Source organism: Lentzea sp. NPDC059081, from assembly GCF_042738015.1.
Taxonomy (GTDB): Bacteria; Actinomycetota; Actinomycetes; order Mycobacteriales; family Pseudonocardiaceae; genus Lentzea.
The window spans coordinates 64,675-176,518 of sequence record NZ_JBHYGW010000010.1 but is presented as its reverse complement, the minus strand read 5'-3'; the positions used below and the strand labels follow the sequence as shown (position 1 = coordinate 176,518).

The 111,844-nt window shown below is 70.8% G+C and carries 113 protein-coding genes, 2 pseudogenes and 1 riboswitch (1 of these 116 cut by a window edge); of the genes and pseudogenes, 44 read left to right on the top strand and 71 right to left on the bottom strand.

All coding sequences use genetic code 11. From position 1 onward, the window contains the following. Nucleotides 1–841, top strand: partial view of an aminoglycoside phosphotransferase gene (locus ACFWV3_RS23385; protein ID WP_382413652.1) — the 3' portion only. Its footprint begins 62 nt before the window's first position; only the last 841 of its 903 coding nucleotides appear in the window; the start codon falls outside the window, past its left edge; its stop codon occupies nt 839–841. Here ACFWV3_RS23385 and ACFWV3_RS23380 read toward each other — a convergent pair. Then, nucleotides 827–1,690: a patatin-like phospholipase family protein gene (locus ACFWV3_RS23380; protein ID WP_382413650.1), complete on the bottom strand. Its 864-nt coding sequence runs from the start codon at nt 1,688–1,690 to the stop codon at nt 827–829. The two genes, ACFWV3_RS23385 and ACFWV3_RS23380, sit on opposite strands and share 15 nt — an antisense overlap. Before the next feature lie 59 nt (nt 1,691–1,749). Then, on the bottom strand, nt 1,750–2,838 hold the full coding sequence (locus tag ACFWV3_RS23375; protein ID WP_382413649.1) for an alkaline phosphatase family protein: 1,089 nt from the start codon (nt 2,836–2,838) through the stop codon (nt 1,750–1,752). Between the two features lie 48 nt (nt 2,839–2,886). Here ACFWV3_RS23375 and ACFWV3_RS23370 point away from each other — a divergent pair, with 48 nt between their 5' ends. Next, nucleotides 2,887–5,208 (top strand): Tex family protein, encoded by a 2,322-nt coding sequence (locus ACFWV3_RS23370; RefSeq protein ID WP_382413647.1) that lies wholly within the window; start codon nt 2,887–2,889, stop codon nt 5,206–5,208. Nucleotides 5,209–5,263: 55 nt separating this feature from the next. Here ACFWV3_RS23370 and ACFWV3_RS23365 read toward each other — a convergent pair whose 3' ends face one another. After that, nucleotides 5,264–6,499, bottom strand: coding sequence for an ABC transporter substrate-binding protein (locus tag ACFWV3_RS23365; protein ID WP_382413645.1), 1,236 nt, complete (start codon nt 6,497–6,499; stop codon nt 5,264–5,266). A gap of 204 nt (nt 6,500–6,703) precedes the next feature. Here ACFWV3_RS23365 and ACFWV3_RS23360 point away from each other — a divergent pair, with 204 nt between their 5' ends. Genes ACFWV3_RS23360 through ACFWV3_RS23350 form a run of 3 tightly spaced genes read left to right on the top strand, consistent with a single transcriptional unit; the run spans nt 6,704 to nt 9,638 of the window. Next, nucleotides 6,704–7,243, top strand: coding sequence for a hemerythrin domain-containing protein (locus ACFWV3_RS23360; protein WP_382413643.1), 540 nt, complete (start codon nt 6,704–6,706; stop codon nt 7,241–7,243). Next, on the top strand, nt 7,240–8,103 hold the full coding sequence (locus tag ACFWV3_RS23355; RefSeq protein ID WP_382413642.1) for an NAD-dependent epimerase/dehydratase family protein: 864 nt from the start codon (nt 7,240–7,242) through the stop codon (nt 8,101–8,103). The genes ACFWV3_RS23360 and ACFWV3_RS23355 overlap by 4 nt, the downstream gene beginning before the upstream one ends. Continuing rightward, the gene (locus ACFWV3_RS23350) at nt 8,100–9,638 is read left to right on the top strand and encodes a phytoene desaturase family protein (RefSeq protein WP_382413640.1); all 1,539 of its coding nucleotides are present in this window, start codon (nt 8,100–8,102) and stop codon (nt 9,636–9,638) included. The genes ACFWV3_RS23355 and ACFWV3_RS23350 overlap by 4 nt, the downstream gene beginning before the upstream one ends. Here the strand turns inward: ACFWV3_RS23350 and ACFWV3_RS23345 are convergent. From ACFWV3_RS23345 to ACFWV3_RS23330, 4 genes are read right to left on the bottom strand one after another with little or no spacing between them, the layout of a single operon-like run. Continuing rightward, the gene (locus ACFWV3_RS23345) at nt 9,632–10,075 is read right to left on the bottom strand and encodes an SRPBCC family protein (protein ID WP_382413639.1); all 444 of its coding nucleotides are present in this window, start codon (nt 10,073–10,075) and stop codon (nt 9,632–9,634) included. The genes ACFWV3_RS23350 and ACFWV3_RS23345 overlap by 7 nt on opposite strands. A gap of 24 nt (nt 10,076–10,099) precedes the next feature. Continuing rightward, the gene (locus tag ACFWV3_RS23340; RefSeq protein WP_382413637.1) at nt 10,100–10,513 is read right to left on the bottom strand and encodes a DUF4041 domain-containing protein; all 414 of its coding nucleotides are present in this window, start codon (nt 10,511–10,513) and stop codon (nt 10,100–10,102) included. Between the two features lie 42 nt (nt 10,514–10,555). Beyond that, the gene (locus ACFWV3_RS23335; protein WP_382413636.1) at nt 10,556–11,314 is read right to left on the bottom strand and encodes an LLM class flavin-dependent oxidoreductase; all 759 of its coding nucleotides are present in this window, start codon (nt 11,312–11,314) and stop codon (nt 10,556–10,558) included. 47 nt (nt 11,315–11,361) lie between these two features. Next, nucleotides 11,362–11,832 (bottom strand): hypothetical protein, encoded by a 471-nt coding sequence (locus tag ACFWV3_RS23330; protein WP_382413634.1) that lies wholly within the window; start codon nt 11,830–11,832, stop codon nt 11,362–11,364. Nucleotides 11,833–11,975: 143 nt separating this feature from the next. On the opposite strand from ACFWV3_RS23330, the gene ACFWV3_RS23325 reads away from it, so the two are divergent. Then, a complete protein-coding gene (locus tag ACFWV3_RS23325) occupies nt 11,976–12,527 on the top strand; it encodes an NlpC/P60 family protein (protein WP_382413633.1) in 552 nt (183 codons plus the stop codon). 6 nt (nt 12,528–12,533) lie between these two features. Here ACFWV3_RS23325 and ACFWV3_RS23320 read toward each other — a convergent pair whose 3' ends face one another. From ACFWV3_RS23320 to ACFWV3_RS23300, 5 genes are all read right to left on the bottom strand, one after another. Beyond that, nucleotides 12,534–15,326 carry a BTAD domain-containing putative transcriptional regulator gene (locus ACFWV3_RS23320; RefSeq protein WP_382413791.1) on the bottom strand — a complete coding sequence of 931 codons (2,793 nt, stop codon included), beginning with the start codon at nt 15,324–15,326 and terminating at the stop codon, nt 12,534–12,536. A 231-nt stretch (nt 15,327–15,557) separates the two neighbouring features. After that, on the bottom strand, nt 15,558–16,052 hold the full coding sequence (gene mug / locus ACFWV3_RS23315; protein ID WP_382413632.1) for a G/U mismatch-specific DNA glycosylase: 495 nt from the start codon (nt 16,050–16,052) through the stop codon (nt 15,558–15,560). Nucleotides 16,053–16,061: 9 nt separating this feature from the next. Further along, complete coding sequence (locus ACFWV3_RS23310) at nt 16,062–16,394, bottom strand: hypothetical protein (RefSeq protein WP_382413630.1); 333 nt, start codon at nt 16,392–16,394, stop codon at nt 16,062–16,064. A gap of 160 nt (nt 16,395–16,554) precedes the next feature. After that, nucleotides 16,555–18,204: a bifunctional metallophosphatase/5'-nucleotidase gene (locus ACFWV3_RS23305; protein WP_382413629.1), complete on the bottom strand. Its 1,650-nt coding sequence runs from the start codon at nt 18,202–18,204 to the stop codon at nt 16,555–16,557. 96 nt (nt 18,205–18,300) lie between these two features. Further along, a complete protein-coding gene (locus tag ACFWV3_RS23300; RefSeq protein WP_382413628.1) occupies nt 18,301–18,837 on the bottom strand; it encodes a hypothetical protein in 537 nt (178 codons plus the stop codon). Nucleotides 18,838–18,945: 108 nt separating this feature from the next. Here ACFWV3_RS23300 and ACFWV3_RS23295 point away from each other — a divergent pair, with 108 nt between their 5' ends. From ACFWV3_RS23295 to ACFWV3_RS23280, 4 genes are all read left to right on the top strand, one after another. Then, the gene (locus tag ACFWV3_RS23295; RefSeq protein ID WP_382413626.1) at nt 18,946–19,671 is read left to right on the top strand and encodes a response regulator transcription factor; all 726 of its coding nucleotides are present in this window, start codon (nt 18,946–18,948) and stop codon (nt 19,669–19,671) included. Next, nucleotides 19,649–21,013, top strand: coding sequence for a sensor histidine kinase (locus ACFWV3_RS23290; protein ID WP_382413625.1), 1,365 nt, complete (start codon nt 19,649–19,651; stop codon nt 21,011–21,013). Before ACFWV3_RS23295 ends, ACFWV3_RS23290 begins: the two co-directional genes overlap by 23 nt. A gap of 101 nt (nt 21,014–21,114) precedes the next feature. Further along, on the top strand, nt 21,115–22,836 hold the full coding sequence (locus tag ACFWV3_RS23285; RefSeq protein ID WP_382413623.1) for an ArnT family glycosyltransferase: 1,722 nt from the start codon (nt 21,115–21,117) through the stop codon (nt 22,834–22,836). After that, nucleotides 22,833–24,656: a glycosyltransferase family 39 protein gene (locus tag ACFWV3_RS23280; RefSeq protein ID WP_382413621.1), complete on the top strand. Its 1,824-nt coding sequence runs from the start codon at nt 22,833–22,835 to the stop codon at nt 24,654–24,656. Before ACFWV3_RS23285 ends, ACFWV3_RS23280 begins: the two co-directional genes overlap by 4 nt. Before the next feature lie 10 nt (nt 24,657–24,666). Here ACFWV3_RS23280 and ACFWV3_RS23275 read toward each other — a convergent pair whose 3' ends face one another. The 8 genes from ACFWV3_RS23275 to ACFWV3_RS23240 form a co-directional block, all read right to left on the bottom strand. Continuing rightward, nucleotides 24,667–25,455 carry an SGNH/GDSL hydrolase family protein gene (locus ACFWV3_RS23275; protein WP_382413620.1) on the bottom strand — a complete coding sequence of 263 codons (789 nt, stop codon included), beginning with the start codon at nt 25,453–25,455 and terminating at the stop codon, nt 24,667–24,669. Between the two features lie 53 nt (nt 25,456–25,508). Then, nucleotides 25,509–26,681, bottom strand: coding sequence for a hypothetical protein (locus ACFWV3_RS23270; RefSeq protein ID WP_382413618.1), 1,173 nt, complete (start codon nt 26,679–26,681; stop codon nt 25,509–25,511). A gap of 113 nt (nt 26,682–26,794) precedes the next feature. After that, nucleotides 26,795–27,736, bottom strand: a complete 942-nt coding sequence (locus tag ACFWV3_RS23265) for a DUF389 domain-containing protein (RefSeq protein ID WP_382413616.1) — start codon at nt 27,734–27,736, stop codon at nt 26,795–26,797. Next, nucleotides 27,736–29,511, bottom strand: a complete 1,776-nt coding sequence (gene aspS / locus ACFWV3_RS23260; RefSeq protein ID WP_382413614.1) for an aspartate--tRNA ligase — start codon at nt 29,509–29,511, stop codon at nt 27,736–27,738. The genes ACFWV3_RS23265 and aspS overlap by 1 nt, the downstream gene beginning before the upstream one ends. 66 nt (nt 29,512–29,577) lie before the next feature. Continuing rightward, nucleotides 29,578–29,946, bottom strand: a complete 369-nt coding sequence (locus ACFWV3_RS23255; protein WP_382413612.1) for a hypothetical protein — start codon at nt 29,944–29,946, stop codon at nt 29,578–29,580. Further along, the gene (locus ACFWV3_RS23250) at nt 29,943–30,974 is read right to left on the bottom strand and encodes a hypothetical protein (protein ID WP_382413611.1); all 1,032 of its coding nucleotides are present in this window, start codon (nt 30,972–30,974) and stop codon (nt 29,943–29,945) included. Before ACFWV3_RS23250 ends, ACFWV3_RS23255 begins: the two co-directional genes overlap by 4 nt. Before the next feature lie 61 nt (nt 30,975–31,035). Next, on the bottom strand, nt 31,036–32,205 hold the full coding sequence (locus ACFWV3_RS23245) for a S8 family peptidase (protein WP_382413609.1): 1,170 nt from the start codon (nt 32,203–32,205) through the stop codon (nt 31,036–31,038). Nucleotides 32,206–32,324: 119 nt separating this feature from the next. Next, on the bottom strand, nt 32,325–33,437 hold the full coding sequence (locus tag ACFWV3_RS23240) for a S8 family peptidase (protein WP_382413607.1): 1,113 nt from the start codon (nt 33,435–33,437) through the stop codon (nt 32,325–32,327). Nucleotides 33,438–33,667: 230 nt separating this feature from the next. On the opposite strand from ACFWV3_RS23240, the gene ACFWV3_RS23235 reads away from it, so the two are divergent. Further along, on the top strand, nt 33,668–34,576 hold the full coding sequence (locus tag ACFWV3_RS23235) for a hypothetical protein (protein WP_382413605.1): 909 nt from the start codon (nt 33,668–33,670) through the stop codon (nt 34,574–34,576). On the opposite strand, the gene ACFWV3_RS23230 is transcribed toward ACFWV3_RS23235, so the two are convergent. From ACFWV3_RS23230 to ACFWV3_RS23195, 8 genes and pseudogenes are all read right to left on the bottom strand, one after another. After that, nucleotides 34,519–35,319, bottom strand: a complete 801-nt coding sequence (locus ACFWV3_RS23230; RefSeq protein WP_382413603.1) for an alpha/beta fold hydrolase — start codon at nt 35,317–35,319, stop codon at nt 34,519–34,521. The two genes, ACFWV3_RS23235 and ACFWV3_RS23230, sit on opposite strands and share 58 nt — an antisense overlap. Before the next feature lie 13 nt (nt 35,320–35,332). Further along, nucleotides 35,333–36,472, bottom strand: a complete 1,140-nt coding sequence (locus ACFWV3_RS23225; protein ID WP_382413601.1) for an acyl-CoA dehydrogenase family protein — start codon at nt 36,470–36,472, stop codon at nt 35,333–35,335. Beyond that, nucleotides 36,469–38,310 (bottom strand): biotin carboxylase N-terminal domain-containing protein, encoded by a 1,842-nt coding sequence (locus tag ACFWV3_RS23220; protein WP_382413599.1) that lies wholly within the window; start codon nt 38,308–38,310, stop codon nt 36,469–36,471. Before ACFWV3_RS23220 ends, ACFWV3_RS23225 begins: the two co-directional genes overlap by 4 nt. A 7-nt stretch (nt 38,311–38,317) precedes the next feature. Continuing rightward, nucleotides 38,318–39,868 (bottom strand): acyl-CoA carboxylase subunit beta, encoded by a 1,551-nt coding sequence (locus ACFWV3_RS23215; RefSeq protein ID WP_382413597.1) that lies wholly within the window; start codon nt 39,866–39,868, stop codon nt 38,318–38,320. Then, a complete protein-coding gene (locus tag ACFWV3_RS23210; RefSeq protein ID WP_382413595.1) occupies nt 39,868–40,983 on the bottom strand; it encodes an acyl-CoA dehydrogenase family protein in 1,116 nt (371 codons plus the stop codon). The genes ACFWV3_RS23215 and ACFWV3_RS23210 overlap by 1 nt, the downstream gene beginning before the upstream one ends. Beyond that, nucleotides 40,980–42,562: pseudogene (locus ACFWV3_RS23205) on the bottom strand (acyclic terpene utilization AtuA family protein). Before ACFWV3_RS23205 ends, ACFWV3_RS23210 begins: the two are co-directional and overlap by 4 nt. Continuing rightward, a complete protein-coding gene (locus ACFWV3_RS23200; protein ID WP_382413593.1) occupies nt 42,511–43,242 on the bottom strand; it encodes a TIGR03084 family metal-binding protein in 732 nt (243 codons plus the stop codon). Before ACFWV3_RS23200 ends, ACFWV3_RS23205 begins: the two are co-directional and overlap by 52 nt. Beyond that, complete coding sequence (locus tag ACFWV3_RS23195; RefSeq protein WP_382413789.1) at nt 43,239–43,766, bottom strand: TetR/AcrR family transcriptional regulator; 528 nt, start codon at nt 43,764–43,766, stop codon at nt 43,239–43,241. The genes ACFWV3_RS23200 and ACFWV3_RS23195 overlap by 4 nt, the downstream gene beginning before the upstream one ends. A gap of 125 nt (nt 43,767–43,891) precedes the next feature. On the opposite strand from ACFWV3_RS23195, the gene ACFWV3_RS23190 reads away from it, so the two are divergent. Both ACFWV3_RS23190 and ACFWV3_RS23185 read left to right on the top strand, forming a co-directional pair. Continuing rightward, nucleotides 43,892–44,623, top strand: a complete 732-nt coding sequence (locus tag ACFWV3_RS23190) for a putative protein N(5)-glutamine methyltransferase (protein WP_382413591.1) — start codon at nt 43,892–43,894, stop codon at nt 44,621–44,623. A gap of 19 nt (nt 44,624–44,642) precedes the next feature. Beyond that, a complete protein-coding gene (locus tag ACFWV3_RS23185; RefSeq protein WP_382413589.1) occupies nt 44,643–44,987 on the top strand; it encodes a nuclear transport factor 2 family protein in 345 nt (114 codons plus the stop codon). A 41-nt stretch (nt 44,988–45,028) separates the two neighbouring features. Here the strand turns inward: ACFWV3_RS23185 and ACFWV3_RS23180 are convergent, their stop codons facing one another. Beyond that, entirely contained in the window at nt 45,029–47,005 is a 1,977-nt protein-coding gene (locus ACFWV3_RS23180; RefSeq protein ID WP_382413587.1) for an intein-containing Rv2578c family radical SAM protein, read from the bottom strand. 45 nt (nt 47,006–47,050) lie between these two features. On the opposite strand from ACFWV3_RS23180, the gene pnuC reads away from it, so the two are divergent. Both pnuC and ACFWV3_RS23170 read left to right on the top strand, forming a co-directional pair. Next, nucleotides 47,051–47,623 (top strand): nicotinamide riboside transporter PnuC, encoded by a 573-nt coding sequence (pnuC, locus tag ACFWV3_RS23175; protein ID WP_382413585.1) that lies wholly within the window; start codon nt 47,051–47,053, stop codon nt 47,621–47,623. Then, a complete protein-coding gene (locus ACFWV3_RS23170; RefSeq protein WP_382413583.1) occupies nt 47,620–48,675 on the top strand; it encodes an AAA family ATPase in 1,056 nt (351 codons plus the stop codon). Before pnuC ends, ACFWV3_RS23170 begins: the two co-directional genes overlap by 4 nt. A gap of 35 nt (nt 48,676–48,710) precedes the next feature. On the opposite strand, the gene ACFWV3_RS23165 is transcribed toward ACFWV3_RS23170, so the two are convergent. Further along, entirely contained in the window at nt 48,711–51,533 is a 2,823-nt protein-coding gene (locus tag ACFWV3_RS23165) for a tetratricopeptide repeat protein (protein ID WP_382413581.1), read from the bottom strand. Nucleotides 51,534–51,693: 160 nt separating this feature from the next. Here ACFWV3_RS23165 and ACFWV3_RS23160 point away from each other — a divergent pair, with 160 nt between their 5' ends. Both ACFWV3_RS23160 and ACFWV3_RS23155 read left to right on the top strand, forming a co-directional pair. Beyond that, nucleotides 51,694–52,758 (top strand): hypothetical protein, encoded by a 1,065-nt coding sequence (locus ACFWV3_RS23160; RefSeq protein ID WP_382413579.1) that lies wholly within the window; start codon nt 51,694–51,696, stop codon nt 52,756–52,758. A gap of 110 nt (nt 52,759–52,868) precedes the next feature. Further along, nucleotides 52,869–54,287: a YibE/F family protein gene (locus ACFWV3_RS23155; protein WP_382413577.1), complete on the top strand. Its 1,419-nt coding sequence runs from the start codon at nt 52,869–52,871 to the stop codon at nt 54,285–54,287. On the opposite strand, the gene ACFWV3_RS23150 is transcribed toward ACFWV3_RS23155, so the two are convergent. Continuing rightward, on the bottom strand, nt 54,208–54,561 hold the full coding sequence (locus tag ACFWV3_RS23150) for a DUF1304 domain-containing protein (protein ID WP_382413575.1): 354 nt from the start codon (nt 54,559–54,561) through the stop codon (nt 54,208–54,210). The two genes, ACFWV3_RS23155 and ACFWV3_RS23150, sit on opposite strands and share 80 nt — an antisense overlap. Before the next feature lie 46 nt (nt 54,562–54,607). Between ACFWV3_RS23150 and ACFWV3_RS23145 the strand changes: the two genes are divergently transcribed. Together ACFWV3_RS23145 and ACFWV3_RS23140 are read left to right on the top strand one after the other, a co-directional pair. Next, complete coding sequence (locus ACFWV3_RS23145) at nt 54,608–55,444, top strand: spermidine synthase (protein WP_382413573.1); 837 nt, start codon at nt 54,608–54,610, stop codon at nt 55,442–55,444. Nucleotides 55,445–55,611: 167 nt separating this feature from the next. Then, on the top strand, nt 55,612–55,833 hold the full coding sequence (locus tag ACFWV3_RS23140) for a hypothetical protein (RefSeq protein ID WP_382413572.1): 222 nt from the start codon (nt 55,612–55,614) through the stop codon (nt 55,831–55,833). 108 nt (nt 55,834–55,941) lie between these two features. Here ACFWV3_RS23140 and ACFWV3_RS23135 read toward each other — a convergent pair whose 3' ends face one another. From ACFWV3_RS23135 to ACFWV3_RS23125, 3 genes and pseudogenes are all read right to left on the bottom strand, one after another. Continuing rightward, nucleotides 55,942–56,595, bottom strand: coding sequence for a hypothetical protein (locus tag ACFWV3_RS23135; protein ID WP_382413570.1), 654 nt, complete (start codon nt 56,593–56,595; stop codon nt 55,942–55,944). Nucleotides 56,596–56,660: 65 nt separating this feature from the next. Next, nucleotides 56,661–57,911: pseudogene (hisS, locus tag ACFWV3_RS23130) on the bottom strand (histidine--tRNA ligase); the annotation flags it as partial. A gap of 5 nt (nt 57,912–57,916) precedes the next feature. Then, nucleotides 57,917–58,612 carry an MBL fold metallo-hydrolase gene (locus ACFWV3_RS23125; protein ID WP_382413568.1) on the bottom strand — a complete coding sequence of 232 codons (696 nt, stop codon included), beginning with the start codon at nt 58,610–58,612 and terminating at the stop codon, nt 57,917–57,919. A gap of 114 nt (nt 58,613–58,726) precedes the next feature. Between ACFWV3_RS23125 and ACFWV3_RS23120 the strand changes: the two genes are divergently transcribed. Further along, nucleotides 58,727–59,581 (top strand): peptidylprolyl isomerase, encoded by an 855-nt coding sequence (locus tag ACFWV3_RS23120; RefSeq protein ID WP_382413566.1) that lies wholly within the window; start codon nt 58,727–58,729, stop codon nt 59,579–59,581. Between the two features lie 57 nt (nt 59,582–59,638). Here the strand turns inward: ACFWV3_RS23120 and ACFWV3_RS23115 are convergent, their stop codons facing one another. The 5 genes from ACFWV3_RS23115 to ACFWV3_RS23095 all read right to left on the bottom strand — a co-directional run bounded on the left by ACFWV3_RS23115 (nt 59,639) and on the right by ACFWV3_RS23095 (nt 65,355). Next, complete coding sequence (locus ACFWV3_RS23115; RefSeq protein WP_382413564.1) at nt 59,639–60,550, bottom strand: DUF6891 domain-containing protein; 912 nt, start codon at nt 60,548–60,550, stop codon at nt 59,639–59,641. A gap of 98 nt (nt 60,551–60,648) precedes the next feature. Next, nucleotides 60,649–62,934 carry a RelA/SpoT family protein gene (locus ACFWV3_RS23110; RefSeq protein ID WP_382413562.1) on the bottom strand — a complete coding sequence of 762 codons (2,286 nt, stop codon included), beginning with the start codon at nt 62,932–62,934 and terminating at the stop codon, nt 60,649–60,651. Nucleotides 62,935–63,056: 122 nt separating this feature from the next. Next, nucleotides 63,057–63,242: a DUF397 domain-containing protein gene (locus tag ACFWV3_RS23105; RefSeq protein ID WP_382413560.1), complete on the bottom strand. Its 186-nt coding sequence runs from the start codon at nt 63,240–63,242 to the stop codon at nt 63,057–63,059. Further along, nucleotides 63,217–64,068, bottom strand: a complete 852-nt coding sequence (locus tag ACFWV3_RS23100; protein WP_382413558.1) for a helix-turn-helix domain-containing protein — start codon at nt 64,066–64,068, stop codon at nt 63,217–63,219. The genes ACFWV3_RS23105 and ACFWV3_RS23100 overlap by 26 nt, the downstream gene beginning before the upstream one ends. A 66-nt stretch (nt 64,069–64,134) precedes the next feature. Further along, nucleotides 64,135–65,355, bottom strand: a complete 1,221-nt coding sequence (locus ACFWV3_RS23095; protein WP_382413556.1) for a DUF222 domain-containing protein — start codon at nt 65,353–65,355, stop codon at nt 64,135–64,137. Nucleotides 65,356–65,569: 214 nt separating this feature from the next. Between ACFWV3_RS23095 and ACFWV3_RS23090 the strand changes: the two genes are divergently transcribed. Then, entirely contained in the window at nt 65,570–65,845 is a 276-nt protein-coding gene (locus ACFWV3_RS23090) for a hypothetical protein (protein ID WP_382413554.1), read from the top strand. 24 nt (nt 65,846–65,869) lie between these two features. Next, the gene (locus ACFWV3_RS23085) at nt 65,870–66,139 is read left to right on the top strand and encodes a hypothetical protein (protein WP_382413552.1); all 270 of its coding nucleotides are present in this window, start codon (nt 65,870–65,872) and stop codon (nt 66,137–66,139) included. A gap of 6 nt (nt 66,140–66,145) precedes the next feature. Here the strand turns inward: ACFWV3_RS23085 and ACFWV3_RS23080 are convergent, their stop codons facing one another. The 7 genes from ACFWV3_RS23080 to ruvC all read right to left on the bottom strand — a co-directional run bounded on the left by ACFWV3_RS23080 (nt 66,146) and on the right by ruvC (nt 72,439). Continuing rightward, nucleotides 66,146–66,664: an adenine phosphoribosyltransferase gene (locus ACFWV3_RS23080; protein WP_382413550.1), complete on the bottom strand. Its 519-nt coding sequence runs from the start codon at nt 66,662–66,664 to the stop codon at nt 66,146–66,148. Then, nucleotides 66,661–67,815, bottom strand: a complete 1,155-nt coding sequence (gene secF, locus ACFWV3_RS23075) for a protein translocase subunit SecF (RefSeq protein WP_382413548.1) — start codon at nt 67,813–67,815, stop codon at nt 66,661–66,663. Before secF ends, ACFWV3_RS23080 begins: the two co-directional genes overlap by 4 nt. Before the next feature lies 1 nt (nt 67,816). After that, complete coding sequence (gene secD, locus ACFWV3_RS23070; RefSeq protein ID WP_382413546.1) at nt 67,817–69,607, bottom strand: protein translocase subunit SecD; 1,791 nt, start codon at nt 69,605–69,607, stop codon at nt 67,817–67,819. A gap of 129 nt (nt 69,608–69,736) precedes the next feature. Next, nucleotides 69,737–70,078 (bottom strand): preprotein translocase subunit YajC, encoded by a 342-nt coding sequence (yajC, locus tag ACFWV3_RS23065; RefSeq protein WP_382413544.1) that lies wholly within the window; start codon nt 70,076–70,078, stop codon nt 69,737–69,739. A 93-nt stretch (nt 70,079–70,171) separates the two neighbouring features. After that, nucleotides 70,172–71,185 (bottom strand): Holliday junction branch migration DNA helicase RuvB, encoded by a 1,014-nt coding sequence (ruvB, locus tag ACFWV3_RS23060; RefSeq protein WP_382413542.1) that lies wholly within the window; start codon nt 71,183–71,185, stop codon nt 70,172–70,174. Beyond that, complete coding sequence (gene ruvA, locus ACFWV3_RS23055; protein WP_382413540.1) at nt 71,182–71,763, bottom strand: Holliday junction branch migration protein RuvA; 582 nt, start codon at nt 71,761–71,763, stop codon at nt 71,182–71,184. Before ruvA ends, ruvB begins: the two co-directional genes overlap by 4 nt. 106 nt (nt 71,764–71,869) lie before the next feature. Then, nucleotides 71,870–72,439: a crossover junction endodeoxyribonuclease RuvC gene (gene ruvC / locus ACFWV3_RS23050; RefSeq protein ID WP_382413538.1), complete on the bottom strand. Its 570-nt coding sequence runs from the start codon at nt 72,437–72,439 to the stop codon at nt 71,870–71,872. A 136-nt stretch (nt 72,440–72,575) separates the two neighbouring features. On the opposite strand from ruvC, the gene ACFWV3_RS23045 reads away from it, so the two are divergent. Genes ACFWV3_RS23045 through ACFWV3_RS23035 form a run of 3 tightly spaced genes read left to right on the top strand, consistent with a single transcriptional unit; the run spans nt 72,576 to nt 75,302 of the window. Then, a complete protein-coding gene (locus ACFWV3_RS23045) occupies nt 72,576–74,060 on the top strand; it encodes a diguanylate cyclase domain-containing protein (protein WP_382413536.1) in 1,485 nt (494 codons plus the stop codon). Then, complete coding sequence (locus ACFWV3_RS23040) at nt 74,057–74,488, top strand: cupin domain-containing protein (protein WP_382413534.1); 432 nt, start codon at nt 74,057–74,059, stop codon at nt 74,486–74,488. Before ACFWV3_RS23045 ends, ACFWV3_RS23040 begins: the two co-directional genes overlap by 4 nt. 10 nt (nt 74,489–74,498) lie before the next feature. Beyond that, nucleotides 74,499–75,302: an alpha/beta fold hydrolase gene (locus tag ACFWV3_RS23035; protein WP_382413533.1), complete on the top strand. Its 804-nt coding sequence runs from the start codon at nt 74,499–74,501 to the stop codon at nt 75,300–75,302. Here the strand turns inward: ACFWV3_RS23035 and ACFWV3_RS23030 are convergent. Together ACFWV3_RS23030 and ACFWV3_RS23025 are read right to left on the bottom strand one after the other, a co-directional pair. Further along, nucleotides 75,265–75,891, bottom strand: coding sequence for an alpha/beta hydrolase family protein (locus ACFWV3_RS23030; RefSeq protein ID WP_382413531.1), 627 nt, complete (start codon nt 75,889–75,891; stop codon nt 75,265–75,267). The two genes, ACFWV3_RS23035 and ACFWV3_RS23030, sit on opposite strands and share 38 nt — an antisense overlap. 12 nt (nt 75,892–75,903) lie before the next feature. Continuing rightward, nucleotides 75,904–76,584, bottom strand: coding sequence for an SDR family oxidoreductase (locus ACFWV3_RS23025; RefSeq protein ID WP_382413529.1), 681 nt, complete (start codon nt 76,582–76,584; stop codon nt 75,904–75,906). Between the two features lie 52 nt (nt 76,585–76,636). Between ACFWV3_RS23025 and ACFWV3_RS23020 the strand changes: the two genes are divergently transcribed. Further along, a complete protein-coding gene (locus tag ACFWV3_RS23020; protein ID WP_382413527.1) occupies nt 76,637–77,671 on the top strand; it encodes a serine hydrolase in 1,035 nt (344 codons plus the stop codon). Between the two features lie 152 nt (nt 77,672–77,823). Here ACFWV3_RS23020 and ACFWV3_RS23015 read toward each other — a convergent pair whose 3' ends face one another. Genes ACFWV3_RS23015 through ACFWV3_RS23005 form a run of 3 tightly spaced genes read right to left on the bottom strand, consistent with a single transcriptional unit; the run spans nt 77,824 to nt 80,781 of the window. Further along, on the bottom strand, nt 77,824–78,630 hold the full coding sequence (locus tag ACFWV3_RS23015) for a sugar phosphate isomerase/epimerase family protein (RefSeq protein ID WP_382413525.1): 807 nt from the start codon (nt 78,628–78,630) through the stop codon (nt 77,824–77,826). After that, nucleotides 78,612–79,646, bottom strand: a complete 1,035-nt coding sequence (locus tag ACFWV3_RS23010; protein WP_382413523.1) for a dihydrodipicolinate synthase family protein — start codon at nt 79,644–79,646, stop codon at nt 78,612–78,614. The genes ACFWV3_RS23015 and ACFWV3_RS23010 overlap by 19 nt, the downstream gene beginning before the upstream one ends. Then, on the bottom strand, nt 79,639–80,781 hold the full coding sequence (locus tag ACFWV3_RS23005; protein WP_382413521.1) for a Gfo/Idh/MocA family protein: 1,143 nt from the start codon (nt 80,779–80,781) through the stop codon (nt 79,639–79,641). The genes ACFWV3_RS23010 and ACFWV3_RS23005 overlap by 8 nt, the downstream gene beginning before the upstream one ends. A 122-nt stretch (nt 80,782–80,903) precedes the next feature. Here ACFWV3_RS23005 and ACFWV3_RS23000 point away from each other — a divergent pair, with 122 nt between their 5' ends. The 3 genes from ACFWV3_RS23000 (at nt 80,904) to ACFWV3_RS22990 (ending at nt 84,359) form a co-directional block, all read left to right on the top strand. Continuing rightward, complete coding sequence (locus tag ACFWV3_RS23000; RefSeq protein WP_382413520.1) at nt 80,904–81,920, top strand: LacI family DNA-binding transcriptional regulator; 1,017 nt, start codon at nt 80,904–80,906, stop codon at nt 81,918–81,920. A 109-nt stretch (nt 81,921–82,029) separates the two neighbouring features. Next, nucleotides 82,030–83,337 carry a hemolysin family protein gene (locus ACFWV3_RS22995; RefSeq protein ID WP_382413518.1) on the top strand — a complete coding sequence of 436 codons (1,308 nt, stop codon included), beginning with the start codon at nt 82,030–82,032 and terminating at the stop codon, nt 83,335–83,337. Further along, nucleotides 83,334–84,359, top strand: coding sequence for a hemolysin family protein (locus tag ACFWV3_RS22990; protein WP_382413516.1), 1,026 nt, complete (start codon nt 83,334–83,336; stop codon nt 84,357–84,359). The genes ACFWV3_RS22995 and ACFWV3_RS22990 overlap by 4 nt, the downstream gene beginning before the upstream one ends. Here the strand turns inward: ACFWV3_RS22990 and ACFWV3_RS22985 are convergent. Further along, on the bottom strand, nt 84,356–84,676 hold the full coding sequence (locus tag ACFWV3_RS22985; RefSeq protein WP_382413514.1) for a cupin domain-containing protein: 321 nt from the start codon (nt 84,674–84,676) through the stop codon (nt 84,356–84,358). The two genes, ACFWV3_RS22990 and ACFWV3_RS22985, sit on opposite strands and share 4 nt — an antisense overlap. After that, on the bottom strand, nt 84,677–85,456 hold the full coding sequence (locus ACFWV3_RS22980) for a carbon-nitrogen hydrolase family protein (protein WP_382413788.1): 780 nt from the start codon (nt 85,454–85,456) through the stop codon (nt 84,677–84,679). A gap of 40 nt (nt 85,457–85,496) precedes the next feature. Here ACFWV3_RS22980 and ACFWV3_RS22975 point away from each other — a divergent pair, with 40 nt between their 5' ends. Then, the gene (locus ACFWV3_RS22975; protein WP_382413513.1) at nt 85,497–86,114 is read left to right on the top strand and encodes a GntR family transcriptional regulator; all 618 of its coding nucleotides are present in this window, start codon (nt 85,497–85,499) and stop codon (nt 86,112–86,114) included. On the opposite strand, the gene ACFWV3_RS22970 is transcribed toward ACFWV3_RS22975, so the two are convergent. Further along, complete coding sequence (locus ACFWV3_RS22970; RefSeq protein WP_382413511.1) at nt 86,075–87,430, bottom strand: MFS transporter; 1,356 nt, start codon at nt 87,428–87,430, stop codon at nt 86,075–86,077. The genes ACFWV3_RS22975 and ACFWV3_RS22970 overlap by 40 nt on opposite strands. A gap of 46 nt (nt 87,431–87,476) precedes the next feature. Between ACFWV3_RS22970 and ACFWV3_RS22965 the strand changes: the two genes are divergently transcribed. The 3 genes from ACFWV3_RS22965 to ACFWV3_RS22955 all read left to right on the top strand — a co-directional run bounded on the left by ACFWV3_RS22965 (nt 87,477) and on the right by ACFWV3_RS22955 (nt 89,353). Continuing rightward, nucleotides 87,477–88,169: a DUF2848 domain-containing protein gene (locus tag ACFWV3_RS22965; protein ID WP_382413509.1), complete on the top strand. Its 693-nt coding sequence runs from the start codon at nt 87,477–87,479 to the stop codon at nt 88,167–88,169. A gap of 97 nt (nt 88,170–88,266) precedes the next feature. Beyond that, nucleotides 88,267–88,863, top strand: coding sequence for a dihydrofolate reductase family protein (locus tag ACFWV3_RS22960; protein ID WP_382413508.1), 597 nt, complete (start codon nt 88,267–88,269; stop codon nt 88,861–88,863). Next, entirely contained in the window at nt 88,841–89,353 is a 513-nt protein-coding gene (locus ACFWV3_RS22955) for a GNAT family N-acetyltransferase (RefSeq protein ID WP_382413506.1), read from the top strand. Before ACFWV3_RS22960 ends, ACFWV3_RS22955 begins: the two co-directional genes overlap by 23 nt. Here the strand turns inward: ACFWV3_RS22955 and ACFWV3_RS22950 are convergent. Then, on the bottom strand, nt 89,339–89,995 hold the full coding sequence (locus ACFWV3_RS22950) for an SDR family oxidoreductase (RefSeq protein ID WP_382413504.1): 657 nt from the start codon (nt 89,993–89,995) through the stop codon (nt 89,339–89,341). The genes ACFWV3_RS22955 and ACFWV3_RS22950 overlap by 15 nt on opposite strands. Nucleotides 89,996–90,074: 79 nt before the next feature. Here ACFWV3_RS22950 and ACFWV3_RS22945 point away from each other — a divergent pair, with 79 nt between their 5' ends. Next, a complete protein-coding gene (locus ACFWV3_RS22945) occupies nt 90,075–90,503 on the top strand; it encodes a winged helix-turn-helix transcriptional regulator (protein WP_382413502.1) in 429 nt (142 codons plus the stop codon). A gap of 10 nt (nt 90,504–90,513) precedes the next feature. Then, complete coding sequence (locus tag ACFWV3_RS22940) at nt 90,514–90,759, top strand: hypothetical protein (protein WP_382413501.1); 246 nt, start codon at nt 90,514–90,516, stop codon at nt 90,757–90,759. On the opposite strand, the gene ACFWV3_RS22935 is transcribed toward ACFWV3_RS22940, so the two are convergent. After that, nucleotides 90,756–91,196 carry an iron chaperone gene (locus ACFWV3_RS22935; protein WP_382413499.1) on the bottom strand — a complete coding sequence of 147 codons (441 nt, stop codon included), beginning with the start codon at nt 91,194–91,196 and terminating at the stop codon, nt 90,756–90,758. The two genes, ACFWV3_RS22940 and ACFWV3_RS22935, sit on opposite strands and share 4 nt — an antisense overlap. Nucleotides 91,197–91,273: 77 nt before the next feature. On the opposite strand from ACFWV3_RS22935, the gene ACFWV3_RS22930 reads away from it, so the two are divergent. Both ACFWV3_RS22930 and ACFWV3_RS22925 read left to right on the top strand, forming a co-directional pair. After that, a complete protein-coding gene (locus ACFWV3_RS22930; protein WP_382413787.1) occupies nt 91,274–92,089 on the top strand; it encodes a 3-methyladenine DNA glycosylase in 816 nt (271 codons plus the stop codon). 64 nt (nt 92,090–92,153) lie between these two features. Continuing rightward, nucleotides 92,154–93,860 carry a substrate-binding domain-containing protein gene (locus ACFWV3_RS22925; protein ID WP_382413497.1) on the top strand — a complete coding sequence of 569 codons (1,707 nt, stop codon included), beginning with the start codon at nt 92,154–92,156 and terminating at the stop codon, nt 93,858–93,860. Nucleotides 93,861–93,911: 51 nt separating this feature from the next. On the opposite strand, the gene ACFWV3_RS22920 is transcribed toward ACFWV3_RS22925, so the two are convergent. Beyond that, nucleotides 93,912–94,721 (bottom strand): aldo/keto reductase, encoded by an 810-nt coding sequence (locus ACFWV3_RS22920; protein WP_382413495.1) that lies wholly within the window; start codon nt 94,719–94,721, stop codon nt 93,912–93,914. After that, complete coding sequence (locus tag ACFWV3_RS22915) at nt 94,709–95,680, bottom strand: helix-turn-helix transcriptional regulator (RefSeq protein ID WP_382413493.1); 972 nt, start codon at nt 95,678–95,680, stop codon at nt 94,709–94,711. Before ACFWV3_RS22915 ends, ACFWV3_RS22920 begins: the two co-directional genes overlap by 13 nt. A 49-nt stretch (nt 95,681–95,729) precedes the next feature. On the opposite strand from ACFWV3_RS22915, the gene ACFWV3_RS22910 reads away from it, so the two are divergent. Genes ACFWV3_RS22910 through ACFWV3_RS22895 form a run of 4 tightly spaced genes read left to right on the top strand, consistent with a single transcriptional unit; the run spans nt 95,730 to nt 97,606 of the window. Continuing rightward, nucleotides 95,730–96,107 (top strand): DUF3224 domain-containing protein, encoded by a 378-nt coding sequence (locus ACFWV3_RS22910; RefSeq protein WP_382413491.1) that lies wholly within the window; start codon nt 95,730–95,732, stop codon nt 96,105–96,107. Between the two features lie 3 nt (nt 96,108–96,110). After that, nucleotides 96,111–96,770, top strand: a complete 660-nt coding sequence (locus tag ACFWV3_RS22905) for a maleylpyruvate isomerase family mycothiol-dependent enzyme (protein ID WP_382413489.1) — start codon at nt 96,111–96,113, stop codon at nt 96,768–96,770. A gap of 38 nt (nt 96,771–96,808) precedes the next feature. Further along, on the top strand, nt 96,809–97,411 hold the full coding sequence (locus ACFWV3_RS22900; protein ID WP_382413487.1) for a class I SAM-dependent methyltransferase: 603 nt from the start codon (nt 96,809–96,811) through the stop codon (nt 97,409–97,411). A gap of 12 nt (nt 97,412–97,423) precedes the next feature. After that, the gene (locus tag ACFWV3_RS22895) at nt 97,424–97,606 is read left to right on the top strand and encodes a hypothetical protein (protein ID WP_382413485.1); all 183 of its coding nucleotides are present in this window, start codon (nt 97,424–97,426) and stop codon (nt 97,604–97,606) included. A 46-nt stretch (nt 97,607–97,652) separates the two neighbouring features. Here the strand turns inward: ACFWV3_RS22895 and gcvP are convergent, their stop codons facing one another. From gcvP to ACFWV3_RS22850, 9 genes are all read right to left on the bottom strand, one after another. Beyond that, nucleotides 97,653–100,544, bottom strand: coding sequence for an aminomethyl-transferring glycine dehydrogenase (gene gcvP, locus ACFWV3_RS22890; RefSeq protein WP_382413483.1), 2,892 nt, complete (start codon nt 100,542–100,544; stop codon nt 97,653–97,655). Between the two features lie 152 nt (nt 100,545–100,696). Beyond that, a riboswitch (glycine riboswitch) is annotated at nt 100,697–100,793 on the bottom strand. A gap of 56 nt (nt 100,794–100,849) precedes the next feature. Further along, nucleotides 100,850–101,800 carry a Clp protease N-terminal domain-containing protein gene (locus ACFWV3_RS22885; RefSeq protein ID WP_382413481.1) on the bottom strand — a complete coding sequence of 317 codons (951 nt, stop codon included), beginning with the start codon at nt 101,798–101,800 and terminating at the stop codon, nt 100,850–100,852. Nucleotides 101,801–101,904: 104 nt separating this feature from the next. Further along, the gene (locus tag ACFWV3_RS22880; protein WP_382413480.1) at nt 101,905–102,471 is read right to left on the bottom strand and encodes a MerR family transcriptional regulator; all 567 of its coding nucleotides are present in this window, start codon (nt 102,469–102,471) and stop codon (nt 101,905–101,907) included. A gap of 344 nt (nt 102,472–102,815) precedes the next feature. Continuing rightward, complete coding sequence (locus ACFWV3_RS22875; protein WP_030468959.1) at nt 102,816–103,289, bottom strand: bifunctional nuclease family protein; 474 nt, start codon at nt 103,287–103,289, stop codon at nt 102,816–102,818. Between the two features lie 123 nt (nt 103,290–103,412). Then, the gene (locus ACFWV3_RS22870) at nt 103,413–103,955 is read right to left on the bottom strand and encodes a MerR family transcriptional regulator (protein WP_382413478.1); all 543 of its coding nucleotides are present in this window, start codon (nt 103,953–103,955) and stop codon (nt 103,413–103,415) included. 48 nt (nt 103,956–104,003) lie between these two features. Next, a complete protein-coding gene (gene garA, locus ACFWV3_RS22865) occupies nt 104,004–104,462 on the bottom strand; it encodes a glycogen accumulation regulator GarA (protein ID WP_030476302.1) in 459 nt (152 codons plus the stop codon). A 113-nt stretch (nt 104,463–104,575) separates the two neighbouring features. Then, nucleotides 104,576–104,959, bottom strand: a complete 384-nt coding sequence (gcvH, locus tag ACFWV3_RS22860; protein WP_382413476.1) for a glycine cleavage system protein GcvH — start codon at nt 104,957–104,959, stop codon at nt 104,576–104,578. A gap of 42 nt (nt 104,960–105,001) precedes the next feature. Further along, nucleotides 105,002–105,583 (bottom strand): CDP-alcohol phosphatidyltransferase family protein, encoded by a 582-nt coding sequence (locus tag ACFWV3_RS22855; protein WP_382413474.1) that lies wholly within the window; start codon nt 105,581–105,583, stop codon nt 105,002–105,004. A gap of 106 nt (nt 105,584–105,689) precedes the next feature. Beyond that, nucleotides 105,690–105,893 (bottom strand): hypothetical protein, encoded by a 204-nt coding sequence (locus tag ACFWV3_RS22850; RefSeq protein WP_382413472.1) that lies wholly within the window; start codon nt 105,891–105,893, stop codon nt 105,690–105,692. A 489-nt stretch (nt 105,894–106,382) separates the two neighbouring features. Between ACFWV3_RS22850 and ACFWV3_RS22845 the strand changes: the two genes are divergently transcribed. Beyond that, nucleotides 106,383–106,745 carry an STAS domain-containing protein gene (locus ACFWV3_RS22845; protein ID WP_382413470.1) on the top strand — a complete coding sequence of 121 codons (363 nt, stop codon included), beginning with the start codon at nt 106,383–106,385 and terminating at the stop codon, nt 106,743–106,745. Nucleotides 106,746–106,754: 9 nt separating this feature from the next. Here the strand turns inward: ACFWV3_RS22845 and ACFWV3_RS22840 are convergent, their stop codons facing one another. Then, nucleotides 106,755–107,423 (bottom strand): ATP-binding protein, encoded by a 669-nt coding sequence (locus tag ACFWV3_RS22840; protein ID WP_382413469.1) that lies wholly within the window; start codon nt 107,421–107,423, stop codon nt 106,755–106,757. A 170-nt stretch (nt 107,424–107,593) separates the two neighbouring features. Between ACFWV3_RS22840 and ACFWV3_RS22835 the strand changes: the two genes are divergently transcribed. Together ACFWV3_RS22835 and ACFWV3_RS22830 are read left to right on the top strand one after the other, a co-directional pair. Beyond that, nucleotides 107,594–107,962, top strand: coding sequence for an ATP-binding protein (locus tag ACFWV3_RS22835; RefSeq protein ID WP_382413785.1), 369 nt, complete (start codon nt 107,594–107,596; stop codon nt 107,960–107,962). Between the two features lie 77 nt (nt 107,963–108,039). Continuing rightward, nucleotides 108,040–108,807: a SigB/SigF/SigG family RNA polymerase sigma factor gene (locus ACFWV3_RS22830; protein ID WP_382413784.1), complete on the top strand. Its 768-nt coding sequence runs from the start codon at nt 108,040–108,042 to the stop codon at nt 108,805–108,807. On the opposite strand, the gene ACFWV3_RS22825 is transcribed toward ACFWV3_RS22830, so the two are convergent. The 3 genes from ACFWV3_RS22825 to ACFWV3_RS22815 form a co-directional block, all read right to left on the bottom strand. Further along, entirely contained in the window at nt 108,780–109,109 is a 330-nt protein-coding gene (locus ACFWV3_RS22825; protein WP_382413467.1) for a WhiB family transcriptional regulator, read from the bottom strand. The two genes, ACFWV3_RS22830 and ACFWV3_RS22825, sit on opposite strands and share 28 nt — an antisense overlap. A 71-nt stretch (nt 109,110–109,180) precedes the next feature. Then, nucleotides 109,181–110,914, bottom strand: a complete 1,734-nt coding sequence (gene argS, locus ACFWV3_RS22820; protein ID WP_382413465.1) for an arginine--tRNA ligase — start codon at nt 110,912–110,914, stop codon at nt 109,181–109,183. Between the two features lie 73 nt (nt 110,915–110,987). Continuing rightward, nucleotides 110,988–111,683, bottom strand: coding sequence for a M50 family metallopeptidase (locus tag ACFWV3_RS22815; protein ID WP_382413463.1), 696 nt, complete (start codon nt 111,681–111,683; stop codon nt 110,988–110,990). Nucleotides 111,684–111,844: the final 161 nt, after the last annotated feature.

Genomic DNA, 111,844 nt, shown 5'->3' with positions numbered 1-111,844 from the left:
GCGCGGCGTGGACCGCCTGCGCGGCGGCAGCAAGAAGGGCGTCTACCGGCTGACGCTCGACGACGGCACCACGGGCGTCGCCTACGTGTGGCGCGCGTCCGAGGACTACTGGCCAGCGCACGAACCCGATCCGTTGTTCGGCAACGCGAACGGGCGCGACCTGTTCCTCACGGCCCACACAGCGCTGTCCGAGGCCGGGGCGCGCGTGCCGCGGCTGGTGCTCGTCACCGACGACGTGGTCGTGGTGGAGGACCTGGGCAGCGAGTTCCTGGAACAGCGCCTCGACCCGGAGCCACTGGCACGCCTGTGGCACGACGTCGACGCCATGCACCGCCACCTCAGCCCGCACTACGGCCGCCCCGGCGCCCTCCAGCCGGCCGACGCGCCACCCATCCCCGACGTCGTGCTGCGCCGAGCCCTCGGGCACCTGGAAGCCTGCCGCACCAGGGTTCCGCGCATCGCCGCTGCCCGAGCCGAGCTGGAAACCCAGCTGCACCAACGACATGCCCTGATCGAGCCTCGCACGACGTACGGCCTGATCCACGGCGAACTCGGCCCGGACCACGTGCTCGTCGCCGACGGACGACCGGCGCTGATCGACATCGAGGGCGTGATGTTCTTCGACGTCGAGTGGGAGCACGTGTTCCTGCGGCTGCGGTTCGGTCCGCACTACCGCCCGGTCGCCGGCCTCGACCCCGCCCGCCTCGACCTGTACGAGCTGGCGATGCACCTGTCGCTCGTGGAGGGCCCGCTCCGGTTGCTGGACGGCGACTTCCCGCACCGCGAGGCGATGCTGGCGATCGCCGAGCACAACGTCGAGCGCGTGTTAGACGCCGTGTGACGGGTGGCCGTACAGGCCCGCGCCCGTGATCTCCAGCGTGGTCAGGAACGCCGCCGACGCGACGTACGACGTCTCGACCAGGTCCGCTGTGTGCGAGAAGTCCAGTGGAGTCACGGCCTGCACAGGCGGGCCCGGCAGGTAGAGCACGGGCGCCTCCCGCGAGGCCAGCTCGACCTCCAGCACGGCCTGGTTGCGCATGCCGAGGGTGGCCCAGAACAGCAGCGTCTCGGCGAGCGTCCCCGGCACCGTCGGCAGGTGGCCGGGGAACGCGCAGTCCAGCACCACCAACGACTTCGCGCCCATCGCGAGCGCCTGGCGGATCGGGACGTTCGCGAGCACGCCGCCGTCGTAGAGCACGCGGTCGCCGATCTTCACGGGCGGGTAGACGCCGGGGATCGCGGCGCTGGCGAGGATCGCGGGGACCAGGTCCCCCGACGTGATGTTCACGGCCTCGCCCGTCACGCAGTCCACCGACACCGCGCCGAACGGCAGCGTCAGGTCCTCGAAGGACGTGCTGCCGTCGAGGCCCTCGGACACCACGTGGGCCAGGCCGGTGTTCGGGAAGAGGTAGGTCTTGTTGGTGCGCAACGACCTCAGCTGCGCCAGCGGGCCGCCGGGGAACACGCGCTGCCGCGTCATGCCCTCCCACAGCACGGCCAGGCGCGACGCCGCCTTGTCCGGGTCGAGGGCGAGCAACGAGCCGTTGACCGACCCGACCGACGTGCCGACGACGAGGTCCGGCCGCACGCCGTGCTCGTGCAGCGCGCGCAGCATGCCCACCTGCGCCGCGCCGAGGCTTCCGCCGCCGCCGAGCACGAACCCCACGGGTCCTGGCAGTTCGATCGTCACGTCCCGCAATCCTAGGTCTCACCACCCGAAACGGCTGGATTCGACCAACACTGAAACAACTAAGCCTGGTGAACCAGCAGCGGGATCGCCATCTCCTGCCGCGTGCGCGAGCCGTGGAACCCGTTCATGGCGGTCCACATGGGTTCGGCCTGGCTGCGCAGGACGACCGCGGAGTCGTTCATGGCCACGACGACGTCCCCGATCCGGTCGGCCGCGAGCGGGCTGACCGGGCCGAACCACCCGGCGTCCACGGCGTCCTCGCGCGTGAGCACCTCCGCCCGCGTGCCGAGGAACTCGCGCCACACGTCCAGCACCTCGCCGCTCGTCGTGTGCAGGTAGCGCACGCGCGGCTCACCGGCGATCACGCGCACGCCCTGCCACAGCTGGGGCTCGGTGTCGAAGTCGATCTTCTCGTCCGCGGTGATCATGCCGTGGTCCGCCGTCACGACGAGCAGCGAGCCGGACGGCAGCCGCGCCGCGATGCGCGAGGCGAGCAGGTCCACGAACTCCAGCTGCAGCAGCCACTCCGGTGAGCCCGGCCCGTACAGGTGCCCGATCGCGTCGAGGTCGGGGTGGTAGGCGTAGCAGAACGAGCGGTCCTGCTCGACCCCCGCGACCGCCCCGAGCGCGAGGTCGCCGAAGCCCGCCGCGCCGCGGAACCACGACCCGCGCAGCACCGCCCTGGTCAGCCCGCTGCCCCGGTGGGCGATCGGGGCGACGGCGCTGACCGCGACACCGGCGGCCGCCGCGCGTTCGAACACGGTCGGGTGCGGCTGCACGACCTCCGGCACGAGCGTCTTGCGCAGGTCGTGGTGGTGGTCGCCGGCCCGCGACCACGTCAGCGAGTTCAGCACCTCGTCGCCTACTGCGAACGTGTAGCCGACGATGCCGTGCTCACCGGAGAGCAGCCCGGTGCCGACCGACGCGAGGCTGGTGGCGGTCGACGACGGGAAGCCGGCGTCGATCTGCCGCGGCGCGAGGCCTGCCAAAAACGGGGCGTGCCCGGCGTGCGCGCGCAGCAGCTCGTGCCCGAGCCCGTCGACGAGGAGCAGGACGACACGCCGGGCCGGCGGCAGGCCGAGCGTGTTGTCGGCACCCGGAACGTCCAGGCCCGACAGCAATGAGGGGACGACCTCGGCGATGGTCACCTGGACACCGTGCCACGGCCGATTGGGCAACGGGCAGAATGGCGCGCTGTGACAACGCTCATCCACCAGAAGATCGCTGACGAGCTCGGCGTGGCCGCTGGCCAGGTCGGCTCTGCTGTCGAGCTGCTCGACGGTGGCGCGACCGTCCCGTTCGTCGCCCGGTACCGCAAGGAGGCGACCGGGGGTCTCGACGACGCCCAGCTGCGCACGCTCGAGGAACGCCTCGGCTACCTGCGCGAACTGGAGGAGCGCCGCGCGGCCGTCCTCACCTCGATCCGCGAGCAGGGCAAGCTCACCGACGCCCTCGCGGCGCAGATCCACGCCGCCGACTCCAAGGCGCGGCTCGAGGACCTCTACCTGCCGTACAAGCAGAAGCGCCGCACGAAGGCCCAGATCGCGAAGGAGGCCGGTCTCGAACCGCTGGCCGACGCGCTTCTGGGTGACCCCGGCCTGACCCCGCAGGAGGAGGCCGCGAAGTTCGTCGACCCCGCCAAGGAGGTCGCGGACGCCGCAGCCGCCCTGCAGGGCGCGCGGGCCATCCTGGTCGAGCGGTTCGGCGAGGACGGCGACCTGATCGGCGACCTGCGCGAGCAGATGTGGACGCGTGGCCGCGTCGTCTCCAAGGTCCGCGAGGGCAAGGAGACCGAGGGCGCCAAGTTCTCCGACTACTTCGAGTTCGACGAGCCGTTCGCCAAGCTGCCGTCGCACCGCATCCTGGCGCTGTTCCGCGGCGAGAAGGAGGAGGTCCTCGACCTCGTCCTGGAGCCGGAGGAGCCGCGTGAGGAGGGCCCCTCGTCGTTCGAGGTGCGCATCGCCGCGAAGTTCGGCATCGACGACCGCGGCCGTCCCGGCGACAAGTGGCTCACCGACACCGTGCGGTGGGCGTGGCGGACCCGCATCCTCGTGCACCTGGGCATCGACCTGCGGGGACGCCTGCGCGCGTTCGCCGAGGACGAGGCCGTGAAGGTGTTCGCGTCGAACCTGCGCGACCTGCTGCTGGCCGCCCCGGCCGGCACCCGCGCCACGATGGGCCTCGACCCCGGCTACCGCACCGGCGTGAAGGTCGCGATCGTCGACGCCACCGGCAAGGTCGTCGCGCACGGCGTCATCCAGCCGCACGTGCCCGCGAACCGCTGGGACGAGTCGATCGCGAAGCTCGCCGCGTGGTCGAAGCAGTACAACGTCGACCTGATCGCCATCGGCAACGGCACGGCCTCGCGCGAGACCGACAAGCTGGCCGCCGACCTGATCAAGCGCCACCCGGAGCTGAACCTCACCAAGATCGTGGTCTCCGAGGCGGGCGCGTCGGTGTACTCGGCGTCGGCCTACGCGTCGTCGGAGCTGCCGGGCCTCGACGTGTCGATCCGCGGCGCGGTCTCGATCGCGCGCCGTCTGCAGGACCCGCTGGCCGAGCTGGTGAAGATCGACCCGAAGTCGATCGGCGTCGGCCAGTACCAGCACGACCTGTCCGAGTCGAAGCTGTCGCGCTCGCTCGACGCGGTGGTCGAGGACTGCGTGAACGCGGTCGGCGTCGACCTGAACACGGCGTCCGTGCCGCTGCTCACCCGCGTCTCCGGCATCACCGCCGGTCTCGCGGAGAACATCGTGCTGCACCGCGACGCCAACGGCCCGTTCAGGACCCGCACGGCGCTCAAGGACGTGGCACGCCTGGGCCCGAAGGCGTTCGAGCAGTGCGCGGGCTTCCTCAAGATCCGCGGCGGCGACGAGCCGCTCGACGCCTCCTCCGTGCACCCCGAGGCCTACCCGGTCGTGCGGCGCATCCAGGAGGCCTCCGGTGCCGAGCTGATCGGCAACACCGCGGTGCTCACGAAGGTGCGTCCCGAGCAGTTCGTCGACGAGAAGTTCGGTCTGCCGACCGTCACGGACATCCTGAAGGAGCTCGAGAAGCCCGGCCGCGACCCGCGCCCTGCGTTCAAGACGGCGACCTTCGCGGACGGCGTCGAGAAGATCGCCGACCTCAAGCCCGGCATGGTGCTGGAGGGCGTCGTCACGAACGTGGCCGCGTTCGGCGCGTTCGTCGACATCGGCGTGCACCAGGACGGTCTCGTGCACATCTCCGCGCTGTCGAACACCTACGTGAAGGACCCGCGCGACGTCGTGAAGTCCGGTGACGTGGTGCGCGTGAAGGTGCTGGAGGTCGACGAGGCCCGCAAGCGCATCGGCCTGACGCTGCGACTGACCGACGAGCCGGGCAAGCCCGCTCCGAAGCAGCAGGGCGGCGGTGGCCGCGACCGCGGCGGCCGCCCGCAGCAGCGCGGTGGTCAGCGCGGCGGCCAGCAGCGCACCTCGCCCCCGCCCGCGAGCGGGTCGATGGCGGACGCGCTCCGCAAGGCCGGTTTCGGCAAGTAGCCCGACGAGAAACGGCCCCTCCCGCGTGCGGGTGGGGCCGTTTCTCATCTGGTGGCTAGCGGGCGCGCGTGCCCTTGGCCTTCACCAGGTCGGACTCGAACAGGTCCTCCACGGTCGTGAGACCGCCGGGCGCCTTCCGGTCGACCTTGGTGATGTAGGACTGCGTCGCCGACGGCCTGCCGACCAGCGAGTACCGCAGCGGGCCGGTCAGGCCCTGGGTCTCCAGGCCGGTGGTGTCCTGGAACGCCTTCAGCACGCCGTCGCGCGTGAGGTCGCCCTCCTTGCAGGCCTTCTCCACGACGGAGAGGAACACCTTCGCGACGGTGTAGCCGTGGTCGACGTAGATCGCGGGCTTGTCGTTCGGGTAGTACTTGGTGAACGCCGCCGCCACCTCGCGCGGGCCGGGCTTGCTGCCGGTGAACGGCGCCACCGACGTCACCACCGACACCTGCTTCTCCACGGCCGCGCCGACCGGCGAGTCGAGGATCGCGGTGTCGAAGCCGACCACGTTGACCATGAACGGCACCTCCCACCTCAGCGCCGCCGCGACCCCGACGGCCGCCGCGGTCTGGGCGGGCGTGGTGCTCAGCACGACGGCCTTCGCACCGGCCGCCTTCAGCTCCGCGACCTGCCGGGAGAGGTCGGCCGTGGTCTCGCCGATGGGCTGCTCGGCGATCCTCATGCCCCAGCGCTCGCCGACGAACCGGCTGCCCTCGACCGCGTTGTCGCCGTAGGAGCCCTGGACGAACACGTGACCGACCGTGTCGCCCTCCTTGATGACGCCCCGTCGCTTGTAGTAGTCGAGGCCGTTGATGACGTCGAGGTCGTAGGTCGTGCCCACGATCATCATGTGCGGGTTGCCGAGCAGCGAGGCCGCCCACGACGCGGGCGCCGTCAGCGTCTGCGTCTGCATGATGTCCGGCTCGATCGCGGCGGTCATCGGGGTGCCCGCGAGCTCCAGCAGGCCGAGGACCTGCGGCTCCAGCTCGAAGTAGCCGTCGAGCGCCTTCTGCACGTCGTAGGCGTGGTCCTTCTGCTTCAGCTCGATGCGGCGGCCGCAGATGCCGCCCCGGTCGTTGACCTGCTTCAGGTAGAGCTCGTAGCCCTTGATCCGGGTCAGCGCGGACGCTTTGAACGGCCCTGTCATGTCCGAGAGGATGCCGAGCGAGATCGTGTCGTCGGTAACGCCCGGCCCGGTTTTGACCTGGGCTTTCTCGTCTTCCTTGGCGCCACAGCCGGCCACGAGGACGGCGAGCACCACGGCGGTGGGCAGTACACGGCGGAAGGGCATGCAGGGTCCTTGTCCGAGTGATCGTCACATACTAAGCGGTAGCTCAGTATCGGGTGGTGGCCCTCATAGCGGCCCCTTATGTGCTACGGAACACAGATCTGTAAGGTTCATGTGACTACCGCCGCACTACGGAGTGTGATAGCTCTTCGGTGCCGAACGAAATGAGATACGGCGTCGTCGCTCACATTTCGGGTATCCGGGGCCATGGCTGACGACGTGATCACCCTTCTGCACCGCCAACACGCCGAGATCCGCACTCTGTTCGCCGAGGTCGAGACGGCTACGGGACGCGACCGCACAGACGCGTGGCATCGGCTCGTGCGGCTCCTCTCGATCCACGAGACCGCGGAGGAGGAGATCGTCCACCCCGCCGTGAAGCGCGTGCACGGTGGCGAGCCGGTCGTCGAGGCACGGGTGGCGGAGGAACACCGCGCGAAGGAGCTCCTCAGCACGATGGACGGCATCGGCCCCGACGCCGAAGGCTTCGACACGTTGCTCGTGCAGCTGCGCGACGACGTCCTCGCGCACGCGGACCACGAGGAGCAGACGGAGTTCCCGCTGCTGCGCGAGGTGTACGACCAGGACCGCCTCGAACGCATGGCGATGGCCGTGGAGGCCGCCGAGGCGATCGCGCCGACCCGCCCGCACCCCGGTGTGGAGAGCCCCGTCGCGAACCTGGCGCTCGGCCCGGTCGTGGCCGTGGTGGACAAGGCGCGGGACGCCATCCGCAAGGTCCTCGGGTGAGGATCGTCGTCACCGGCGGCTCCGGGAACGTCGGCACCGCGCTGCGCCGGCACCTCGACTTCGAGGACGTCGGTGTGGACGTGCGCACGCTGTCGTCGTTGCGGGACGCCATCCGCGGCGCGGACGTCGTGGTGCACCTCGCGTGGGCGGTCAAACCGACCGACCGCGAGACGAACGTCGACGGCAGCGAGCACGTCCTCGCCGCGTGCGTGAAGGAAGAGGTCGGTCACCTCGTCGTGGCGTCCTCGGTGGCCGCGTACGCACCGGCGTCGCGGTGGTCGAGGGTCGACGAGTCCTGGCCGGTGACCGGGATCGACGGCAGCTCGTACAGCGCGCACAAGGTGGAGCTGGAGCAGATGCTGCGCCGCTATCCGTTGCCGTGCACCGTCATCAGGCCGTGCGGCATCGGGCAGGCGTCCGCGGCGCCGCAGCTGCGACGGTGGCTGCTCAGCCCGTTGCTGCCGCCGCGGTTGTTGCCGTACCTGCCGATCCCGCTGTGGAACGACCTGCGGTTGCAGCTGGTGCACTCCGACGACGTGGCACGCGCGATCGCGGAGATCGTGGCGCGCAAGGCGCTGGGTGCCTACAACCTCGCATCGGAACCGGTGCTGACCGCGCCGGTGATCGCCGAGCTCGTCGGCGCCGGCCGCGTGCCGGTGCCGTATCCGCTGGTCGAGAAGCTCGCGGGCGCGACGGCACGGCTGCGGTTGCAGCCGCTGACCCCCGAGTGGGTCCGCATGGCCGACCAGGCGCCCCTCGTGCGGTCCACACGAGCGCAGCGTGATCTGGAATGGTGGCCCGAACACGACGCGCGCGACGTGCTGCGCGAGGTCGTCACGGCGATGGGAGGACGTGCGTGAACGAGGTCGACGCTGTCGTCATCGGCTCCGGCCCGAACGGCCTGGTCGCCGCGACCCTGCTGGCCGACGCCGGCTGGGACGTCCTGGTGCTGGAGCAGCGCGACACCCCCGGCGGCGCCGTCGCGTCGGCCGAGATCACCGCGCCGGGGTTCACGAACGACCTCTACAGCGCGTTCTACCCACTCGGGCTCGGATCGCCCGTCATCGGCGCGTTGAACCTCGACGTGCAGTGGCAACACGCACCGGCCGTGCTCGCCCATGTGCTGCCGGACGACCGCGTGGCGCTTCTCTCTCGCGACGTCGACATCACGGCGAAGTCCGTCGGTGCGTTCGCCGACGCGGACGCGGAACGGTGGCAGGCGGAGTACGCGCGCTGGAAGACCGTGCGCGACGCCGTGCTCGAATCACTGATGCGCCCGTTCCCGCCCGTGCGTGGCGCCGTGTCGCTGCTGAGGGCCGCGGGCGTCGGTGACGCCCTGCGCCTGGCCCGCACGTTGACGCTGCCCGTGCGGCGGCTGGGCGAGGAGCTCTTCGAGGGCGAGGGCGCCCGCGTGCTGCTGGCCGGCAACACGATGCACACCGACCTCGGCCCGGACCAGGCCGGCGGCGCGGGCTTCGGGTGGCTGCTCGCCATGCTCGCCCAGGACGTCGGCAACCCGGTCCCCCGCGGCGGCGCCGGTGAGCTGGCCGCCTCCCTCGTCCGCCGCTTCGGTGGTCGCGTCGAGACGAACGCGAAGGTCACCGGTGTGCTGCACGCGCGCGGTGTGGCCGTCGGCGTGCGACTCGAAGACGGCTCCGTGGTGCGCGCACGCCGTGCCGTACTGGCCGACATCCCCGCGCCGAAGCTCTACCTCGACCTGATCGGCGCCGACGCGCTGCCCGGCAGGCTCGCCGACGACCTGACCCGGTTCCAGTGGGACGCCGACACGATCAAGGTCGACTGGGCGCTGTCCGGCCCGATCCCGTGGACCAACCCGGACGCCGCGCAGGCGGGCACCGTCCACCTCGGCGGCGACGTGAACGGCCTGGCCACCACGGCCCACGAGCTGGCGAGCGGCAAGGTGCCGCGCACCCCGTTCGTCCTCATGGGTCAGATGACCACGACCGACCCGACCCGCTCGCCCGCCGGGACCGAGGCGGCCTGGGCGTACACGCACGTGCCGCTGCACGGCAACTGGACGCCGGAGCGCCTGAAGCGCCGCGCCGACCGCCTGGAGCTGATGATCGAGGAACGCGCCCCCGGCTTCCGCTCGAAGATCGTCGGCCGCTCGGTGCTCGGCCCCGACGAGATCGGCTCGGTCAACGGCGGCACGAGCGCCATCCACCAGCAGCTGGTCTTCCGCCCGGTGCCGGGCCTGGGCCGCGCGGACACCCCGTTCGACCGCCTGTACCTGGCGGGCGCGTCGGCGTGGCCGGGCGGCGGCGTGCACGGCGCGGCCGGGGCGAACGCGGCACGGGCGGCACTCGCCCGGTGGGGCGCGGCGGGCGAGCTCTACCGCGCGCTGATCCAGGGAGCCCACCGGGCGATCTACTGACCGGCGCGGCCCTTCGCCAGCGCGTTCAGGCGCTGCAACGTCTCGCGGTTGCGCGGCGCCAGCAGGGCGTCCTGCACGGCCTTGGGCATGAGCGTCGTCGGGCCGCGCACCACCCGCTCCGCCATCCGCACCTCGGTCAGCCGCTCCGACCGCGCGGTGAGGGTGAACGTGATCCGCGCGGCGCCCATCGGCCACAGCCGCGCGTCCAGCTCCAGCAGGTGGTCCGGCTCGGTGCGCACCACCTCGGTCGTGTCCTCGATGGTCAGCGGCCAGGGACCCACGCTGTGGTGGATCCGCGTGCCCCGCTCGGGCCAGCCGGCGTCGACGTCGCGGATGTGCGACGCGCCCACCACCCAGCCCGCGTAGGACCAGCCGTCGGCCAGCACGGCCCACACGGCGTCGATCGGAGCGTCTACTTCCAGGGAAACCTCAGCCACGCCGGAGAGGTACCCGCTGGTGCATCACGCAATCCGGCGGGTGCGGCGGGCCTCTGCCCTGCGCCGCAGGTGGTCGGCGGTGAGCTCCAGCTCGCACGCCCGCAGCGCCTGGTAGCGCGGCGAGATCCGCAGCGCGAACGCGCCGCTGAGCCGCTCGATCGCCGAGGCCGCCCGGTCGAGCCGCCTGCGGGCCGCGTCCAGGCCGCCGGCGTGCAGCATGTGCAGGCAGTTCTCGGCCTCGCCGTTGTACGAGCGCAGCATCAGCGCCGTCCAGTCCTCGACGAGCCTGCGCCGGGCCACGTCCGAGCCGTCGCGGGGGACCTGCCCGCCACCCTCGACCGCGGCACCCGTCCTGATCAGCGTCTTCATCTCGGCGTGGATCAGGTCGAGCCGGGCCTGGTGGTCCAGGGCCGCCTCCGAACGGCGATGGGGAACCATGCCCGTTCCATCGTCCGGGGGAACGGGCCGTTATCTCTCGCGCTATGCACTCACTCCATCGAGTGATCCGACGAACTCGACGAACCCTTCCGGGTCCTCACTCGTGGCGGACTGTTGCAAGATCACGCTGGTCGCGCCGGCCTCGGCCACCTGCGTGACGAGGTCCGTGACGAACGCGCGGTCGCGCGAGTCGGTCTCCACGTAGACGACCACGGGGTGCTCGCGGGACGCCCTGATCGCCCGGACCCGGTCCAGGTCGGCCGACGCGTCGAGGATCGTGCCGTCCCCCACCTCACCCGCGAGGTCGAGCGTCTTCATCCCGAGCCCGCCGACGTAGACCGGCATCGGGGCGGCGGGCGGCCAGTCCAGCGCCACACCGGTCACCTGCACGTACCGGCCCTCGACGGTGAGCCGTTCGCCGGCCAGCAGCACCTTCAACGCGGTCGTGTACTCGCGCAGCAACGTCAGCGGCGACGACACCCGCACGCCGACCTGGCCCATCCAGTCCTGCACGCCGTGGCCGATGCCGATCGTGACGCGGCCGGGGAACATCCGGTCGAGCGTCGCGGCCTCCATCGCGGTCAGCGCGACGTTGCGCAACGGCACCGGCAGCAGTCCCACGCCGACCTTCAGCCGTTCGCTCCAGGCGAGCGCGGCCGCCGCGGCGGCGACACCGCTCTCCAGGAAGCAGTCCTCCCACAGCCACAAGGAGTCCACACCGGACTCCTCGGCGGCGAGGACGACGGAGCGGAGCCTCTCGGGCGGGAGCTGGGGCCGGTAGACAGCGCCGAGTGTGGTCACCCGACAACTACTACCGGCCCCGCCCCCGGTTCAGCAACAGACTTCGATCAGCAGCCGCAGCTGTGGTACGTGACGTCCCAGTGGTTCGACTCGAGGTAGTAGATGTTCCCCGCGTTCGACTCCCACTTGTTGCCGCCGATGGACGAGAACTTGCTCTTGACGTAGTTCGTGATGCAGCTGTTCAGGCGGAAGTCCACCTTGTAGCCGTTCCAGTGCGAGTACGTGCCCGACGCGTGGCCGGTCTCCGTGCCGCCGGTGATGGTCAGCGAACAGCCCGAGGCGCTCTTCAACGTCTTGGCACCCGCGATGGTCGTCTGGTTGATCTGCTCGAACGAGGTGCAGTTCGACTGATTGCGGTTGCTGCAGTTGCCGCTCGAGTCCCACCCGATGCCGGCGGCGCTGAGCTGCGCGGTCGCCTGCGAGTGGGTGTACTTGGCCGGCGCCGCCGACGCGACGGACGCGCCCATCAGCAGAGCGGCGAACATCGCGATCACGGCTGCAACCGTGCGAACGAACATGTGCTCTCTCCTTATAGCCCGAACAAGGTGCCGAGAAGCTAGGGAGAGCCGGTAAAGGGACGCCTAAATCCGCCTTAGGCCGATCTTTGGCGCCTCAGTGGACAGTTCCGCTCGTCACCAACCGGAAGTCGATCGGAGCAACAATGCGCATTCGCCACGCCGTGGCGGCGACCGCGATCTGGCTGGGGCTCCTGGGAGGTCTGAGCGGCATCGCCCAGGCCTCCCCGGAGGGCCTCGCCGAGCAGGAGGCCGGCGTCTCGCAGGTCGAGGCGGCGGCCGGGTACGGCGGCACGGTCACCCGCACCGAGGTGATCAAGCGGGCCAAGGACTGGTGGGACCGCAAGGTCCCCTACAGCCAGTCCGCGTACGCCTGGGACGTGAACAAGGGCAAGAAGTACCGCACGGACTGCTCCGGCTTCGTGTCCATGACGTGGAAGCTCACCACGAGCCGCAACACGCGCAACCTCGACGAGGTCGCCACCAAGATCTCGTGGACGAGCCTCAAGCCGGGCGACATGATCCTGCGCAACGGCCACGTGAAGCTGTTCGAGAAGTGGGCCAACTCGGCGAAGACCTCCGCGTGGATCTACGAGGAGGGCAGCACGGCGACCGACATGGACCACGAGACCGTGTCCGTCTCGTCGCTGAAGAGCGGCGGGTACGCGCCGTGGAAGTACAAGAAGATCAGCGGCTGAGCGCGGTCAGCTGATCGCGAGGCCCCACTGGGCGTGCCACTGGCGCACCTCCCCCGACTCCCTGGTGCCCAGTCGTGCGAAGAGCCCGGCGGCCTCGTCCCAGCAGCGGTCCGCGCCTGCCACATCCCCCCGGCAGGCGTGGACCGCGCCCAGGTCCCGCAGGGTTCTGGCCCGCCACAGCGGCAGCCCGAGGTCGGTCCAGGCCGTGATCGCCTCGGTGAGCACCACGCGGGCACCGGCGTAGTCGCCCGCCACGAGCCGCCACTCCCCCAGCGTGCGCCGGACGAGCGCCTCGCCGAACCGGTCGTTCACGTCCCGGCAGCCCGTCATCGCCTGGTGGATCAGCTCCTCCGCCGGGTCGAGCAACCCCTTGCGCAGCAACACCTTCGCCCACGCCTGGGCGGTGTAGCAGCCGAGCAGGTCGTCGCCGGTGCCGGTGACCATCTCGTGGGCGCGCCGCAGGTGCGCCTCTGCCAGGTCGAGCTCGCCGCGGGCGCGGTGCACCAGCCCGATCCCGCGGGCCGCCAGCGCCTCGCCCCGCCTGCTGCGCACCGCGCGGTACCCGGCCTCCGCGGTCGCGAGCGTCTCGAACGCGGCCGCGTCGTCACCGAGCTCCCGTTGGATGGAGCCGATTCCGTAGAGCGCGTGGGCGACGCCTTCCGGGTCGTCCTGCTCCAGCAGCTCACGGGCCCTGCCCAGCGCCTCCAGCGCGCACGGGTACTCGCCGAGCTCCCGGCAGACCATGCCGATGCCGTTCATGGCGACGGCCTCGCCGTGCTTGTCGCCGATGTTCACGAACAGCGTCCTGGCCGTCTCGAACCACGACCGCGCCTCGACCAGGTTGTCGCGCTTGTAGTGCATCTGCCCGAGACTGCACCGCAGCACCGCTTCGAGCCTGAGGTCGCCCGTCTTCCACACGGCCTCCAACGCCGCCGTGTGCGTCCGTTCCCAGGCCTCATAACGGTTCCTGAGCCCGAACCACGCGAACACCAGCACCTCCGCGAGCTGGGACGCGATCTCCGCGAGGCCGAGCTCCGCCGCGCGCTCGACCAGCTTGACCAGCAACGGTTCCTCGCGCGCGAACCAGGCGTCCTTGTCGGTCGGGCGCGCTGCCGCCGTCACCACGCCCAGCGAGTCCTGGAACCGCGGCACGGCGAGGAACAGGTGCTCGGTCAGCCCATCCACAGTGGACAGTGCGGCGACGACGGCCCTGCGCACGACGTCCTCCCGTTCGCGCTGCGGGTCCTCCGCCTCCGCGAGCTCGCGGGCGTGCAACCGCACCAGCTCGTGCATCCGGTACCGGGCGCTGCCGGTCACGTCGAGCAGCCGCGCGTCGACGAGCTGGTCGAGCGCGTCCTCGTCGAACAGGTGCGCCCACAGGAAGCTCGGCAGCTCCGCCGCGCCGAGGTGGCCGAACGTCCGGTACGCGCCGCGGACGTTCTCGTCGAGCCCCCGGTAGGTCAGCTCCAGGCCGGCCCGCACCGCGAGGTCGTCGGCGACCAGCTCGTCGAGCCGGCTGCGTTCGCTGGAGAGCCGCTTGACCAGCTTGGACACCGGCCAGTGCGCGCGTCCGGCGAGCCGCGCGCCGGTGATCCGCACCGCGAGCGGCAGGTAGCCGCACAGCCGCGCGACCTCCGCCGCCTGGTCGGGCTCGTCGGACACCCGGTCGTCGCCGAGGATGCGCTTGAGCAGCGTGACGGCCTCGTCGCTGCTCAGCACGTCGAGCGGGACCCGGCGCACGCCCTCCAGCCCGCACAGCCGGCTGCGGCTGGTGATCAGCGTGAGACAGCCGGGAGTGCCCGGCAGCAGCGGTCTGACCTGCGACACGCTCGTGACGCCGTCCAGCACGATCACCACGCGCCGCCCGCCGACCGTCGCCCGCCACAGCGCCGCGCGTTCCTCGGCGGACTCCGGGATCCGCTCACTGGGCACGTCCATCGCCCGCAGCAACGCGTCGAGCGCCCCGGACGGCGAGTGCAGGTCGACGAACAGCTGCCCGTCGGGATAGCGGTCGGCGAGCCGGTGCGCCGCGTGCACGGCGAGCGCGGACTTGCCGACGCCCGCCGGCCCCTCGATCCACCACACGCCGCCGTCGCTGTCGAGCAGCCGCCCGAGCTCCGGGTCGCGCCCGGTGAAGTCGCCGGCGTCGCGCGGCAGGTAGTTGCGGCGGCTGTCCCGCGCGCCCTCCAGCACGTCGCGGTAGAGCTGCTGGAGCTGCTCGCCGGGCTCGACCCCGAGCTCGTCGACGAGGACCTTGCGCGTCTCCCGGAACACCCGCATGGCGTCGGCCCTGCGCCCGGCCCGCGCGAGCGCGGTCATGAGCTGCCCGCGCAGCCGTTCGGCCAGCGGGTACTCGGCGACGAAGATCCCGAGCCGGTCGACGATCTCCGCGTGCCGCCCCAGCGCGAGCTCGGCGTCGACCAGCGCCTCGGCGGCCGCGAGCCGTTGCACGTCGAGGGTCTGCGCGAACACCACGGGCGCGCCGCGCCAGAGCTCGAGCGCCTCCGCGAGCACCTCGGCCTTGACCTTGAGGTCGGGCTCGTCACCCGCCTGGGCCACGAGCTTGCGGAACAGGTGCAGGTCGACGTCGCCGGGCTCGGCGTTGAGCACGTACCCGGCGGCCCTGTGCTCGACCGGCAGCCCGGCCCTGCGCAGGCTGGAGATGTGCACCTGCAGCGACTTGCGCGCCTGCGGCGGCGGCTCCTCGCCCCAGATGAGATCGATGAGCCGTTCGACGGGGACGATCTTCCCGCATTCGACGGCCAAGACAGCTAGGATCTGCGCGGGCTTCGGCGGCACTGACGGCTCGACCGGCCCGAGAATCCTGACCTCCACTGCGTGCCCCCACCAGTGTTGAAGATTCACCGAGTTTCGCGCGGCATTGCCAAATTTTGACGCAGGCCGGGACGAACCAGTTCCACTTCTCGCCGAAGAGCACTCCAATGGACGCAGATCTGGATACAACCAGACCAGGCACCGTGCGTCCACTCGCACTTTCCGTGCGCACTGACGTGAACTTTTGTCGCGATTTCAGAGGCTCGCTTTGAGCTTCGCGAACTCCTCGGCGAGAGCGGGCAGCTGGTAGTGCGCGTTCAGCCCGCTCGGATTGGGCAGCAACCACACCCGCGCCCCGCCGACGGTGTCCTGCTGCGGCCCGACCTGCGCTTTCTTGCGGTTGAAGGCGGCCCGGTACACCGTCACGCCGAGCACGGCGAGAACCTTCGGTGAAAAATGAGCCACCTTTTCCGTCAGTTCGACGCCCCCTTGACGCAATTCGTCAATTGTTAATTCATCGGCCCGCGCACTGGGCCGAGCGACGACGTTGGTGATGCCGAGCCCCAGTTCGAGCAGCTGTTCCTGCTCCCCCGGCGCGAACTGCCGCGGCGTGAACCCGGACAAATGCAGCGCGGGCCAGAACCGGTTTCCGGGCCGGGCGAAGTGGTGCCCGGTGGCCTCGGAGACGAGGCCGGGGTTGATGCCGCAGAACAGCACGTCCAGGCCGGGCTTGAGCACGTCGGAGATCACCCGCCCAGCCTACGAGGCAGCCACCGGGGCTTCCGCGGGCGCCGGCACGCGCGGGCGGGGCGTCCACATCGTGTAGCCCGCCCTGCGCGCGTCCTCCGGCGAGTGGAAGAACGCGTCGCCCTTCATGCGCTTGTAGTACGGCGACTCCGGCGTGTGGAACATCATCGTGCGCGAGTTCGCCTTGATCGCGGGCGCCACCGCGGGCGCCTCCTCCAGGATCGACAGCGGGGCGGCGGGCGCGGCCGGGGTCTCGCGCGAGCGCATGGTCAGCCAGGTCAGCACCACGCCGGCGAGGAAGGCTCCCGCGCACAGCAGGAACATCTGGAAGAAGAACCCGAACAACGCACTGCTCCTAGTCCGAAGTGAAGTCCTCGTCGACGCGCAGGCCGGGTGCCGCCCCGCGCAGCGTGTCGCTCGGCGACTGCACGCGCCCGACCTAAGCCCATCCGGCGCGGGCCGTGCCACCACCGGCGCGGGAAGCCGCAGGACACCGGGCCCGAATTCACTCGTTCGTGGACACCACCACGGGCTCGCCCGAGGCCACCAGCCGCCAGTGGGACCCGGCGAAGTCCGCGGGGTCCAGCACGCCCGCCGCCTTGACCCACTCGATCAGCAGCTGGCGGATCTCCTGCTGCTGGTTGTGCAGCACGGGCGCGGACGCGATGTGCGGGAAGTCGCCGCCGCCCGCCTGCCGGTAGTTGTTCACGGCCACGGCGAACTCGGCCGCGTCGTCGACCGGTTCGCCGTCGTAGAACAGCCCGACGATCCGCGACCCCACCGGCCGGGCGATGTCGATCGAGTACGTCAGCGGCGCGGTCAGGCCGTGCGCGATGTCGAAGTTGTAGTCCGGCACGTCCGCGGACACCTCGGCCGCCGTGAACGGCCCCGGACCGGTCACCTGCGCGAAGTAGCGCGCCGACTCCTCCAGGAAGTCCCGCAGCTGCGCCCCGGTCAACCGCACGCCCACCAGCGTGTTGTCGAAGATGTAGAGCCCGGCCACGTCCCGGATGGACACCTCGCCGCCGGGGATCGCCGCCGCCCGGTTGAAGGGCGCGCACAACGACAGCACCGGCAACGTCGTGGACTTCGCGACCTCCAGCGCCTGCACGTGGTTGATGAACCGCAGCGCGGGGGTGTCCTCGAACCGCGACCGCGCCGCGGACATCGGCGCCGTGCACCTGCCGATGCGCGCGTTCACGTACGAGACGACCTTCTCGTGGTCGTGCCGCAGCAGCCGCACGATCCGCGGGTCCTCCCCGACAGACGCCGTCGACAGCACCGAGGACCGCGATCCCGTCAGCTCCCAGCGCGACGAGTACCGCAGGTCGAACTCCATCACGGACAGACGCTTGCCGTAGAACAGCGGCTCCGTCAGCAGCACGCGCCGCCCGGTCACCTTGTTCACCACGAACCGCTCGGGGATCTCCACGTGCGCGTGCCCGACCAGGATCGCGTCGATGCCCGGCACCGTCTCGGCGACCAGCTCCGCGCAGTTCTCCGGGAACGGCACCTGGTCCCCGAGCGACGACGAGAGGTCGGCACCGGAGTGCGCCACCACGACCACCAGGTCGGCCTTGCGCCGGATCTCCGGAACCCAGTGCAGCGCCTGCTCGACGAGCCCGGGGAACGTCATCACGCCCTCGACGTGGGCGCGGTCCCACACGGCGATCCCGGGGTTCGTGAGCCCCAGGACCCCGACCTTCACCGGCGGCCCGCCGGTCCGCCACACCGTCTTCACGACGTAGGGCTGGAAGGCGGGCAGCCCGGTCGCCACGTCGAGCGCGTTGGCGGCCAGCAACGGGAACTCCAGCTGCCGCTCGAACATCCGCAGCACCGGCAGCCCGTAGTTGAACTCGTGGTTGCCGACCGCCGCGGCCGTGTAGCCGATCGCGTTCATCGCCGCGGCCATGGGATGCACGTGTGCGCGCGTGATCGGCTCCACGCGCGCGTAGTAGTACGCCAGCGGTGTGCCCTGGATGGTGTCCCCGGCGTCGAGCAGCAACGTCCGCTGGCGCCCCACGCGTGCACGCACCTGCGAGACCAGGGTGGAGATCTTCGCGAGCCCGACGTCGTTGTGCGCGAAGTCGTCGAACTCGCGGTCCCGGTAGTAGTCCCAGTTGAACAGGTTGCCGTGCAGGTCCGTCGTGCCCATCACGGTCAGTGTGAACGTGCGCAGGCCGCTCACCTCCGGTCGTGGTCGGGCCGTTTGATCCCGACCATAACCACTCACACTTGACCGGCGGCGCGGCTACGTCGTCGGAGGTGCCTGCTGACCGGGTTGTCCCTGTTGGCCCTGCTGGCCCCGCTGCCCGCGCTGACCAGGCTCGACCACGCTGGAGGCGACGGACTTCCCGTCCTCCTCGGTGGCGATCACGGTCACCGTGTCGCCTTTCTCGACACCTTCGGCCACTGTGTCGGCGTCGATCACGTACGTCTTCGTGTACCCGTCGGTGGACTTCACCTCGATCGAGGTGTCGCTGATCGCGGTGACCTCACCGCTCTGGAACTCGCCGTGGGTGGCCGTGCCGAACCCGAGACCGCCGCGCATGCCGCCGTCCATGCCGTTCATGCCGCCGGGCGGCCCGCCGCCCATGCCGCCGGGGCCCATGCCGCCGTCCTGCTGGTTCGTGCCGCTGGCCGCGTAGATCGCGACGCCGCCGGCGGCCGCGATGCCGACGGCGATGGCCACGGCCGCCACCGTCTTCTTCCCGCTCCACGCCGGGCGGGCCGCGGGGTCGGGTGAAGCCTGGGGTGCGCCCCACTCCGGGGGCTGTTGCTCGGTCATGGAGCCACCGTGGCGGCGCCGGCTGTGCCGCAGCTGTGACCGGCCCAGGCACGAGCTGTGGGACTCGCTCACAGCTGGTACACAGGATCGGCACTCACGATGGGAGCCATGCGCGCGATGAAGACCGAACTCCGCAGGCCGGACGGGCAGCCGGTGCGGGTGCTCGTGGTCGACGACGAGTCCACTCTGGCCGAGCTGATGACGATGGCCCTGCGCATGGAGAAGTGGGACGTGCGCACCGCCCTCGACGGTCAGACGGCGGTCAGGACCGCGCGCGAGTTCCGCCCGGACGTGGTGGTGCTCGACGTCATGCTGCCCGACTTCGACGGCTTCGAGGTGCTGCGCCGCATGCGCGCGGAGTCGCCGATCCTGCCCGTGCTGTTCCTGACGGCGAAGGACGCGGTGGAGGACCGCATCGCCGGGCTCACCGCCGGTGGCGACGACTACGTGACCAAGCCGTTCTCGCTGGAGGAGGTCGTGCTGCGGCTGCGCGCACTGCTGCGGCGCACCGGTGTGACCGACGCGGACGCCGGCACCCGGCTGGTCGTCGGCGACCTGTCGCTGAACGAGGAGACCCGCGAGGTCGACCGCGGCGGCACGTCGATCGACCTGACTGCCACGGAGTTCGAGCTGCTGCGCTACCTGATGCGCAACCCGAAGCGCGTGCTGAGCAAGGCGCAGATCCTGGACCGCGTGTGGAGCTACGACTTCGGCGGCCAGGCCAACATCGTCGAGCTCTACATCTCCTACCTGCGCAAGAAGATCGACGCCGGGCGCGCCCCGATGATCCACACGATGCGAGGCGCCGGGTATGTCCTCAAGCCTGCGTCCTAGAACGCTGCGAGCCCAGCTGGTCTCGGGCCAGATCGTCCTGCTCACCGCGCTGTGCCTGGTGATCGGCGGCATCTCGGTGCTCGCGCTGCACGCGTTCCTGATGGACAACCTCGACCGCGAGGTCACGACGCTGCGGCCCGGCCCTGCCGGCCAGCAGTACGGCCCGCCCGGCATCAACGCCCGGATCTTCCCCGACGGCAGCGTCCAGGGCTTCATCGAGCTGCCCGGCTGGAACGCCCCGCGCATGCTCACCGACGACGAGATCGCGGCGCTGGAGGCCGCGCCGTCGGGCCTGCACACCGTCGACCTCGGCGAGGCGGGCGAGTTCCGCGTGGTCACCACCCAGCGCGACGTCAAGGGCCTGTCGCTGCAGCCCGTCACCGACATCGTGTGGCAGATGGTGTGGATCCTCGGCGTGCTGATCGTCGCGGGAGCGGCGGCCGTCGCGCTGGCGGGACGGGTGGTCGTGCGACGCGCGCTGGTCCCGCTCGACCGGGTCGCCGAGACCGCCACGCGCGTCTCCGAGCTGCCGCTGCACGAGGGCGAGGTGGCGCTCGCCGAACGCGTGCCGGAGCAGGACACCGACCCGGCCACCGAGGTCGGCAAGGTGGGCCTGGCGCTCAACAAGATGCTCGGCCACGTCGACGAGGCCCTGAAGGCCAGGCACGACAGCGAGACGCGGGTCCGCCAGTTCGTCGCCGACGCCTCGCACGAGCTCAGGACCCCGCTGGCCGCGATCCGCGGCTACGCCGAGCTGACCCGCAGGACGGGTGAGGACCTGCCGCCCGAGGTCACCCACGCGATGGGCCGGGTGGAGTCCGAGGCGCTGCGGATGACGTCGCTGGTCGAGGACCTGCTGCTGCTGGCCAGGCTCGACGCGGGCCGGCCGCTGGAGAGCGCGGACGTCGACCTGTCGCGGCTGGTGCTGGACGTGGTCGGCGACGCCCGGATCGCGGGTCCCGGCCACAGCTGGAAGCTCGCGCTGCCGGACCGGCCGGTCACCGTCCCCGGTGACGTGCAGCGCCTGCACCAGGTGATCGGCAACCTGCTCTCCAACGCCCGCGCGCACACCCCGCCGGGCACCACGGTGACCACCGGCCTGTCCGTCCACAACGGACACGTCGACCTGACCGTCACCGACGACGGGCCGGGCATCCCCGCGGGCCTGGAGGTCTTCGAACGGTTCGCGCGCGGCGACTCCTCGCGGTCGCGGGCGGCCGGCAGCACCGGTCTCGGGCTCTCGATCGTGGCGGCCGTCGTCGGCGCGCACGACGGCGAGGTGTCCGTGGCGAGCAGGCCCGGCCGCACCGAGTTCACCGTCACTCTCAAGACGGCACCCTGAAGACGGCGCCCCGAAGACGGCACTGAGGACCGGCACCGCACACAGGTCGTTCACAGCAGGGACACACGACCCACCCAGGCCAGGCCGCGACGCTCGTCCCCATGAGACGAGAACGCCTGGCGCTGGCGGCCCTGCTGATCGCGACCGGCGCGCTGTACCTGTGGCGGCTGGGGGACTCGGGCTGGGCCAACGCCTACTACTCCGCCGCCGCGCAGGCCGGTGCGACGAGCTGGAAGGCGTGGTTCTTCGGCTCCTCGGACGCCTCGAACGCGATCACCGTCGACAAGACGCCCGCCTCCCTGTGGGTGATGGGCCTGTCGGCGCGGCTGTTCGGCGTGAACGCGTGGAGCATCCTGGTGCCGCAGGCGTTGATGGGCGTCGGCAGCGTCTGGCTGCTGCACGCGACGGTCCGCCGCTGGTTCTCCCCCGCCGCCGCGCTGATCTCCGGCGCGGTGCTCGCGCTGACCCCGGTCGCCGTGCTGATGTTCCGCTTCAACAACCCGGACGCCCTGCTCGTCCTGCTGCTGGTAGCGGGCGCCTACTGCGTGACCCGCGCCGTCGAGAACGCGAACCCCTACTGGCTGGCTCTCGCGGGCGTCGCGGTCGGGTTCGGCTTCCTCACCAAGATGTTGCAGGCGTTCCTGGTGCTGCCCGCGTTCGGGCTCGTCTACCTGCTCTCCGCCCCCACCTCGATGGGCAGGCGGGTCCTGCACCTCGCCGGCGCGCTGGGCGCCATGATCGTCGCGGGCGGCTGGTGGGTCGCCGCCGTCGAACTGACGCCGGACCGGCCGTTCATCGGCGGCTCGCAGACCAACAGCGTGCTCGAACTGACGCTGGGCTACAACGGTCTCGGCCGCCTCACCGGGGACGAGGTCGGCAGCGTCGGCGGCGGCCGCGGCTGGGGGTCGCCGGGCTGGGCCCGCCTGCTGGGCGCGGAGATGGGCAGTCAGATCGCGTGGCTGCTGCCGGCCGCGGTGGTGCTGCTGGTCGCGGGGCTGTGGCTGACGAACGGCCGCGCCCGCACGGCTCTCGCGCTGTGGGGCGGCTGGCTCGTCGTCACCGCCGGGGTCTTCAGCTTCATGAACGGGATCATCCACTCCTACTACACCGTGGCGCTGGCACCCGCGATCGCCGCGGTCATCGGCATCGCCGCCACCCAGCTCTGGGAACGCCGCCACGAACCCGTCGCGGCGGCGGTGCTCTCGGGCTCGGTCGCGTTGAGCGCGCTGCAGTGCTACGTGCTGATCAACGCGTTCTCCACGCCCGTCGCGCTGCTGGTGCTGATGGCAGGCCTGATCGCGGCGGTCGGCCTGGTGCTCTCGATGCGCTGGGCCATCCCGGTCGCGCTGGTCGCCGCGCTGCTCGGCCCGACCACGTACTCGTTCGCCACCGTCACCACCCCGCACACCGGCGCCATCCCCGTCGCGGGCCCGGCGACCGGGCGGATGGGCATGGGCGGCGGTGGCCTGCTCGACACCACGCTCCCGGCCGCCGACGTCGTGACCCTGTTGCGGGACGACGCCGGCAGCTACCGCTGGGCCGCCGCGACGGTCGGCTCGAACAACGCCGCCGGCCTCCAGCTCGCCAGCGGGCAGCCGGTGATGGCGCTCGGCGGCTTCAACGGCACCGATCCCGCGCCGACGCTGGAGCAGTTCCAGGAGATGGTCCGAAGTGGACAGATCCACTACTTCGTCGCCGCCGGCCGGATGATGCAGGGCGAGACCGGCAGCGACGCCGCCCACCAGATCGCCGGCTGGGTCGCCGCGAACTACACCGCGACCACCGTCAGCGGCACCACCCTCTACGCATTGGACGCGTCATGACCGCCACCCTCGCCCTCGCGCCCGCCGCCGTGCCGACACCGCCGGCGAAACGCGACCAGAAGACGGTGCACCGCATCGCCTTCCTCGCGCTGCTCGCCGGCACCGCCCTGCTGTACCTGTGGAACCTCACCGCGACGGGCTGGGGCAACGACTTCTACGCGGCGGCGACGCAGGCCGCGTCGCAGAGCTGGAAGGCGCTGCTGTTCGGCTCGCTCGACCCCGGCAACACCATCACCGTGGACAAGCCGCCCGCGTTCCTGTGGGTGAGCGGGCTGTTCGCCAAGGCGTTCGGGTTCTCCAGCTGGACCGTGCTCGCCCCGCAGGCGTTCGAGGGCGTCGCGGCCGTGGGCCTGTTGTACGCCACGGTGAAACGCACGTCCGGCCCGCTCGCGGCGTTGTTCGCGGGTGCCGCCTTCGCGCTGACACCGGTGGCCACGCTGATGTTCCGGTTCAACCTGCCGGACGCGCTGCTGGTACTGCTGATGGTCGCGGCCGCGTACTGCACGGTCCGGGCGCTGGAGAACGCGAACGGGTGGTGGCTGGCGCTCGCGGGCGTGGCGATCGGGTTCGCGTTCCTCACGAAGATGATGCAGGGCTTCCTGGTGCTGCCCGCGCTGGCGCCGGCCTATCTGCTCGCCGCGCCCACGTCGGTCGGCAAGCGCTTGCTGCACCTGCTCGGCGCGGGTCTCGCGGTCGTCGTCTCGGCGGGCTGGTTCATCGCGCTGGTCGAGCTGTGGCCTGCCGACAGCCGCCCGTACATCGGCGGGTCGACCAACGACTCGTTGTGGGAGCTGGCGATCGGCTACAACGGCCTCGGCCGCATCTTCGGCGGCTCCGGCGGCGGACCGGGCGGCGGGGGCATGGGCGGGGACATGGGCGGCAACGGGAACATCGGCTTCGGCGGCGAGACGGGCCTCGGCCGGTTGTTCGGCGCCAGCATGGGCCCGGAGATCTCCTGGCTGCTGCCTGCCGCGCTGATCGGCCTCGGCGCCGGGCTGTGGTTCCTGCGCCAGGCTCCCCGCACCAACCGCACCCGTGCCGCGCTGGTCGTCTGGGGCGGCTGGGTGCTGGTCACCGGCGCGGTGTTCAGCTTCATGAGCGGCATCACGCACCCCTACTACACGGTCGCGCTGGCACCCGCGATCGCCGCGCTCGTCGGCATCACCGGCAGCGAGCTGTGGCGCGGACGGGCGCACTTCCCGGTGCGCATGGCGTTGACGGCGATGGTCGCGGCAACCGGTGTGTGGGGCTTCATCCTGCTCGACCGCACCCCCGACTGGACCCCGTGGCTGCGCTGGGTCGTGCTCGTGGTGACCGCGATCGCGGTGGCAGCGCTGGTGTTCGGCCTCCACCGCAAGTGGCTCGTGGGTGTGCTCGTCGCGGCCGCACTGCTCGGCACCTCCGGTTACGCCCTGGCGACCGCGGCCATCCCGCACAGCGGCTCGATCCCGTTGTCCGGCCCGCGTTCCCAGCAGGGCGGTGGGATGGGCATGCGGGAGGGCAGCTCGTCCACGGAGGTCGTGCAGCTGCTCAAGGCCACCGACACCGAGTGGGCCGCCGCGTCCGTCGGCGCTCAGGGCGCGGCCTCGCTGCAGCTGGCGTCGGGCCGGCCGGTGATCGCGATCGGCGGCTGGAACGGCAGCGACCCCGCCCCCACGCTCGACGAGTTCAAGGCGCTCGTGGCACAGGGCAAGGTCGGCTACTTCGTCTCAGGTGGCGGTGGAGGCCGCGGCGGCGACAGCGGGATCGCCGAGTGGGTGGCGGCGACGTTCCAGGCCAGGACGGTCGGCGGCCAGACGATCTACGACCTGACCGGCTGACCGGCCGGTGTCAGAGGAGGCCGGTGTCGGCGGGGAGCACGTCCCCCGGCACCGGCCCCGCGCCGCCGGGGAACACCTCGGCGGGCGTCTCCTCGTTCCACAGCAACGGCAGCAGGTCCGCGCCTCGCCGCCACAGCCACGGAATCCCCTTGAGCAGCAACCACGCCGCGTGGTGCCACACCGTCAGCTCGCGCCCGCCGGAGCACTCCAGGCTGATCTCGCCGACGGTGTGCCCGAGCCCGCGCAGCTCGGCCGCGAAGGCCCGCGCGAGCATCCGGTGGCCGCGTTCGGACGGGTGCAGCCGGTCGACCGCCCACGTCGGCAGCTCGTACGCGCCGGGCAACGCATGCAGGTCGACGCACCGGACCCCGTGCCGCGCCACCACGACGTCGATCACGCGGTTGTACTCGTCGATCCGGTCCTTGAGCACCCGCCGCAGCCGGCCGGGCAGCTTGAACACCCGCCCCTGGTCGTGGAACCGCACGGTGACGACCGAGACGCCCGCGGCGGTCAGCGCGCCGCACACGTGGTCGAGGTCCTCGTGCATCCGCCGCACCGAGAAGTCCGACCGCAGCGTGTCGTTGACGCCCGCGACGACGACGGCCGCGGTGGGCTTGTCCCGCAACGCCTGCGGCAGCTGGACGCGCCGGACGTCGGCCAGCCGCGCGCCGGACACCGCGAGGTTGCGATAGCCGTTGTCCTCGAACGCGGCCGAGAGGATCGGGCCGAAGCCGCGCCAGCCGCCGGGCACGAGGTCGCCGATCCCGACCGCTGTCGAGTCACCGAGTAGCACCAGCACGCGTCCCAGCATCAGCGCGCCCGGTGATCCCGGAATGACCGTGCGGGAACCGTTCAGCGAAATGCCGGATAAAGCGGGAGTTCGAGCACCTCGGCGCCGTAGCGGTCGACCAGCGCGCCGATGACGGCGTCCGCGTGGGCCGCGACCGTCTTCTCCCCCAGTGCCACCGCGTCGGCCCGCAGCCGGAGCCACCGGCCCGCCAGCACGACGCTGCGCGGCGGCGCGTTGTCGACGGTCGGCATCGGCTTCGACAGGGCCCGCCACGTCGCGAGCCACACCCACAGCAGCTGGGCCTCCAGCAGCCGCGGTAAGAGCACCGCGTCGTCGTCCATCTCGGGCCACACCGCCCCGACCTCGGCCCGCCACGCGGCGACCATGGCCTCCGACATCCCCGGCGGCAGCCCCCACCCGCACCAGCAGGACGGGAACGGCACGCGCAGCGCGGCCGCGTCGAACACGATGTCGCGGACGCAGCCGCCCTCGAAGTCGACGAACCGGACACCGCGCGAGGTGACCAGGTGGTTGTCCGGGCACGACGTCGACGGGCTGAACGCGCGCCGCCGCGAGGTGCTGAACGCCCGTGCCGCGTCGGCGGCGAAGTCGGTGGCCTGCGAGGACGTCTCGACGCCCAGCGTGGACTCGAGCAGCCCCGGTAAGCCCGCGATCGCCGCGTGCACGTCGACCGCGATCGGGTCCTGGCAGCACTGCGCCCCCGCGCGCCGCATCAACGCGTCGAAGTCGGCGTCCCGGCCCGCCGTCGTGGCGTGCAGCCGCCCCATCGCGTGCGCCCACGAGAGCAGCCCGCGTTCGGCGGCCCGCGCGTCCTGCGCGTGCAGCTTCTCGGACAGCCGCGGCGCCCGGCCGAGGTCCTCCAGCACGACCAGGCGCGTCGCCGCGTCGTGCGCGAAGAGCTCAGGGGTGGCGCGCTCCTCCGCCGGCAGGGCGGTGAGCAACTGGTGGCTGACGGCCTCGTGCGCCCACGGGTCGCGGTCGCCGCTCGCCTCCGGGTAGCGCTTCACGACCAGCGTCCGCGGCATGGAGAACGGCGAGGAGGCGACTCTGACGCGGATGACGACGGAACGACCGGTACCCCCGAGAGTCTCGGGGTCCGCGAGGCGCACCTGGGCGCCCATTCTCCTGGTCAGCACCCGCTCCGCCGCCCCGACAGCGTCCTCGATCTCAGGTGAAGTCGTGTCGGGAGGGCCCGCGGTGATCTCCACGCTCATCCCCTCCGACCCTACTCCCCGAAGTCTGCGAGTCGGACCGACGCTAATCCGGCCCGGCTGCGACCACCACCACTCGTTGATAACGGCTCACGCCGCAAACGGGTGCGCGGTGATCATCCCCTGGACAGTGGACGTGTGGAAACACCGTCCGTTGCCTTGCGGCGGCGGATCACCAGGACGAACGCGGCCGCCGCGACAATACCGATCAAGTTGATGCCCAGCTGGGCCACCGCCGGCCCGACTCTGTCCCACACTCCGAGAACCGCGGCGAGCGCGGCGTACCCGGCGGCGGGCACGGTGGTGACCGAGATGAACACCCCGACGAGCGCCGCCGACTTGGCCGACGTCATCGAGAGCATGCCCGCCGCTCCCGCGAGCAGCGCCACGATCAGCGAGAACGGCCCGAACTGGTAGACGAAGTCGACCTCGTGCCCGTTGATCAGCGCGTCCTTGTCGAACAGCCCGCCGAGCTGCCCGACCCACGTCAGCAGCGACGTGACCACCATGGCCAGCGGGAACCCGATCCCGAGCGCGACCGACGCCCGCCTCACCAGGTCCCAGCGCTTCGCGACGAGACCGACCGCGATGGCGGCGAGCGGTCCGAACTCCGGCCCGACGACCATGGCGCCGACGATCGTCACCGGCGAGTTGGTCGCCACGCCCACCGCCGCCAGCAGGCACGCGATGGTGAGGAACGCCTGGAACGTGACGCTCGGCCGGGACTCCTCGCCCGACTTCGCGATCAGCTCCTCCCAGACGATCACGTCCGAGCCCTCGCCCGGCGCGTCCGCCTCCGCGCGGTCCGCGGAGTCGGACAGCGAGGTGTCGATCGTCTCGATCGTGACGCCACCGGTGTGGTCGACGTGCAGCTCGCACAACGCGGTGACGATCTCGTCGACGGCCTCGCGCGCCACGTCCGCGGTGATCAGGTCGCCCTCGGGGGCGATCGCCGCGCCACGCAGGAGCACCAGGTGGGTGGCTCCCGCGTGGTCGCGGAGGATCTCCAGCGCGGCTTCGGTCTGGTCCGCCGGGCAGACCACCCGCAGCCTGAGCACTAGTTCTTCTGGTCGGGCTTGGCGTCGACGCCGGCTTCCTTGCGCTGCTGGGCGGTGATCGGCGCCGGGGCCGCGGTCAGCGGGTCGTAGCCGCCGCCGGACTTCGGGAACGCGATGACCTCGCGGATCGAGTCGGCACCCGCGAGCAGCATGCAGAGGCGGTCCCAGCCCAGCGCGATGCCGCCGTGGGGCGGGGCGCCGAACTTGAACGCGTCGAGCAGGAAGCCGAACTTCTCCTGCGCCTCCTCCGCGCCGATGCCCATGACGTTGAACGCGCGCTGCTGCACGTCGGCGCGGTGGATACGAATCGAGCCACCGCCGAGCTCGTTGCCGTTGAGGATCACGTCGTAGGCGTAGGCCAGCGCGTTGCCCGGGTCGGACTCGAAGTTGTCGATCCAGTCCGGGGTGGGCGAGGTGAACGCGTGGTGCAGCGCCGTCCACTTGCCGCCGCCGACCGCGACGTCACCGGAGTCGAGCTTGTCGACCGACTCGAACATCGGGAAGTCGACGACCCACGCGAACGCCCACGCGTTCTCGTCGATCAGGCCGACGCGGTGCGCGATCTCGACACGGGCCGCGCCCAGCAGGGCACGCGCGTCGCGCGGGTCGCCCGCCGCGAAGAAGATGCAGTCGCCCGCGTTGGCGCCGACGGCCTTCGCGAGACCGTCGCGCTCGGCGTCGGTGAGGTTCTTCGCGACCGGGCCGCCCAGCGTGCCGTCTTCCTGGACCAGCACGTACGCGAGGCCCTTGTGGCCGCGCTGCTTGGCGAACTCCTGCCACCCGTCGAGCGTGCGGCGGGGCTGCGACGCGCCGCCGGGCATGACGACGGCACCGACGTACGGCGCCTGGAACACGCGGAACGTCGTGTCCTTGAAGTACTCGGTCAGCTCGGTGAGCTCGACGTCGAAGCGCAGGTCCGGCTTGTCCGAGCCGTACTTCGCCATGGCCTCCGCGTAGGAGATGCGGCGGAACGGCTGCGGGAGCTCGACGTCCTTGAGCTCCTTCCAGATGGCGGCGAGCAGCTTCTCGGTGAGCGCGATGACATCGTCCTGCTCGACGAAGCTCATCTCGATGTCGAGCTGGGTGAACTCCGGCTGGCGGTCGGCGCGGAAGTCCTCGTCGCGGTAGCAGCGCGCGATCTGGTAGTAGCGCTCCAGGCCACCGACCATGAGCAGCTGCTTGAACAGCTGCGGCGACTGCGGCAGCGCGTACCAGGAACCGGGGCGCAGGCGGGCCGGCACCAGGAAGTCGCGCGCGCCCTCGGGGGTGGAGCGGGTCAGGGTCGGCGTCTCGACCTCGACGAACTTCTCGCCGTGCAGCACGTCGCGGGCGATGCGGCTGACCTCGCTGCGCAGCCGGATGGCCTTGGCCGGGCCCGAGCGGCGCAGGTCGAGGTAGCGGTGCTTGAGCCGCGCCTCCTCGCCGATCTCGCCCTCGGCCTCGACCTGGAACGGCAGCGGCGCCGCCTCGTTCAGCACCTCGAGGTCGGACACGTAGACCTCGATGGCGCCGGTGGCGAGGTCGGGGTTCTCGCTGCCCTCCGGGCGCTTGCTGACGTCGCCGGTGACCTTGATGACGTACTCGCTGCGCAGCCGGTGCGCGCGCTCGGCCATCTCGCCCTCGCGGAACACGACCTGGGCCACGCCGGACGCGTCGCGCAGGTCGATGAAGATGACACCGCCGTGATCCCGCCGGCGGGCGACCCACCCGGTGAGGGTGACGGACTGCCCGGCGTGCTCGGCCCGGAGTGACCCGGCCTCGTGCGTGCGCAACACGGTGGTGGCTCCTTGTAGACGAAGTCAGCTTTGCCGTCAAGGCTAGCCGGAGCCACCGACAGTTTTTCACGCAGGGCTTTTCCCGAGCGCCTCCAGCACCGGTTCCGCCTTCGCCCACGCCGCGTGCCAGCCGGGGTCGACCTGCTCGGCGTCCCCCCACCGCGCGATGCGGTGGAGCAGCTCCAGCAGCCGCTGCCGCGGGCGCGGCGCGAGTGACGGCAGCACCTCGGCCAGGAACGGCAGCGCCGCGGTGGCGGCACCGCACACGAACCCGCCCTCCTCGTGGAGGGTCCGGTCGAGGTCGGTGACCGCCCGCGCGACCACCTCGGGATCGTCCGACAGCAGCGCCCGCACGTGACCGGGCGTGTCGAGCGCGGGCCCGTAGGCGTGGTCGACCGAGTGCCACGCGACGTCGTCCAGGCCCTCCAAGCTCATCCCAGGTCCTCCAGCACCGACGTGGCCAGCGTCGAGACCTTCTGCCCCAACGACGTCACGGCGTGGTCGTGCACCCTCTCGGCGACGAGGTCCCGGTGCTCGCGGGCCCGTGCGACGCCGACCAGCCACACCGCGAAGGCCCGCAGCCGCACGTCCGGGTCGGCCACCCACACCGGCACGTACGGCACGACCAGACCCACGTCCGTCGTGTCGCGTTCGAACAGCCTGCGCAGGTAGTCGAGCGCCTCCGTGCGCCACGGCAGCACGTCCACCAGTGCCAGCACGAGGTCGATCCCCTCGAAGTCCTTCGGTCCCACCAGCCAGAGCACGTGCTCCAGCACCTCGTCGTAGCCCATCTCGTACGACCCGGTGGCGAGGAACAGCTCCAGGTCCCCGGTCAGCCCGCGCAGGATCACGCCGGCGTCCGGCCGCGTCGCCGCGGACACGAGCAGCCGCGCCTGCGGCTCGCCGTCCGCGACCTCCAGCTCCCGCAGCCACCCGGTCGCGGCCTCGTCGCCCCGCCCGGCGAACTCCGTCGCGACGAGCACCAGGCACAACCGCGTGGCCGGGTCGGTCTCCTCCTCCCACCGCGCGGACAGGGCGGGCAGCACGGGCGCGCTGTCGCCGAGCCCCTTGCCCAGCAGGAACAGCACACCCCGCCGCACCGCCGCCGACCCGTGGCCCAGCAGCGCGATCAACGCCGGCTTCGAGGCCTCCCAGGCGGCCGGCCAGCTCGGGTGCACGTCGGCGGACCCGCTGCCCCCGGCGACCGCGATCGCGCCGCACAGGTTCTCGAGGAGCCATTCCCGGCTGGGGGTGTGGTCGTGGGCGACCAGCTCCAGCAGGAACGGCCACGCCGCCGCGGTCGCCTCGCTGACCTCGGACTCGCCGCCGATCAGCTGGCGCACCAGCTCCTCGTGCGGCTCGACGGAGGTCCTGGCCTGCCGCAGCAGCCGGGGGAGGTCGTCGCCGTACCCGTCATGACCGCGCAACCGGTACCAGTCGATGCCCTTCAAACCGTCCACCACGGACCCGAGCATAGAAAAGGGGCCGCGACGCAGGTCGCGGCCCCTTTCACACCGGCTCAGCTCACGCGGACGGCGCGAGGTACAGCAGGCGGTTCGGCGAACCCGAGCCCGGGCTCGTCACCTTCGACGGCGTCGACTGCGCGACCAGGTAGGACGAGACCTGGGCCGGCGTCGCCGAGGGGTTGGTGGAGAGGTAGCGCGCCGCGGCGCCCGCGACGTGCGGGGTGGCCATCGACGTACCGGAGATGGTGTTGGTGGCCGAGTCGGACGTGTTCCACGACGAGGTGATGGACGATCCCGGCGCGAAGATGTCGAGCAGCGAGCCGTAGTTCGAGTAGGACGCGCGGGCGTCGGTGCGCTCGGTGGCGCCCACGGTGATCGCCTCGGACACGCGGGCCGGCGAGAAGCCGGACGCGTTGGCGTTCGAGTTGCCGGCCGCGACCGCGAAGGTCACGCCCTTGGCGATGGCGTTGCGCACGGCGGTGTCGAGCGTGGAGTTGGCGCTGCCGCCGAGCGACAGGTTCGCGACAGCCGGCTTGACGGCGTTGTTGCCGACCCAGTCGATGCCCGCGGCGACACCGGCGAGGGTGCCGGAGCCGTTGTTGTCGAGCACGCGGACGGCGACGATCTTCGCGGCCTTCGCGACGCCGTACTGCGAGCCCGCGATGGTGCCGGCGACGTGCGTGCCGTGACCGTTGCCGTCCTGCGCGACGTTGTCGTTGTCGACGAAGTCACGTCCGTTCGACGCGCGGCCACCGAACGTGGAGTGGCTGATGCGCACACCCGTGTCGATGACGTACGCAGTCACGCCCGAGCCGGTGGAGGTGTAGCTGTAGGAGCTGTCCAGCGGCAGGTTGCGCTGGTCGATGCGGTCGAGCCCCCACGACGGCGGGTTCGTCTGCGTCGTCTGCGCGTGCACGACCTGGTCGGCCTCGACGAACTCGACGGACGGGTCCGCGGCGAGTCGCTTGGCCTGCTTCTCCGTCAGCTTCACGTTGAAGCCGCCGAAGCTGGTGTAGTCGCGCTCCACCTTCGCGCCGAACCGCGAGGCGAGGGAGTGCGAGTTTCCCTTGCCCTCCTTCAGCTTCACGATGAAGCTGCCGGCGATCTTCTCGGGCGCGCCGAGGGAGAGGACCTCGCCCTCGGCGGCGGAAGCGTTGGGAACCATCAGAACCGACAGCGCGAGGCTCGCCACGCCGGCGCCGGCGAGGAACCGGATCTTTCGCGTCATGATTCGCATTCCGTTCTTTGCAGGGGAACGATGCGCTTTCGACGCTATGGACGGATCCGGTTCCTGCCAAGGGTGTCCTACGGATTAAGACGCCCTTGTGTTGCCGGACATTTCACGCTTCACAGAGATGGTGGCCAGTAGAGGATACGAGTGACGGGTGGCGTGCCCGGAGTGCCCGTGGTAACCAGGGCGTTTTCCACCTGGGCGGGCGTAGCGGTGGGGTTGACCTCCAGGAACCGCGCCGCCACACCGGCCGCGTGCGGTGCGGCCATCGACGACCCGCTCAACGTCGCCGTCGCCGTGTCGCTGGTGTTCCACGCGGACGGGATGTTCACACCCGCCGCCCAGATGTCCACCAGGGGCCCGTAGTTGGACGACGACGCCTTGGTGTCGTTCTGCGTCAACGCACCCACGCAGATCGCCTGCGAAACCCGTTGCGGCGACGAGTTCCCCGGATCGGTGTTGCTGCCGCCGGCCGCGAGCGTGTACGAGACGCCCGAGTCGATCGACTTCCGCACCGCGGCGTCCAGTGCCGCGGAAGCACCGCCTCCCAACGACATGTTCGCGACGGCGGGCTTGACCGCGTTGACCGTCACCCAGTCGATGCCCGCGATCACGCCGGAGATGGTGCCGCTGCCGGAGCCGTTGAGCACCCGCACGCCCCACACGGTGACGTCCTTGGCCACCCCGAACTTCGTGCCCGCCGCGATGCCGGCGACGTGCGTGCCGTGCCCGTTGTCGTCCTGCGCCACGGGGTCGTTGTCGACGAAGTCCCACCCGTCGCGGGCTCGGCCGCCGAAGTCCTGGTGCGTCACGCGAAGACCGGTGTCGATCACGTAGACGTTCACGCCGCGGCCGGTGGACTTGTAGGCGTAGGTCCGGTCCAGCGGCAACGCCCGCTGGTCGATGCGGTCGAGGCCCCAGGGCGGGTCGACCTGGACGCCGTTGGCGTGCACGACCCCGTCCCGTTCCACGTGGGACACGGCCGGGTCCGCTTTCAGCGCGCGCACCTGCCGCGAGGTCAGCCGGGCGCTGAAACCGTTGAGGGCGTGGGTGTAGCGGTGCTCGACGGCACCGCTGAACGACGCCGTGAGACTTTCCAGGACGCTTTCTCGGGCATTTCCTCGGGCGCCGTCGTCCTTCAGCACGACGATGTACGACGACGTGGCCGCGGACGCCGGGGCGACCACGACGGCCGCGCCCAGGGCGGCGACTGCCAGCAGGGCTCTCACGGGCAGGACTTCCTCTCGTGTCGATCGCAGGGAACGACGGCCCCGGCTCGCCGGGAGAGCCGGGGCCGCACGTCAGGAGGGGGTCAGCCGGATGCAGGACAGGACGGCGTAATAGTCCCGAGATCTGAACTTTCCGGGTTCCCGATGAGGGCAAAACCGCCGATCGGCTGTACCGCGGTCCCTTTGCTGCCGATAACCTTCCGATCTTGACTCCGGGAAACGGAGGACTGATGCTCACGATTTACCCACCGCGCGAGGAGCTCGCCGACCTGTTGGTGACGGGTCCGTTCGCGGACGCGTTGCGGGTCGCGATCCAGGTGCGGGGCCTGAGCCTCGAACGGCTGCAGCACCGGTTGAAGGTCCGGGGCGCGCCGATCAGCGTCACGGCCCTGAGCTACTGGCAGTCGGGCCGGCGCAGACCCGAGCGGCCGGAGTCGATGATGGCCCTCGCCCACCTCGAGGACGTGCTCGGACTGCCGGAGGCGGCCCTGTCCCGGCTGCTCGGCCCACCGCGGCCGCGCGGCCGTTCCCGCAGGCGGGAGGATCCGGCACGGGCGTCCTGGGACGGTTCCGGGCTCGAGCTGACCGCCCAGCACGACCGCGTGGACGTCGCGCCCTGCGGCGGGGTGAGGGGCATCCGGTCGCGGCAGGTCATGCGGGCGCGGGCCGGTGCGGTGGACCGCTGGATCCTCTGCCACGAGACGGGTTCGGCGCAGGGCACGCCACAGCCGGCGCTCGCCGCCGTGCGCTCCTGCCGGGTCGGCCGCGTCGCCCGGGAACGCACCGGTGGCGTTCTCGTCGCGGAGCTCGTGTTCGACGAACCGATCTCCGCCGGCGAGTCGATCGCGATCGAGTACGAATTGATCTATCCACACCCGACGGTCGAGCACGCGCATTTCCGGCGATTCTCCGAACCCGTGCACGACTACGTGCTGGAGATCGATTTCACCGCCGAGCCCGCTTCCTGCGAGCAGTTCGCGTCGGGCCCGGCGGGGGCGGAACTGCTCGGCGGCGTGCGCCCGGCCGCCGTGGACGACAGGGGCAGGGCACACGCCGCCGCGACCGACTTCGGTCCCGGCCTCTACGGCATGCGCTGGACCGCGGCCGAGAACGCCTCCGGGTCGTCGAGCCACGGGTAGTGCCCGGCGCCGCTCTGCACGACCAGTCGCGCGCGCGGGAACAGGTCCGCGTACTCCTGCGCGCGTCGCGGCGGCAGTGACACGTCCAGCTCACCGGCGAGCAGAAGCGTTGGCACGTCGAGCTTCTGGAGCTCCGCGCGCACCTGCGCCGGGTCGAACGCACCTTCCGCGTAGTACTGCTTGGCCGCGTCGTCGTTGCGCGGGTGCTCGTCGAGCGCACGAGCTTGGGCGTCCCACCGGCCGTGCAGGAACGGTGTGATGCCCTGGAACGCCTCCGCGCTGAAGTTGCCGGCCCAGATCTGCTGGAAGGCCGCGTAGGCCTGCTCGTACCACGGTTCGGCGTGCCGCGTCTCGGCGATCTCCCTGCGGTCCGCGTCGGTCACGTCGATGCCGACCACGCGCGGGCTCGGCGTCACCAGCAGCAGCTCCTCGACGTGCTGCGGGTAGCGGGTCGCGTACAGGACCGCGAGCGTGCCGCCCGCCGAGTGCCCGAGCAGCCGCATCCTGTCCAGCCCGAGGTGCCGCCGCAACGCCTCCACGTCGCCGACCTGCGCGTCGACGCGGTAGTCGTCGGCCTTCTCCGACTCGCCGGTGCCGCGCAGGTCCAGCCTGACCGTGTTCTCGATCGGCAGTCCGCCCAGGTAGGACGACGCCTGCATCGGCCCGCCCGGCAGGCAGACGACCGGGTCGCCGGCCTCGCCGTGGTAGGTGAGGCCGACGCCGTCTGAAGTGAAAGTCCCCATGCCCCGCAGTGTGTCAGTAGGACCTGGGCAGCTTCAGCGAGTTTTGCGCGACGAAGTTCAGCACCATCTCCCGCGACACCGGCGCGATGCGGGACAGCCGGGACGACGCGAGCATCGACGCGAGACCGAACTCGCGCGACAGGCCGTTGCCGCCGTGGATCTGGATCGCCTGGTCGACCGCCGCCGCGATGGCCTCGCCCGCCGCGTACTTGGCCATGTTCGCGGCCTCACCCGCCTCCCGGTCGCGCCCGGAGTCGTAGAGGGCGGCGGCCTTCTGCGTCATCAGCCGCGCGAGCTCGACCTCGACGTGGATCTTCGCCAGCGGGTGCGCGAGCCCCTGGTGCGCGCCGATCGGCGTGTCCCAGACGGTGCGCTGCCGCGCGTAGGCGACGGCCTTGGCGATCGCGAGCCGCGCCGACCCGGTGCCCATGCTCGCGCCCATGATCCGTTCGGGGTTGAGCCCGGCGAAGACCTGCTGCAACCCCTGGTCCGGCGAGCCGACGACGGCGTCCGAGGGCAGCCGCACGTCGTCGAAGAACAGCGTGAACTGCTTCTCCGGCATGACCAGGTCCATGTCGATCTCGTGCCAGGTGAAGCCCTCGGCACCGGTCGGCACGACCACGAGCACGGGCCCGGTCTTCTGGATCGCGACCACCAACACGGCGTCGACCTCGTCGATGCCGGAGATGTAGGTCTTGCCGCCCTTGAGGACCCAGTCGTCGCCGTCGCGGCGGACGGTCGTCTTGAGCTTGTGCGCGTTGGACCCCGCGTCCGGCTCGGTGATCGCGAACGCCATCTTCAGCGTGCCGTCCGCGAAACCGGGTAGCCACTTCGACTTCTGCTCGTCCGTGCCGAACCGCGCGATCACCGTCGCGCAGATCGCCGGCGAGACCACCATGAGCAGCAACGGGCATCCCGCCGCCGCCAGCTCCTCGCACACCGCCGCGAGGTCACCGATGCCACCGCCTCCGCCGCCGTACTCCTCGGGCACCGCGACGCCGAGGTAGCCGAGCTTGCCTGCCTCCTCCCACAGCTCGGTGGTCTTCTCCCCCGCCCGCGCCTTGGCGGTGAAGTACTCGCTGCCGTACTTGGCGCCGAACTCCGCCACGGCCTTGCGCAGCGCGACCCGCTCGTCCGACTCGACGAAGCTCATGATTCCTCCACAACGGCCACCACGGCCAGGACGTCGCCGGCGTCGACCTGCCGGCCCTGCTCGACGAGGAGCTCGGTGACGGTGCCCGCGCCGGTCGCGAGCACGCGGTGTTCCATCTTCATGGCCTCCAGCACCAGCAGCTCGGCACCGGCCTCGACCACGTCGCCCTGCTGCACGCCGACCCGCACGACCGTGCCCGGCATCGGTGCCACGGTCGCCCCCGGCGCCAGCTTGGTCTCCGGCTCGGGGAACCGCGGCACGACCGTCAGCGCCATCGACCCGCGCGGTGAGTCGACCTCGACCACGTCCCCGTACCTGGCGACGTGGAACGGCACGCGCACGCCGTCCAGCTCCAGCACGACCGCACCGGGCGTGGCGAGCGCCGGGTCGTACTCGACCTCGACCTGCTCCTCGCCGACCAGGAACCGCGCCTTCGGCTGCTGCGACCGCACGTTGCGCCACCCCAGCGGCAGCGTCCCGATCCTGCGCGTGGCGGCCGACGCCAGCGCGGCCGCGAGCGCAAACGGTTGCGGGTCAACGGTCCTGGTGAGGTCGTGCTCGGCCAGGAACCCGGTGTGGGTGTCCCCGTCGAGGAACGCGTCGTGGCGCAGCACGTCCACGAGCAGCTGGCGGTTCGTGACCAGCCCGTGGATCCGCGCGCTCTCCAGCGCCGTCGCGAGCTTGCGCGCGGCGGCCCGCCGGGTCGGCGCGTACGCGATCACCTTGGCCAGCATGGGGTCGTAGTGCACGGAGACGACCGACCCGTCCTCGACCCCGCTGTCCACCCGGACGTCACCGGGCACGTGGAACCGGTGCAGCACCCCGCTCGCGGGCCGCCAGTCGTTCGCCGGGTCCTCCGCGTACAGCCGCACCTCGATCGCATGGCCCCGCGGTTCAGGCGGATCGACAGGAAGCTCCGCCCCCTCCGCGATCCGCAGCTGCCACTCCACCAGGTCCACGCCGTACACCAGCTCGGTGACCGGGTGCTCGACCTGCAGCCGGGTGTTGACCTCCAGGAAGTGGAAGTCGTCGCCCTTCAGCATGAACTCGACGGTGCCGGCGCCGACGTACCCGATCGACTCCGCGGCGGCCACGGCGGCGGCGTACAAACGCTTGCGGATCCCGTCGTCCACCGCCGGGCTGGGCGACTCCTCGACGATCTTCTGGTGCCGCCGCTGGATCGAGCACTCGCGTTCACCCAGCGCCCAGACCGTGCCGTGCGTGTCGGCGAGGACCTGCACCTCGACGTGCCGCGCCTGCTCCAGCAACGGCTCGCAGAACACCGTCGGGTCGCCGAACGCCGACTCGGCCTCGCGCCGCGCGCTCTCCAGCTCCCGCTCGAACTCCGAGCGCTCCCGCACGATCCGCATACCGCGCCCGCCGCCACCGGCCGACGCCTTGACCAGCACCGGGAAGTCGGTGACGGTCTCCGGGTCCAGCTCCGGCAACGTGGGCACGCCCGCCGCCGCCATCCGCTTCTTCGCGGCGACCTTGGACCCCATCGCCTCGATGGCGTCCGGGGTCGGCCCGACCCACGTGAGCCCGGCCGCCTCCACCGCCCGTGCGAAGCCCGCGTTCTCGCTCAGGAACCCGTACCCGGGGTGCACGGCATCCGCCCCGGCCCGCACCGCCGCGTCCACCAGCAGGTCGGCGCGCAGGTAGGTCTCGGCGGGCGACGCGCCGGGCAGCCGGACCGCGAAGTCGGCCTCCCGGACGTGCGGCGCGTCCGCGTCGGGGTCGGAGAACACCGCCACCGCGCGGATCCCGTTGTCCCGGCAGGTGCGGATGATCCGGCGGGCGATCTCCCCGCGGTTGGCGATCAGAAGTGACTTGATCACTGGGTCATCACATCCGGAAGACGCCGAAGCCGTCGGCGCCCTTGATCGGTCCGCTGTGGACAGCGGAGAGGCAGAGGGCGAGCACGGTCCTGGTGTCGCGCGGGTCGATCACGCCGTCGTCGTAGAGCTTCCCGGACAGGAACGGCGCCAGCGACTGCTCCTCGATCTGCGCCTCGACCATCGTGCGCATGGCGGCGTCGTGCTCCTCGTTGTACTCCTGCCCCTTCGCCGCGGCGGCCTGCCGCCCGACGATCGACAGCACGCCCGCGAGCTGCGCGGGCCCCATCACGGCCGACTTGGCGTTGGGCCAGGTGAACAGGAACCGGGGGTCGTAGGCACGGCCGCACATGCCGTAGTTGCCCGCGCCGTACGACGCGCCCATCGTGATCGTCAGGTGCGGCACCCGGCTGTTCGACACGGCGTTGATCATCATCGAGCCGTGCTTGACGATGCCGCCCTGCTCGTACTGGGCGCCGACCATGTAGCCCGTGGTGTTCTGCAGGAAGACCAGCGGCGTGTCGCTCTGGTTCGCCAGCTGGATGAACTGCGTGGCCTTCTGCGACTCCTCGCTGAACAGCACGCCGCGCGCGTTGGCGAGGATGCCGACCGGGTAGCCGTGGATCCGCGCCCACCCGGTGACGAGGCTGGTGCCGTACAACGGTTTGAACTCGTCGAACACCGAAGCGTCGACCAGCCGCGCGATCACGTCCCGCGGGTCGAACGGCACCCGCTGGTCCTCGGACACGAGGTCCAGGATGCTGTCGGCGTCGAACAACGGCTCCTCGACCGGTGCCGGTTCCGGCCCCTGCTTGCGCCAGTTCAGCCGCGCGACCACCCGGCGCGCCAGCCGGATCGCGTCGACCTCGTCCTCCGCGACGAAGTCCGCCAGCCCGGACGTGGCGCCGTGCATCACCGCGCCACCGAGCGACTCGTCGTCCGCGTCCTCCCCGGTCGCCATCTTGACCAGCGGCGGACCGCCGAGGAACACCTTCGACCGGTCCTTGACCATGATCACGTAGTCGGACATGCCCGGCACGTACGCACCGCCGGCCGTCGCGTTGCCGAACACCGCCGTGACCGTGGGGATGCCCGCGGCGCTGAGCCGGGTCAGGTCGCGGAACGCCCGCCCGCCGGGGATGAAGATCTCGCTCTGCGTCGGCAGGTCCGCCCCGCCCGACTCGACCAGGCTGACCACCGGCAGCCGGTTCTGCAACGCGATGTCGTTGGCCCGCAACGACTTCCGCAGCGTGTACGGGTTCGACGACCCGCCGCGCACGGTCGGGTCGTTCGCCACGATCACGCACTCGACGCCCTCGACCCGCCCGATGCCCGTGACGACGGACGCCCCGACCGGGAAGTCCGTACCCCATGCGGCGAGCGGCGACAGCTCGAGGAACGGGCTGTCCTCGTCGATGAGCAGCTCGACCCGTTCGCGGGCCAGCAGCTTGCCGCGCTGGTGGTGCCGCTCGACGTACTTCGGTCCCCCTCCCGCGAGCGCCTTCGCGTGTTCGGCGTCCAGCTGCGCGATCTTCGCGAGCAGCGCCTCCCTGTTGCCCATCAGGCGAACCCCAATCGTCGTGCCGCGAGCTCGGTCATCACTTCACTCGCCCCGCCCCCGATGCCGAGGATGCGGGCGTCCCGGTAATGACGCTCCACTTCGGACTCCCGCATGTACCCCATGCCGCCGTGCAGCTGCACCGCCGCGTCGACCACGAACGAACACGCGTCCACAGCGGCGTTCTTGGCGAAGCACACCTCGGTGATCACGTCCTCGCCCCGGTGCACGCGCGCCGCGACCTCCCGCGTGTAGGTCCGCGCGAGGTCGATCCGCTGCGCCATCTCGGCGAGCTTGTGCGAGACCACCTGCCGCTTCACCAGCGGCTTGCCGAACGTCTCGCGGTTGCGCACCCACTCGACGGTCAGGTCCAGTGCCCGCTGCGCCGTCGCGTACGCCTCCACCGCCATCGTGACCCGCTCGACCTGGAACTGGCGCATGATCTGCACGAACCCCGCGTTCTCCTCGCCGACGAGGTTGCGCACGGGCACCCGCACGTCGTCGAAGTGCAGCTCCGCGGTGTCGCTGCAGTGCCAGCCCATCTTGTCGAGCTTGCGGCGGGTGAACCCGTCCTCGACCACCAGCAGCGAGATGCCCTGGTAGCCGGGCTCCCCGGTCCGCACCGCCGTCGTGACGAAGTCCGCGCGGCACCCGGAGGTGATGAACGTCTTCGAGCCGTTCACGACGTAGTGGTCGCCGTCCCGCACGGCCCTGGTCCCGATGTTCGCGACGTCCGAGCCGGCACCCGGTTCGGTGACCGCCAGGCTGCCGATCTTCTCGCCGCGGATCGCGGGCTTCGCGAACCGCTCGATCAGGTCCTCGTTCCCGGACTGCCAGATGTGCGGGATCGCGATGCCGTGCGTGAACAGCGCGGCGATCACCCCGCTCGACCCGCCGGCCTGGATGACCTCCTCGGTCAGCACCACGGAGTCGAGCAGGTCACCGTCGGAGAACCCGATCGCGAGCAACCCGATCGCCGCGGCCTTCTTGTGCAGCTCACGCGGGATCTCGCCGTCCCGCTCCCACTGGGCGAGGTGCGGCACGATCTCCTTCGTCGTGAAGTCGCGGACGAGTGCCCGCAGCTCCTTCCGCTCCTCGAACAGGTCCCTGGTGATCACAGCAGGTCCTCCGGGATCTCGACAACCCTCGCGCGCAGCCACTCGCCCAGCGCCTTCGCCTGCGGGTCGAACCGCGTGCTGCTCGCCACGCCGTCACCCAGCAGCCCGTGCAGCACGAAGTTGAGCGCCCGCAGGTTCGGCAGCTCGTACCGGCTCACCTCGACGGCTTCCGGCAGCAGCTCCCGGAGCTTCTCGACCGTCAGGAACCCGGTCAGCCACTCGAAAGCCGCGTCGGACCGCACCCACACACCGAGGTTCGCGTCCCCGCCCTTGTCGCCGCTGCGCGCACCGGCGATCGTCCCCAACGGCCGCTTCACAGCACCACCGCCTTCGCGCTGACCTCGTCGCGCGACACGTACGCGGCCCGGTACACCCCGAACGGCGTCCCGTCGCTCGGCGGCGCCGTGACGTGGAACCCCGGATAGCTGGCCAGCGCCAGCTCGATCGCGGCCCTGCTGAACCCCTTGGCCCGCTTGGGGTCCGTCGTCTTGATGGTCACGTGCAGCAGCGCGCTGGCCTGTTCCTCGGTCGCCGCGTCAGCCTGGTCGGTGCGCGCCAACGTCCACGTCAGCCCGTCCTCCCCGATGGCGTCGTTCAACTGCCGCCGCACCAACCCCGCCTTCTCCTCCACGTCCAGTCCGGTGAGGACGAACGTCGTGGAGTTCCTGAACCCGCCCAACGTGTTCAGGCACACCTTGAGCGTCTCGGGCGGCGGACTGCCTTGCACGCCGCTGATCCGGACACCTCGGGCGTCCGATGCCAGCCGGATCGTGTCGAAGTGCGTCGTGACGTCCGGCCCCGGGTACTCGGGCGCGCCGATCTCGTACAACAGCTGTGCTGTCACGGTGTCGACGGTGACCGCGCCACCCGTCCCGTCGTGCTTCGTGATCAGGCACGCCCCGTCCTCGTCGATCTCCGCGATCGGAAACCCGGGACGCGTCACGTCGACCTCGGTGAAGAACGAGTAGTTCCCGCCGGTGGCCTGCGTCCCGCACTCCAGCACGTGCCCCGCGACCGTGGCACCGGCCAGCCGGTCCCAGTCCTCGCGCGCCCACCCGAAGTACGCCGCCGCCGGCCCCACCACCAGGCTCGCGTCGGTGACCCGCCCGGTGACCACGACCTGCGCGCCCTGCTCCAGGCACTCCGCGATCTCCCACGCACCCAGGTAGGCGTTGGCCGTCAACGCCTCCGGGAACCGCTCCTTGAGGTCGTCACCGGTGACGTACCCGACCTTGGCCCCCGAGATCTCGCCGAGCTTGCGCGCCAGCCCCTCGGGGTTGAGCCCGCCCGCGTTGACCACGATCTTGACGCCCCGGTCGAGCGCCAGCGCGAGGCAGTCCTCCATCTGCCGCAGGAACGTCTTGGCGTACCCGAGCGACGAGTCCTTCATCCGGTCACGACCGAGGATCAGCATCGTCAGCTCGGCGAGGTAGTCGCCGGTGAGGACGTCCAGTTCCCCGCCTTCGAGCTGCTCGCGCATCGCGGACAACCGGTCGCCGTAGAACCCGGACGCGTTGCCGATCCGGATCACCGGCCACCTCCGGGCGGACCCGCGAACGCCTGCGCGATCGGCACCCATTCCTCCGCCACCGGCCCGACGGCCTCGATCGCCAGCTCCTTGCGGTTGCGCCGCTGCGTCACCAGCCACGCGAAGTCCAGCGCTGGCCCGGACACCCGGTTCTCCGCATCCTCCGGCCCCCACGTCCACAGCGCGCCACCCGGCCCGGTCAGCTCGACCCGCACCGGGACCTCGGGCACCGCCAGCCCGTTCAGCAGGAACGCGAACCCGATCGTCCGCACCCCGATGTGGCACACGTGCTTGAGCCGCGCGGTCGGCGTCCGCTCGACGCCCAGCGCGTCCGCGACGTCCTGCCCGTGCGCCCAGGTCTCCATGATCCGCGCGGTCGCCATCGACGCCGGGCTCATCGGCGGCCCGAACCACACGATCTTCCCGGACGCCGCCGCGAGGTGCTCCTGCAACGACGCCCGCCCCGCACGCCACTGCTCCAGCAGGTCCGGCAGCGCCGCGGCCTCGGCCGCCGTGCGGTCCACGATGTCCCCGGCGAGCGGCTGGGCCTGGAACGCCTCGGGATCGGTGATGGCGACGACGGCAGCCTTGTCCGTCCACATGAGATGGCCGATCTGGTGCCCGATCGTCCAGCCCTCCGCGGGCGTCGGCAACGACCAGTCGGCTCCGGCCACCAGGTCGTCCAGCTCGCGCGACTCGGCGTCGAGGTCGGCCAGCAGTTCCGTGATCACAGCTGTTCCTCCAGCATCCGCGCCCAGTAGCGCACGACGTGCGCCCGGCGCTTGGCGTCATCGGCGAGCTGGTTGGCGAGCGCCAGCCCGCGCACAAGATCAAGGGTTGCCTGCACGGCGTCCTTCACACCCGGCTCGGTGTCGTCGACGTCCAGCAGCTCCAACGCGAGCCCGTACACCTCACGACCCAGCCGGGCCTGCAGCTCCAGCACCTGCTCGCGCAGCTCGGGATCGGTCCGCGCGGCCACCCACAGCTCCAGCGCGGCGGTGAACAGGTCGCTGGCGTGGAAGTCCGCGATCAGCTCCACCACGGCGTGCGTGCTCTTCTCGGCGTGCTCCGCGCGCCGCTTCAGCACCTCGACGCTCTCCGCGCCCACGTGCTCCACGGCCGCCGCGACCAGCTCGCCGCGCGTCCGGAAGTGGTGCAGCTGCGCGCCCCGCGACACCCCGGCGCGCTCGGCCACCTCGGTCGTCGTGGTGCCCGACCAGCCGCGTTCCACCAGGCACTCGACCGTCGCCTCCATGAGCTTCCGCTTGGTCTCGCGGGTGCGGTCGGCCTGGCGCTGCCTCGTCTCCACGCCGCCGAGTGTTCCGCCGAACAAACAAACAGTCAAGCCTGCTTGTAAATGTGCCAGTACCGTCCGCCGTGATGAGCATCGTGGAGAGACTGAGGGCCGCCGGCTGCGTGTTCGCCGAGGACGAGGCCGCCCTGCTGACGGACGCCGCCACCGACGACGACCACCTCGAAGAGCTGGTCCGCCAACGGATCGACGGCCTGCCGCTGGAGCACGTCGTGGGCTGGGCCATGTTCTGCGACCGCAGGATCGTCGTCACGAAGGGCGTCTTCGTGCCCCGCCACCGCACCGAGCTGCTGGCCGACCTGGCCACCGACCTGAAGCCCGCGGTGGTGGTCGACCTGTGCTGCGGCTCCGGCGCGGTGGGAGCCGTCCTGCACCACCGGCTGCCGGACGCCGCGGTCTACGCCGCCGACATCGACCCGGCAGCCGTCGAGTGCGCCCGGCAGAACCTGGCCGACGTCTTCGAGGGCGACCTGTTCGACGCACTCCCCGCACACCTCAAGGGCACCATCGACGTCGTCGTCGCCAACGTCCCGTACGTGCCGACCGACGACATCCCGTTCATGCCCGTCGAAGCCCGCGACCACGAGGCCCGCGTGGCCCTCGACGGCGGCGCGGACGGCCTGGAGGTGCTGCGCCGCGTGGCGGCCCAGGCGAAGCACTGGCTGCGCCCCGGCGGCCACCTGCTGAGCGAGACCAGTGAGCGCCAGGCCCCCGCCGCACTGGCCGCCTTCACCGCCGCCGGCCTCGACGCCAAGCTCGTGACCAGCGACGACACCACCGCGGTGGTCGGGCGCGCCTGACTTCCGTACGATGTACGGTATGTCGTACGACGAGATCATGCAGTGGTTCGAGAAGTGGGACGCGCTCGCGGTGGCGGGGGACGTCGAGGCGATGGCCGACATGGCGCTGTTCCCGGTCAACGCGGTCACCGACGGCTCGGCGACGTCGTGGGACCGCGAGACGTTCCTCCGCGAGATGGGCGCGCAGCTCGGCGGTGACGTGAAGATGGAGTCCACCAGGACGCCGCACTTCCTGAACGACAACCTGGTCTTCGTGATCACGGACGGGACGATCAACGGGATCACGGTCCGCTACGGCGACCTGCTCACGCGGGTCGGCGGCGAGTGGAAGTTCCAGACGATGGCCCAAGGAGGATGGGCCTGAGCGAAGAGCGCCCCGGGGAAGAGGGCGTCTCCTGAAGCGAACTAGAGCAGGGTGAGCTGTTCCTGGTCGACGCGCGGAGCCGGCACACCCACCGGCAGGCTGCCGTCGGGCCACACGCCGTCGTCGTCACCGGGCACACCGGTGACGGCGTCGGTGGACCGCCCCCGCGGCGCCAGGCCGTGCTTCTCGATCAGCGGGACCACCCGCGCGGCGAGGCGAGCGCGGTACCGCTTGTCCACATAGGACCCGGCGCCGTAGAGGTACCGGTAGGTCTCGACCAGGTCGGGGTGCTCGCGCCGCAGCCACGCGGCGAACCACTCCTTGGCACCGGGACGCAGGTGCAACGGCAGCACCGTCACGCCCGTGGCACCCGCCGCCGCGATCTGCTCCAGCAGGAAGTCCAGCTGTTCCGCGGAGTCCGTCAGCTCCGGCAGCACCGGCGCCACGAACACCCCGCACGGCAACCCGGCCTCCCGCACCTTGCGCACGAGCTCCAGCCGCGCGGCGGGCGTCGGCGTGCCGGGTTCCAGCGACTTGTGCAGGTCCCGGTCCATCAACGCGAGCGACACCGCGATCCCGACCGGCACGACCTCGGCCGCCGCCGTCAGCAACGGCAGGTCGCGCGCCAGCAGCGTGCCCTTCGTCAGGATCGAGAAGGGCGTGCGGGAGGCGGTGAGCGCCTCGATGATCCCTGGCATCAAGGCGTACCGCCCCTCCGCCCGCTGGTACGGATCGGTGTTGGTGCCCAGCGCGACGTGCTCCTGCTTCCACTTCGACGACCGCAGCTGGCGCGACAGCACCTCACCGGCGTTGACCTTGACGATCAGCTGGGTGTCGAAGTCGTGCCCCGTGTCCAGGTCGAGGTACGAGTGCGTCTTGCGGGCGAAGCAGTTGTGCGCCACCACGCCGTTGGCGATGAAGTCACCCGTGCCGGTGGTGATGTCGTAGAGCGTCTGCTCCCCCAACGGTTCGACGGACACGACACCCAGCGGCTGCTGCGACTTGATCGCCACGCCGTCGATGTCGCGCTTGCGGGTGATCGCCGGGTCGACGGTGTGGAAGAACCGCAGGTTCTCCCGCAGCCCGCCGCGCAGCCGCACGACCCGCACGCCACGCCGGCGGCGCAGCTCCTCGATCGCGAAGTCGAAGTGGAAGTGCTTGAGCGCCAGCACGATCGCCTCGATGACGGTGGCGTTGCGCGACGACAGCCGCAGGATGCTGCGCGAGCAGGTCCCGAGGTAGTCGAACGCGCCGGCCAGGAAACCCTTGAGCCAGTCCGGGTTCGGGGCTATCTGCCAGTGCGCGAGCTCGCGCACCTGGTGCAGAAATCCCCTCCCTTCTCGCACACCGAAGTAGTCGAGGTACTCCTGTGTGCGGTCCATGGCCTCGATGTCGGCCAGGGGGATCCGGAACTCGTGCTCGTCGTCGACCATGCCGCGCAGGTAGCCGCGGCGGTAGTCGTCGGTCACGGCGGGCTGCTCGACGAAAGCCCCCGTGCCCATCAGCTTGTTGCCGGTCGTCAGGTGCGGACGCCGGCCGATGCCCGCGGTCTCGCCGGTCACGTGCTTCCAGCCGCGGTCGGTCAGGAAGCGGTGGTCGCCGGACGCCACCACGGACGTGCCGTCCTCCAGCGTCAGCCGGTAGGCGTCCTTGCGCGTCTCCCAGTGCGCCAGGACGGTGGTGAGCTTGTAGCGGCGGTAGTTGCCGACGAGCTCGGTGCCGTAGATCTCATCGCCCTCCCGGAGCTGCGACAACGGTTTCGTGCGACCGTTGCCCATGAGGACCGGTGTGTCGCCGGCCAGACAGTAGGTGCAGGCGTGTGAACAGCCCCGATACGGGTTGACCGTCCACGAGAAGGGCAGCGACGAACCCGGTACCCCGTTGAGCACGGATTTGGCGCGGACCTCGTGGAACACCACGTCCGCGAACTCAGGAGTTCGTACGCTGCGCACCAGTCCCGGTAGCCCCGGTAGTGCCTGCTGCGGCTCTGCCTCGAGTTTTTGCCCGTCCCATCGCACGACATCGATTCGAACACATGTTCGAACGGCGGTCAAGGAGAGCGCGTGTCACCCATTGAGGTAGCAGGGTTCATCACCGGCGCACTCTGCGTGTGGCTCGTCGCCCGCCAGAACCCGTGGAACTGGCCCATCGGCATCGCCAACAACATCGCGTTCCTGGTGCTGTTCTGGACCAGCGGCCTGTACGCGGACTCCGGCCTGCAGGTCGTCTACATGGCACTCGCGGTCTACGGCTGGTGGGCGTGGGTGCGCGGCGGCGAGCAGCACTCGACGCTGCGCGTCAGCCGCACGACCGGGCGGCAGTGGCTCTGGCTCGCGGTCGCCGGCGTGCTCGCGACCGGCCTGCTGCACTGGGGACTGGTGTCGCTCACCGGGTCGAACGTGCCCTTCTGGGACGCGATCACGACGGTGCTGTCCCTGCTCGCCACGTGGGGGCAGACGCGCAAGAAGGTCGAGTCCTGGTGGCTGTGGATCGCGGCCGACGTCATCTACGTGCCGCTCTACGCCTACAAGGAGCTCTACCTGACGGCGGTGTTGTACGTGGGGTTCATGGTGCTGTGCGTGATCGGCCTGCGGAACTGGACGAAGGACCTCAAGACCGACGAGGTGCCCGCGTGAAGGAGTTCGCCCACGCGCTGGTGCTCGGCAAGTTCTACCCGCCGCACAACGGCCACCACCACCTCATCGAGACGGCGGCCGCCCGGAGCGTTCGCACGACCGTCACGGTCCTCGCCGCGTCGTCCGAGACCATCCCGCTCGGCCACCGCGTGCGCTGGCTGACCGAGACGCACGCGGCGACCCCCGGCGTGCGGATCATCGGCGACCTCGACGACCACCCGATGGACTTCGACTCCGACGAGATCTGGGGCCTGCACGTCGACGTCGCCCGCGCCGTCCTCGCCCGGCGCGCCATCGCGGACGGCGACCCGTCGCAGGCACCGGTCGACGTCGTGTTCTCCAGCGAGAAGTACGGCGACGAGCTGGCGCAACGGATCGGCGCGCGGCACGTGCTCGTCGACCTCGACCGCTTCACCCACCCGGTCTCCGGCACGGCGGTGCGCACCGACCCGATCGGGAACTGGCACCACCTCGCGCCCGCGACCCGGCGCGGCCTGGGCTGGAAGGTCGTGGTCGTCGGCGCCGAGAGCACCGGCACCACCACGCTGTCCCAGCAGCTCGCCGCGCACTTCAAGGCGCCCTGGATCGCCGAGTACGGCCGCGAGCACACCGAGCACAAGCTCGCCGCCGCACGGGCGTTCGACCCGCACGCCACCGTGGACGGTCTGGTGTGGACGCTTGGCGACTTCGAAGACGTTGCGCGCGAACAGGAACGCCGCATCCGCGCCGAGACGGCACCGCTCGTGGTCGCGGACAACGACGCGTTCGCCGCGACCGTCTGGGGAGAGCGCTACCTCGGTTTCCGCCCGGAGGTCTTCCAGGGCACCGAACCGGACCTCTACCTGCTGACCGACCACGCCGGCGTCCCGTTCGAACAGGACGGCTGGCGCGACGGCGAGCACCTGCGCGAGTGGATGACCGGCCTGTTCGAACGCGAGCTCGCCCAGCGCGGTGTGCCGTGGCTCAAGGTGACCGAGGACAGGTTCGCGACCGCCGTCACAGCCGTCGAACACCTGCTGCGGCAGGATGTCGCGCGTGGGCCACGGGCATAGCCGCCCGCCGATTCGCACACGGGTCCGAGTGGCGGTCAAGGAGATCGCTGGCTGTCCGGAGGGGCGGTGAGCGACGCGAGCCGGGTGCGGACGTGCGCGGCGTCGGGGTGTCCGAGGTCGGTGAGCAGGCGCAGGGCCCGTTGCCAGACGTGCTGGGCGGCGCCGGGATCACCCGCGGCGTAGTGGGTGTGACCGAGTCTGGTGAGGGTGATCGCTTCGTCTTCGCGGGCGCCGGTGTCGCGGAACCCGTCGAGGGCGCGCTGATAGCAGGTCACGGCCGTGGCGTGGTGGTGGAGCTGGTGGTGGATGTAGCCCAGACTGTCGTAGGTGCTGGCCTGCCGGTTGCGGTCATCGCCCTGTTGCAGCAGGCGGAGAGCGTGTTCACAGGCGGCCAGGGCGGACTCGTAGTCGCCGAGCTGGGCGTGCAGCCAGCCGATGCCGTTGAGGGTGGTGGCCTGACCGAGCCGGTTCCCGGCGGACCGGTAGAGCTCATGGGCCTGCCGGACGTGGTCGAGCGCCTCGCCGTGGCGGCCCTGCCGCTCCAGCAGCTTGGCGATGTCCCACCGCGCGTGCGCCTCACCGAGGCGGTCTCCTGTCCGGCCGCAGAGCTCGATGGCGTGGCGCAGGTGGGTTCGCGCGTCGTCGAACCGGCCGAGCAGGGTGCAGGAGTGGCCGCGCAGGAGGTAGGCGCGGACCTCGGCCCACGGGTCGTCCAGCCGGTGTGTCGCGACCACCGCGACGCGGCTGACGGCGGCGAAGTCGTGCGGGAACCCGTTCGACTCGAGGAAGTTGGCCAGGGTCCAGGACAGCTGCCAGGCGTGGGCGTGGAACTCGCGGGCGACGGCGTGGTGGGTCGCGGCGAGCAGCACGGCGTGTTCGGCGGTGAACCACGTGAGCGCCTGCTCGAAGCTGGTCAGCCCGGTCACGGTCACACCGGGCCGGGGCGCTGTCAGCGTGATCTGCTCGCGGGCGGGCAGCAGCAACCGCTCAGCGTGGTAGGCGGTGTGCAGGTAGTGGTCGAGCAGCCGGTGGGTGGCCGCCGTGCGGTCGTCGTCGGCGTCCAGCCGGTGGGTCAGATCAGCGGCGTAGGCGCGCAGCAGGTCGTGGAAGGCGTATCGGCCCGGCGCGGGTTCCGTGATGAGGTTGGCCTGGGCCAGTTCGTGCAGCAGCCGGTGGGTGTCGCGGTGGGACAGGGCGATGAGGCTCGCCGCCGCGGGAGAGGTGACGTCCGGGCCGGGGTGGAGCCCGAGGAGCCGGAACAGCCGCCGCGCACCGGGGGTCAGGGCGTCGTAGGACAAGGCGAACACACCGCGGAGGTCGACGGCCGGGTCGCCGGCGTCCAGGGCGTCCAGCCGGTGGCGTTGGCGCAGCTCGGCCGTGACCCGGGTCAGAGGGGAACCGGGGTGGACCGCGGCCCGGACGGCGATGATGGCCAGCGCCAGGGGAAGCCGGCCGGACAGGGCGACGATCTCGTCGACCGCCCGCGGCTCGGCCTCCACCCGGCCGGCGCCGAGTCGTGAGATCAGCAGGTGCTCGGCCTCCTGGCCGGTGAGCAGGTCCACGACCAGCAGGCGAGCGCCTTCCGCGGCGACCAGGCCGCCGAGGTGGTTGCGGCTGGTCACCACGACGAAGCAACCGGGTGCGGCCGGCAGCAGCGGACGGACGTGCTGCGCGTCGCGTGCGTTGTCGAGCACGACGAGGACCTGTCTGTCGGCCAGCAGACTGCGGTACAACGCGGTCTGCGCGTCCGGATCGACCGGTACCTGTCTGGCCGGAACGGCGAAGGCGTCGAGGAACCCCCTGATCGCCGCGGCCGGGTCCACCGGTGGTCCGCTCGGGTCGAAACCGCGCAGGTTCACGTACAGCTGGCCGTCGGGGAACCGGTCGCGGACGCGGTGCCCCCAGTGCACGGCGAGGGCGGTCTTGCCGATCCCCGCGGTGCCGGAAAGCACCGCCAGCGCCGTGGTGCCCGGTCCGGGTGCCGGAGCCAGCAACGCGTCGAGGGCGGCGAGCTCGCGGTGCCGGCCGGTGAACACGGCGAGGTTGAGCGGAAGCTGGGCGGGAACTGGTTCGACGGTCCTCGCGGACGGTGTGCGGGTGGGTCGAGCGCCCTCCGGTTCGGTGGACTCACCGCGCAGCACGGCCTGGTGCGCCTGCCGCAGTTCCTGCCCGGGGTCCATGCCGAGCTCTTCGGCGAGCCGGTGGCGGATGTCCTCGTAGCACCGCAGGGCATCGGCCGTCCTGCCCGTCCGTGCCAGCAGCCGGATCAGGGCGGCGGTCAGCGACTCGGCGAGCGGGTGGTCGCCGACGAGAGCGGCGACCGGGTGGACGGCGGCCGCGGGATCGCCCGCCACGAGTTCGGCCTGCGCCCAGGCGACCGTGGCGTCCACCCGTTCGTGCTGCCACGACTCGCGCATGCGCGTGGGCCACGCACCCGACAGCCCGGCCAGCGGCGGACCGCGCCAGAGCCCCATCGCCTCGCGCAGCAGCACGACCCGTCGCGGGGGCGGGCATCCGGTGTCGCGTGCCTGCCCGACCAGCAGGCGGAACCGGTGCAGATCCACGCGTTGCGGGTCGACCCGCAGCAGGTAGGTACCGCTGCGACCGTCGATGCGCATCGGCTCGGCGTCACCGGCCGCGTCCGCGAGCATCCGGCGGGCGCGGGCGATGTAGGCGTGCAGGGTGCGGCGTGCCCGCGGCGGCGGGTTCGTCCCCCACACCCGGTCGACCAGCACCTCCACCGGCACCGGCCGGTCGGCATCGGTCGCCAGCGCCGCCAGCAACAGCCGCTGCCGTGGTGAGTCCCCCGCCGGGCTCGGCGCCCCCGCCACCTCGACAGGGCCCAGCAATCGCAACATCTCCAACCCCCGGACGCCTGCTTACTCGCGGCGCCGGAGACCGTCAACATCTTCGCAACATTTTCATCCGCACCCCTGGCGCACGCTCTGGCCTGCAACGAAACGGGCGGTGAACACCACGACCGCCGAAGCCATGCCAGCGAAGGGACGGTGCACAGAAGTGTCCAGAACCGCGAGAACGCCCGCTCGGGCCACGACCTCGATCCTCAGGTCAGCCCCCGGCTCGTCCACCCGGCCGCGGCGCGCCAGGAAGTTCGCCGCCGTGGTCCTCGCCGCGGCCGCCCTCACCACGGCGGCGGGGGCCCCGGCCGCGCACGCGGCGGTCTTCGCCGGGTACGAGGTCGTCTTCCAGGCACCCTCGACCCGGCTGTGGGTGGTGAACCCCGGTTCACGGCCGATCGAGACGCCCTCGGCGATGGCTCCCGGGACCAGTCCCTCGGTGGCCAGGATGCCCAACGGCAACTTCGAGATCGCCTTCGTCGCGTCCAACGGCGAGCTGTGGGTGCAGGACGCCTTCAGCGGCCACGGCACCGGATTCCTCGTGGCCTCGAACTCCAGCCCCTCGATCGCCACGGACGCCTCGGGCAACTGGGTCGTGGCCGTCCAGGGAACCGACGGAAGGCTGTGGTTGCTGAACTCGGCAGGCGGCCTCCCGCTCTCGACGGCGTCGTTCATGGAACCGGGCACCAGCCCGGCCATCGCCCGGTTGTCCACCGGCAACGTCGAGATCGCCTTCGCCGCCTCCAACGGCGAACTGTGGCTGCAGTCAGGGTCGAGCCGCGGTGGCACCGGGGTGTTCCTCTGGCCGGGTACGAGCCCGGCCATCACCGCCAACACCCGAGGTGGCTGGGTGGTCGCCGCACAGGACAACACAAGTCGCCTGTGGACAGTGGACTCGTCGGGCAAGAAGGACAAGACGCCGTCGGCCATGAACACCGGCACCAGCCCGTCCATCACGTGGCTGTCCACCGGTGACTTCGAGATCGCCTTCGCCGCTTCCAGCGGCGAGCTGTGGGTGCAGAACACCTCGGGCGGCCACGGCACCGGCATCTTCCCCGGCTCCAGTCCCTCCGTCGCCGCCGACAGCCGCGGCGGCTGGACGGTCGCGTTCCTGCACGCCTTCACCGGCACCATGTGGGTGCTCGACTCCACCGGTCCCGCGAACGACACCGGTGTCGCCGTGGCGACGGGCACCGGCCCCGCCATCACCGCACTCCAGCGGTGACGTGACCGCCCGGCCCCGCCCCCGCGGCGGTGCCGGGCATCGCGGGCGGTCCGGTGTGGACGCGACCGCCGTCACAGCCGTCGAACACCTGATGCGGCAGGATGTCGCGCGTGGGTCACGGACACGGGCATAGCCACGCGCTGGACGACGAGCCCGCGTCGGAACGCGTCCGCACGCTGCTGATGTGGCTGCTGGTGCCGTTGGCGCTGGCCACGGTCGTCGGCGCGGCGCTGCTGTACCCGTTCGGCGTCGAGCAGAAGACGGGCGCCGAGATCGGTCTCAACCAGACCCCGGTCGAGGCCGTCGTGACGGGCATGGCGGACAACTGCGGCGAGAAGTGCGTCGCGATCACCGTGAAGATGACCGACGGCCCCTCGCCCGGCCAGAGCATCACCATCCCGAGCGTGAAGGGGCCCGGCGCGCCGAGCTTCCGGCTGGGCGACGAGGTGGTGCTGTCCTACTCGGGCACCCAGCCCCAGGCTGCGGAGTCGTACCAGATCGTCGACTACCAGCGCGGGTGGTCGCTCGCGGTGCTGGCGCTGCTGTTCGCGGGCGCCGTGCTGCTGCTCGGGCGCTGGCAGGGACTCGCGGCGCTCGGCGCGTTGCTGCTGAGCTTCGCGGTGCTGGTGCTGTTCGTGATGCCGTCGCTCCTGGCGGGCCAGAACCCGTTGCTGGTGGCGGTGGTCGGCGCGGGGCTGATCATGTTCGTGGTGCTGTACCTGACGCACGGCATCTCGGCGCGCACGTCGACGGCGGTGCTTGGCACGCTGGTCAGCCTCGCGCTGATCGGGGTGCTGGGCGCGCTGTTCTCGGCCCTGTCGAGCCTGACCGGCCTCGACGACGACACGGCGAACCTCGTCCGGCTGCTCGGCACCGACATCGACACCCGCGGCCTGCTGCTCGCCGGCACCCTGATCGGCGCGCTGGGCGTGCTCGACGACGTGACCGTGACGCAGACCAGCGCCGTGTGGGAGCTGCGGCGGGCCAACGACAAGCTGACCTGGCGCGAGCTGTTCGCGGCGGGCTCGCGCATCGGCCGCGACCACATGTCGTCCGTGGTGAACACGCTCGTGATGGCCTACGCGGGCGCGGCGCTGCCGTTGCTGCTCGCGATCTCGCTGGCCGGGCGGTCACTGGGCGAGGTCCTCACGGCGCAGCAGATCGCGCAGGAGATCGTCCGCACCCTGGTCGGCAGCATCGGCCTGGTGGCGGCGGTGCCGGTGACGACGGCGCTGGCCGCGCTCGTCGCCGTCCGCCAGGAGGTCGCCCCCGCGTCCGCGAAGCCCGCGGACCCCGAGCCCGCAGAACCCGCGGACGCCGAGCCCTCCGGCACGAAGACCGTGAAGCGCGCGAAGCCCAAGCCCGCCAAGCCCCGGCCCACGCGCATCGAGGGCGACCTCTTCACCGGCTACGACCCCGACAAGGGACCGTGGGAACGCCCCGCCGGCACTAGTTCGCCAAGAGCACGAAGAGCAGCGCCAGCACGCCCGGCACCACCTGCACGAAGAAGATCTTCCGAGTGGCCGTGAGCGTGCCGTAGATGCCGGCGACGATCACGAACGCGCAGAAGAGCACGGCCGCGCCGAAGTCCGCGCGGATGATCGCGTAGATCAGGCCGGCGGCGAGGAAGCCGTTGTACAGGCCCTGGTTCGCGGCGAGCGCCTTCGACTCCTGCGCGAACTCCGCGGTGATGCCGAACGCCTTCTGACCGCGCGGCGTCGCCCAGAGGAACATCTCGAGCACCACGATGTAGATGTGGATCAACGCCACGAGGGCGAGCAGTACGTTGGCGACGACCTGCACTTGGGTTCCTCCTCAGAGCTGACACACGCGGTGAGACAATAGAGCAGTGGGAAGACAACGGCCCGACGCAGAGGCGATCACCGAGTCGATCGACTCCGGCGTCGCCGAGCTGGTCCCCGACCTCGGGGGGCGGAACTCGTGGACGTTGCGGGTCAACGGAACCCCACAGTCGCATGTGGACCTGGACGACCCGACCTACCTGGAGTTCGAGTACGTCCGGCGCCTGGGTCACCTCGTCGATCTCACCGCGCCTTCGCGTGTTCTCCACCTGGGTGGTGGCGCTCTCACGCTAGCCCGCTACGTGGCCGATCTGCTCCCCCGCGCGTCTCAACAGGTGGCCGAGATCGACGCGGGCCTGATCGCCTTCCTGCGCCGCGAGCTGCCGCCACCGCCGCGCGTGAAGATCACCACAGGCGACGCCCGCGCCGTGCTCGTCCGGGCGCGCCCCGGCTCGTTCGACCTGATCGTGAGCGACTGCTTCGCGGGCGCCCGCACCCCGGCTCACCTGACGTCGGTGGAGTACGTGCGCCAGGCGTCGGCCGCGCTGTCCGAGGACGGCATCTACGCGGCGAACATCGGCGACGGCAACGGCCTGCAGTTCGCCCGCTCCCAGTGCGCGACCGTGCGCGCGGTGTTCGAGCACGTCTGCGTCCTGGCCGAGCCGGGTGTGTTCCGCGGCCGCCGCTTCGGCAACTTCGTGATCATGGCCTCGCACACCGGCCTGCCGCTGCAGCAGCTGACCCGCGCCACGGCCGGCGACCCGTTCCCTGGCAGGCTCGAACACGGCACGGGCCTGACGAAGTTCATCGGCGGCGCCCCGGTGACGACGGACGCGACGGCGAAGCTCTCACCCGCGCCGCCGTCCGGCCTGTGGGGCACCTGAGCCAGGCGGGAAGTCGTTGCGCGACCGGGGAAACCGAGCGAACCTGCCGAATTCACCCCAACGGCCCAGCACAGGAGTGAGAACCTGGGGCAAGCCTCCTCGTGACCGCCACTTCAGCTGGGTAGCGGACCGGCCGTTGCTCAACGGACCGACGTGGAGGTGGCAGTTTGCCCAACGAAGAAGGACCACGGCCACAACTGACTGAAGAGGATTCGCCGACCCATCAGCTCAGTGCGAGGCGTGTCCTCACCGACGTCGGCAACGTCGGTGCGGCCGTGGCGGTTCTGGCGACCTTGGCAGGGGCGATGGTCCCGGCCTGGGTGGCCGGCACCATCGCCGTGCTCGTCTACACGAGCGCGGTCGTGCTCAATTTCACCGGGAACAGGTAGTCAGGTCGGCCCCTGTCTCGAGCAGGGGCCGGCCGCTTCCGCGAACCTCGATAGTAGGGACCGCGTTCTGCGAGGCCGGGTTCTGTCGCCCGATCAGGGCAACCATCCTCAGTCCAGCGACGTCACGAACTTCGACACCGCGTCCGGATGGAGCTTCTGCGCCATCCGGCCCGACGGCGCCAGCGACCCGAGCCGGTACAGCGGCCGTTCCGCCGCCGCCAGCCCGCGCGCCTCCGCCCGCAGCTGCGCCACGAGCAGTTCCGAGAACACCAGGCCCGGCGTGTCCCCGCGCGCGGCGAGGGCGTCCGCCAGCCGGCGGAGCTGGTAGATGCCCAGCTCGCGCCCGCCGGTGCCCGCGTACATCGACAGCGCGACGTTGATCGCCTTCTTGCCGCCGCGCACGAACAGCCCGACCGTGCGGGCGCCGCGCAGGTCCGTGACCAGCAGGTCGAGGCCGTCGGCGGTCGCGAGGTCGACCTTGCGGGTGCCGAACGCGCGGACGTGGACGGTCGTGCCCTCCAGCCACACCGTGCGGCGTGCCTCGGACATCGCCAGCAGGATCACCGGCACCGCCACGACCGCGCCGGCGATGACGCCCGGCCAGCGGCCGCCGATCAGGCCCACGATCGCGCCGAAGGCGAGGGCGACCATGATGCCGCCGATCGCCACCATGCGCGCCCGCTTGCGGACCGTCGCCTTGTCCAGCAGGTCGAGGACCAGCTTGTCGGCGGGCTTGTCGGCAGGCTTGTCTTCTGGGCTCACCTGGTCTCCGTCACGTCCGATGCCAGCGCCTCGACCCCGCCGGGCACCACGTCCGCGATGTCGGGAGGCGTGAGCGCCGACCGCACCGCCGAGATCACGTCCGTCAGCGGCACGGTGACCTGCTCGCCGGTCGCGAGGGTCTTCACCCCGACGTTCCCGGCCTCCAGGTCGCGCTCGCCGAGCACGAGCGCCAGGCGCGCGCCCGACTTGTCCGCGGCCTTGAACCCGGCCTTCATCGACCGCCCGCCGTACACCAGGTCGGTCCGCACACCGGCGGCGCGCAGCTCCCCGGCGATCGCGACCAGCCGCGCCCGCGCGGCCTCGCCCAGCGGCACGCCGATCACGTCGACGCGGCTGAACTCCGGCAGCACGCCCTCGGCCTGCGCCGCGAGCAGCGCCCGGTCGACGCCGAGGCCGAAGCCCACGCCGGACAGCGACTGACCGCCGAGCTGCTCCATCAGACCGTCGTAGCGACCGCCGCCGCCGATGCCCGACTGCGCGCCCAGACCGTCGTGCACGAACTCGAACGTCGTCTTCGTGTAGTAGTCGAGCCCCCGGACCATGCGCGGATTCTCGACGAACTTCACGCCCAGCTCGGTCAAGTACCCCTTGACGAGCTCGTAGTGCTCACGGCACCCGTCGCACAGGTTGTCCACCATCAACGGCGCGTCAGCGACCATCGCACGCACCTCGGGACGCTTGTCGTCGAGCACCCGCAACGGGTTCAGCTCGGCGCGCTGCCGGGTCGGCTCGTCGAGCGGCAGCTTGCTCAGGAACTCCTGCAGCAACGACCGGTAGGCCGGGCGGCACCGGGCGTCGCCCAGCGACGTCAGCTCCAGCCGGTACCCGGTCAGCCCCAGCGCGCGGAACCCGGCGTCACCGACGGCGATCACCTCGGCGTCGAGCGCCGGGTCGTCGACGCCGATCGCCTCGATGCCCACCTGGTGGAACTGGCGGTACCGGCCGGCCTGCGGTGCCTCGGCGCGGAAGAACTGGCCCGCGTAGTAGAGCTTCACCGGCAGCGAGCCGCGGTCGAGGCTGTGCTCGATCACGGCTCGCATCACGCCCGCGGTGCCCTCGGGGCGCAGCGTGATGGACCGGTCGCCGCGGTCGAGGAAGGTGTACATCTCCTTCGTCACGACGTCGGTCGACTCGCCGACGCCGCGCGAGAACAACGCCGTGTCCTCGAAGACCGGCAGCTCGACGTAGCCGTAGCCGGCGAGCTCCGCGGCACGGCTCAGGGTCGACCGGACGTGCGCGAAAGCGGCAGACGTCGGCGGGATGTAGTCGGGAACGCCCTTGGGTGCGGAAAACACGTCTCTCAAAGTCCTCGGTGCGGGGCGGCTGGTGCGTCCTGCAACTGGAGCAGGTAGGGGTTCGACGCACGCTCGCGGCCAATGGTCGTCGTCGGGCCGTGGCCTGGCAGCACCACCGTGTCGTCGGACAAGGTCAGCACCTTGCTCTGCAGGGACGACAGCATCGCGGAGTGGTCACCGCCGGGCAGGTCGGTGCGTCCGATCGATCCGGCGAAGAGCGTGTCACCCGAGATCACCAGGCGACCGCCTTCCTGCGTGCCGGAGCGGAACATCACCGACCCGCCGGTATGGCCCGGCGTGTGGTCGACGGTGATCGCCAGCCCGGCGAGGTCGAGCTCGAGGCCGTCGGTCAGCGACCGGACCTCGGACGGCTCGCGCATCTCCAGGTTGCCCCCGAAGAACGCGGCGGACTCGCGGCTGACGCCCTTGAGCGGGTCGGAGAGCATCTCCACGTCGTCCGGGTGGATGTACGCGGGGACGTCGTTGCCGTCGCAGACGGGGGTGACGGAGAACGTGTGGTCGAAGTGCCCGTGCGTGAGCAGCACGGCGACCGGGGAGAGACGGTGCTCGCGCAACGCCTGCTCGATCGGCTCGACCGCGTCCTGACCGGGGTCGATGATCACGCAGGGCTCGCCGGCGCCGGCCGCCAGGACGAAGCAGTTCGCCTGGAGCGCACCAGTCGGGAACCCGATCACGAGCACGAAAATGACCTCCCTGTTCAACGACAGCCTAACCACCACACAAAGCTCATATGCCCAGGCCCTAGACTCCCGAGCCGACCGCCCTATTCGCATGAGTCCCTGGGGAGGGAGCACGTGCCCACCAACGAGCAGCGACGCGCCAACGCCAAGCGCAAGCTTGAGCGTCAGATGGTGTACCGCCACGCGCGGGCCAAGAAGCGTCGCATCATCGCCGTCGTGTCGACGGTCGTCGTTGTTGCGCTCGTCGGAGGTGGTGTGTGGTTCCTCGCGACTCACGACTTCGGCAACGGTGACGCCGCCGCGTCGGAGACACCCCAGCAGGAGTCGGTCGACAAGGCCGAGAACATCCCCACCGAGCTGCACCAGGTCGTGAAGCGCCCGCAGGCGTTGCCGGAGAAGGTGAACTGCGAGTACACGAAGGGCCAGGAGCCGGCGGCCAAGGAGAACACGCCGCCCGCGAACGGCGAGCAGCCCGCCACCGGCACGGTCGGCGTCACGCTCGGCACCTCGATCGGCGACCTGAAGTTCACCCTGGACCGCGCGCTCGCCCCGTGCACCGTGAACAACTTCGTCTCGCTCGCGAAGCAGAAGTACTTCGACAACACGACCTGCCACCGCCTCGTGGTCACGGGCATCCAGGTCCTGCAGTGCGGCGACCCCGCCGGCACCGGCTCCGGCGGCCCCGGCTACTCGTTCAAGGACGAGGTCTTCCCGGAGCTCACCTACGGCCGCGGCGTGCTCGCCATGGCGAACGCGGGCCCGGACACCAACGGCTCGCAGTTCTTCATCGTCTACGGCGACGGCAAGCAGCTGCAGCCGAACTACACGATCTTCGGCACGGTCGACCTGGACTCGCTGAAGAAGATCGACGAGGTCGCGAAGACCGGCACGATCTCCCAGCAGCCCGGCTCGGGTGACGGCAAGCCGAAGACCCCGGTCGACATCAAGTCGGCGCTGGTCGCGAACTAACTCTTCACAGAACGCGGAACGGCCCCCGGAGCGATTCCGGGGGCCGTTCCGCGTTTCTCAGCCCACCAGGCGCCGGTGCCAGCGCAGCGGCGTCACGGTGATCGCCCGGCCGGGGTCGCGGTTCCACTCGGCCGGCAGCCCCGCCGCCTCCAGTGCGGTCACGACCTCCGCGCCGACCGCCGTGGTCGTCCCGGCCGAGCCGTCGAACCCGCCGTAGTGCAACGTCAGCCCGTGCCCGGCCGCGGCGGCCTCGGTGGACTGGGCGTGGAAGTAGACGAACCCGCGCGCGCCGGGCAGGGCCTCGTCGCCGATCTCGGCGTTGCCGCACGTGCGGCAACAGGTGAAGTTCTCCCGCGCGGTGATCCCGGCCGCCTCCAGCGCCGCGAACGCCCGCGTGAGCCGCTCCGGATCGGTCTCCCCCTGCCACGACTCCTGCTCCGCGACCCGCTCCAGCCACAGCCGGTCCGCGAGCTCCCGCGCCTGCGGGCGCGACACGGGCCGCCGGTCACCGGTCACCAGGTACTCCTCGGCGACCTCGGCCAGGTCCTCGCGCGACGCGTAGCCACCGGCCAGCACCTCGCGGACGCGGTCCTCCAGCTCGGCTCGCTCGCCATCGGCGAGGTCGAGCGGCGGCACCTCGCGCTCGGGTCCGGCGTCGAGCGGCGACCACGTCAGCCGACTGTCCCAACCGGACTCCCGGCGGGCCCAGCCGACGAGCACCGCGGCCACCGTCGCGGGTTCGCCGGCCGTCGCCTCGAAGTACCCGGCGGGGCCGCGGTGCTCCACCGCGTAGTCACCGCCGTGCTCGTGCCAGACCTGCGCGAAGACGTCGGGCAGGTCCGGCACGCGCTGCAGCACCAGGAAGTTGTCACCGCGCGCGCCGATGCGCCGGACCAGCTCCTCCAGCTCCCGCGCGGACGGGCGGACGTGCCGCTCCGCGTTCTCCGTTCTCACCGTGATGTCGAGCATCCGCAGACTCTGGCACACCGCGGAACGGCAGGTCGGACAACCTCACCCCGTTGCAGGTCCGCTGGTACACCGGCAGCGCGCCGCGGAGCTGTGCCTGCTCAGGAGGCCGAGGTGACGCGGTAGACGTCGTAGACGCCCTCCACGCTGCGCACCGCCTTGAGCACGTGACCCAGGTGCTTCGGATCGCCCATCTCGAACGAGAACCGGCTGACGGCCACGCGGTCCCGCGACGTCGTCACCGACGCCGACAGGATGTTCACGCGTTCGTCGGCCAGCACCTTCGTGACGTCGGAGAGCAGCCGGTGCCGGTCGAGCGCCTCCACCTGGATGGCGACCAGGAAGACGCTGGAGGCCGACGGCGCCCACTCGACGTCGAGGAGCCGTTCCGGCGACTTCAGCAGCTCGTCCGCGTTCGTGCAGTCGGTGCGGTGCACTGACACGCCACCGCCGCGCGTCACGAACCCCAGGATGTCGTCGCCCGGCACCGGGGTGCAGCAGCGGGCGAGCTTGACCCACACGTCGCCCGCGTCCTTGACGATCACGCCCGCGTCGCCGGTGGGGCGGCGCCGGGTGACGGTGGACGGGGTGGCGCGGTCGGCCAGCTCCTCCTCGGCGTGGTCGACCCCGCCGAGCTGCGCGACGAGCCGTTGCACGACGTGGCGGGCGCTCGTGTGCCCCTCCCCGACCGCCGCGTACAGCGCGCTCATGTCCGGGTAGTGCAGCTCCTTCGCCAGTGCCTGCATCGAGTCGACGCTGACCAGGCGCTGGATCGGCAGCCCGACGCGCCGGACCTCCTTGGTGATCGCGTCCTTGCCCTGCTCGATCGCCTCTTCCTTGCGCTCCTTGGCGAACCACTGCTTGATCTTCGCCTTGGCGCGCGGGGACGCGACGAAGCTCAGCCAGTCGCGGGACGGGCCCGCTCCCTCCGCCTTGGAGGTGAAGATCTCGACGACCTCGCCGTTCTCGAGCTTGCGTTCGAGAGCGACCAGCCGGCCGTTGACGCGGGCACCGATGCAGCGGTGACCGACCTCGGTGTGCACGGAGTAGGCGAAGTCGACGGGCGTGGACCCGGTCGGCAACGTCTCCACGTCGCCCTTGGGCGTGAACACGAAGATCTCGCGCGCGGCGAGGTCCCAGCGCAGGCCCTCCAGGAACTCACCGGGGTCCGCGGCCTCCCGCTGCCAGTCGAGGAGCTGGCGCATCCACGCCATCTCGTCGATCTCGACGGACTTGCCGTTGTGCGTGCCCTTGGTCTCCTTGTAGCGCCAGTGCGCCGCGATGCCGTACTCGGCCCGCTGGTGCATCTCCTGGGTGCGGATCTGCACTTCCAGGGGCTTGCCGTCGGGACCGATGACGGTCGTGTGCAGCGACTGGTACACGCCGAACCGCGGCTGCGCGATGTAGTCCTTGAACCGCCCGGGCATCGGCTGCCACGCGGCGTGCACGACACCCATGGCGGCGTAGCAGTCGCGCACCTCGTCGACCAGGATCCGCACGCCCACCAGGTCGTGGATGTCGTCGAAGTCCCGGCCGCGGACGATCATCTTCTGGTTGATCGAGTAGTAGTGCTTCGGCCGCCCCTCGACCTTGGCGACGATCCGCGCGCCCTCGAGCTGCGAGTTCAGCTCCTCGACGACGGTGCGCAGGTAAGTGTCGCGACTCGGCGCGCGCTTCGCGACCAAGCGGACGATCTCGTCGTACTTCTTCGGCTGCAGGATCGCGAACGCGAGGTCCTCCAGCTCCCACTTCACGGTCGCCATGCCCAGGCGGTGGGCCAGCGGCGCGAGCACCTCGAGCGTCTCGCGGGCCTTGCGGGCCTGCTTCTCCGGCGGCAGGAACCGCATGGTGCGCATGTTGTGCAGCCGGTCGGCCAGCTTGATGACGAGGACGCGCGGGTCCTTCGCCATCGCGATCACCATCTTGCGGATGGTCTCGGCCTCGGCCGCCGCCCCCAGCTTGACCTTGTCGAGCTTCGTGACGCCGTCGACCAGCCGGGCGACCTCCTCGCCGAAGTCCTCCTTGAGCTGGCCGAGCGAGTAGTCGGTGTCTTCCACGGTGTCGTGCAGCAGCGCGGCCACCAGCGTCGTGGTGTCCATGCCCAGCTCGGCGAGGATCGTCGCCACGGCGAGCGGGTGGGTGATGTACGGGTCGCCGGACTTGCGGCGCTGCGGGCGGTGCTTCTCCTCGGCGACGTCGTACGCGTTCTGGAGAAGCGCCAGGTCGGCCTTGGGATGGAGGTCACGGTGCACGGCGGCGAGAGGTTCGAGGACCTGCTTCACCGGGGCCGCACGTTGGGCGGTGATGCGCCGCGCCAGGCGGGCGCGCACACGCCGGGTAGCCGACGGTTGAACAACCGTCGCAGCGGGTTCGGTGTCTTGACTCAACCCCACGCTCCTCGGGTCTCGCGAGTACCGAGGATAACGCGGTTTCGCTGACGAAACTTCCGATGGCGCGCTGAGCGGCGCAGCTCACACGGTGAACGCCGCCCAAACTTTTGCTGGGCCGATCAGGCGACGCTCTCCACGAACGCGAGCCAAGCGCCCCTCGAGAACGCGAGAACCTCACCCCGAGTCGCCTTCGAGTCCCGCACGAGCGCATCCGGCCCGGACCCGGAGAGCGACACCTCGACGCACGCGCTGTCGTGTTCGGGACCGCTGTAGGAACTCTTACGCCAGCTCCGCCTGTGGCTCATGGAGGTCCTTCCGGAGTCCGCTGATGTAGCTCCCCAGCATGCTCCGCGATTGTCCCTCATCCAAAGCAAGGTCATCCAGCCACTTGAACGACTCCCGACTCTCCGCGATGGCGGCACCGTCGTGCGCGAAGACGTTCGCGAGATCGGTCTCGCTGTACGCCACCGGCACGAGCTTCTCGAAGCTGAAGAGCATGCGCGGGGACATCCGCATCACCGCCGGGCCGGCGGACATCGGCACGACCCGAAGGATGTGCGTGTGGAACAGCATGCGCAGGTACTGCTCCTCCATGACCCGCTCGTCACCCACCTGCAGCCGTAGCGCCAGCTCGTGCACGTAGAAGAGGCACTCAGGCCGGTGTGGCCGTTTCAGGATCGCCTGCCGCTCCATTCTCGACCGGTAGCCCCGCTCGATCTGCTCGGGTGTGCCGCGACCACCGGCGAGCAGCGCCCGTGCGTACTCCGGCGTCTGGATGAGGCCGGGCACCGACAACACGTCGTAGCAGGTGATGCGCTCGGCCTGCGTCTCCGCCATCGCGAGCGTGCGCAGGTTGTCCGGCACCAGGGCGACGTACGGGTCGAAGGCGTGGCGGTAGCGGTCGCGGAACGTCTCGAACTGGCCGGTGTCGCGGCCGCACATCATGAAGTACTGCACCAGGTCGATCTCGCTCGCGCGCGCCTTGCCCTTCTCGATGTTGGAGACCTTGCTCGGGTCCCAGCCGAGTTGTTCGGCGAAGGCGGCGCCGGTGAGGCGGCTGTGCTTCTCGCGCAGCCGCCGCAGCTCGTCGCCCAGGTCCCGGCTGTAGGCGGTGGAGGTGATCGCAGTCATTCGTCCGACCGTAGGCATTGCCCCTCCTCCACGAACCTGCTCGACGGGGTGAACCGGGCGCCGCGGCTAGGCGGCGAACTGGTGGCTCTGGTGGTGGGCGGTGTTGGTTCTCGGGGTGCGGGTGGGGTCCAGCCAGGACGGCGGGACGAACGTCGGGGTGCCATTGCGGAGCTTCACCTCCCATTCGCTCTGGTGGATCAGGGTGTGGTGGTGGCGGCACAGCAGGGCCGCGTTGTGCACCGAGGTCTCGCCGCCGTGCGACCAGAACCGGACGTGGTGGGCGTCGCAGTGCTTCGGTGGCCGGTCGCAGCCGGGGAAGCTGCAGCCCTGGTCGCGGGCCACCAGCAGGCGGCGGATCGCGGCGGGGAAGGTGCGGGTCTTGCGGCCGATGTCCATCGACTCGGACCGGCTGCCCAGCACCACCGGGACGACGCCCGCGTTGCAGGCGAGGCGGCGCACCAGGCCGGCGGGGACGCGCTCGCGGTTGTCGAGGGTGGCGAAGCCGGTCTGCTCCGCCAGGTCGCGGTAGGCCATCGTGAGGGTCAGGGTGACCGGCTCGCCGCCGTGCTCGGGCAGCCGGTCGCTACGCAGCACCAGGTCGACGAGGTCGGCGAAGGCGTCGCCCTCCCGCTCGGCCCGCGTCCGCGGGTCGGGGCCCTCCTCGGGCGTGGTCGGGCGGGGCCGCGCCAGCGGGTCGATCAGCGCCTCGAACTTGGCGCCGCTCACCTGGTCCAGCTTGGCCCACACCTCGAGCTGGTCGCCCTTCCACGCCATGCGCAGGCGGTTGACGGGCGCCGGCTCCTCGGTGTCGCGGGGCTCCGGGTCGTTCTGGTGGAGCCGGTACGCGAGCTCCTTGCCGAACGAGCGGACCGCGCTCGGCTCGTGCTCCCGCGCGTACTCGACGACGGGCTGCTCCGCCGCGGGCGGCAGGTCCTTCATCACCTCGGCGACCGCCGAGATGTGCTCGCCCGACAGCAGTCCCTGCTCCACCGCGGCTGCGGTGGCGGGGAGCTCCGGTTCGAGCACCGCGCCGGTCGGCGTGACCTCGCGGGCCAGCACCTCGGCGCGCGCGACCCACTGCCGCGCCGTCTTGAGGTCCCATCGCACAGCGTGCCGGAGCACCTGCGCCACATTCTTGTATCCCAGCTCTGACGCGGCGCCCCGCCGTTCCAGTTCCGCGATCTTCTGCATCATCGCGTTTTCCAGAACGCGAATTTCCACCACGTCTCCGACGACTGCGGCGAGCAGTTCGTCGGTGGCGAGAAGTCGGAAGTCCGGTTCGATCACGCGTTCGACATTACCGCAAGATCGCAACGAAAACGCACGTCAGGGCGCACACGTTCGGGTGAACAGACTGGCCAAAACGCATGGGTTGCGTTAGTGCGCAACTCTCTAGAGGCAACGCACGAGCAAAACCAACACACGGCAGAAAAACGCGATAGACGCACACGGAACACACGGCATGGAGACGCGGTCACGATCATTTGAGAGAATGGCGGGTGTGAGAACCATCCTCTGGTGCGCCACGATGACGTTCGTGTGGCTGGGCGCGATGGCGTACCTGGCTCTCGACGACCCCGGCTACATCGACCAGCGGTCGGTCGTCGGCTCCGCGGTCGGCTGGGTCATCGCGACCGCGCTGAGCTGGCTGGTGCTGCGCCGCGCCCAGGCCCCGCGGCTGTGGGAGATCGCCGTGGTGACCGCGCCCGCCTCGCTGGTGACGCTGGTGTTCGTGAGCATCGGCGCGGCTTTCGTGGCCCCGCCGCCCGGCGCCTGACCCGGCGGCTGAGAGGCTGAGGGCATGCACTCCCACCGCCCGGTCTGGCACTGCTTGGCGTTCGCGGGCGTCTGGTACGCCGCGCTCGTCCTGCTGAACGCGGTCGTCGGCGGTGAGGTGGTCCGCACCGCGACGATCGGCGTGGTGCCCTGGCTCGGCGCGTCCGTGGCGCTCATGCGGTTCAGCGCCGTGAAGGCCTGGCGCCTGGTCCTGCTCGGGCTGCCGATCTTCTACCTGCTGTGGGCGGTCTCGGTGGCGGTCGCCTCCGGGTTCCTCGTGCCCGTGACGGGCTGAGGGTGGTCAGACCGCCAGCAGCGCGTTGACCTCGCGGCCCGCGAGCCGGGTGCGGCCGCCCAGCGCGGCGATCTCCAGCACCACGGACACGCCCGTCACGATGCCGCCCGCGCGTTCGACCAGCGCGCACGCGGCCTCGGCGGTGCCGCCGGTGGCGAGGACGTCGTCCACGACCACGACGCGCTGACCGGGCTGGATGGCCTCCGCGGGCAGTTCCAGGGAGGCCTCCCCGTACTCCAGCGCGTAGGACTGGGAGTCGGCGACCACCGGGAGCTTGCCCGGCTTGCGCAGCGGCACGACGCCGTAGCGCCAGCCGTAGCCCAGGGCAGCACCCAGGAGGAAGCCGCGCGACTCGATGGCGGCGATCACCTGGGTGCTGTCGTCGATCTTGTCCTGCAGGGCGTCGACCACGGCGCGCAAGGCGTCCGGGTCGGCGAGGACCGGCGTGAAGTCCCGGAAGACGACCCCCGGCTGGGGGAAGTCCGGGACCTCACGCAGCAGTCCCAGAGCACGATCCAATTTCAACGCTGGCGCTTTCCGGTCGGGCGGCGGCGCGCGTCACCGGCCTTGGCGGTGCGGTGGGGCACCGACGCGGCGGCGGCGTACGCCTCTTCCTTGCGCAGGTCCGCGGCGAGCGCGTCCTCGTCGACCGACTCGATGCCGCCGGCGACCTGGGGACCCGTGGCCTTGGCGCGGCGGGCGGCCACGCGCTTGGCCTGCGCGATGTACTTCGGGTCGCGCATCTTCAGGTCGACCAGCACCGGGGTGGCGATGAAGATCGACGACAGGGCGCCGATGAACATGCCGACGAGCTGGACGAGCGCCAGGTCCTGCAGCGTGCCGACGCCGAGGATGCCGACGCCGACGACCAGCAGGCCGACGACCGGCAGCAGCGCGATCAGCGAGGTGTTGATCGAGCGCATCAGCGTCTGGTTGAGCGCCAGGTTCGACGCCTCGCCGTAGGTGCGGCGGGTCAGGCCCAGCAGGCCTCGGGTGTTCTCCTTGACCTTGTCGAACACGACGACCGTGTCGTACAGGGAGAAGCCGAGGATCGTGAGCAGACCGATCACCGTCGCCGGCGTCACCTCGAAGCCGATGAGCGAGTAGACGCCCGCGGTGATGATGACGTCGTGGAACACGGCGACGAGCGCGCCGACGGCCATCCGCCACTCGAAGTAGAACGCGAGGAACACCGTCACCGCGATGAAGAACCAGAACAGGGCCCACAGGGCCTTGCCGCTGATCTCACCGCCCCAGGACGCGGAGACGGCGCTGTCGGAGATCGCCGTCTGGCCGCCCTGCGGGTTGGTGTCCTGCGCGAGGGCGGTCTTGAGGGCCGCGACCTCGGAGACGTTCAGCGCGGGCGACTTGAGCTGGATCGTCGCGCTGGCGCCGGAACCGACGGCCTGGACGGCGTTCGGCTTCTTGCCGGGCACCGCCTTGGCGTAGGAGTCCTCGACGGCCTTGGTCGAGATGGTCTGGCCGCTGGCCGAGACCGACGGCATCGAGATCTTGGTGCCGCCCTCGAAGTCGATGCCGAGGTTGAAGCCCTTGAACACCATCGAGCCGATGCAGACCAGCAGGATGATGCCGGAGATGATGTACCAGCGGGTGCGCTTGCCGACGATGTCGAAGGCGCCGTTGCCCACGTAGAGGCGCGAGAACACGCTGCTCATGTCAGGCCTCCTTCACGGCGGACGTCTTGCCGGTCGTGGTGGCGCGGTGGGCAGCGCCCTCGCGGGCCGCTCCACCCAGACCGGACAGGTTCGGGTTGGACAGGAACTTGGACTTCGACGCGAGCGCGACCAGCGGGTGCGTCACGAGGAACACGACGACGAGGTCGAGGACCGTCGACATGCCCAGGGTGAACGCGAAGCCCTTCACCTGGCCGACCGCGATCACGTACAGCACGGCGGCGGCGATGAAGCTGACCGCGTCGGCCGAGAGGATCGTGCGCCGCGAACGGACCCAGGCGCGCGGCACGGCCGAGCGGAACGTGCGGCCCTCGCGCACCTCGTCCTTCAGTCGTTCGAAGAAGACGATGAACGAGTCCGCGGTGATGCCGATGGCGACGATGAAGCCCGCGATGCCGGCGAGGTCGAGCGTGAACCCGATCAGGCGGCCGAGCAGGACCAGCACGGCGTAGATGATGACGCCGGACAGGACCAGCGACAGGATCGTCAGGAAGCCGAGCAGGCGGTAGTAGAACATGCAGTAGACGAACACCAGCGCGAGGCCGATGCCGCCGGCGATGAGACCCGCCTTGAGCGACTGCAGGCCGAGCGTCGGGGAGATCGTCTGCGCCTCGGACGAGTCGAAGGACAGCGGCAGCGCGCCGTACTTCAGCGTGTTCGCGAGGTTGGTGGCTTCCTTCAGCGTGAACTTGCCGCTGATCTCGGTCGAGCCGCCCGCGATGGCCGACTGGATGGTCGGCGCGGACATGACCTCGCCGTCGAGCACGACCGCGACGGCCTGCTGGACGTTGGCCGAGGTGAACGCGGCCCACTTGGTGCCGCCCTCGGACTTGAACTCGAGGTTGACGACGTAGCCGGTGCCGTTGGGGTTGTTGTTGGCCGCGGCGTTGTTGATGTCCTCACCGGTGAGGCGGGAGTAGTTCGTGTAGTCGTCCGGCTTGGTCTGGGTGTCCTCCTTGGGAGGGTTGACCGGAGCCAGCGTGTACTTGAACTCGCCCTTCTCGTCGCAGGTGACGAGCGGCTTGTCGAGGTCGTCGTTGCCGCGCAGCGGGTCGGCCTTGGCGCAGTCGAGCAGGAGAGCGGCCTGCTGGAGGATCTGCGGGTCCGTGCTCTGCCGGGTGGCCTTCGCCTCCTGGATCTCCTTCGCGACCTTCGGGTCGACGTTGGAGGGCGCGGACGGCGTGGAGGCCGGGGCGCTGGACGACGGCGCGGCGCTGCTCGACGGCGGCGTGCTGGACGGCTGCGCGGCGAGGTTCGGAGCGGGGCGGCCCTGCGGAGCGTTGCTCGACGAGGGGGTGCCGGCGCTCTGGCTCGGCGGCGCGGACGGCGGCGTGCTCGCGGTGCCGGACGGTGCGGTGCCCGACGAGGTCGGCGCCGTGGCCGGCGTGCCGGCGGGGACCGGCTGGCCGATGACCTTGCGGAACGCGAGGCGGGCGGTCTGGCCGAGGCCCTTCGCGCCTTCGCTGTCGGCACCGGGGACGGTGATCACCAGGTTGTTGCCGTCGCGCACGACCTCGGCACCGGAGACGCCGAGACCGTTGACGCGCACCTCGATGAGGTCACGTGCGCGGTTCAGCGCTTCCTCGCTCGGTTGGGCGCCGTCTTCCTGACGCGCGGTCAGGGTGACGAGCGTGCCGCCCTGCAGGTCGATACCGAGCTTGGGTTTGGCCGAACCGTTCCCGGTCAAAAAGACCAGGGCGTAAAGCGCGACCACGATGAGGACAAAACTCGCCAGATACTTCGCAGGGCGAATTTGCCCGGCCGGAGGTGCCACGATCCGTCCGTCTCCTAGTAGCGATGGTTTCCGAGCGCGCAGCGTAACGCGCGCCAGGTGAGCTGCGCGTCACTACCTGGAGTTGGCGGTGTTCACAGTTGCCAACTCCAGGTGTCACGAGGTTGTTCGTTACTTCTTGGCGCTGTGGTCGAGGGGCTCGGCGACCTGTGCGGTGGTCACCACCTCGTCCTCGTCCGCCTTCTCCTCGACGACGGTCTCCTCGGTGTCGACGACCTTCTCGCGGATGGCGGCGCGCAGCCAGCGCGTGACGACGCCCTCGGAGATCTCGATGTCGATGGTGGTGTCGTGGCTGGCGTCGGCGACGGTGCCGTACAGGCCGGACGTCGTCATGACCTTGTCACCGGGGGCGAGCGAGTCCTGCAGGTTCTTCTGCTCGGCCATCGCCCGCTTCTGCTTGCGCGCGCTGAGGAACAGCGGCACCGCCAGCAGAACCAGAAGCAACGGGAACATCAAAGACGAAAGGTTGCCCATCATTCTCCGATCAGGTGGACATGCCTCGACGCACGTCCGATATGTCCAGGTGCTTTCACCGATTGTGCCAGGTCACCACAGTTGATCACCGGCGGGCGGTTCCAGCCCCAGGTGGTACCACGCGGCGGGCGTCGCCACTCGTCCGCGCGGTGTCCTGGCCAGCATGCCAGCCCGCACCAAATACGGTTCGCACACCTCTTCGACCGTGGTCGGCTCCTCACCCACCGCGACGGCGAGGGTGGACACGCCGACCGGTCCCCCGTTGAAGCTCTTGACCAGCGCGGACAGCACCGCGCGGTCGAGGCGGTCGAGGCCGAGCTCGTCGACGTCGTAGACCACCAGGGCCTGCTTCGCGATGTCCTCCGTGACCCGGCCGTCGGCCCTGACCTCGGCGAAGTCGCGGACGCGGCGGAGCAGCCGGTTGGCGATGCGCGGGGTGCCGCGCGAGCGCCCGGCGATCTCGATGGCCGCGTCCTCGGCGATGTCGACGCCGAGGATCTTGGCGCTGCGCTTCACGATGAGGTCGAGCTCGTCGGCGCTGTAGAACTCCATGTGGCCGGTGAAGCCGAACCGGTCGCGCAGCGGGCCGGTGAGCGCTCCGGACCTGGTCGTGGCCCCGACCAGCGTGAACGGGGCGATGTCGAGCGGGATGCTGGTCGCGCCGGGGCCCTTGCCGACCACGACGTCGACGCGGAAGTCCTCCATCGCGAGGTAGAGCATCTCCTCGGCGGGGCGGGCCATGCGGTGGATCTCGTCGATGAACAGGACGTCGCCCTCGACCAGGTTGGACAGCATGGCGGCGAGGTCGCCGGCGCGTTCGAGGGCCGGGCCGCTGGTGATGCGGATGGCGCTGTTGAGCTCCTTGGCGATGATCATGGCCAAGGAGGTCTTGCCCAGGCCGGGAGGGCCGCTGAGCAGGACGTGGTCCGGGGCCGTGCCGCGGCGCATGGCGCCGTGCAGGACCAGTTCGAGCTGCTCGCGGACGCGCTGCTGGCCGACGAACTCGTGCAGGTCGGCCGGGCGGAGGCTGGTCTCGATGTCGCGCTCGGCCGGCGCGACGTAGGGGCTGAGCTCGTCGTCGCTCACTTGCGGCCCAGCTTCGCGAGGGCGCGGCGGAGCACGGCGGGCGTGGACTGGTCCGGGTTCTCGGCGAGCACGCCGTCGACGGTGGTCTCCGCGGCCTTCGCCGGGAAACCGAGGCCGAGGAGCGCCTCGACGACGTGGTCGCGGGTCTGGCTGTGGGCGGGCGTGGCCGGCGTCGGGAGCTGGCCGACCTTGTCGCGCAGCTCGATGATGAGCCGCTCGGCGCCCTTCTTGCCGATGCCCGGGACCTGGGTGAGCACGGTGATGTTGCCCTCGGCGAGCGCGTGCCGCAGCTTGTCCGGTTCGAGGACGGCCAGCGTCGCCAGCGCGATCCGCGGGCCGATGCCGCTGACCGTCTGGAGCAGGCCGAACAGCTCGCGGGCCTCGGCGTCGGCGAACCCGAAGAGGGTGAGGCTGTCCTCGCGCACGATCAGGGTGGTGGCGAGGTGGGCCTCCTCGCCGCGGCGCAGGCCCGCGAGGGTGGTCGGGGTGGCCTGGACGGCGAACCCGACGCCGCCCACCTCGACGACGGCGTGGTCGAGGCCGACGTGCTGCACCTGGCCGCGCAGTGACGAGATCACCTGGTTCCTCCGGGGTTCACGCTCACGCAGGCGTCCCCTCGCGAAGGGGACCCCTTGATTTCATTCTTCCAGCCGGCACCGACAATTTCGGTGCGCGCTGAAACTGTCATGCCCCGCTCCTGCGCGCGGCCTCGGCGAGCTTCGCCTTGTGCACGCGGGCGAGCTCGGCGGCCTTGGCCTGCGCCTCCTCCATGCGGCTGCGCATCGGCGCGCGCCAGTGGTGGCAGATCGCGAGCGCCAGTGCGTCCGCGGCGTCGGCGGGCTTCGGCGCGACCTTCAGGCCGAGCAGCTTGGTCACCATCAGCGTCACCTGCGCCTTGTCCGCGCGGCCCGACCCCGTGACGGCGGCCTTCACCTCGGACGGCGTGTGGAACTCGACCGGCAGGCCCCGTTGCGCGGCGGCCAGCGCCACCACGCCGGACGCCTGGGCGACGCCCATCGCGGTGCGGACGTTGTGCTGGGCGAAGACGCGTTCGATGGCGACGACGTTCGGGTCGTAGCGGTCCAGCCATTCGCACACGCCGACGTACAGCTCGTGCAGACGTACGGACAGAGGGGCGTCCACGGGCGTGCGCAGGACGTCGACCGCCACCGCGCGCACGACCCGGCCGGGGCCGCCGTCGACCACACCGAAGCCGCACCTCGTCAGACCGGGGTCGACCCCGAACACCCGCACAACCGCTCCCCGCATCACTGGACGAACAACAGTTCGAACCATATCCGGTGCACCTATAGGCCACGGGCACCGACACGGTTCGACAAGTCCGCTCCACCGTTACTACGGTGATCAGGTTTCGATCACGGGAGTGCCGGTGAAGAGGTTCTGGGTGGTTGCGGGGTGCGTCGGCACCTTCATGGCCGTCACGATCCTCGTCGCCCTCGCCGCGCCTCGCGAGATCGGCGTCGCGATCGACAAGGTCGTGCAGCTCCTGTTCGCGGTCGCCGCGTTGCTGGCCTACGCGCGCAAGCGCGACGGCTGGATGACGGCGGCGATGACGAGCCTGACGGTCGGGCTGTCGGCGTGGATCTGGGGGCAGCAGATCCTGGGCGTGCAGCTGCCGTCGTCGACGATCGCGCCGATCGGGTTCACGCTGGTGCCGTTCCTGTGCGTGGCCGCGGTGGTCGTCAAGGGGCAGCAACGGCGGGTGGACGACCAGCTGCCGAACTACCGCAGCCGCGCGGTGGTCGTGCTCGACGGGCTGATCGTGATCGGGTCGCTGTTCGTGCTGACGTGGGTGTCGGCGCTGGAGTCGCTGACCCGCGCGTGGGCGACCGAAGGGGCCGGGTTCGCGACCGTCATCGCGCATCCCGCCGCGTACCTCGTGCTGCTCGTGACGATCGTCGTGATGTCGTGGACGCATCAGCCCGTGCGTCAGTGGCCGATGTTCTTCGTCGCACTGGCGGGTATCGCGCAGTCGTCGTCGGGCTGGTTGTTCGCCTACTACATCGCGCAGGGCGTCACGGCGATCCCCGCGAGCGCGGACATCGGGTTCATGCTGTGTCCCGCGTTCTTCCTCCTCAGTGCGTTGGCTCCGGTGCGCAACAAGAAGCCCACGCCAGGAGAGATGCGCACGGCGGACTTGTTGCATCTGCTCGTGCCGTACCTGCCGCTCGCGATCACGGGTCTGTTCGTCATCTGGAACACGGCGACCGGCGGCCGGCTCAACCCGGTGGAGATCTACGTCGGGCTCGTGGTGGTGTGTCTCGTGATCGTGCGTCAGTTGCTGACGCTGATGGACAACGTCCGGCTGATGGACCAGCTGCGCGTCTCACGGGAGCGCTTGCAGCACGAGGCGACGCACGACCCGTTGACGGGCGTGGCGAACCGCTCGTTGTTCCGCGAACGGCTGGAGCGCGCGCTGGCGGTCCGTGACCGCGCACGGCCGTTGATCCTGCTGTTCATCGACGTGGACGGGTTCAAGGCGGTCAACGACAACAACGGCCACGCCGAGGGGGACGTCGTGCTGCGCAACGTCGCCGCACGGCTGGAGCACAGCGTGCGGCCGGAGGACACGGTGGCGCGGCTCGGTGGCGACGAGTTCGGCGTGCTGGTCGACGGCGGTGACGCCGACGAGATCGGCGACCGGCTGCTCACGGCGTTGAAACACCCGCACGAGGTGCTGGGCCGGGTGCACCGGGTGCACGCCAGCATCGGTGTGGCGCAACGGTTCTCGCACGACCCCACGGTGACCGCCGACGACGTGCTGGGTGCCGCCGACGCCGCGATGTACACGGCGAAACGGCTCGGCAAGGGCATGGTCGTCGTGCACGGCGCCCCGCTCCCGGAGATGACGTGACCCCTGAGCAGCTGATCAGCGACCTCGGCATGCGGGAGCTGCCCGTCGAGGGCGGGTACTTCGCGCAGACGCACCGGTCGGACGAGGTGTCTGCGATCGCGTACCTGTTGCGGCGCCCGGACTTCTCCGGCATGCACGTGCTGGAGCACCTGGAGATCTACCACTTCCACGCCGGCTCGCCGTTGCGGATGCTGCTGCTGCACCCAGACGGGTCGGTGACGGAGCCGGTGCTGAGCGCGTCGAACCCGCAGGTCGTCGTGCCCGCGGGGGTGTGGCAGGGCAGCACGCCGGCCGGTGACTGGTCGTTGGTCGGCACGGTCGTGGTGCCGCCGTACACCGACGACATCGTGTCGTTCGGCCACGCGGACGACCTGTGCGCGCGTTATCCCTCTCACGCCGCGGTGATCAAGCCGTTGTGCCGCTTCTAGGATCGTCGGAATGGCGCTTGTCCCGCTCAACGGCATCGAGCTGAACGTCCAGACCGAGGGCTCCGGCGACCTCGTCGTGCTCGTGATGGGCACCGGCAGTCCCGGCCGCGTCTGGCGCACCTACCAGGTGCCCGCGCTGGTGGACGCCGGTTATCGCGTCGCATACTTCGACAACCGCGGCGTGCGGCCGTCGTCTGAGTGTGCCGGGGGCTTCACGATCGGCGACATGGCGGCCGACACCGCCGCGCTGATCACGCACCTCGGCGGTCCCGCGCACGTGGTCGGCACGTCGCTGGGCGCGCGCATCACCCAGGAGCTGATGCTGTCGCACCCGGCGCTGGTGCGGTCCGCGGTGCTGATGGCGACCTCGGGACGTCCCGAGCCGGTGCAGCAGGCGTGGTCGCGGTCGTTGTGCGACCTGTTCGACAAGGGCGTGGAGGTGCCCGCGGCGTTCTACGCGGCGGCGTCGGTGATCCGCAACGTGTCGCAGTCGACGCTGGCGAACCCGGCCGTCGCCCAGGACTGGGTGCAGCTGTACGAGTTCGCGGGTTCCTCGCTCAGCGCCGGTGACCGCGCGCAGCTCGCGCTCAGCGACTTCGAGTCGCGGCTGGAGGCGTACCGGGCGATCACCACGCGGTCGCTGGTGGTCGGGTTCGCCGACGACCTGGTCCTGCCGCCCCGCCTGGCGCGCGAGGTGGCGGACGCGATCCCCGGCGCCCGGTACGCCGAGGTCGCGGACTGCGGGCACATCGGGTACCTGGAGCGGCCGGACGAGGTCAACCGGCTGCTGCTGGAGTTCCTCCGCGCAGGATGAACTCCGCCGTCTCCGCCGCCAGCTCCTCCAGGAACGCCGGGCGGTCGAAGTCCGGGTCCTCCGGCACGGTCGGCGGGAGCGTGTTCATGAAGCTGAAGTGGCCCGCGCCCGGCACCACCCTGATCTCGACCGGGCCGGGGGCTTTGCGCAGCACCTCGACCTGCAGGGGCGGGGTGACGGTGTCCGCCGTGCCCGCGTAGGCGAGCACCGGCACGTGGACGTCGTCCACCGCGTGGGGGCCGACGAACCAGCCGGTGGCCGGGGCGAACAGGACCAGGCGGGCGACGCGGGACGAGCGCGGGACGTCGAGCGGTCGGCGGTCGCGGCCCCACGGGGTGGCGCCCGCCAGGCACAGCGCGGCCCACCCGCCGATGGAGTGGCCCACCACGGTCACCTCGCCGGTGGTGCCCTCCAGTGCCTCGACCAGGCCGCGCGGGCGGGCGAGCAGGTCGTCGTTCGAGGCCTCGCCGGGCATCAGCCGGTCGAAGCGGGGTGCGACGACCTCGCACCCGGCCGCAGTCAGGTGGTCGAGCAGCGGGCGGTGCCGTTCCGGGTCGCCGCCACCGCCGGCCGCGAAGAGCACGATCACGGGGGAACTCCTTCAGCGATGGGCCGCCTGGCCGGTCGGCCTGATCAGGATCTCGTTCACATCCACTGTGGACGGCTGCGACACGGCGTACAAGACCGCCCTGCCCACGTCCGCGGGCTCCAGTTTCGGCTCGTTCGCCCGGGATGCCGGGATCGCGTCGGTGTCCACGAGTCCCGGTTGGACGACGGTGACCCGCACTCCCGTGCCGACGGCCTCGGCGCGGATCGCCTGCGCCAGGCCCGTGATCGCCCACTTCGTGGCCGAGTACAGGTTGCCGGGACGGACGCCCCTGCCCGCCGCCGACCCGGTCAGCACCAGGTGGCCGCCGGAGCGCATCAGGAACGGCATCGCGGCGCGGGCGGTGAACGCCGGGCCGCACACGTTGGTGGTGACCATGCTGGTCCATTCGGACGGGTCGGCGCCCGCCGAGGACACGAACGAGGTGTCCACCGAGACGCCCGCGTTGGCGAACACGACATCGATTCGTCCCCAACGCGATTCCACCCGGGACATGAGGTCCTGCACGGAATCCCATGAGGACACGTCGCATTTCGCGTCCCATCCGCGGTCCCCGACAGATTCTTCAGCCGAGCGGGAGGCCCTGACCACGCGATACCCTGCCTCAACAGCCAAAACGGCCGTCGCCGCCCCGATCCCGCGGGAAGCGCCGGTCACCACGAACACGTTTTCCATGATCAGGACCCTAGTCAGGGAAACGTCAGCGGCGCCTGTTTGGATACCGCGCATGAATTTGAACCGCAGGTCCGTGTTCGGGCTGGGGACCGTCGCCGCCGCGACGGCCGTGCTCGGCGCCAACGGTGCAGCGCAGGCGCAGGACGACGCGGAGGTCGAGATCGAACGCTTCCCGACCACCGCGGACCGCTCGCGCAAGCGCATCGCCCAGATCTACAAGCGGAACACCCGCAAGGCGAAGGGCACGTGGTCGTCGCTGATCACGGTCGCCGACCTCGACGGGACCACGAAGGCCGCCGTCGACGAGGACGCGGACAAGGTCGTCGAGGCGTACAGCGTCAACAAGATCGCGGTGGCGGTCGCGGTGCTGGACAAGGTCGACCGCGGGCTCATCCGGCTCGACCAGACGGTCACGGTGTCGTCCGCGATCGTCATCCAGGACACCGACGGCATCTTCGCGCTCGACGGCGCGTACCCGAGCGAGGTCACCGTCGGCCACGCGCTGGCGAACCTGCTCACCGTCTCCGACAACACCGCGGTGCGGCTGTGCGGCCTGGTCGTGCCGGCGCTGGAGCTCAACGAGATCCTGCGCGCCAAGGGTTTCGTGCACACCCAGGTCGTGCCGGTGGCCAACCCCAACCGGTTCTTCCTCGGCACCACGACGGCGCGCGAGACGCACACGCTGCTGCAGAAGCTGGTCGACGGCCAGCTGCTGTCGGAGGCGTCCACCGCGTACCTGCTGAACATCCTGCGCGCCACCGCGAGCTTCACCGACGGCGTGCGGCTGAACCTCACGACCAACGAGCGCCTGCGCGTGGCGACGAAGGCCGGCTGGTTCGAGGACGGCCGCAACGAGGCCGGGATCATGTTCAGCGAGGACAGCCGGGCGATCCTGATCTACTCGATGTTCGCCTCCGGTGTGTTCAGCGGCGACAAGGCCGTGAACGACGAGGACTTCAGCACCACGCACCCGGCCGTCGCGGCCCGCGCCGACCTCGGCCGGTCCATGTTCGACGCGGTCATCAAGATCACGACCACGAAGCCGCGGCACCGCGCGAAGGTCTACCGGTTCTTCAACGGCGGCTGATCCTCCCGCACCGCCGAGTTTCCTGAGAGTTCCGTGAAACCGGACCACCGGGCGGCGGAACTCGGCTATACAGGCACCACGCCGGGGTCGGTCGTCGCCGCCGTCGACGACCGGCTTCCGCGCGGTTATCCCGGCCGCAGGGCGATTCCACGTCAGAGGGCCGGTTCCACGACCTCGCGGAACCGGCGTGCCACCTCCGCGATGACCTCGTCGAAGTCCGCTGCCCAGATGTCGGCGTTGAAGATCTCCACCTCGACGTCGCCCGCGTAGCCCGTGGCGGCGACCTGCCTGGTCAGCCGGTCGAGGTCGATGTCGCCGTCGCCCGGATATCCCCGGCCCAGCAACACGTCCGCCGGCACCGGCGTGAGCCAGTCGCACACCTGGTAGGACGCGATGTGCGGCCCCGCGCGCACGATCTGCGCGTCGAGGTCCGGGTCCCACCAGACGTGCAGCGCGTCCACGACGACCCCGACGGACGGGTGCCGTTCCGCGAGGTCGAGCGCCTGGGACAACGTCGACAGCACGCCGCGGTCCGCGCAGAACACCGGGTGCATCGGCTCCAGCGCGAGCGTCACGCCCGCTTCCCGCGCGTACCTGGACAGTTCCGCGATCGCGTCCGCGACGCGCTGACGTGCACCGACGAGGTCCTTGTCGCCCGCCACTCCCCCGACGACCATCACCAGCGTCTCGGTGCGCAGCGCGGCGGCTTCGTCGATGGCGCGCCGGTTGTCGTCGAGCGCGGCGCGGTTGTCGACCGCGGTGAGGAACCCGCCGCGGCACAACGAGGACACGCGCAGACCGGCGTCCGCGACGAGCTTGGCGGTGCGTTCGAGGCCGTGGTCGGCGACGGGTTCGCGCCACAGGCCGATCGACTCGATCCCGTGGCGGGCACAGCCTTCGACGGCCTCCGTGACGGTGGCGCGTTTGACGGTGGCCTGGTTCAGCGAGAGGCGAGCCACTGCCGCCACCGCCGTTCCGCGAGGTCCGGGTCGATCACGCCGGCGACCTCGGCGAGCCGTTTGGCTTCCGCGAGGTGGCCGACGCCGCGCGCGGATTCCAAGCCGTCGAGCAACACGAACCGCTCCTGGTGGCCGGCGAGCCAGGCGAGGAACACGACACCGGTTTTGTAGTAATACGTTGGCGCGCTGAACAGGTGGCGGGACAGCGGGACCGTCGGCGCCATGATCCGGTGGAACTCCGCGGTGTCGCCCTCGGCGAGCCTGGCGAGCGCCCGCGCGGCGACCGGTGCGATCGGGTCGAAGATGCCGAGCAGCGCGTCGCTGTGGCCCTGCTCGTCGCCCGCGATGAGATCCGGGTAGTGGAAGTCGTCGCCGGTGTAGCAGCGGACGCCGGGCGGCAGGGCGCGCCGCAGGGCGACCTCGTGGTCCGCGTCGAGCAGGGAGACCTTCACGCCGTCCACTTTGTCCGGTCGCGAGTGGATGATCTCCAGGAAGTCGCGGGTGGCCGAGGGCACGTCCGCGGCTCCCCAGTAGCCCGCCAGATTCGGATCGAACGCGGTGCCGAGCCAGTGCAGGACCACGGGTTCGCTGACGCGGTCGAGGAGCGTGCCGTAGACCTTCTCGTAGTCCTCCGGCCCGCGGGCGGCGGCCGCGAGCTGCCGGGAGCACATCAGCACGGGCTGGGCACCGGCCTCCTGGACGACGTCGAGCTGGTGCAGGTAGGCCTCCAGGACGTCGTCGAGGCCCGGCTCGCCGGTCAGGTGGTCGGTCGCGACGCCCGCGCAGATCCGGCCGGCCTTCTCGGCGGCGCTGCGGCGGATCAGCTCGGCGGCCGTGGGCCAGTCGAGGCCCATGCCGCGCTGCGCGGTGTCCATCGCCTCCGCGACACCCAGGCCGTGCGACCAGAGGTGGTGCCGGAACGCGAGAGTCGCGTCCCAGTCCACGGTGTGCGCGTCCTCGGCTACGACGTGTGCCGCCGCGAACACGATGCGTTCGCCTTCGTTCCGGCTAGACATCGGCGATCTCCACGCGGCGACCCTCCGAAGAGGACCGCAGGCCGGCCGCCGCCAGTGCCACGCCGCGTGCCCCGGCGCGGAAGTCGTGCGGGAACGGGGCGCCGTCGGTGACGTGCCGGAGGAACTCCGCCCACTGCACCTTGAAGCCGTTGTCGAAGTCCTCGTTGTCCGGCACCTGCTGCCACTGCTCGCGGAACGGGTGCGTGACCGGCAGGTCCGGGTTCCAGACCGGTTTCGGCGTGACGGCGCGGGGCTGCGCGAAGCACTCCCGCAGCCCCGCGACCGCGCTCCCCTCGGTGCCGTCCACTTGGAACTCGACGAGCTCGTCGCGGCGCACCCGCACGCACCACGACGAGTTGATCTGCGCGATCACGCCGTTCTCGATCTCGAAGATCCCGTACGCGGCGTCGTCGGCGGTGGCCTCGTAGGCGTTGCCCTGCTCGTCCCAGCGCGTCGGGATGTGCGTGACTGCCTTGGCGGTGACCGCCTCGACGCGGCCGAAGAGGTCGTGCAGCAGGTAGCTCCAGTGGCAGAACATGTCCGAGACGATGCCGCCGCCGTCCTCGGCGCGGTAGTTCCAGCTCGGGCGCTGCGCCGGCTGCCAGTCGCCCTCGAAGACCCAGTAGCCGAACTCGCCGCGCACGCTGAGGATGCGGCCGAAGAAGCCGCCGTCGACGAGCCGCTTGAGCTTGCGGATGCCCGGCAGGTACAGCTTGTCCGCCACTACGCCGTGCCGGACGCCCTTCTCGTCGGCGAGCCGCGCGAGCTCCAGCGCCTCGTCCACCGTTTCCGAGACTGGTTTCTCGGTGTAGACGTGCTTGCCCGCCTCGATCGCCTTGGTGATCGACTGGACGTGCTTCGACGTCACCTGCGAGTCGAAGTAGATCTCGACCGACGGGTCGGCGAGCGCGCTGTCGAGGTCGGTGGTCCAGCGCGCGAGGTCGTGGCGTTCGGCGATCTCCTTGAGCTTGTCGGCGTTGCGGCCCACGAGGACCGGCTCCACCTTCAGCACCGTGCCGTCGCGCAGGCGCACGCCCTCGTCGCGCAACGGCAGCAGGGACCGGACCAGGTGCTGGCGGTAGCCCATCCGCCCGGTGACGCCGTTGACCGCCACTCCGATGGTACGGACTGCCATCGCACCTCCCTGGTAGCAGCGCTGGAAAGCGCTTTCCCGCCACGCTAACGGCGGCACTTCGCGGCCGTCAACCTCCCCGCGAGTTAGTCTCAGCGCTCACATGCACGTTGACGGAGGTGGTCGTGTCCGCCCGACAGGTGACGCTCGCCGAGGTGGCGAAGCAGGCGGGTGTGTCGCTGGCGACCGCTTCCCGCGTGCTCAACGGCAGCACGCGGCAGGTGAGCGAGGACCTCAGCGACCGCGTCCTGCGCACCGCGGAGGAGCTCGGCTACGTGCCGAACGCCTCGGCGCAGGCGCTGGCCCGCAACTCGAGCTCGCTCGTCGGACTGGTCGTGCACGACATCACCGACCCGTACTTCTCCTGCATCGCGGCGGGGGTGACGCGGGTGGCCGAGGCGGCCGGGCTCGTCGTCGTCCTCGGCACGACGGGGCGCCGTCCGGAGCGTGAGGTGGAGCTGCTTTCCACTCTGCGTGCGCATCGGGCGCGTGCGGTGGTGCTCGCCGGGTCGCGGACCACGGACCGTGCGTCGCAGGCGCGGCTCGCGGCGGAGATCGACGCGTTCACCGAGCAGGGTGGCCGTGTCGCGTGCGTGTCGCAGGCGAAGCTCGGCACCGACACGGTCGTGCCGGGCAACCGGGCCGGAGGACGCGCGCTCGCGCGGTCGCTCGCAGGGCTCGGGCACAAGAAGTTCGCCGTATTGGGTGGACCTTCCGAGCTCGTGGTGGCCCGCGACCGGCTGGCCGGGTTCAAGGCGGGGCTCGCCGACGCCGGCGTCGCGCCGCCCGTGGTGGTCAACGGCGCCTTCACCCGCGACGGCGGGTACGAGGCCGCGATGGAGCTGCTGGCGTCCAAGACGCGCGCCACCTGCGTGTTCGCGGTGACCGACGTGATGGCGATGGGCGCGATGGCGGCACTGCGCGAACGGGGCGTGCGCGTGCCGGAGGACATGTCGATCGCCGGGTTCGACGACATCCCGACGCTGCGGGACACGGTTCCGGCGCTGTCGACCGTGCGGCTGCCGCTCGAGGAGATGGGCGAGATCGCCGCAGGTCTCGTGCTGGACGCCGGAGGTGACGAGGCCCGCACCGTCCGGGTGGCGGGTGAGGTGGTGCTCCGGGCCTCGACTGCCCACAATTAGACTTGTCGGGCTGTACACGTACATGAGTCACGAGGAGTTGAGCCGTCCCCATGGGGTCTGGCCCAGGCTGGCATACCAACCCGGTCCCCCGCTCTGATGGAGCGCGCAGGTGACCGGAATCCTTCTGAGCGTGCTCGGTCTGGTCGCCGTCGTGGCGCTGACCGCGGGCACCTTCATCGCGGTGGCGGCGGAGTTCTCGCTGACCGCGCTGGAACGCAGCACCGTCGAGCGGCACGTCGCGGAGGTGGGCGACGCCACGGCGCGCACCATCGACCGCGCGCACCGCACGTTGTCGTTCCAGCTCTCCGGCGCGCAGCTCGCCATCACGCTGACCACGCTGATCACCGGGTACATCGCGGAGCCCGCGATCGCCTCGCTGATCGAACCGGGCCTGACGGCCGTGGGCGTGCCGGAGACGGTGGCCGACTGGTTGTCGCTGGCGCTGGCGCTGGCGATCGCCACGGCGTTGTCGATGGTGTTCGGCGAGCTCGTGCCCAAGAACCTGGCGATCGCGAAGCCGCTCGAGACCGCGCGCGGGGTCGTCGGCATCCAGGCCGGGTTCTCGACCGTCTTCCGCTGGCTGATCAACGCGATGAACAACTCGGCGAACTGGCTGGTCAGGCGCTTCGGCGTCGAGCCGGTCGAGGAGCTCGCGTCGGCGCGGTCGCCGGAGGAGCTCGGCGCGCTGGTGCGCACGTCGGCGGAGCACGGCACGCTGGACCAGGGCACCGCGGTGCTGCTGGACCGGTCGCTGCGCTTCGGTGACCGCACGGCGGGCGAGCTGATGACGCCGCGCGTGCGGGTCGAGGCGCTGCGGGCCGACGCGACCGTCGCGGACCTGGTGCTGAAGGCGCGGGAGACCGGTTTCTCGCGGTTCCCGGTGCACGACGGGTCGTTGGACGAGGTGCGCGGGATGGTGCACGTGAAGCAGGCCTTCGCGGTGCCGTCCACTTTGCGCGGTTCAACCCCGTTGTCCGCTTTGACGCGCCCGGTGTACTCGGTGCCCGAGACGCTGGAGGGCGACGCGCTGCTGGACCGGCTGCGCGCGTCGGGCCTGCAGACGGCGCTGGTCGTGGACGAGTACGGCGGCACGGCGGGCATGGTGACGCTGGAGGACGTGGTCGAGGAGATCGTCGGCGACGTGCGCGACGAGCACGACCGCGGCGAGGCGACGCCGGTGCGCTCGCTCGGCAAGGACAGCTGGCTCGTGTCGGGCCTGCTGCGCGACGACGAGGTGGCCGAGGCGACCGGGTTCCGGATGCCGGAGGGCGACTACGAGACGCTGGCCGGTCTGGTGCTGGCGCGGCTCGGGCGGATCCCCGACGTCGGTGACGAGATCCGGGTCGACGGGTGGCGGGTGACGGTGATGCGGATGGACCGCCACCGCGTGGCCGAGCTGCGGGTGGTGTCGTCGTGAACTTCCTCTTCGTGCTGTTGCTGCTGGCGGGCAACGCGTTCTTCGTCGGCGCGGAGTTCGCGGTGATCACCGCGCGCCGCGACCGGCTGGAGGCGTTGGCGGACAAAGGTTCCTCCCGGGCCCGCACCGCGATCAAGGCGTCGCAGCAGCTGCCGTTGCTGATCGCGGGCGCGCAGCTGGGCATCACGTTGTGCTCGCTGGCGCTGGGTGCGATCGCCGAGCCGACGTTGGCGTCGGTGCTGGAGGGTCCCCTCGGGGCCGTCGGGCTGCCGTCGGCCGTGGTGCACGGTGTCGCGTTCGCGGTGGCGTTGGTCATTGTCGTCGCGCTGCACACGATCCTCGGCGAGATGGTGCCGAAGAACCTGGCGATCGCCGGTCCCGAACGGGCGGCGGTCTGGCTGGTGCCGGTGCACTACGGGTTCTCGCGGATGATCGCGCCGGTGCTGGCGATGTTCACCGCCGTGGGCCGGTGGGTGCTCAAGCGGTTCGGCGTGGAGCCGGTGGACGAGCTGGAGTCGGCGTACACGCCGGACGAGCTGGCGCTGCTGATCGGGCAGTCGCGGTCCGAGGGCCTGCTGGAGGACTCCGAGCACCGCCGGCTGGCGCAGACGCTGTCGTCGGCGGAGCGCACGGTGGCCGACGTGCTGGTGCCGCTGGACCGGCTGACGACGCTGTCGTCGGCGCCGACCGTGGGCGAGATCGAGTCCGTCGTGGCCACCACCGGGTTCTCGCGGTTCCCGGTGCTCGCCGACTCCGGCCTGGTCGGGTACCTGCACGTCAAGGACGTGCTGGACCTGGAAGGCGCGGACACGCCGGTGCCGCGGTCGCGGGTGCGCGGGCTGCCGGAGGTGCCGGCGGACGCGCGGCTGGACGAGGCGCTGGCCGCGTTGCGCCGGGCCCAGTCGCACCTCGCCCGCGCGGTGGGCGGCGACGGTGCCGTGCTGGGCGTGGTGGCGATGGAGGACCTGCTGGAGGAGTACGTGGGCACCGTGCGCGACGGCACCCACGTCCGCTGGGTCTAGGTACGGATCTCGAGCATCGTGCAGCCGGTGTCCGTCCGATAGGGACCGTGCGGCATTCCGGGCCGGCGACTCGCGAAGTCGCCGGCCCGGAACGTCTTCCCGAGCGTGAGGTCGGTGAGCTCGCCGTCGAGGAGGTAGACCTCCTCGTGGTAGTCGTGGCGCAGCACCTCCGACGTGACGAGTCCGGGCTCCCAGCGGGCGATCCTGGTCAGGGTCGTGGTGCCGGGGTCCCGGCTGAGGACGCGTTCGGTGACGCCGGGACCGGCGTCGCGCCAGGGGACGTCCGCCGCCGGGAAGAACTCGTGTTCCTCGCGCATTCACAGCCTCCGGTTCGCGAGCACGGGGAGCTTCTCGCGGGCCTCGCGGACCAGGTCGAGGTCCACATCGGACACCAGGGTGCCGGGGGTGCCGGTGAGGCGCTCGCGGACGGTGCCGAGCGGGTCGACCACGGCGCTGCGGCCGATTCCCGTGGGGGCGGCGCCGTAGTCCGCGTCGGGGTCGGCCTGGCCGCAGGCGAGGACCCAGGACGTGGAGTCCAGGGCGCGGGCCTGGACCAGCAGGTCCCACTGCTCGGCCTTGGTGGGGCCCGCTCCCCAGGAGGCGCCCAGCAGGATGACTGGCGCGGTGTCGGCGAGGGCGCGGAACAGTTCGGGGAACCGCACGTCGTAGCAGGTGGCGAGGCCGAACGTGGTGCCGTCGACCTCGAACGTCACGGGCTTGGCACCGGGGGTGACGGTGTCGGACTCGCGGAAGCCGAACGCGTCGAACAGGTGGATCTTGTCGTAGCCGAGGTGCAGGCCGGCGCCCGTGACGAGCGTGGTGTTGGCGACCCTGTCCTCGTGCCCCGGCGTGAACATGCCGGCCACCACGACGACGCCGTGCTCGTCGGCGATCTCGCGGACCGCGGTGGCCCAGGGGCCGTCGAGCGGTTCGGCGACCGGGCCGAGCGGGACGCCAAAGCGGCACTGGGTGGCTTCGGGGAACTGCACGATCCGCGCGCCCTGTGCGGCGGCGTCGGCCACCTCGGCGCGGACGGTGGCGAGGTTCTCCTGCGGATCAGCGGTGGAGCTGATCTGGCAGAGCGCGATGCGCATGATCCTCCTCTGGTATACATGTTGTATGCAAGGTGCGGACACTGTGTCTGGCAGGGACAAGGCCTACGAGTTCCTCAAGGACACCATCCTCGCCGACCCCGAGATGCAGGGGCGGTTCATCAGCGAGCAGGACGTCGCCAACCAGATCGGCGTCTCCCGCACGCCGATCCGCGAGGCCCTGCTGCTGCTCGCGGCCGAAGACCTCGTGCAGCTCGTGCCGAAGAAGGGTGCGTACGTCGCGCCGTTGTCGTCGCGGCAGATCACGGAGCTGATGGAGCTGCGTGGTGTCGTGGAGCGGTACGCGGCCGAGCGCACGATGAGCGAGCACACGGTCCCGTTGCGCAAGATGCAGGAGCTGATCGAGCAGCAGCGGTGGCTGATGGAGGACGCCCGGCAGTTCATCGACGTCGACCGGCAGTTCCACGCGCTGCTGGTAGCGGCGACGGGCAACGAGCTGCTGACGAAGACGTACGAGGGCCTGCGGGCCCGGCAGGTGCGGGCGGGGGTGGTCGCGCTGTACCGGGCGCACGGCCGGCAGCAGGCCGTGATCGACGAGCACAACGCGATCGTGGGCGCGCTCGAGTCCGGGGGCGTCGGCGCGGCCACCGCGGCGATCACCGCTCACTTGGACACCACGTTGAAGGTGCTGCTCAACGGCTGAGTTCCAGGTTGCGGGGTCTCGTCTTCCGGGTCGCGCCCGAGCCAGAGGCCGACCAGCGTCACCACGCACGCCACGGTGACGTAGAGACCGACGACCACCCACGTGCCGAAGCCCGCCAGCAGCGCGGTGAACAGCAACGGCGCCACGGCACCGCCGATCACGCCGGCGAGCGTGTAGGCCAGTGAGCTGCCGGTGTAGCGCAGCCGTTCGGTGAACTGCTCGGCGATGAACGCGGCCTGCGGGCCGTACATGAAGGCGTGGAAGGCCAGGCCGACGACGACGCCGAGCGCGATCAGCGGCCACGACCTGGTGTCGACGAGCGGGAAGAGCACGAACGGCCACACCGCGCCGCAGACCGCGGCCGCCGCGTAGAGGCCGCGCCGGTTGACGCGGTCGGACAGCCAGCCGGCGAGCGGCATCAGGAACAGCTGGAAGCCCGAGGCGATCAGCACGGCGAGCAGGCCGACGTTGCGCGGCAGCTTCAGCTGGGTCGTGATGTAGGTCAGCACGAACACCGTGTGCAGCGCGTAGAGCACGTCCGGGCCGACGCGGCAGAGGACGGCGGCGATCAGCGGCCTGGTCTGGGTGCGGAACACCTCGCTGACCGGCGCGGACGGGCGGTCGCCGCGGGCCTCGATCGCCTTGAAGACCGGCGTCTCCTCCAGCTTCACCCGGATCCACAGGCCGAAGATCACCAGCACCGCGGACAGCAGGAACGCGACGCGCCAGCCCCAGGACATGAACGCGTCGTCGGACAGGGTCGCGCCGAGCAGCGCGAGCACGCCGTTCGCCATGAGGTTGCCGGCGGGCGGGCCGATCTGGGCGGCGCTCGCCCAGAAACCGCGCTGCTTCGGGTTGCCGTACTCGCTGGACAGCAGCACCGCGCCGCCCCACTCGCCGCCGAGCCCGACGCCCTGGGCGAACCGCAGCAGCACGAGCAGCACACCGGCGGCGGGGCCGATCGCGGCGTGCGTCGGCAGCAGGCCGATGAGCAGCGTCGCGATGCCGGTGATCAGCAACGTCGTGACGAGCACGCGTTTGCGGCCGATCTTGTCGCCGAGCCGGCCGAACAGGAACCCGCCGAGCGGCCGGGACAGGTAGCCGACCGCGTAGGTGGAGAACGCGAGCAGCGTCGCCGTCAGCGGTTCGGAGCTCGGGAAGAACAACGGGCCGAGCACGACGGCCGCGGCGACGTTGTAGATCGCGAAGTCGTACCACTCGAGGGCGGTACCGGAGAGCGAGGCCACGAAGGCGCGCACCAGGGCCGAACGCGGTACGTCCGGTGGGGTGGCTGGCGTTGCTGCAGCAGCGGTCATGCGGTAATACTGCCTGTATACAACTCGTATGCGCAAGGAGTACCGCATGTCTACTGTTCGTACACAGGCCACCGCGCTGGCGTTCGACCTGCCGGACGGCACCATCGCCGAGGTCGCCGTGACGACCCTGCTGAACGGTGGCTACGCGGGCCGCAGCCAGGACGACGTGGCCGCCCACGTGCGGGAACTGGCCGAGCTGGGCGTGCCGGCGCCGTCGGTGACGCCGAGCCTCTACCCCGTGTCGCCGTACCTCGCGCAGCAGACCGCGTCGGTTCCCGCGCAGCACGGCCGGACCTCCGGCGAGGCCGAGTGGGCGATCGTGGTCACCGGCTCGGACGTCCTGCTGACCGTCGCATGCGACCACACGGACCGCGCGCTGGAAGTGCACGGCGTCGCGTGGAGCAAGAACGCGGGGCCGGACGTGCTCGGCAGCAAGGCGTGGCGGCTCGCCGACGTGGCGGACCGGATCGACGAGATCGAGCTGACGGCGTGGGCGGACGGCGTGGAGATCCAGCGCGGCACGTGCGCGGAGCTGCTGACCCCGCAGTACTGGGTGGACCGGCTGAAGGAGCTGGGGCTGCTGCAGCCCGGCACCGTGCTGCTGTCCGGCACGATCCCGATGCACCACGGTGTGGACCAGTTCGCGTCGAAGTGGCGTGTCGAGCTGCGCGACCCGGCCACCGGTGACGTCCTCGACTGCGAGTACGAGGTGACGCGGCTCCCCGAGCCCATCGGCTGAGCCCGGTATGTGCCCGGTATGCGTCGTCCGGGGCCCGTCTAAATCCGTCTCGCCTGATCGACCTACGGGTGGAAGACACACACTCGGGAGGCACAGGATGAGCAAGGTCTACACGGGCGCCAGCACCTCGATCGACGGCTACGTCTCGGGTCCGGACTTCTCCGGGTTCGACAAGCTGTTCGCCTGGTACGAGGCCGGGGACGTCGCGTTCACGGTGCCGACGGGCGCCATGACCGTGCACCTCACCCCGGCCAGCGCCGCGCACTACGGCGGCCTGATCCAGATGACCGGCGCGTTGGTGGTGGGACGCAAGCTCTACGACTTCACCAACGCGTGGGGCGGGCAGCATCCGATGGGCGTGCACACCGTCGTGCTCACCCATCGGCCGTTGGAGGACACCGAGCACTTCACGTTCGTCGACGGCGGCATCGAAGAAGCCGTCGCGGTGGCGCGGGAGCACGCGGGCGAGAAGGGCGTCGGCCTGAACTCCGGGGAGATCGCGCGGCAGGCGATCGACGCGGGGCTGGTCGACGAGATCTTCCTCGACCTGGTGCCGGTGATCCTCGGCGGCGGCACGCCGTTCTTCGCGCCCGGCAAGGGGTACCAGCTGGAGGGGCCGCTGTCGGTAATCGAGTCGAGCTCGGTCACGCACCTCCGCTACAAAGTGGCGTATGAAGCTCCGGAAGTTCACTGACAGCGACGCGGAGGAGTTGCTCCGCGCCGTCACGGAGTCGCTCGCGCACTTGCGTCCGTGGGCGCCGTGGGTGGCCGACGGCTACGACGCGGAGTCGGCCGCCACGTTCCTGCGCGAGGCCGCGGAGGAGTGGGAGACCGGGACGGCGTTCCCCCACGCCATCACCGTCGACGGCGCGATCGTGGGCGCGGTGTCGGTGATGCGCCGGGCGAGCGACCTCGCGGAGATCGGCTACTGGCTGCACCCCGCGCACACCGGGCGCGGGCACGCCACGGCCGCCTCCGCGGAGCTGGTCGAGTTCGCGTTCGCGCTGGACGGCGTGCGCCGGGTGCAGATCTGGCACGACGAGGCCAACGTGGCGAGCAGCGGGGTGCCGCGGCGGCTCGGGTTCACCGAGGTCGGCCGCCGCTCCCCGTCGCGAGTGCCCGCCATCGGCGACCGCGCCGGGGTGGACGTCGTGTGGGAGCTGCGGCGCTCACGAGGCGAGTGAGGCCTTCACCGCGCGGGTGCGGTCGTCCGCGAGCACCTCGTCGTCGCCGTTCTCGAGGGCGGCGAGCACCTGGGCGACCAGGTCCTCGGTGGTGATCTTCGGACCGGTCTGGGCGGCGGCCATGTCGGTGTCGATGAACCCCGAGTGCACCGCGACGACGTGGGTGCCCTGCTCGCGCAACGCCTCGCGGGCCGAGTTGGTGAGCGACCACGCCGCCGCCTTCGACGCCGCGTAGCCCCGCCAGGCGGGGCGGCCGATGAACGACAGGATGCTCAGCACGTTGACGAGCGCGCCGCCGCCGTTGGCCTTGAGGATCGGCGCGAAGGCGTCGGTGACGCGGACGATGCCGTAGACGTTGACGTCGAACTCGGTCCTGATGGTGTCGAGCCCCTCGCCCTCGACGAGCACGCCGGCGTTGTTGATCACGATGGAGACGTCGCCGAGCTCCTTCGCGGCCGCGTCGACCTGGGCCGTGTCGGTCACGTCGAGCTGGACGGGGATGACGCCCTCGTCGGTCACGGACGCCGGGGTGCGGGCGCCGCCGTAGACCTTGGCGCCGCGCTTCGCGAACTCGCGGGCGAAGGCGCGGCCCAGCCCCCTGTTCGCTCCGGTCACCAGCACGGTCGCGGTGTTGAAGTCCATCACTACCTCCTGAGTTGGATTCTCCAACTCACCGTAGCGAGGTTCGTTTGATTTGCCAACTCACTGCTAGGATGGTCACATGACCCCTCGAAGCTGCTCCATCGCGAACGCGCTGGAAGTCGTGGGCGAACGCTGGTCGCTGCTCGCGTTGCGCGAGGTGTTCTTCGGCAACACCCGGTTCGACCAGATCGCCGCGCACACCGGTGCGTCCAGGGATGTCCTGACCGTGCGGCTGAAGAAGCTGGTGGCGGCCGGTGTGCTGGAGAAGCACCAGTACTCCGAGCACCCGCCGCGGCACGAGTACCTGCTGACGGACGCCGGGCGGGCGCTGCACAACGTGATGCTGATGCTCAAGGAGTGGGGCGACACCTACGTGACGGAGGGGCCCCTCCCCCTCGTGTACGAGCACTCCTGCGGACACGTGCTGAAGACACGCGTGGTGTGCGCTCACTGCGGCGACGAGGCGACGTCCGAGTCGCTGACCCGCGCCGGAGAGCAGACCCACTAGGTTGGGCGGCATGAGTGAGGACGACGAGGACGAGTTCGCCGAGGACGACGAGTTCGAGGACGAGGAAGACGTCGACGACCTCTTCGCCGTCACGCCCGAGCCGCGCACGGTCTGCCACCTGTGCGGGGGCGCGAGCTACATCGCGGCGCCGACGCTCGCGATCATCGGCGGCGCGCCGCGGACCGTCGACAACGGGCGGGAGTGCCCGCACTGCAACGGCGCGCGGACGTTCAACGGGCTGGTGCCGCCGGTCTAACGCGCGGACGCGGCGCGGTGCCAGTCGAGGAACTCCGCCACCGGCATGCTCGCGACCTGGGCGCCGATGACGTCGAGGGCCAGGTCCTCCGAGCGCTTGAAGCGGACGCACGACTTGCCCATGTCGAGCTTCTTGCCGGTGGCCTCGTACCGGGTGCGGAACGACTCCTCGCCCTCCCCGTTCACCGTGGTCAGGTAGACGGAGAAGTAGCGCTTCTGGGCGGCGAGGGCCACGTAGCTCAGCGGCTGCTTGTTGTAGGTCGGGCCGCTGACCTCCAGCGGCACGTGCCAGGTGATCATCCCCCACATCATGCCCTCGACGTAGCCGTCGGGAACGTGCGCGACGATCACGTCGCGCACGGCGGTGACCTCGGCGCGCTGCTCTTCCGGCAGTTCGGCGAGGTAGTCGTCGACCGTGGCGGCCCTGCTCTGCACCATGCCGCGTACGGTAACGGCTCGTGGAGGTCCTGACCCGTGCCGAATGGCACGAACTGCGCGATTCGCACATCGCGCGCATGCGCCGGTTCACGGGTCCGCACCAGGAGCGGAAGCTTCGCAAGGAGAAGCACCCGGTCATGGACTTCCTCTTCACCTACTACAGCCATCGGCCCGTGCGGCTCGAACGGTGGCATCCGGGTCCGGGCGTCGTGCTGGAGGACGCCGCCGAGTACCTGGAGTTCCCGCACTACAGGCAGGTCGGCGAGGGTGTCGCTCTCGACGTCGAGAGCTTCCTCGGGCAGCGGGAGAAGACGCTCGAGTTCGTCCGGTCGCTGCTCACGGCCACGCTGAGCAGGCCGGCGCGGCTCGGCTGCTTCGGGCTGCACGAGTGGGCGATGGTCTACCGGCAGCAGCCGGAGGAGGTCCGGCACAACGCGTGGCCGTTGCGGCTGGGCAGTGGCGGCACCGACGCCGTGGTCGAGGCGAGCCGGATCCAGTGCGGGCACTTCGACGCGTTCCGGTTCTTCACGCAGCCCGCGCGGCCCCGCAACACGCTGCAGCCGACCCGCGACGACCAGGTGCTCAACGAGCAGCCGGGGTGCCTGCACGCGAACATGGACCTGTTCAAGTGGGCGTACAAGCTGGAGCCGGCGACGCCGTCGGACCTGGTGGCCGACTGCTTCGAACTGGCGGCGGACGTGCGCGAGCTCGACATGCGGGCGTCCCCCTACGACCTGGCCGGACTCGGCTACGGACCCGTCGCGATCGAGACCCCCGAGGGGCGTGCCGAGTACGTTCGGAGGCAGGCCGAGTTCGCCGAACGGGCCCGGCCGTTGCGAGAGCGACTCGTCTCCGTGTGCCAGTCGATACTTGCTGTGACTTCACTTCACTAGCGAGGTTCACCTGTTAGCGTGACTGGCTGGTCGTCGGGGGCCGCTTAGTAGTTGTGAGGGATGGATGTCTCGACACCGCGCTCTGCGGGCGAAGGTGAAGCGCGGAATCGCCAAGTGGCCCGTGCTGATCGTCGTGTTCGTCGTGCTGATCGGACTCGGCTGGCTGGTCCTGTCGTGGGCCGGCGGGGTGCTCGACAAACGGTCCCAGGCGCTGGCGCAGAACTGCAGCGAGGGCGACTCGGTGCTGCGCGTCTCGGCCACGCCGAGCATCGCGGGGGCCGTCGCGGACGTGGCGCGGGCCTACAGCGCGACGCGGCCCGTCGTCTACGACCACTGCATCGCGATCGAGGTGACGTCCGCGGACTCGTCGGCGGTGCTGGAAGGCCTCACCACGACCTGGGACCCGCAGAAGCTCGGCCAGCGGCCGCACGCGTGGGTGCCCGACTCGACGCTGTGGGCGAACCGGCTGTCGGCGCTGAACGCGAAGCTGGTGGGCTCGGCGCCGAAGTCCGTCGGCACGTCGCCGGTGCTGCTCGCGGCGCCCGAGGCCGCCGCGCCGGTGCTGAAGGACTTCCGCTGGACGGACATGCCCGAGGTGACGGACTGGTCCAAGTTCGGCACGAACTGGGGCCGCTTCAGCGTGGCGATGCCCGACCCGGCCACGAACACCGCCTCGGCGCTCGCGATCCAGTCGGCGCTGGCCGACGGCAAGGGTCCCGTGACGGCGGAGTCGCTCGGCTCGGACGCCGCGAAGGCGAAGCTGTCGAAGCTCGCGGCCGCGGTGCCGCCGGAGGTCCCGCCGACGACGCGCGACGCGTTGGGGCGTCTGGGGGACAGCGCGACGGTGAACGCGGCGGGCTTCTCCGTGACGCCGGTGTCCGAAGTGGACCTGTTCAAGCACAACACGGGCAAGGACGCGCCGTCGAAGCCGCTCGTGGGCGTGCTGCCCGCGGGACCGGCTCCGGTGGCGGACTTCCCGTACGTGGCGCTCGGCGGCTCCGAGGTCGGTGAGGCGGAAGTGCGTGCGGCGCAGGCGTTCCGCGACTTCATGACCGAGCCGTCGTCGCAGGCGATCCTCGCGCGCGGCGGGTTGCGGGTGGAGTCCACTCAGGACCGTCCGTCGCCCTCCCCCGGCGTGTCCTGGGCGCCCGTCGCGGAGAACCTGGTGGCGGCCGACGCGACGACCACGCAGCAGATCTCGTCGGCGTGGGCCTCCGCGGACCGCGGCGGGCAGGTCGTGACGGTGCTGGCGGACGTGTCGACGTCGATGAAACCCCGGCTGGACAAGGTGAAGTCCGCCCTGCGCGGCCAGATCGACCGGTCGGTGTCCGGCTCGTTCGGGCTGTGGGAGTTCGCGCGCTCGCTGGACGGCGCCAAGCCGTACAAGCAGCTCGTCGGGACCGCCCCGGTGACGGAGAAGCGCGACGCGCTCAAGCGGGCCGTCGACGGGCTCAAGACCGCCGAGGGCTCGCAGCTCTACAGCGCGCTGGCGGCGTGCTACGAGGCGGCGCACGACGGGTTCGTGGCGGGCAGGGTCAACCGGGTCGTCGTGATCACCGACGGCACCTCGGACGGCGGGATCGACCTGAAAGCGCTGAAGTCCCAGCTGCACGGCACGGACCTGCCGATCAGCTTCATCGCGATCGGCGGCGAGGTGGACCGCGCGGCGCTGACGGACATCGCGCAGGTCACCGGCGGGTCGGTGTCGGTGGTGGAGAACGTGGACGGCGTGGAGGCGGCGCTGGGCCAGGTGCTGTCGACGAAGGCCTGACGGGCCGGTCCTGCCTTCGCCGACGGGAGCCGTCCTGCTGGTGGAGCCGGGTCAGCCGTTGAAGCGGTCGGGGTCGGGGCCGGTGCGGGTGCCGTTGTCCAGCTCGTTGATGACCGTCATGTCGTCCAGGGCCAGCTCGAAGTCGAAGACGTCGATGTTCTCCTTGATCCGGTACGGGGTGACGGACTTCGGGATCACGACGCTGCCGAGCTGCAGGTGCCAGCGCAGCACGATCTGGGCCGGGGTCTTGCCGTACTTCTCGGCGAGGGCGGTGAGGTCGGGTTCGCGCAGCAGCGTGCCCCTGGCGAGCGGCGACCACGCCTCGGTGGCGATGCGGTGGGTGACGTGCACCTTGCGCATCTCCTCCTGCTGCAGCAACGGGTGCAGCTCGATCTGGTTGACCGCCGGGGTCGTCGGGAACTCGTCGAACAGGCGCTGCAGGTGGGGAGTGTGGAAGTTGGAGACGCCGATGGCGCGCACCCGGCCGTCGGCGTAGAGCTGCTCCAGCGCGCGCCACGACTCGGCGTAGAGCTCGCGGCCGGGCAGCGGCCAGTGGATGAGGTAGAGGTCCAGCACGTCGCGGCGCAGCTTGCGCATGCTCTCGTCGAACGCGCGCAGCGTCGAGTCGTAGCCCTGGTCGGTGTTCGCCAGCTTGGTCGTGACGAACAGGTCGGGGATGCCGGCGATCGCGTCTCCGACGCCGGACTCGTTGCGGTAGGAGGCGGCCGTGTCGATGCTGCGGTAGCCGGCCTCGAGCGCGGTCGTGACCGCGCCGGCCACCTGGTCCTCCGGCACCTGGAAGACGCCGAAGCCGAGTTGGGGGATCCGTACTCCGTTGTTCAACGAGATCAGCGGAACCATGTGCGTAGCTTCGCATCGTTGTAGACGTCCTGCATGGCCTTCAGGATGTCGATCAGTTCGGCGCGCAGCGAGGCCGGTTCCAGCACCTCGACGTCCGCGCCGAATTTGAGCAGGTCGGCGACGGCGTGCCGGGTCGACTCGGTCGGGAAGCCGAACTCCTCCCCCGGTTCCGGCGCCATCTCCCCGATCACCCGCGCCTGGAAGCCGCTCAGCAGGTACCGGGTCTTGTCGAGGCCGGAGCGGGTCATGCGGACGGTGACGCGTTCGCCGTACATGCGGTCCTCGAACCGCTCGGACCACTCGGCCCAGAACCGGGCGAGGTCGAAGTCCGCGGGGCGGTCGAACGAGACCGCGGTCGTCTGGACGGTCAGCACGCGGGAGACGCGGTAGGTGCGGCCGCTGCCGACGAAGTACCAGGTGCCCGCCTTGAGGACCAGACCGTACGGGTCGACCTCGCGCTCGACGGTGTCGTTGCCCCACCGCAGGTAGGTCATCCGCACGCGGCGCTGGTCCCAGACCGCGTCGGCGATCGTGGCGAGGTGCTCGGTGGGCTCGTCGCCGCGGAACCACGTCGGGGTGTCGAGGTGGAAGCGCTGCCGGATCTGCTCGGCCCGGTCGCGCAGCTCGGTCGGCAGCGCGGCGAGGAGCTTGAGCTGCGCGGCGGCGGCGACCTCCTTCAGCCCCAGGTCGGCGGCCGGTCCCGGCAGTCCGGCGAGGAACAGCGACCGGGCCTCGCCGGAGGTCAGGCCGGTCAGCCGGGTGCGGTAGCCGTCGACGAGCTGGTAGCCGCCGGCGGGGCCGCGGTCGGCGTAGACGGGGATGCCGGCGGCGCTCAGCGAGTCGATGTCGCGGTAGATCGTGCGCGGCGACACCTCCAGCTCGGCCGCCAGCTCGTCCGCCGTCATCCGGCCCCTCGACTGGAGGAGCAGGAGCACCTGCATGAGCCGGCTGGACTTCATCGCCCCAACCTGACACGAACTGTCAGGAATTGCCAGCAGAGTGGTCCCCATGAAGGCAACGGGAACCATCGCGGTGAAGAGCTGGGACGAGAACACCTGGGACGGCCGCCCCCACCAGGAGGTCGAGGGGCGCAAGCTCACCGAGGCGCACGTCCAGTTCTCCTACGCGGGCGACGTGAGCGGTGTCGGCAACTGCCGGTACCTCATGTACTACGGCGACGACGTGGCGTGGACGACCGCGCTCGAGGAGATCGCGACCGACGAGGGCACGTTGGTGCTGCGGCACGTCGGCGCCTACCGGTCCTCTGTGGAGGCCGTGATCGAGGTCGTCGACGGCACCGGGAAGTACCTGAACGCGCGAGGTGCGGTGACGGTGGACTGGGCGGAGGATGGCAGCGGCACCTACACCCTGGAGTACGAGGTCTGAGCGATGACCAACGCCCCCATCTACGACGCGGCCAAGCGGCGGATCACCGAGATCGTGACCGGAGCCGATCCGCAGACGCCCGTGGCGGCGACGCCCGGCTGGTCGGTCAAGGACGTGGTGGCGCACCTCGCCGGCGGTCTGCGGGACTTCGTGGACCGCCGGTTCGACGGTGTCGAGTCCGGTGAGTGGGGCGAACGGCAGGTGCGCGACCGGCGGGACAACTCGCTCGGCGACGCCTTCGCGGAGTGGGACGCGAACCTGGAGCTGGCCCGGCCGCTGTTCGACACGCCGATGGGGCCGATCCTGGTGGCCGAGGTGGTCGCGCACGAGCACGACCTGCGCGCGGCCCTGGGGGTTCCCGGCGGCCGTGACGGCGTCGAGGTGCGGGCGGCGCTGACGAGGCCGTTGCAGGAGCTCGACAAGCTGATGCGGGAGAACGACGTGCCGGCGTTGCGCGTGACGCTGGAGCACGGCGACCGGGTGCTCGGGCACGGGGACCCGGCAGGAACGCTGCGGACGTCGTCGTTCGAGCTGATGCGGGCGATCGGCGGGCGGCGGTCGGTGGACCAGATCAAGGCGCTGGACTGGGACGGCGACCCGGACGTGTGGATCTCGTCGCTGGCGCTGTTCGGGCGGCACCGGCCGGAGCCGTTCTGCGAGTGACCACCGAGTGATCGCCGCGCGGAGTAGGTTGCGCGGTCGTGGACTGGCTGACTGACACGCGGGACTCCTACGACACGGTGGCGGAGAGCTACGCGGGCTACACACGGGGGCTGCTGGACGGGTTGCCGCACCTGCGGGCGGCGTTGCGGTTGTTCGCCGAGGAGGTGAGCGGACCGGTCGCGGACGTCGGGTGCGGGCCCGGTGACATCACGGCTCGCCTGGCCGAGCTCGGCGTGGACGCGTTCGGGATCGACCTCTCCCCCGCGATGATCGCGCTGGCGCGGGCGAACCACCCCGGGCTGCGGTTCGAGGTCGGGTCGATGACCGAGCCGATGACCGGCCCGCTGGGCGGGATCCTGTCGTGGTGGTCGTTGATCCACGTGCCGGACGAGGTCGTGCCCGCGGTGTTCGGGCACTTCCGGAAGGCGCTGCGGCCGGGCGGGCTGGTGCAGGTCGGCTTCCACGTAGGCGACCGGACGAACCTCAAGACGCAGGGCTACGGCGGGCACCCGATGCGCGTGCACGTCCACCTGCGACCGCCGGAGCGGGTGGCGGGGTGGTTGCGCGACGCCGGGTTCACCGTCGAGGCGCGGTGGCTGCTCGGCGACGACGGCGCGGTGCTGTTCGCCCGGCGCGGGTGAGACGATCTGATCGTGTCAGAAGAACAGACTTGTCAGCGGTGCGGCGAAGCGGTCGAGCTGGCAGCCGAGGACTTCGCGTTGTTCGAGCGGATGCACCCGGACTGCTTCCACTTCGCCTTCGAGCACGACCTGGCCAAGCCGGGTCTGAGCGTCGACGAGAACTGCGGCGACGAGGCCTGCCCCGTCGGAGCGTGAGAAATGGGCGCACCCCCGAGTGCGCCCATTCCCCGGTCGAACGTGATCAGCTGCTGTACGCCTCGAGCGGCGGGCAGGAGCAGACCAGGTTGCGGTCGCCCTTCGCGCCGTCGATGCGGCGGACGGGCGGCCAGATCTTCGGAGCACCGGTACCGGCCGGGTACACGGCCTCCTCGCGGGTGTACGGGTGGTTCCACTCGCCCACGGTCACGCTGGCCGCGGTGTGCGGGGCGTTGCGCAGCGGGTTGTCCTCCACCGGCCACTCGCCGGCGCCGACGCGGTCGATCTCCCGCTTGATGGCGATCATGGCGTCGATGAAGCGGTCGATCTCGGCGAGGTCCTCGGACTCGGTCGGCTCGACCATCAGCGTGCCGGCGACCGGGAACGACATCGTCGGCGCGTGCAGGCCGTAGTCCGCCAGACGCTTCGCCACGTCGTCCACCGTCACGCCAGTGGCCTTGGTGAGCGGGCGCAGGTCGAGGATGCACTCGTGGGCGACGAAGCCGCCCTCGCCGGTGTAGAGGACCGGGTAGTGCTCGTCGAGGCGGCGGGCCACGTAGTTCGCGGCGGCCACGGCGGTCAGGGTCGCGCGGCGCAGGCCGTCGCCGCCCATCATCCGCACGTAGGCCCACGAGATCGGCAGGATCGACGCGGAACCCCACGGGGCGCCCGAGATCGGGCCGACACCGGTGGCCGGTCCCGCGGTCGGCTGCAGCGGGTGGTTCGGCAGGAACGGCGCGAGGTGGGACTTCACGCCGATCGGGCCGACGCCGGGGCCACCGCCGCCGTGCGGGATGCAGAACGTCTTGTGCAGGTTCAGGTGCGAGACGTCCGAGCCGAACTTGCCGTAGCGGGCGAGACCGATCAACGCGTTGAGGTTCGCGCCGTCGACGTACACCTGGCCGCCCGCGTCGTGGACCAGGCCGCAGACCTCGCGGACGGTGTCCTCGTACACGCCGTGGGTCGACGGGTAGGTGATCATGATCGCGGCCAGGTCGTCGGCGTGCTCGGCGACCGTGGTGCGCAGGTGGCCCATGTCGATGTTGCCCTTGTCGTCGCACTTCACGACGACGACGCGCATGCCGGCCATGACGGCGGACGCGGCGTTGGTGCCGTGGGCGGACGACGGGATCAGGCAGACGTCGCGGTCGGCGTCGCCGTTGGCGCGGTGGTAGGCGCGGATCGCCAGCAGGCCGGCGAACTCACCCTGCGAGCCGGCGTTGGGCTGCAGCGACACGGCGTCGTAGCCGGTGACCTCGGCGAGCCAGGCCTCCAGGTCCGACACGATCCTCAGCAGACCGGCCGCGTCCTCGACGGGCGCGAACGGGTGCAGCGTCGAGAACTCCGGCCAGGTGATGGACTCCATCTCCGCGGTGGCGTTCAGCTTCATCGTGCAGGAGCCGAGCGGGATCATGCTGCGGTCCAGGGCGACGTCCTTGTCGGACAGCGCGCGCAGGTAGCGCAGCAGCGCCGTCTCGGAGCGGTGCGCGTGGAAGACCGGGTGGGTCAGGTAGTCGGACGTGCGGCGCAGGTCGGCCGGGATGCCGTCCGCGGTGTCGGCGTCGATGGCGTCCACATCGGACCCGGTGACGCCGAAGGCCTCCCACACGGCGACGACGTGGGCGCGCGTCGTCTTCTCGTCGCACGCGATGGCGACGACGTCGTCGTCGACCTTGCGCAGGTTGATGCCGGCCTCGCGGGCCTTCTCGACGACCGCGGCGGCCTCGCCGGGCACGCGGACCTCGACGGTGTCGAAGAACTCGCCGTGCACGACGTCCAGACCGGCCTCGCACAGGCCCGTGGCGAGCACGGTGGCCAGGCGGTGCACGCGGGTCGCGATGCCACGCAGGCCCTCGGGACCGTGGTAGACCGCGTACATCGAGGCGATCACGGCGAGCAGCACCTGCGCGGTGCAGATGTTGGACGTGGCCTTCTCGCGGCGGATGTGCTGCTCGCGCGTCTGCAGGGCCAGGCGGTAGGCCAGGGAGCCGTCGGCGTCGACCGAGACGCCCACGAGGCGGCCGGGCAGCTGGCGCTCCAGGCCGGAGCGGACGGCCATGTAGCCGGCGTGCGGGCCGCCGAAGCCGATCGGCACGCCGAAGCGCTGGGTGGTGCCGACGACGACGTCGGCGCCGATCTCGCCCGGCGCGCGCAGCAGCGTCAGTGCCAGCAGGTCGGCGACGACCACGGCCTGCGCGCCGGCGGCGTGGATCTCCTCGATCAACGCCTTCTGGTCGCGCACCACACCGGACGCGCCGGGGTAGGACAGCAGCACGCCGAAGAAGTCGCCGCCCAGGCCCAGGCCCTCGATGCCCTGCGACAGGTCGGCGACGACGATCTCGATGCCCAGCGGCTCGGCGCGCGTCTCGATGACGGCGAGCGTCTGCGGCAGCGTGTCGGCGTCGATGACGAACTTGTCCGACTTGGACTTGCCCGCGCGGCGCACCAGGGTCATGGCCTCGGCGGCGGCGGTCGACTCGTCCAGCATGGACGCGTTGGCGACGGGCAGCGCGGTGAGGTCGCCGACCATCGTCTGGAAGTTCAGCAGCGCCTCGAGGCGGCCCTGCGAGATCTCCGGCTGGTACGGCGTGTAGGCGGTGTACCAGGCGGGCGACTCGAGGACGTTGCGCAGGATCACGCCCGGCGTCACGGTGTCGTAGTAGCCCAGGCCGATCATCTGGGTCATCGGCCGGTTCTGCGCCGCCAGCGCGCGCAGCTCGGCGAGCGCCTCGGTCTCGGTGGCCGGGGCGGGCAGGTCCAGCACGAGGTCGCGCTCGTGGATGGACGGGGGAACCGCGTGCTGCGCCAGCTCCTCCAGCGACCCGACGCCGATGACGTCGAGGATCCGGGCGAGCTCGGCGGGGCGCGGGCCGACGTGGCGGTCGGCGAACGGGGTGCCGTGCTCGAGAGCGGCGAGCGGAATGCGGTCCTGCGTCATCTAACGCCTCCGGGGGCCTGAGGGCACACGTGTCCTGGTGCCCTCCCCGCTCTGTCCGTACCCCGAAGGGCGCCTGAGAGGTTCACCCGCTGCGGGAGCGGGCTTTCACCGTCGGCGGGACCCCCTCGCGGGGCTCCACTTTCCAGAGGCGTCTCGCTCGGGCGGTCCTGGATGCCTGAGAGGTTCCCGGGGAGGGACTTGCTCCTTCGGCGCCGGGCTCTGCGACCCGGTCTCTCCCGCCTGAGTTCAGCGACTACCCGAGAAGAATACCCGCAGGCAGCCCACCCAGTCCCCCCGGACGCGACCTACATCTCAGCACCGAGACCGGACAAGGCCGCGGAGACGGGGTCCTCCTGGTCGTCGCGCAGGGCCACGAGCAGGTGCCGGGCGCCCACGACGTCGTCCCCGCGCCGGGCCGCGACGAGCTTCGCGCCCTCGATCGCCCGCTCCACCGGGCCGCCCGCGGGCAGGGTCGCGCGGTCCACGCCCGCCGCGCGCAACGCCGCCGCCGCACCGGACTCGAGCTCGGGCCGCAGCTTCCTGCCCGCCGCCGACAGCTGCTGGTCGAGCGTCAGCACCGCGGCCACGAGGTCGCGGGAGGTGACGGTGCGGTCGCCGGCGACGGCGAGCCGTTCGGCCTCGGCGCGCACCGCGGTGAGCTCGGGCCCGCCCAGCCCCTGTCCGCGCACGACGAGCTTGGTCAGCCAGCGCACGTACCCGCCGCCGGACTCCCCTTCCAGCGCACCGGCCTTGCGCAGCAGCCACACCGCCGGAGCCTCCTCGGGTTCCGACGCCGCGCGCACGGCCGCCGCGGTGGCCTCGACGTCCACGCGTCGCACGGCCATCAGGTCCGCGACCCGGCCGAACTCCAGCGACAGCAACGCGAGCGACAGGTGGGTCGTGGTCAGCACGCCGTCGCCGGCCTGGCCGATCGCCGCGCGCAGGCAGGCGTCCAGCGCGACGCTGGCGGGCACCGGGGTGTCGACACGTGCCTGGTGGTGGGCGGCGCGCAGCAGCGTCGTGACGTCCGGACCGGCCTCGGTGGCGCCGCCGTCGCCGCTCGCCCAGTGCTCGGTCCCCCGCGCCATCGCCTGCGCCCGCAGCGACCTCACGCCGAGCTTGCGCCCGGGACCGGTGGTGTCGGCGAGCGCGATGAGCAGGTTCTCGGTGCCGACGAAGCCGAACTCCAGCCGGAACGCCCGTTGCACGGCCGCGGCCAGCGCTTTCACGACCTGCGAGGAAGGAGTGGGGGTCATGCCGGCAACGCTAGGGAGCCGGGGTGCCGCGGCGCCTCTGCCGACCGGCCACAGAGGACGGCCAGTCGGCCAGGAAGGGGTAGCCGGCCAGGAGGAGCGACCGGTCAGCCGGTCGCGCGCTCGCGGCGGCGGCGGGTCAGCTCGTCCTCGGTCATCGGGGCGATCTCGACGCCGTCCGCGCGTTCGGCCGGGAACTCGTGGATGGTCCCGCTGATCTCGCGCATCGCACCGCTCACCGCGATGCCGAACACGCCCTGGCCGCCCTGCAGCAGGTCGACGACCTCCTCCGGTGACGTGCACTCGTAGACGGTCGTGCCGTCGGAGAAGAGGGTGATCTTCGCGAGGTCCTGGACGCCGCGGCGGCGCAGGTGGTCGACCGCGACCCTGATGTTCTGCAGCGAGACGCCGGTGTCCAGCAGTCGCTTCACGACCTTCAGGACCAGGATGTCCTTGAACGAGTACAGCCTCTGGCTGCCGGAGCCGTGCGCCATCCGCACCGTCGGGGCGACGAGCCCCGTCCGGGCCCAGTAGTCGAGCTGCCGGTACGTGATGCCCGCGATCTGACACGCCGCGGGACCCCGGTAACCGACGAGCTCGTCCGGCAGCGAGGAGTCCGGGAACAGCTCGCCCTGCTGCCCGGATCCGGCCCTCAAGGGCGCTTCCTCGACCACGCCTGCCTCCCCTCGCGAACGGCCACGAAACTCGATGGCCGTCAAGCCGCCACGTCAGCTCGCGCGAACCAGCGACGTCCACTCGAGTTCGACGGTAGGACCGCTCCGAGGGCAGGTCAACGCGACGCGCGGGGAGTGTCGACCCTCAACCTGAAGTAGAGGGTCACACCGTCACCCGAAGTAGGACGTTCAGGTGACGTTTAGTGATCGTTTAGCGGGCCGATCGGGCACTGAGTAGCCCGATGGGGCGACACGCGGACGGAGCACGGGGGGCGTGAGCGAGACGAAGAGCGACAGACACCACAACCCGGATGTCTGCGCTCCTACGGTGCCGTCTCCGCGGCCTATGTATCCGCGCCCCTGAAGTCCTCCGGGGACACGGAGTCGAGGAACTCGCGGAACTTCTCCACCTCGTCCTCCTGCTCGTCCGGGATGATGAGGCCCGCCTCCGCCAGCACGGACTCCTCCGCGTGGATCGGCACCCCCACGCGCAGCGCCAGCGCCACCGAGTCCGAGGGGCGCGCGGACACCCGCACGTCGCCGTCGAACACGAGCTCGGCGAAGAACGTGCCCTCCTGCAGGTCGGTGATCCGCACCTGTTCGAGGTTGCGGCCCAGCGCCCCGATGACGTCCTTGAGGAGGTCGTGCGTCAGCGGCCTGGCCGGCCGGACGCCCTGTTGCTCGAGTGCGATGGCCGTGGCCTCCACGGAGCCGATCCAGATCGGCAGGTACCGCTCACCCTCGGTTTCGCGGAGCAGGAGGATCGGCTGGTTCTGGGGCAGCTCCACCCGGACGCCCACGACGCGCATCTCACTCATCGGGTCTCGCCTCCCTCTGACTCGTTGGGGAGTACCCGGCTCACTCCGAGCATCCCCCGGCGTATGCGTTCGACGCTACCCGCCAAGCGGGCCGTGTGCTCAATCGTTGCGGGCAGAACGTGATCAAGACGATTGACGCAGTCCCGCTCTCACCAACAACGTGTGCAACGAGGTGAACAGGTCAGCCAATTCCCGAACCGTCTCGGGATCTGAGAACGACTTCAGCACGACCACCTCGTGATCGGCTGCCGCGCGGACCGCGCGCAGGTGCTCGCGCTCGACGCCGAGCCCGGTCATCGTCCGGATCGTGCGGAGCGCGGTGATGTCGTCGGTGGTGAACCGGCCGGCGGGGCCGGGGCGCAGCAGACCGTCGCGCTCCAGCTGGGACAGCTGGTCGGCGCCGAGGCCGGTGCTCGCCAGCAGATCGGCCCGCGAGACCGAGCCCGCGTCGGCCGGGGTGGCGTCGAGCTGGTCGCGGATCACCTTGAGCGGCAGGTACCTGTCCCGCTGGGCGGACAGCACGAACCGCAGCCTCTCGACGTCCGCCCGGCTGAACTGGCGGTAGCCGGAGGCGGTGCGTGCCGGGCGGACCAGCCCCTCCGCTTCCAGGAAGCGGATCTTGGAGATGGTCACGTCGGGGAACTCGGGGCGAAGCTGTGCGAGCACCGCCCCGATGCTGAGCACCCCGCGCTGTGGCCGCCCGGCCGTCACGCGTCAGGCTCCCGCGGAGCCAGGACCCGTCAGGAAGACGAGGCGGAACTTGCCGATCTGGACCTCGTCACCGTTGGCGAGCACGGCCTGGTCGACCGGCTCGCGGTTGACGTAGGTGCCGTTGAGGCTGCCGACGTCGATGACGACGAACTCGCCGCTCTCCCGGCGGAACTCGGCGTGGCGGCGCGAGACCGTCACGTCGTCCAGGAAGATGTCGCTGTCGGGGTGGCGCCCGGCGCTCGTCGTGTCGCGGTCCAGCAGGAACCGGGAACCGGCGTTCGGGCCGCGCTTCACCACGAGCAGCGCGGAACCGGCGGGAAGGGCGTCTACGCCGGCAACGGCCGGCTCCTGGGCGGGCGCCTCGGCGCCGCCCTCCATCTCCTGGAGGAAGTCCGCCCGGAAGACGGAGGTCCGCTCCGGGGACTGCTCCGGCGGAACGCCTGGGCCGTCGTTCGTGCTCACCTGAGCTCTCCTCCTGCTGCTGGATCCGTCACTTCCGGTAAAACTTATCGCGTCCGGGTCGCCACCCTGCCCGCGGCTCCCCTTCCGGCCGAAGATCCGGCGAAAGATCGACGTCACTCCTTCTCCACCAACGCCTTGTACCCGTCGGCGTCGAGCAGGCCCTCCAGCGCGTCCGGGTCGCTCACGCGGAGCTCGACCATCCAGCCCTCGCCGTACGGGTCGGTGTTCACCGAGTCCGGTGCCTGCACCAACGCGTCGTTGATGGCGACGACCTCGCCGTCGAGCGGGGAGTAGAGGTCGGACACGCTCTTGGTGGACTCGACCTCCCCGAACGTGTCGCCCGCGGAGACGGTGTGGCCGACCTCGGGCAGCTGGACGAAGACGACGTCACCGAGCTGTTCCTGGGCGTAGTCGGTGATGCCGACGCGCACGGTGTTCTCGCCTGTGCCGGCGACCCACTCGTGCTCCTCGGTGTAACGAAGCTCCTCGGGAATCAACTGACTGCGCTCCTCGTGCTCAACCTGTATGGGGTGATCTTTTCACGCGACCGCGCGGGGCGTGACCCGCAGGGCCAGGAAGAACTGGTAGACGTACAGCAGCGCCGACCACAGGTAGAGCGCTCCGCCCCAGGCCGTGAACGCGTAGGCGAACGGCAGGGCGACCTGGGCCCAGCCCGAGTCGCCCTGCGCGAGCAGCAGCAGGGGGAACGCGTAGAGGAGGTTGAAGGTCGCGGCCTTGCCCAGGTAGGTGACCTCGAACGTCCCCCACCCGCGCCGGCGCAGCACCAGCAGGCAGATGCCGACGACGACCTCCCGCCCGACCAGCACGAGGGCGATCCAGAGCGGCACGATGTCCCTGATGACGAACGCCAGCAGCGTGCAGAACACGTAGAGGCGGTCCGCGGCGGGGTCGAGCAGCGCGCCGAGGTTGCTCATCTGGTCGAGCCACCGGGCGAGCTTGCCGTCCAGCCAGTCGGACAGCCCCGCGAAGACGAGGACGAGCAGCGCCCAGCCGTCCGCGCGGGGTCCGAGCAACAGGTACAGGAAGAGCGGAACCCCGGCCAGCCGCAACACGCTGAGCAGGTTCGGAATCGTCAGCAGGCGATCAGCCGGATCACGCACACCCGCACTCTAAACGAGTGACCGCGCACTGGCTGCCGGATGGCGTCACGGCACACGGTGCGGCTGGTTGCGGGTTCGTGCGGTGTTCGTGTCGTACGGGTGGAACTCAGGCTGTGCGGGTGAGCGTCCAGCCGCGGCGCTGCATCTCGGCGCCGGTGATCGCGTGCGGCCGGCCGCGGTCGTCGCGACCCACCCAGCGAGCGCGGAAACCCTCGAGCACGTAGGCGTGACCCCTGCTCCACACGACGCTGCACGGCGTGGTGGGCAGCTCCGCGGTCTGCACCGGCGCGGTTTCCATGGCGGTTCTCATCTCAGTCCCTCCGTGACATCAGGGATGTCGTGAACCGGGTCTCCGGCGTTATCCCTGCACACGAATCTTGGCGGACTGTGGTTCAGAACACGTGTCCTGTTTGGGTCCTTAGCGTTAACTGGATCAATCGGCGCGCCGAGCTGTTCGGGCCCGAAGCGCGGGAGAAGACGGTGTGATTGCCTGCGCAACCGTTCGTCGTACGACGACGACCGCACGGCGTCCCCGCGGGATCGGCCGGACCTAAGCGACGCACGTCGGCGAGCCCGTCCGCGAGCGGCGGCTCCGCGAGGACGCGCCGGTCACCGGTCCGGTAGCGCTCCCAAACATCGCGGGGCCGACACGTTTGAGCCAACCTTTGTCCGGGTACTGGTGGCTCGACCTGTCCTGTCGAGCGGTTCCTCCCGTACGGTGGGGCCGCAGCGGTTGAGCCAGCAGCCGCACCGGGGCCGCTGCTGTGGCGGCTCCCTGTTTGCGAGAGGGAGTACATCAGTGACTGTGCAGGACCCGCGAGCGGAGCAGACGATCGAGCTGTCGGTCAGGCAGCCGGCGCCCGGTGTCACGGTGCTCGCCGTGTCCGGTGAGGTCGACATGGTGTCCGCGCCCACGTTGCGCGACGCTCTCGTGAACGGCCTCGGCGACGGCGGCACCTTCGTGATCGACATGACCGGCGTGACGTTCCTCGGATCCGCCGGCCTCGCCGTGCTGGTCGAGGCCGCGCGCCTGGCCCAGAAGTCCTCGACGGCGCTCAAGGTGGTCGCCACGGCGCGTGCCGTGACGCGTCCCCTGGAGGCCACCGGGCTCGGCGAGGTGCTCAGCGTGAGCAACTCCGTGGACGCCGCCCTGGGCGGCTGACACGACCGGCTACCTGGTCCGGACCACGAGGCGGTTGCCCGCCGCACGGAGGGCGTCCGCGACGTCGTGGAGGGCTCGCTCCACCCCGCCCGTCTCCCCACCGATCCCGGTGAGGTCGACGGTCAGCGGCACGGTGCCGCCCCGCGCGGCCGTGGTCAGGACTCTCCGCAGCGACGGTCCGGCGGCCACGGGCACGTTCCCGCGCACGACCGCCACCACGCCGGCGGAGGTCTCGTGGACGCGCACGTCGCACTCGGACGGAGCGCGGGTCGCGGGGACCACCGGCGTCGGGGTGCGGCGCAGGTGCACCGTGGTGCCGTTCGCGCTGCGGTCTATCTCGACGGAGTCCACGCTCTCCCGCATGAGCAGCAGTCCACGTCCCCGCATGGTCAGCGCGGGCGGCGGTACGCGCCACCGGCCGTGGTCGGTGACGTCGACCTGGACGCACCCGTCGTGGCCGACGTGCGCCCGCACCTCCACGGTCCCGCGCGCGGGACCGGGATAGGCGTGTTCGACCGAGTTGTTGACCGCTTCGCTGACCGCGAGAACGAGATCGCTCGCCTCGTCCTCGCCGAACCCGCTGTCCTCCAGCCAGGCGCGGAGGCGGTGCCGCACTGGCGCCACCTCGTGCGCGTCGGCGGGGAAGCGGAGGTCCAGGAAGTCCTCGTGCACGAGCACAGCACTCCTCCCGGTGGATCTCCTTCAGCCTTTCAGAAGGTGATTTCCCTGGGGCTCGCGTCAATACACGTGTGAAATGAGATCGATTCGGGTACGGCAATGACGTGCCGGCCTTCAGCAGAACGGACTACGAGGTGGGTGTGACGCAATTGTCAGGGGTCGAACTGCGGATGGCCGCGGATCCCACGCAGCTTTCGATCGTGCGTGCGGTCGCGGCGGACATCGCGATGCGGCAGGACTTCGACCTCGACTCGATCGAGGACCTGAAGCTGGCCGTCGACGAGACGTGCTCGACGTTGATCACGCTGGCGGCGCAGGACGCGGTCCTCAGCTGCCACTTCGCGGTGGACGACCGCGGCGCGGTGCACGTGTCGGCGAAGGTCGCCACGAAGGCCGCGGCGGGACCGGACGAGAACAGCTTCGGCTGGCGCGTCCTCACCGCGCTCGTCGACTCGGTGCAGACCAGGGTCGAGGAGACCGAAGGGTCCGTGGTCCACATCGGCCTCGTGAAGTCCACGGCAGGGGCGGTGGATGCGTGACCGGGTCGGAGGAGACGACCACGACGACGAAGCCGGAAGACGCGGCGGCTCCCGAGGAGGAGGCCGCCAAGGAGTCGGTGAAGTCGAGCGGCAAGGGCGGTGACTACGACCACCTGGCCCCCTTGTTCGCGGAGCTGGCGGCCACGCCCGCCGGTCCGAAGCGGGAGACGTTGCGGGACCGGCTCGTCACCGAGCACCTGCCGGTCGCCCAGCACATCGCCCGCCGGTTCGGGCACCGCGGCGAGCCGCACGAGGACCTCGTGCAGGTGGCCACGGTCGGTCTGATCAACGCCGTCGACCGGTTCGACCCGGACCGCGGCAGCGACTTCCTGTCGTTCGCGGTGCCGACGATCATGGGCGAGGTCCGGAAGTACTTCCGCGACTCGAGCTGGTCGGTGCGGATGCCCAGACGGCTCAAGGAGCTGCACCTGGCGATCAACGCGGGCACGTCGCGGCTGTCGCAGTCGCTGGGCAGGGCGCCGACGCCGTCGGAGCTGGCCGAGCACCTGGGGATGTCGCGGGACGAGATCCACGAGGGTCTCGCGGCCGGCAACGCCTACCAGAGCGCCTCGCTCGACGACATGCTGATGTCGGAGGACTCGTCGATCTCGCTGGGCTCCACCATCGGCGAGGAGGACCCCGAGATCGCGATGATCGAGCAGCGGGAGGCGCTGCACCCGCTCCTGCAGAAGCTGCCGGAGCGGGAACGCAAGATCGTGATCATGAGGTTCTTCGGCAACATGACGCAGACGCAGATCGCGCAGAAGGTCGGGATCTCGCAGATGCACGTGTCCCGGCTGCTGGCGAAGACGTTGCGTCAGCTGCGGGACGTGCTGGAGGAGTAGCGCTCGGAGTGGGCACGAAGACGGCGCCGGGCCGCGTTGATGATCTGGCGCCGTTCGTCCTCTCCCATGCCGCCCCACACGCCGTACGGCTCCTGGGCCTCGAGCGCATGGGCGCGGCACTGCGCGAGCACGGGGCAGTGCCCGCAGATCGCCTTGGCCTTCTCCTCCCGTGCCGCCCGCGCGTAGCCGCGTTCGTTGTCCGGGTGGAAGAAGACGGCGCTGTTCTGGCCGCGGCACAGGCCGGTCATCTGCCAGTCCCAGACGTCGGTGACCGGCTTGGGCAGACGGGTGGTGCAGGTCATCGCGACTCCCTGGTGATGGGCGGAAAGAGTTGCGATCACTGCGTACCTCTGCCCGGGCGGAGGTAAACCTGCTAAAGCCTTTCGGGTGCGCCGATTCCCAGCAGGGAAAGTCCCAGCGTGAGCACGCGTGAGGTGAGCGTGAGCAGGTGCAGCCGGGAGTCCTGGAGCTCGCGCGTCTCGGCCGTGGCCACCGGGCAGTGGTTGTAGAAGGTGGAGAACGCCGTGGCCGTGTCGAACAGGTAGTTCGTGAGCTTGTGCGGCGCGAGCTCGTCGATGGCCGCCTGGACGGCCGTGGGGAGCTGCAGCAGCTTCAGGGCCAGGTCGCGCTCCGCCTGCTCCCGCAGGACCAGCGGGGCGCTCTCGTCGGCGGTGCGGCCGACCTTGCGGCCGATCGACAGGATGCGGGCGTTGGCGTACTGGATGTACACCGACGTGTCGCCGGTGGTCGCGAGCATCTTCTCCCAGGTGAAGACGTAGTCCTTCTCCCGGTCGTTGGACAGGTCCGCGTACTTGACCGCCCCGAGCCCGATCGTCCTCGCGAGAGCGTCCTTCTCGGCACCCTCCACTTCGGACGTCTCGGGCATCACCTTGTAGGAGTTCTCGACGGCCTCGGTCAGCAGGTCGATCAGCTTGATGGTGCCGCCGGCCCTGGTGCGGATGGTCTTGCCGTCGGAGCCGAGGATCGTGCCGAAGCCCGTGTGGACGGCGGTGTGCGCGTCGTCGAGCCACCCGGCCTGCCTCGACGTCGCGAAGATCATCTGGAAGTGCTGGGCCTGCGGCGTGCCGACGACGTAGATCAGGTCGTCGACCTTGCGGTCGCGCACCCAGTAGCGGACGGTCGCGAAGTCCGTGGTGGCGTAGCCGTAGCCGCCGTCGCTCTTGCGCACGATCAGCGGCAGGCGGTCGCCCTCGCGGTTGGTGAACCCCGGCGGGAACACGCACAGCGCGCCGTCGCTGGTCTCGATCAGACCCTTCTGCTGCAGCTCGGTGATCGTGTCCGCGAGGTAGGGGTTGTAGAAGCTCTCGCCGTAGTTGTCGCCGGCCGACAGCCCGATCCCGAGCATCTCGTAGACCTGGTTGAAGTGCCGCTGCGACTCCCCCACCAGCTCGTGCCACAGCGCGAGCGTGGCCTCGTCGCCGCCCTGCAGCAGCACGACGCGGCGCCGGGCGCGGTCGGCGAAGCCGGGCTCGTTGTCGAACTTCTGCCTGGCCTGCTGGTAGAACGCGTTGAGGTCGCTGATCTCGTGGTCGGCGCCGTGGCCGAGGTCGGTGAGGTGCTCGATGAGCATGCCGAACGGCGTGCCCCAGTCACCGAGGTGGTTGTGCGGGATGACCTCGTGGCCCGCGAACGTCAGCAGCCGGCAGAACGCGTCGCCGATGATCGTCGACCGCAGGTGGCCGACGTGCATCTCCTTGGCCACGTTGGGGCTGCTGTAGTCGATGGCGATCCGGCGGGGCTCCTCGGTGGTGGGCACGCCGAGCCGGTCGTCGCCGAGCAGCGCCGCGGCCTGGGCCTCCAGCCACTCCCGCCTCAGCTTCAGGTTGATGAAGCCGGGGCCGGCGATCTCCGGCGTCTCGAGGGCGTCGGCGGCGTCGAGGTGCTCCACGATGAGCGCGGCGACCTCGCGGGGGTTGCGGCCGACCTTCTTGGCGAGGCTCATGGCCACGTTGCACTGGTAGTCGGCACCGTCTCGGTTGGACGGTCGGATCAGTGCTTCCTCCGGGGTGATGTCCACGTCCAGAGCGGCGCGCAAGGCGACCGCGACCCGCTGGCCCAGTTCGAGCCCGACATCCCCACGCAGCACTGAACACACCTTTCACCCGCGGCTTGTTCGGCCCAGTATTTCACCCGGTGCCAAACCGCCCGGCCGTGGGACGTCACCACCGTCCCAGCAGCAACGCGCCACCACCCACGAGGGCGGCGAGACTGACAGCCGCGAAGAAGGTCACCCAGCCGAGCGCGGGCACCCCGGTCAGCCGGGCGAGCTGGTCGGCGTCGGAGCCGGGGGCCTGCCGCCGCCACCGCTTGACCTGCAGCTCCCACACCGGCCGGACCCCGCCCAGCAACAGGAACCAGGCGAACACGTAGGCGGCGGCGTCGCGGACCTCGAGGGAGGCGTAGAAGGAGACGAAGAAGAAGATCCCGCCGGTGATGATGATCGACAGGATGCCGAAGAAGTTCCGGATCATGACGAGCATGGCGGCGAGGAACCCGATGCTGATCCACAGCATCAGCTGGATCTGCTCGGTGGTGATCAGCAGTGCGGCGCCGAACCCGAGCAGCGACGGCGCGATGTAGCCGGCCAGCGCGGTGAGCACCATGCCGGGCCCGCGGGGTTTGCCGCGCGACACGGTGAGCCCGCTGGTGTCCGAGTGCAGCTTGATCCCCTTGAGCCGCCGCCCGGTCAGCACGGCGAGCAACGCGTGGCCGCCCTCGTGGGCGATGGTGATGACGTTGCGGGTGACCAGCCAGAGCCGGTGCACGGCGACCGCCAGGAACGCCGCCAGCGCGGTCCCCCAGGTGATGAGCACCTCGTGGGTCAGCAGCGAGCCGGGCATCAGGTCGGAAGGCATCGGGACATCGAAACAGAAGCGGGGGGGGGGGGGGAGGAAGAGATGCCAACAAGGAGGGTTTAATTAGGTACGGTGGGGTTGTTTTGGGGAGGGCCGATTTCGGCAATCCGGGCCCAACTCGACGGGACCAACAACCGCGCCACCTGAGGCTGCTAGGCGGG

Bases quoted from the DNA above. Each gene is read 5' to 3' on its own strand.
- ACFWV3_RS23365 (WP_382413645.1), bottom strand. From the start codon at position 6,499: ATGCCCTTCCGCCGTGTACTGCCCACCGCCGTGGTGCTCGCCGTCCTC.
- ACFWV3_RS23360 (WP_382413643.1), top strand. From the start codon at position 6,704: ATGGCTGACGACGTGATCACCCTTCTGCACCGCCAACACGCCGAGATC.
- ACFWV3_RS23340 (WP_382413637.1), bottom strand. From the start codon at position 10,513: ATGGTTCCCCATCGCCGTTCGGAGGCGGCCCTGGACCACCAGGCCCGG.
- ACFWV3_RS23330 (WP_382413634.1), bottom strand. From the start codon at position 11,832: ATGTTCGTTCGCACGGTTGCAGCCGTGATCGCGATGTTCGCCGCTCTG.
- ACFWV3_RS23325 (WP_382413633.1), top strand. From the start codon at position 11,976: ATGCGCATTCGCCACGCCGTGGCGGCGACCGCGATCTGGCTGGGGCTC.
- ACFWV3_RS23305 (WP_382413629.1), bottom strand. From the start codon at position 18,204: ATGGGCACGACGGACCTGCACGGCAACCTGTTCAACTGGGACTACTAC.
- ACFWV3_RS23300 (WP_382413628.1), bottom strand. From the start codon at position 18,837: ATGACCGAGCAACAGCCCCCGGAGTGGGGCGCACCCCAGGCTTCACCC.
- ACFWV3_RS23295 (WP_382413626.1), top strand. From the start codon at position 18,946: ATGCGCGCGATGAAGACCGAACTCCGCAGGCCGGACGGGCAGCCGGTG.
- ACFWV3_RS23290 (WP_382413625.1), top strand. From the start codon at position 19,649: ATGTCCTCAAGCCTGCGTCCTAGAACGCTGCGAGCCCAGCTGGTCTCG.
- ACFWV3_RS23285 (WP_382413623.1), top strand. From the start codon at position 21,115: ATGAGACGAGAACGCCTGGCGCTGGCGGCCCTGCTGATCGCGACCGGC.
- ACFWV3_RS23280 (WP_382413621.1), top strand. From the start codon at position 22,833: ATGACCGCCACCCTCGCCCTCGCGCCCGCCGCCGTGCCGACACCGCCG.
- ACFWV3_RS23270 (WP_382413618.1), bottom strand. From the start codon at position 26,681: ATGAGCGTGGAGATCACCGCGGGCCCTCCCGACACGACTTCACCTGAG.
- ACFWV3_RS23255 (WP_382413612.1), bottom strand. From the start codon at position 29,946: ATGAGCTTGGAGGGCCTGGACGACGTCGCGTGGCACTCGGTCGACCAC.
- ACFWV3_RS23245 (WP_382413609.1), bottom strand. From the start codon at position 32,205: ATGACGCGAAAGATCCGGTTCCTCGCCGGCGCCGGCGTGGCGAGCCTC.
- ACFWV3_RS23235 (WP_382413605.1), top strand. From the start codon at position 33,668: ATGCTCACGATTTACCCACCGCGCGAGGAGCTCGCCGACCTGTTGGTG.
- ACFWV3_RS23230 (WP_382413603.1), bottom strand. From the start codon at position 35,319: ATGGGGACTTTCACTTCAGACGGCGTCGGCCTCACCTACCACGGCGAG.
- ACFWV3_RS23225 (WP_382413601.1), bottom strand. From the start codon at position 36,472: ATGAGCTTCGTCGAGTCGGACGAGCGGGTCGCGCTGCGCAAGGCCGTG.
- ACFWV3_RS23215 (WP_382413597.1), bottom strand. From the start codon at position 39,868: ATGGGCAACAGGGAGGCGCTGCTCGCGAAGATCGCGCAGCTGGACGCC.
- ACFWV3_RS23195 (WP_382413789.1), bottom strand. From the start codon at position 43,766: ATGGAGGCGACGGTCGAGTGCCTGGTGGAACGCGGCTGGTCGGGCACC.
- ACFWV3_RS23190 (WP_382413591.1), top strand. From the start codon at position 43,892: ATGAGCATCGTGGAGAGACTGAGGGCCGCCGGCTGCGTGTTCGCCGAG.
- ACFWV3_RS23185 (WP_382413589.1), top strand. From the start codon at position 44,643: ATGTCGTACGACGAGATCATGCAGTGGTTCGAGAAGTGGGACGCGCTC.
- ACFWV3_RS23165 (WP_382413581.1), bottom strand. From the start codon at position 51,533: ATGTTGCGATTGCTGGGCCCTGTCGAGGTGGCGGGGGCGCCGAGCCCG.
- ACFWV3_RS23115 (WP_382413564.1), bottom strand. From the start codon at position 60,550: ATGCTCGACATCACGGTGAGAACGGAGAACGCGGAGCGGCACGTCCGC.
- ACFWV3_RS23105 (WP_382413560.1), bottom strand. From the start codon at position 63,242: ATGAGCCACAGGCGGAGCTGGCGTAAGAGTTCCTACAGCGGTCCCGAA.
- ACFWV3_RS23100 (WP_382413558.1), bottom strand. From the start codon at position 64,068: ATGACTGCGATCACCTCCACCGCCTACAGCCGGGACCTGGGCGACGAG.
- ACFWV3_RS23085 (WP_382413552.1), top strand. From the start codon at position 65,870: ATGCACTCCCACCGCCCGGTCTGGCACTGCTTGGCGTTCGCGGGCGTC.
- secF (WP_382413548.1), bottom strand. From the start codon at position 67,815: ATGAGCAGCGTGTTCTCGCGCCTCTACGTGGGCAACGGCGCCTTCGAC.
- yajC (WP_382413544.1), bottom strand. From the start codon at position 70,078: ATGTTCCCGTTGCTTCTGGTTCTGCTGGCGGTGCCGCTGTTCCTCAGC.
- ACFWV3_RS23035 (WP_382413533.1), top strand. From the start codon at position 74,499: ATGGCGCTTGTCCCGCTCAACGGCATCGAGCTGAACGTCCAGACCGAG.
- ACFWV3_RS23025 (WP_382413529.1), bottom strand. From the start codon at position 76,584: ATGGAAAACGTGTTCGTGGTGACCGGCGCTTCCCGCGGGATCGGGGCG.
- ACFWV3_RS23020 (WP_382413527.1), top strand. From the start codon at position 76,637: ATGAATTTGAACCGCAGGTCCGTGTTCGGGCTGGGGACCGTCGCCGCC.
- ACFWV3_RS23010 (WP_382413523.1), bottom strand. From the start codon at position 79,646: ATGTCTAGCCGGAACGAAGGCGAACGCATCGTGTTCGCGGCGGCACAC.
- ACFWV3_RS23005 (WP_382413521.1), bottom strand. From the start codon at position 80,781: ATGGCAGTCCGTACCATCGGAGTGGCGGTCAACGGCGTCACCGGGCGG.
- ACFWV3_RS22985 (WP_382413514.1), bottom strand. From the start codon at position 84,676: ATGCGCGAGGAACACGAGTTCTTCCCGGCGGCGGACGTCCCCTGGCGC.
- ACFWV3_RS22970 (WP_382413511.1), bottom strand. From the start codon at position 87,430: ATGACCGCTGCTGCAGCAACGCCAGCCACCCCACCGGACGTACCGCGT.
- ACFWV3_RS22965 (WP_382413509.1), top strand. From the start codon at position 87,477: ATGTCTACTGTTCGTACACAGGCCACCGCGCTGGCGTTCGACCTGCCG.
- ACFWV3_RS22960 (WP_382413508.1), top strand. From the start codon at position 88,267: ATGAGCAAGGTCTACACGGGCGCCAGCACCTCGATCGACGGCTACGTC.
- ACFWV3_RS22955 (WP_382413506.1), top strand. From the start codon at position 88,841: ATGAAGCTCCGGAAGTTCACTGACAGCGACGCGGAGGAGTTGCTCCGC.
- ACFWV3_RS22950 (WP_382413504.1), bottom strand. From the start codon at position 89,995: ATGGACTTCAACACCGCGACCGTGCTGGTGACCGGAGCGAACAGGGGG.
- ACFWV3_RS22945 (WP_382413502.1), top strand. From the start codon at position 90,075: ATGACCCCTCGAAGCTGCTCCATCGCGAACGCGCTGGAAGTCGTGGGC.
- ACFWV3_RS22940 (WP_382413501.1), top strand. From the start codon at position 90,514: ATGAGTGAGGACGACGAGGACGAGTTCGCCGAGGACGACGAGTTCGAG.
- ACFWV3_RS22935 (WP_382413499.1), bottom strand. From the start codon at position 91,196: ATGGTGCAGAGCAGGGCCGCCACGGTCGACGACTACCTCGCCGAACTG.
- ACFWV3_RS22930 (WP_382413787.1), top strand. From the start codon at position 91,274: ATGCGCCGGTTCACGGGTCCGCACCAGGAGCGGAAGCTTCGCAAGGAG.
- ACFWV3_RS22925 (WP_382413497.1), top strand. From the start codon at position 92,154: ATGTCTCGACACCGCGCTCTGCGGGCGAAGGTGAAGCGCGGAATCGCC.
- ACFWV3_RS22920 (WP_382413495.1), bottom strand. From the start codon at position 94,721: ATGGTTCCGCTGATCTCGTTGAACAACGGAGTACGGATCCCCCAACTC.
- ACFWV3_RS22915 (WP_382413493.1), bottom strand. From the start codon at position 95,680: ATGAAGTCCAGCCGGCTCATGCAGGTGCTCCTGCTCCTCCAGTCGAGG.
- ACFWV3_RS22910 (WP_382413491.1), top strand. From the start codon at position 95,730: ATGAAGGCAACGGGAACCATCGCGGTGAAGAGCTGGGACGAGAACACC.
- ACFWV3_RS22905 (WP_382413489.1), top strand. From the start codon at position 96,111: ATGACCAACGCCCCCATCTACGACGCGGCCAAGCGGCGGATCACCGAG.
- gcvP (WP_382413483.1), bottom strand. From the start codon at position 100,544: ATGACGCAGGACCGCATTCCGCTCGCCGCTCTCGAGCACGGCACCCCG.
- ACFWV3_RS22885 (WP_382413481.1), bottom strand. From the start codon at position 101,800: ATGACCCCCACTCCTTCCTCGCAGGTCGTGAAAGCGCTGGCCGCGGCC.
- ACFWV3_RS22875 (WP_030468959.1), bottom strand. From the start codon at position 103,289: ATGAGTGAGATGCGCGTCGTGGGCGTCCGGGTGGAGCTGCCCCAGAAC.
- ACFWV3_RS22850 (WP_382413472.1), bottom strand. From the start codon at position 105,893: ATGAGAACCGCCATGGAAACCGCGCCGGTGCAGACCGCGGAGCTGCCC.
- ACFWV3_RS22835 (WP_382413785.1), top strand. From the start codon at position 107,594: ATGGCCGCGGATCCCACGCAGCTTTCGATCGTGCGTGCGGTCGCGGCG.
- ACFWV3_RS22825 (WP_382413467.1), bottom strand. From the start codon at position 109,109: ATGACCTGCACCACCCGTCTGCCCAAGCCGGTCACCGACGTCTGGGAC.
- ACFWV3_RS22815 (WP_382413463.1), bottom strand. From the start codon at position 111,683: ATGCCTTCCGACCTGATGCCCGGCTCGCTGCTGACCCACGAGGTGCTC.